96 protein-coding genes and 1 pseudogene (1 of these 97 running past the window's edge) are annotated in these 115343 nt (G+C 55.9%); 38 read left to right on the plus strand and 59 right to left on the minus strand.

Features of this window, described 5'->3' with window-relative positions; genetic code table 11:
- Positions 1-11 precede the first annotated feature (11 nt).
- The 6 genes from PH7735_RS00005 to PH7735_RS00030 form a co-directional block, all read right to left on the minus strand.
- Positions 12-1676, minus strand: a complete 1665-nt coding sequence (locus PH7735_RS00005) for a recombinase family protein (protein ID WP_058309297.1) — start codon at positions 1674-1676, stop codon at positions 12-14.
- Entirely contained in the window at positions 1673-2785 is a 1113-nt protein-coding gene (locus PH7735_RS00010; RefSeq protein WP_058309298.1) for a site-specific integrase, read from the minus strand. Before PH7735_RS00010 ends, PH7735_RS00005 begins: the two co-directional genes overlap by 4 nt.
- Positions 2782-4362, minus strand: a complete 1581-nt coding sequence (locus PH7735_RS00015) for a tyrosine-type recombinase/integrase (protein ID WP_158503142.1) — start codon at positions 4360-4362, stop codon at positions 2782-2784. The genes PH7735_RS00010 and PH7735_RS00015 overlap by 4 nt, the downstream gene beginning before the upstream one ends.
- Positions 4363-4571: 209 nt before the next feature.
- Complete coding sequence (locus tag PH7735_RS00020) at positions 4572-4784, minus strand: helix-turn-helix domain-containing protein (protein ID WP_058309300.1); 213 nt, start codon at positions 4782-4784, stop codon at positions 4572-4574.
- Positions 4785-5047: 263 nt separating this feature from the next.
- Positions 5048-5803 carry a hypothetical protein gene (locus PH7735_RS00025; protein ID WP_058309301.1) on the minus strand — a complete coding sequence of 252 codons (756 nt, stop codon included), beginning with the start codon at positions 5801-5803 and terminating at the stop codon, positions 5048-5050.
- Between the two features lie 417 nt (positions 5804-6220).
- Positions 6221-6913: an OmpA family protein gene (locus tag PH7735_RS00030; RefSeq protein ID WP_233488246.1), complete on the minus strand. Its 693-nt coding sequence runs from the start codon at positions 6911-6913 to the stop codon at positions 6221-6223.
- Positions 6914-7118: 205 nt separating this feature from the next.
- Here PH7735_RS00030 and PH7735_RS00035 point away from each other — a divergent pair, with 205 nt between their 5' ends.
- From PH7735_RS00035 to PH7735_RS00045, 3 genes are all read left to right on the plus strand, one after another.
- Positions 7119-8486, plus strand: a complete 1368-nt coding sequence (locus tag PH7735_RS00035) for a TolC family protein (RefSeq protein WP_233488247.1) — start codon at positions 7119-7121, stop codon at positions 8484-8486.
- Between the two features lie 87 nt (positions 8487-8573).
- Positions 8574-10736 carry a type I secretion system permease/ATPase gene (locus PH7735_RS00040; protein WP_058309303.1) on the plus strand — a complete coding sequence of 721 codons (2163 nt, stop codon included), beginning with the start codon at positions 8574-8576 and terminating at the stop codon, positions 10734-10736.
- Complete coding sequence (locus tag PH7735_RS00045; RefSeq protein WP_058309304.1) at positions 10733-12052, plus strand: HlyD family type I secretion periplasmic adaptor subunit; 1320 nt, start codon at positions 10733-10735, stop codon at positions 12050-12052. The genes PH7735_RS00040 and PH7735_RS00045 overlap by 4 nt, the downstream gene beginning before the upstream one ends.
- A gap of 17 nt (positions 12053-12069) precedes the next feature.
- Here the strand turns inward: PH7735_RS00045 and PH7735_RS00050 are convergent, their stop codons facing one another.
- The 3 genes from PH7735_RS00050 to PH7735_RS00060 form a co-directional block, all read right to left on the minus strand.
- Positions 12070-25419 (minus strand): hypothetical protein, encoded by a 13350-nt coding sequence (locus PH7735_RS00050; RefSeq protein WP_058309305.1) that lies wholly within the window; start codon positions 25417-25419, stop codon positions 12070-12072.
- 841 nt (positions 25420-26260) lie between these two features.
- Positions 26261-27889 carry a hypothetical protein gene (locus PH7735_RS00055; protein WP_058309306.1) on the minus strand — a complete coding sequence of 543 codons (1629 nt, stop codon included), beginning with the start codon at positions 27887-27889 and terminating at the stop codon, positions 26261-26263.
- Positions 27890-27921: 32 nt separating this feature from the next.
- The gene (locus tag PH7735_RS00060) at positions 27922-28257 is read right to left on the minus strand and encodes a hypothetical protein (protein ID WP_058309307.1); all 336 of its coding nucleotides are present in this window, start codon (positions 28255-28257) and stop codon (positions 27922-27924) included.
- A gap of 69 nt (positions 28258-28326) precedes the next feature.
- Here PH7735_RS00060 and PH7735_RS00065 point away from each other — a divergent pair, with 69 nt between their 5' ends.
- The gene (locus PH7735_RS00065; protein ID WP_058309308.1) at positions 28327-29277 is read left to right on the plus strand and encodes a YcaO-like family protein; all 951 of its coding nucleotides are present in this window, start codon (positions 28327-28329) and stop codon (positions 29275-29277) included.
- Positions 29278-29290: 13 nt separating this feature from the next.
- Here the strand turns inward: PH7735_RS00065 and PH7735_RS00070 are convergent, their stop codons facing one another.
- From PH7735_RS00070 to PH7735_RS00100, 7 genes are all read right to left on the minus strand, one after another.
- A complete protein-coding gene (locus PH7735_RS00070) occupies positions 29291-30538 on the minus strand; it encodes a DUF8225 domain-containing protein (protein ID WP_058309309.1) in 1248 nt (415 codons plus the stop codon).
- Between the two features lie 172 nt (positions 30539-30710).
- Positions 30711-32639, minus strand: coding sequence for a phosphatase PAP2 family protein (locus tag PH7735_RS00075; RefSeq protein ID WP_058309310.1), 1929 nt, complete (start codon positions 32637-32639; stop codon positions 30711-30713).
- A gap of 512 nt (positions 32640-33151) precedes the next feature.
- On the minus strand, positions 33152-33697 hold the full coding sequence (locus PH7735_RS00080) for a histidine phosphatase family protein (protein WP_058309311.1): 546 nt from the start codon (positions 33695-33697) through the stop codon (positions 33152-33154).
- Positions 33694-34710: an MBL fold metallo-hydrolase gene (locus tag PH7735_RS00085; protein WP_058309312.1), complete on the minus strand. Its 1017-nt coding sequence runs from the start codon at positions 34708-34710 to the stop codon at positions 33694-33696. The genes PH7735_RS00080 and PH7735_RS00085 overlap by 4 nt, the downstream gene beginning before the upstream one ends.
- Positions 34711-34761: 51 nt before the next feature.
- Positions 34762-35811, minus strand: a complete 1050-nt coding sequence (locus tag PH7735_RS00090; protein WP_058309313.1) for an ABC transporter ATP-binding protein — start codon at positions 35809-35811, stop codon at positions 34762-34764.
- Positions 35799-37502 carry an ABC transporter permease gene (locus PH7735_RS00095; RefSeq protein WP_058309314.1) on the minus strand — a complete coding sequence of 568 codons (1704 nt, stop codon included), beginning with the start codon at positions 37500-37502 and terminating at the stop codon, positions 35799-35801. The genes PH7735_RS00090 and PH7735_RS00095 overlap by 13 nt, the downstream gene beginning before the upstream one ends.
- Positions 37502-38470 carry an ABC transporter substrate-binding protein gene (locus PH7735_RS00100; protein WP_058309315.1) on the minus strand — a complete coding sequence of 323 codons (969 nt, stop codon included), beginning with the start codon at positions 38468-38470 and terminating at the stop codon, positions 37502-37504. Before PH7735_RS00100 ends, PH7735_RS00095 begins: the two co-directional genes overlap by 1 nt.
- Positions 38471-39653: 1183 nt before the next feature.
- Between PH7735_RS00100 and PH7735_RS00110 the strand changes: the two genes are divergently transcribed.
- Both PH7735_RS00110 and PH7735_RS20475 read left to right on the plus strand, forming a co-directional pair.
- Positions 39654-40184, plus strand: coding sequence for a DUF1415 domain-containing protein (locus tag PH7735_RS00110; RefSeq protein WP_233488248.1), 531 nt, complete (start codon positions 39654-39656; stop codon positions 40182-40184).
- 175 nt (positions 40185-40359) lie between these two features.
- The gene (locus PH7735_RS20475; protein WP_145865231.1) at positions 40360-40539 is read left to right on the plus strand and encodes a hypothetical protein; all 180 of its coding nucleotides are present in this window, start codon (positions 40360-40362) and stop codon (positions 40537-40539) included.
- Positions 40540-40658: 119 nt separating this feature from the next.
- Here PH7735_RS20475 and betC read toward each other — a convergent pair whose 3' ends face one another.
- From betC to proX, 4 genes are all read right to left on the minus strand, one after another.
- Positions 40659-42170 carry a choline-sulfatase gene (betC, locus tag PH7735_RS00115; RefSeq protein WP_058309318.1) on the minus strand — a complete coding sequence of 504 codons (1512 nt, stop codon included), beginning with the start codon at positions 42168-42170 and terminating at the stop codon, positions 40659-40661.
- Between the two features lie 6 nt (positions 42171-42176).
- Positions 42177-43094, minus strand: coding sequence for an ABC transporter permease (locus PH7735_RS00120; RefSeq protein WP_058309319.1), 918 nt, complete (start codon positions 43092-43094; stop codon positions 42177-42179).
- Positions 43095-43105: 11 nt separating this feature from the next.
- The gene (locus PH7735_RS00125; RefSeq protein ID WP_058309320.1) at positions 43106-44125 is read right to left on the minus strand and encodes a quaternary amine ABC transporter ATP-binding protein; all 1020 of its coding nucleotides are present in this window, start codon (positions 44123-44125) and stop codon (positions 43106-43108) included.
- A gap of 65 nt (positions 44126-44190) precedes the next feature.
- On the minus strand, positions 44191-45147 hold the full coding sequence (gene proX / locus PH7735_RS00130; RefSeq protein WP_058309321.1) for a glycine betaine/L-proline ABC transporter substrate-binding protein ProX: 957 nt from the start codon (positions 45145-45147) through the stop codon (positions 44191-44193).
- Between the two features lie 146 nt (positions 45148-45293).
- Between proX and PH7735_RS00135 the strand changes: the two genes are divergently transcribed.
- Complete coding sequence (locus tag PH7735_RS00135; RefSeq protein ID WP_199534960.1) at positions 45294-46190, plus strand: LysR substrate-binding domain-containing protein; 897 nt, start codon at positions 45294-45296, stop codon at positions 46188-46190.
- Positions 46191-46316: 126 nt separating this feature from the next.
- Here PH7735_RS00135 and kce read toward each other — a convergent pair whose 3' ends face one another.
- The 10 genes from kce to PH7735_RS00185 all read right to left on the minus strand — a co-directional run bounded on the left by kce (position 46317) and on the right by PH7735_RS00185 (position 54933).
- Positions 46317-47255 (minus strand): 3,5-dioxohexanoate:acetyl-CoA acetone transferase, encoded by a 939-nt coding sequence (gene kce / locus PH7735_RS00140; protein WP_058309323.1) that lies wholly within the window; start codon positions 47253-47255, stop codon positions 46317-46319.
- A gap of 12 nt (positions 47256-47267) precedes the next feature.
- The gene (locus PH7735_RS00145; RefSeq protein WP_058309324.1) at positions 47268-48296 is read right to left on the minus strand and encodes a branched-chain amino acid ABC transporter permease; all 1029 of its coding nucleotides are present in this window, start codon (positions 48294-48296) and stop codon (positions 47268-47270) included.
- Positions 48296-49156 carry a branched-chain amino acid ABC transporter permease gene (locus PH7735_RS00150; protein ID WP_058309325.1) on the minus strand — a complete coding sequence of 287 codons (861 nt, stop codon included), beginning with the start codon at positions 49154-49156 and terminating at the stop codon, positions 48296-48298. The genes PH7735_RS00145 and PH7735_RS00150 overlap by 1 nt, the downstream gene beginning before the upstream one ends.
- A gap of 1 nt (position 49157) precedes the next feature.
- Positions 49158-49865: an ABC transporter ATP-binding protein gene (locus tag PH7735_RS00155; RefSeq protein ID WP_058309326.1), complete on the minus strand. Its 708-nt coding sequence runs from the start codon at positions 49863-49865 to the stop codon at positions 49158-49160.
- The gene (locus PH7735_RS00160) at positions 49858-50586 is read right to left on the minus strand and encodes an ABC transporter ATP-binding protein (protein WP_058311068.1); all 729 of its coding nucleotides are present in this window, start codon (positions 50584-50586) and stop codon (positions 49858-49860) included. Before PH7735_RS00160 ends, PH7735_RS00155 begins: the two co-directional genes overlap by 8 nt.
- Positions 50587-50637: 51 nt before the next feature.
- Positions 50638-51912: an ABC transporter substrate-binding protein gene (locus PH7735_RS00165; RefSeq protein ID WP_058309327.1), complete on the minus strand. Its 1275-nt coding sequence runs from the start codon at positions 51910-51912 to the stop codon at positions 50638-50640.
- 44 nt (positions 51913-51956) lie between these two features.
- Positions 51957-52886 carry a 3-hydroxyacyl-CoA dehydrogenase family protein gene (locus PH7735_RS00170; protein ID WP_058309328.1) on the minus strand — a complete coding sequence of 310 codons (930 nt, stop codon included), beginning with the start codon at positions 52884-52886 and terminating at the stop codon, positions 51957-51959.
- A 3-nt stretch (positions 52887-52889) separates the two neighbouring features.
- Entirely contained in the window at positions 52890-53684 is a 795-nt protein-coding gene (locus PH7735_RS00175; protein ID WP_058309329.1) for an SDR family NAD(P)-dependent oxidoreductase, read from the minus strand.
- Position 53685: 1 nt separating this feature from the next.
- Entirely contained in the window at positions 53686-54030 is a 345-nt protein-coding gene (locus tag PH7735_RS00180) for a cupin domain-containing protein (RefSeq protein WP_058309330.1), read from the minus strand.
- Positions 54031-54096: 66 nt separating this feature from the next.
- On the minus strand, positions 54097-54933 hold the full coding sequence (locus tag PH7735_RS00185) for a cyclase family protein (protein WP_099272362.1): 837 nt from the start codon (positions 54931-54933) through the stop codon (positions 54097-54099).
- 216 nt (positions 54934-55149) lie between these two features.
- Between PH7735_RS00185 and PH7735_RS00190 the strand changes: the two genes are divergently transcribed.
- Positions 55150-55905: an IclR family transcriptional regulator gene (locus PH7735_RS00190; protein ID WP_058309332.1), complete on the plus strand. Its 756-nt coding sequence runs from the start codon at positions 55150-55152 to the stop codon at positions 55903-55905.
- A gap of 79 nt (positions 55906-55984) precedes the next feature.
- On the opposite strand, the gene PH7735_RS00195 is transcribed toward PH7735_RS00190, so the two are convergent.
- Positions 55985-56578, minus strand: a complete 594-nt coding sequence (locus PH7735_RS00195) for a TetR/AcrR family transcriptional regulator (protein WP_058309333.1) — start codon at positions 56576-56578, stop codon at positions 55985-55987.
- A gap of 76 nt (positions 56579-56654) precedes the next feature.
- Here PH7735_RS00195 and PH7735_RS00200 point away from each other — a divergent pair, with 76 nt between their 5' ends.
- From PH7735_RS00200 to PH7735_RS00210, 3 genes and pseudogenes are all read left to right on the plus strand, one after another.
- Positions 56655-57836, plus strand: a complete 1182-nt coding sequence (locus PH7735_RS00200) for an efflux RND transporter periplasmic adaptor subunit (protein ID WP_058309334.1) — start codon at positions 56655-56657, stop codon at positions 57834-57836.
- Positions 57837-57839: 3 nt separating this feature from the next.
- Positions 57840-60946 (plus strand): annotated as a pseudogene (locus PH7735_RS00205) (efflux RND transporter permease subunit).
- Positions 60943-62301, plus strand: a complete 1359-nt coding sequence (locus PH7735_RS00210) for an efflux transporter outer membrane subunit (protein ID WP_145865232.1) — start codon at positions 60943-60945, stop codon at positions 62299-62301. The pseudogene PH7735_RS00205 and the gene PH7735_RS00210 overlap by 4 nt, the downstream one beginning before the upstream one ends.
- A gap of 103 nt (positions 62302-62404) precedes the next feature.
- Here the strand turns inward: PH7735_RS00210 and PH7735_RS00215 are convergent, their stop codons facing one another.
- Entirely contained in the window at positions 62405-63130 is a 726-nt protein-coding gene (locus tag PH7735_RS00215; protein ID WP_058309335.1) for a DUF1499 domain-containing protein, read from the minus strand.
- Between the two features lie 284 nt (positions 63131-63414).
- Between PH7735_RS00215 and PH7735_RS00220 the strand changes: the two genes are divergently transcribed.
- Positions 63415-63852: a MarR family winged helix-turn-helix transcriptional regulator gene (locus tag PH7735_RS00220; RefSeq protein ID WP_058309336.1), complete on the plus strand. Its 438-nt coding sequence runs from the start codon at positions 63415-63417 to the stop codon at positions 63850-63852.
- Between the two features lie 106 nt (positions 63853-63958).
- On the opposite strand, the gene PH7735_RS00225 is transcribed toward PH7735_RS00220, so the two are convergent.
- The 3 genes from PH7735_RS00225 to PH7735_RS00235 form a co-directional block, all read right to left on the minus strand.
- Entirely contained in the window at positions 63959-65548 is a 1590-nt protein-coding gene (locus PH7735_RS00225; RefSeq protein WP_058309337.1) for a DUF427 domain-containing protein, read from the minus strand.
- A 103-nt stretch (positions 65549-65651) separates the two neighbouring features.
- Complete coding sequence (locus PH7735_RS00230) at positions 65652-66356, minus strand: winged helix-turn-helix domain-containing protein (protein ID WP_058309338.1); 705 nt, start codon at positions 66354-66356, stop codon at positions 65652-65654.
- The gene (locus PH7735_RS00235; RefSeq protein ID WP_058309339.1) at positions 66328-66618 is read right to left on the minus strand and encodes a hypothetical protein; all 291 of its coding nucleotides are present in this window, start codon (positions 66616-66618) and stop codon (positions 66328-66330) included. Before PH7735_RS00235 ends, PH7735_RS00230 begins: the two co-directional genes overlap by 29 nt.
- Before the next feature lie 171 nt (positions 66619-66789).
- Between PH7735_RS00235 and PH7735_RS00240 the strand changes: the two genes are divergently transcribed.
- The 4 genes from PH7735_RS00240 to PH7735_RS00255 all read left to right on the plus strand — a co-directional run bounded on the left by PH7735_RS00240 (position 66790) and on the right by PH7735_RS00255 (position 70877).
- Positions 66790-67326, plus strand: coding sequence for a hypothetical protein (locus PH7735_RS00240; RefSeq protein WP_058309340.1), 537 nt, complete (start codon positions 66790-66792; stop codon positions 67324-67326).
- 102 nt (positions 67327-67428) lie between these two features.
- Entirely contained in the window at positions 67429-68046 is a 618-nt protein-coding gene (rnhB, locus tag PH7735_RS00245) for a ribonuclease HII (protein ID WP_058309341.1), read from the plus strand.
- 107 nt (positions 68047-68153) lie between these two features.
- A complete protein-coding gene (locus PH7735_RS00250) occupies positions 68154-69269 on the plus strand; it encodes a site-specific DNA-methyltransferase (RefSeq protein ID WP_058309342.1) in 1116 nt (371 codons plus the stop codon).
- A 216-nt stretch (positions 69270-69485) separates the two neighbouring features.
- Positions 69486-70877 (plus strand): adenylate/guanylate cyclase domain-containing protein, encoded by a 1392-nt coding sequence (locus tag PH7735_RS00255; RefSeq protein WP_058309343.1) that lies wholly within the window; start codon positions 69486-69488, stop codon positions 70875-70877.
- Between the two features lie 52 nt (positions 70878-70929).
- Here PH7735_RS00255 and PH7735_RS00260 read toward each other — a convergent pair whose 3' ends face one another.
- Entirely contained in the window at positions 70930-72063 is a 1134-nt protein-coding gene (locus tag PH7735_RS00260; protein ID WP_058309344.1) for an alkane 1-monooxygenase, read from the minus strand.
- A gap of 86 nt (positions 72064-72149) precedes the next feature.
- Entirely contained in the window at positions 72150-73202 is a 1053-nt protein-coding gene (mutY, locus tag PH7735_RS00265; protein ID WP_058309345.1) for an A/G-specific adenine glycosylase, read from the minus strand.
- Between the two features lie 87 nt (positions 73203-73289).
- On the opposite strand from mutY, the gene PH7735_RS00270 reads away from it, so the two are divergent.
- Positions 73290-73790 carry a DUF721 domain-containing protein gene (locus PH7735_RS00270; RefSeq protein WP_058309346.1) on the plus strand — a complete coding sequence of 167 codons (501 nt, stop codon included), beginning with the start codon at positions 73290-73292 and terminating at the stop codon, positions 73788-73790.
- A gap of 13 nt (positions 73791-73803) precedes the next feature.
- Positions 73804-74484, plus strand: a complete 681-nt coding sequence (locus tag PH7735_RS00275) for a DsbA family protein (protein WP_058309347.1) — start codon at positions 73804-73806, stop codon at positions 74482-74484.
- A gap of 26 nt (positions 74485-74510) precedes the next feature.
- On the opposite strand, the gene lpxK is transcribed toward PH7735_RS00275, so the two are convergent.
- The 3 genes from lpxK to PH7735_RS00290 are packed head-to-tail and all read right to left on the minus strand — an operon-like array spanning position 74511 to position 76984.
- A complete protein-coding gene (gene lpxK, locus PH7735_RS00280; protein ID WP_058309348.1) occupies positions 74511-75518 on the minus strand; it encodes a tetraacyldisaccharide 4'-kinase in 1008 nt (335 codons plus the stop codon).
- A complete protein-coding gene (locus PH7735_RS00285; RefSeq protein ID WP_058309349.1) occupies positions 75518-76732 on the minus strand; it encodes a 3-deoxy-D-manno-octulosonic acid transferase in 1215 nt (404 codons plus the stop codon). Before PH7735_RS00285 ends, lpxK begins: the two co-directional genes overlap by 1 nt.
- Before the next feature lie 9 nt (positions 76733-76741).
- Positions 76742-76984, minus strand: coding sequence for a DUF4170 domain-containing protein (locus PH7735_RS00290; RefSeq protein ID WP_058309350.1), 243 nt, complete (start codon positions 76982-76984; stop codon positions 76742-76744).
- A gap of 156 nt (positions 76985-77140) precedes the next feature.
- Here PH7735_RS00290 and PH7735_RS00295 point away from each other — a divergent pair, with 156 nt between their 5' ends.
- The gene (locus tag PH7735_RS00295) at positions 77141-77884 is read left to right on the plus strand and encodes a glutamine amidotransferase (protein ID WP_058311070.1); all 744 of its coding nucleotides are present in this window, start codon (positions 77141-77143) and stop codon (positions 77882-77884) included.
- A gap of 83 nt (positions 77885-77967) precedes the next feature.
- Here the strand turns inward: PH7735_RS00295 and PH7735_RS00300 are convergent, their stop codons facing one another.
- From PH7735_RS00300 to PH7735_RS00310, 3 genes are all read right to left on the minus strand, one after another.
- Positions 77968-78747 carry a 3'(2'),5'-bisphosphate nucleotidase CysQ gene (locus PH7735_RS00300; protein ID WP_058309351.1) on the minus strand — a complete coding sequence of 260 codons (780 nt, stop codon included), beginning with the start codon at positions 78745-78747 and terminating at the stop codon, positions 77968-77970.
- Complete coding sequence (locus PH7735_RS00305) at positions 78734-80080, minus strand: TldD/PmbA family protein (RefSeq protein WP_058309352.1); 1347 nt, start codon at positions 80078-80080, stop codon at positions 78734-78736. Before PH7735_RS00305 ends, PH7735_RS00300 begins: the two co-directional genes overlap by 14 nt.
- A gap of 150 nt (positions 80081-80230) precedes the next feature.
- Complete coding sequence (locus PH7735_RS00310) at positions 80231-81727, minus strand: DUF2125 domain-containing protein (protein ID WP_158503145.1); 1497 nt, start codon at positions 81725-81727, stop codon at positions 80231-80233.
- 131 nt (positions 81728-81858) lie between these two features.
- Here PH7735_RS00310 and PH7735_RS00315 point away from each other — a divergent pair, with 131 nt between their 5' ends.
- Positions 81859-82611, plus strand: coding sequence for an SDR family oxidoreductase (locus PH7735_RS00315; protein WP_058311071.1), 753 nt, complete (start codon positions 81859-81861; stop codon positions 82609-82611).
- Positions 82608-83219: an enoyl-CoA hydratase/isomerase family protein gene (locus PH7735_RS00320; RefSeq protein ID WP_058309354.1), complete on the plus strand. Its 612-nt coding sequence runs from the start codon at positions 82608-82610 to the stop codon at positions 83217-83219. Before PH7735_RS00315 ends, PH7735_RS00320 begins: the two co-directional genes overlap by 4 nt.
- A gap of 43 nt (positions 83220-83262) precedes the next feature.
- Here PH7735_RS00320 and PH7735_RS20935 read toward each other — a convergent pair whose 3' ends face one another.
- Positions 83263-83556, minus strand: coding sequence for an HNH endonuclease (locus PH7735_RS20935; RefSeq protein WP_082645173.1), 294 nt, complete (start codon positions 83554-83556; stop codon positions 83263-83265).
- Positions 83557-83632: 76 nt separating this feature from the next.
- On the opposite strand from PH7735_RS20935, the gene PH7735_RS00325 reads away from it, so the two are divergent.
- Positions 83633-84952 (plus strand): mechanosensitive ion channel family protein, encoded by a 1320-nt coding sequence (locus PH7735_RS00325; protein WP_058309355.1) that lies wholly within the window; start codon positions 83633-83635, stop codon positions 84950-84952.
- The gene (locus PH7735_RS00330) at positions 84949-86115 is read left to right on the plus strand and encodes a TIGR03862 family flavoprotein (protein WP_058309356.1); all 1167 of its coding nucleotides are present in this window, start codon (positions 84949-84951) and stop codon (positions 86113-86115) included. Before PH7735_RS00325 ends, PH7735_RS00330 begins: the two co-directional genes overlap by 4 nt.
- Positions 86116-86177: 62 nt before the next feature.
- On the opposite strand, the gene PH7735_RS00335 is transcribed toward PH7735_RS00330, so the two are convergent.
- From PH7735_RS00335 to leuS, 4 genes are all read right to left on the minus strand, one after another.
- On the minus strand, positions 86178-86762 hold the full coding sequence (locus PH7735_RS00335; RefSeq protein ID WP_058309357.1) for a glutathione S-transferase family protein: 585 nt from the start codon (positions 86760-86762) through the stop codon (positions 86178-86180).
- A 96-nt stretch (positions 86763-86858) separates the two neighbouring features.
- Entirely contained in the window at positions 86859-87884 is a 1026-nt protein-coding gene (gene holA, locus PH7735_RS00340) for a DNA polymerase III subunit delta (protein WP_058309358.1), read from the minus strand.
- Positions 87881-88378 (minus strand): LPS assembly lipoprotein LptE, encoded by a 498-nt coding sequence (gene lptE, locus PH7735_RS00345; protein WP_082645083.1) that lies wholly within the window; start codon positions 88376-88378, stop codon positions 87881-87883. Before lptE ends, holA begins: the two co-directional genes overlap by 4 nt.
- Positions 88365-90938: a leucine--tRNA ligase gene (gene leuS, locus PH7735_RS00350; RefSeq protein WP_058309360.1), complete on the minus strand. Its 2574-nt coding sequence runs from the start codon at positions 90936-90938 to the stop codon at positions 88365-88367. The genes lptE and leuS overlap by 14 nt, the downstream gene beginning before the upstream one ends.
- A 168-nt stretch (positions 90939-91106) precedes the next feature.
- Here leuS and PH7735_RS00355 point away from each other — a divergent pair, with 168 nt between their 5' ends.
- A complete protein-coding gene (locus tag PH7735_RS00355) occupies positions 91107-92366 on the plus strand; it encodes a glycosyltransferase family 4 protein (RefSeq protein WP_058309361.1) in 1260 nt (419 codons plus the stop codon).
- A gap of 62 nt (positions 92367-92428) precedes the next feature.
- Here PH7735_RS00355 and PH7735_RS00360 read toward each other — a convergent pair whose 3' ends face one another.
- The gene (locus tag PH7735_RS00360) at positions 92429-92944 is read right to left on the minus strand and encodes a DUF3576 domain-containing protein (RefSeq protein ID WP_058309362.1); all 516 of its coding nucleotides are present in this window, start codon (positions 92942-92944) and stop codon (positions 92429-92431) included.
- Positions 92945-93300: 356 nt separating this feature from the next.
- Here PH7735_RS00360 and PH7735_RS00365 point away from each other — a divergent pair, with 356 nt between their 5' ends.
- The 3 genes from PH7735_RS00365 to PH7735_RS00375 all read left to right on the plus strand — a co-directional run bounded on the left by PH7735_RS00365 (position 93301) and on the right by PH7735_RS00375 (position 96219).
- Entirely contained in the window at positions 93301-94215 is a 915-nt protein-coding gene (locus tag PH7735_RS00365) for a porin (protein WP_058309363.1), read from the plus strand.
- A 325-nt stretch (positions 94216-94540) separates the two neighbouring features.
- Positions 94541-95452, plus strand: coding sequence for a porin (locus tag PH7735_RS00370; protein WP_058309364.1), 912 nt, complete (start codon positions 94541-94543; stop codon positions 95450-95452).
- 113 nt (positions 95453-95565) lie between these two features.
- Positions 95566-96219, plus strand: coding sequence for a YggS family pyridoxal phosphate-dependent enzyme (locus tag PH7735_RS00375; protein ID WP_058309365.1), 654 nt, complete (start codon positions 95566-95568; stop codon positions 96217-96219).
- Positions 96220-96266: 47 nt separating this feature from the next.
- Here the strand turns inward: PH7735_RS00375 and PH7735_RS00380 are convergent, their stop codons facing one another.
- Positions 96267-96761 (minus strand): L,D-transpeptidase family protein, encoded by a 495-nt coding sequence (locus PH7735_RS00380; RefSeq protein ID WP_058309366.1) that lies wholly within the window; start codon positions 96759-96761, stop codon positions 96267-96269.
- On the minus strand, positions 96758-97849 hold the full coding sequence (gene ribA, locus PH7735_RS00385; RefSeq protein WP_058309367.1) for a GTP cyclohydrolase II: 1092 nt from the start codon (positions 97847-97849) through the stop codon (positions 96758-96760). Before ribA ends, PH7735_RS00380 begins: the two co-directional genes overlap by 4 nt.
- A 165-nt stretch (positions 97850-98014) precedes the next feature.
- On the opposite strand from ribA, the gene PH7735_RS00390 reads away from it, so the two are divergent.
- Entirely contained in the window at positions 98015-98701 is a 687-nt protein-coding gene (locus PH7735_RS00390) for a response regulator transcription factor (RefSeq protein WP_058309368.1), read from the plus strand.
- A gap of 186 nt (positions 98702-98887) precedes the next feature.
- Here PH7735_RS00390 and PH7735_RS00395 read toward each other — a convergent pair whose 3' ends face one another.
- Positions 98888-99517 carry a glutathione S-transferase family protein gene (locus tag PH7735_RS00395; RefSeq protein ID WP_058309369.1) on the minus strand — a complete coding sequence of 210 codons (630 nt, stop codon included), beginning with the start codon at positions 99515-99517 and terminating at the stop codon, positions 98888-98890.
- A gap of 202 nt (positions 99518-99719) precedes the next feature.
- Between PH7735_RS00395 and PH7735_RS00400 the strand changes: the two genes are divergently transcribed.
- The 4 genes from PH7735_RS00400 to PH7735_RS00415 all read left to right on the plus strand — a co-directional run bounded on the left by PH7735_RS00400 (position 99720) and on the right by PH7735_RS00415 (position 102422).
- Positions 99720-100508 carry an exodeoxyribonuclease III gene (locus PH7735_RS00400; protein ID WP_058309370.1) on the plus strand — a complete coding sequence of 263 codons (789 nt, stop codon included), beginning with the start codon at positions 99720-99722 and terminating at the stop codon, positions 100506-100508.
- Positions 100509-100654: 146 nt separating this feature from the next.
- Positions 100655-101569: a thioredoxin family protein gene (locus PH7735_RS00405; RefSeq protein WP_058309371.1), complete on the plus strand. Its 915-nt coding sequence runs from the start codon at positions 100655-100657 to the stop codon at positions 101567-101569.
- Between the two features lie 26 nt (positions 101570-101595).
- Complete coding sequence (locus tag PH7735_RS00410; RefSeq protein WP_058309372.1) at positions 101596-102240, plus strand: LON peptidase substrate-binding domain-containing protein; 645 nt, start codon at positions 101596-101598, stop codon at positions 102238-102240.
- Entirely contained in the window at positions 102237-102422 is a 186-nt protein-coding gene (locus PH7735_RS00415) for a Trm112 family protein (protein ID WP_058309373.1), read from the plus strand. Before PH7735_RS00410 ends, PH7735_RS00415 begins: the two co-directional genes overlap by 4 nt.
- Positions 102423-102482: 60 nt before the next feature.
- Here PH7735_RS00415 and PH7735_RS00420 read toward each other — a convergent pair whose 3' ends face one another.
- On the minus strand, positions 102483-103697 hold the full coding sequence (locus tag PH7735_RS00420; RefSeq protein ID WP_058309374.1) for a UbiH/UbiF/VisC/COQ6 family ubiquinone biosynthesis hydroxylase: 1215 nt from the start codon (positions 103695-103697) through the stop codon (positions 102483-102485).
- Between the two features lie 86 nt (positions 103698-103783).
- Here PH7735_RS00420 and PH7735_RS00425 point away from each other — a divergent pair, with 86 nt between their 5' ends.
- The 4 genes from PH7735_RS00425 to PH7735_RS00440 all read left to right on the plus strand — a co-directional run bounded on the left by PH7735_RS00425 (position 103784) and on the right by PH7735_RS00440 (position 110117).
- On the plus strand, positions 103784-105115 hold the full coding sequence (locus PH7735_RS00425) for an amidase (protein WP_058309375.1): 1332 nt from the start codon (positions 103784-103786) through the stop codon (positions 105113-105115).
- A gap of 184 nt (positions 105116-105299) precedes the next feature.
- Positions 105300-106475: an aminotransferase class I/II-fold pyridoxal phosphate-dependent enzyme gene (locus tag PH7735_RS00430; protein WP_058309376.1), complete on the plus strand. Its 1176-nt coding sequence runs from the start codon at positions 105300-105302 to the stop codon at positions 106473-106475.
- A gap of 15 nt (positions 106476-106490) precedes the next feature.
- Positions 106491-109454, plus strand: coding sequence for a DNA translocase FtsK (locus PH7735_RS00435; RefSeq protein WP_058309377.1), 2964 nt, complete (start codon positions 106491-106493; stop codon positions 109452-109454).
- Positions 109455-109520: 66 nt separating this feature from the next.
- On the plus strand, positions 109521-110117 hold the full coding sequence (locus tag PH7735_RS00440; protein ID WP_082645084.1) for a LolA family protein: 597 nt from the start codon (positions 109521-109523) through the stop codon (positions 110115-110117).
- Between the two features lie 53 nt (positions 110118-110170).
- On the opposite strand, the gene PH7735_RS00445 is transcribed toward PH7735_RS00440, so the two are convergent.
- On the minus strand, positions 110171-110758 hold the full coding sequence (locus tag PH7735_RS00445; RefSeq protein ID WP_058309378.1) for a transglycosylase SLT domain-containing protein: 588 nt from the start codon (positions 110756-110758) through the stop codon (positions 110171-110173).
- Between the two features lie 77 nt (positions 110759-110835).
- Positions 110836-111717, minus strand: coding sequence for an AEC family transporter (locus tag PH7735_RS00450; RefSeq protein ID WP_058309379.1), 882 nt, complete (start codon positions 111715-111717; stop codon positions 110836-110838).
- Between the two features lie 83 nt (positions 111718-111800).
- Here PH7735_RS00450 and hspQ point away from each other — a divergent pair, with 83 nt between their 5' ends.
- Positions 111801-112127 (plus strand): heat shock protein HspQ, encoded by a 327-nt coding sequence (hspQ, locus tag PH7735_RS00455; RefSeq protein WP_058309380.1) that lies wholly within the window; start codon positions 111801-111803, stop codon positions 112125-112127.
- 34 nt (positions 112128-112161) lie between these two features.
- Here the strand turns inward: hspQ and PH7735_RS00460 are convergent, their stop codons facing one another.
- Genes PH7735_RS00460 through PH7735_RS00475 form a run of 4 tightly spaced genes read right to left on the minus strand, consistent with a single transcriptional unit; the run spans position 112162 to position 115018 of the window.
- Entirely contained in the window at positions 112162-112548 is a 387-nt protein-coding gene (locus PH7735_RS00460; protein WP_058309381.1) for a rhodanese-like domain-containing protein, read from the minus strand.
- A gap of 3 nt (positions 112549-112551) precedes the next feature.
- Positions 112552-114129, minus strand: coding sequence for a gamma-glutamyltransferase family protein (locus PH7735_RS00465; protein WP_058309382.1), 1578 nt, complete (start codon positions 114127-114129; stop codon positions 112552-112554).
- A gap of 54 nt (positions 114130-114183) precedes the next feature.
- Complete coding sequence (locus PH7735_RS00470) at positions 114184-114630, minus strand: ATP-binding protein (RefSeq protein WP_058309383.1); 447 nt, start codon at positions 114628-114630, stop codon at positions 114184-114186.
- A gap of 58 nt (positions 114631-114688) precedes the next feature.
- The gene (locus PH7735_RS00475; RefSeq protein ID WP_058309384.1) at positions 114689-115018 is read right to left on the minus strand and encodes an STAS domain-containing protein; all 330 of its coding nucleotides are present in this window, start codon (positions 115016-115018) and stop codon (positions 114689-114691) included.
- A 184-nt stretch (positions 115019-115202) separates the two neighbouring features.
- Between PH7735_RS00475 and PH7735_RS00480 the strand changes: the two genes are divergently transcribed.
- Positions 115203-115343: the start of a thiolase family protein gene (locus tag PH7735_RS00480; RefSeq protein ID WP_058309385.1), read on the plus strand. It continues 1035 nt past the right edge of the window; 141 of the gene's 1176 nt are visible here — the first part of the coding sequence; it begins with the start codon at positions 115203-115205; the stop codon falls past the right edge of the window.

Below are 115343 nucleotides of genomic sequence, written 5' to 3' on the forward strand. Positions count from 1 at the left end.
GCTCGTCAGGCTCATAACCTGAAGGTCGTAGGTTCAAATCCTACCCCCGCAACCAACGATAATTGCAAAACCGCCTCGGCAACACCAGCCTCGGCGGTTTTTGCTTTTGGTTCAGTCGCTAAGCCCAGAATCCCGGCAAGATCCCCTTGTAGGTCTATGTCATATCCTTCTTCAGTTGGTGTCAGGACAACCTTGTCAATCAAGGCCCGCAACGCCTCAGCAGCCTCGTTGCGCAGGTCGGATGCATTAAGGGCGTCGGCAAGGTTGCTGACTTTGGCGTGGTAGAGGCTCGACATATTGGGGTGCAAAACAGGCTGAGGGGAGGGCGCTGACTTCAGGTCACTCTCTAGCTTGGCTTTCCGCTCCTCCAATTCTGCCATTTTGCCCTTAACGGCAGAGGCCGGCGCCCCATCAATCAGAGCTTGGACCAGACGGTCCAGAGCGTGAATGGTTTTGGCGAGGTCAGCTTCCTTTGTCTCGCGAGACGTGTTTGAGGTTGATCGCAACCGATTGGTCTCCGCGGTGAACTCCTCGCAAAAGGTTTTGAACAGATCTGGTTCCATCAGTTTGCGAGACAGCGCACTGAGAACCCGGTCTTCAACCTTCGCCCGCGCAATCGATTTGCGATTGTTGCAAATACCTTTGTTGCGCGCCGCAGAGCACCCAATGTGGGTTTGAGAAATCACTGACATGCCGCCACCACAGGCCCCGCAGGTCAGAAGACCTGAGAGCAGGTATTTTGCGCGTCGCACCTTGCCCATGGCGCTGCCGAGATTGCTCCGCCGGGGGAGTGCGGTTCGTTGCTGACGAGATTTGGCCGCATCCCAAAGCTCTTGTGGGAGGATACGAAGGTCAGGCGTCTCAACGACAATCCAGTCCGATTCCGGGTTGAGGCGCGAAACCCGTCGACCTGTATCAGGATCTTTGATGTAGCGCTGCCGGTTCCAAACCAGACGCCCAATGTAGAGTTCATTGTTCAGGATGCCTGTGCCACGGGTGACATTGCCATGAATGGTTGAGGCGCCCCAAGCTGTTCCTCTTGGGCCTGTCACGCCCTCTTTGTTGAGAGATTGGGCAATCTTGCGTGGCGACGCTCCGTTTACATAATCTTCGACAATGCGGGTGATGGTGGCTGCTTGGGGTGAATTGATGGTGCGTTCCCCAGTTGCTTGGCTACCGTCGGCCTCTAATCGACGAACGAGATCGTAGCCAAAGCTGTTGCCCCCCCCTGACCGTCCGGCTTCTACGCGGCCGCGCAAACCACGCCGTGTCTTGTCGGCGAGGTCTTTGAGAAACAGGGCGCTCATTGTGCCCTTCAGCCCAATATGCAGTTCATTGATCTCTCCCTCGGACAGCGTGACAATCCGGATGCCCGCGAAACTGAGACGTTTGTAGACGCCGGCGATATCTTCCTGGTCCCGGGAAATGCGATCCAGTGATTCCGCAAGAACGATGTCAAACAGCCCACTTTGTGCATCTGCCAAAAGGGATTGGATACCTGGCCGGATCAAGCTGGCACCGGAAATGGATCTGTCACTGTAGCTATCCACAATGTCCCAACCTTCTGTTCCTGCACGTTCACGGCACAGACGCAGTTGGTCTTCGATCGACGCGTCCCTCTGGTTATCGGAGCTGTAACGGGCGTAAAGAGCTACGCGGTTTTGGGGGGTGTTCATCTTCGGGCCCTTCCTTTTTTGCGGGTCAAATTTGCACTGATGGCGCTTATGGCTTCATCTAGCTTTCCGACGGCATCGGATTGGTTCGCTTGGTTGTAGTACTGTTCTGCGGTACGCATCGTGCTGTGACCGAGAACCGATTTTATTATGCCGACGTCTTTCCCGCTGTAAATTGCCACATAGGTTGCCGCGCAGTCGCGGAACATGTGAGGCCCAATGCGAACGCCAAAGTGCCTTTGGGTATGCCTGGCGATGGCTGCGCCAAGTTCTTTATGTGGCAGTGCTTGGCCGCTGCGACCAACCCAAAGCTCTGTTCGCGCCTTTGCTCTCCTTTTAACCCAAGGTTTACTCCTCTGATCGGTCAGCAACTTTGGGCGTGCGACCTCCAAGTAGTACTCGAGGTCAGCTCGCAGGACATTGGGGAAAGGACCTTCCCAATGTTGCTTTGTTTTGGAAAGTTCCGGCGGGATCAGAATATGCCATTGGCCTCCAATTTGTTCGAGGTGGTGGCCAATTTGCAGTGAGCCAAAGGCCCGAATGCGTAGCGGCCGAAGAGCAAGCAGACTGATTGCAAAACCGTCGCGTACCAAGATTGCCCCACGCACTGGATGGGTATCGATCAGCGTGCGTCCGATGTCCTGAAAGTCGCGCCCCAAATCTACGAGGGCGTTAAGATCGACGATCTTGGCGCGTTTGTTGCGCGACGGCGTGGCGCGCCACTGCAAGTTACGCGCTAAAGTGTTCAAGACGGACCTATCCGCTTCGGGCCTGGCTACTTGGCAATACCTGCGCAGGTCATTGATATACATGTGCGCCGAGACCGGGCTAACCCGAGGTTGCAGAAAAGCTAGGTAAGACTGCAGGGTTGGTTGGTCTAGGTTGGAGGGAACCCTGGGATGCGCTATCCCCCTTCCTACGAGAAGCCATTTGAGAAACCGTCCCACGGTTAACTCTATCTTGTCCTGAGTGTGGGGGCTCCATGCCGCTGCAGGGCCTTGACCGTCAAAAACGTTGCCTTTGGCTTTTGCCGACAGCCAAGCGTTCTGTTCATCATGCGGCCATTCAGAAAAGGGCAGGGCGATGTAGCTGTTATCGGCAAGCGCATTCATAAGCGACGTCCATTGCCGCGTGAGCCACGGCCCGTTTGGTGGATCACCTCGTCGAAGCGCTCGACTGCTGCTTCCATTTCCATACCAGCGTAGAACTGTATGGTTGTTTGGATGGATTTGTGCCCTAGCAGAACACGTACGGTCTCATAGTCTCCTGGCCGGTGCTGCAGATATAGAAACCCACAGATGTGGCGAAACTGATGGGCTGTAAGCCGTATACCCAGTTCCCGCTCGCATATAGTCGATATTGCCTCGCCTAGCCCCGCTTTGGCTCTTCGCTCCCCTCTCTTTCCGGGAAATAGTTCGTCGCAATTGGGCGACGCGATTTGAGGCCAAATCCGATCCAAGTAGCGATCAACCATCTTCGCCACCCGGCCCGGCAACGGATACTCCAGCGCCTTGTTGTTTTTGACCTCATGAGCCTCAAAGGTGAGGACATACTTCGTTCCTCGACGAACAAGGTTCTGCGACAGAGATATGTTGCACAGGTTCTCTATGCGGATCGGTACCGACTGCAGGATGGCAATAGCCAAGGCCGCACTTGCACGAAACACTTGGATCTGCGACGGATCGTTGACCCGTAAGTTGTGATCGAAAACCTTTTTGGGCATGTTGATGAAGCGCATCACCAACTCTGGGTTCTTGAATTGCGCTAGAGTCTCGCGGTTGAGACTCGTCATCTCCGTTTGTTCGAAATGGACACGGCGGCAAAGATCGGCAAAAGCTCTCATCTCCTCCTCACCAAGATTTACCCAGTGACGAGCCACACAGCGCAAGTCGGTTGCGTATATTTGCGTTTGCCGATTGGGCTTTCTGTCAGTCCGCTCCAGATACCACGTCAAAATGGTTTTGGCGTGGTCGAATTCTACGAGTACAGCCAAGGAAGTGATGCGTTCAATTGGAACCCCCTTGTGGACGAGAATTGACGCCGCGCGCTTGAGGTTCTCAACCCGCTTTTGTGCTGAGACCGGACGTTGTGGTGGAAGGCTGCGTTCTTGAAAGACATCGTCCGCGATCAGGAACTTGTAGAAGTCCTGAAGCTCCTTCTGAAAGCTTGCGGGAAAATCCGCGTGCGGAATCTGGAAACCTTTCTTCCGATCAAGGCCCGCGAGTTGCACATTGGGCCAACCCCCAACCGTATTGGCGTACGTGTTCCACCGATTGATCAGCATCTGGAATTTGTCATCTGCCTTGGTGGCGATGCTGTGGGTGATCACGCGATCATAGTACTGCCCCACAACTTCCTGTGTTACTGATTTTGGCGGCACGCGGTGACAGCTGCACCACCTCATGAAGCGCATCAAAACGCGGCGATCAGTTAGCTTCGTGATCATTGCGTCTAGGTTCGCCCACTCTGCTGTCAGAGGTGCGGTCAAGTGCAATGGATCAAGGTCGACGCCGCTTTCGATGAGCGCTTGAGCAAACGCTGAACGTATATTGCTGAAGCGCTTGGGCGTTATGCCAAAACGTCCTGGCTGACCGCGTTCCAGGGCCACCCTAAATGCGGCTATATCGATGGCTACCCCACTTGGAGGACGATTCAGCATCTTGGCGACTGCTTTGACCGCAGATGCCATTGCGGACCTCTGATTGTTGGTTAGGTGCCCAGCGGATTTAAGGTGCTCAAGCACGCAATTTAGCGTGACGGGTTTGGACTGTTGATGTCCCATGGTGTCTCCTACTGACAGGTGTTGAAATTTGGGAAAACACGTAGAGAGGAATATGACGTATTCTTCTGGCAGAGTTTCCCTGGCGTACGGTCGGTCCGCTGAAAACAAGGGGAAAATCAGTGCGCTCGGAGATTGGTCGCGCGGCGCCCAGTTCGGTACATGTGCAGAAAGCGTTCGAGGTCCGCCTCCGAGATCCGCAAGACGCGGCCCGTGCGAAACGCCTTTAGGTGCCCAGATTTTATCCAACGAAAAACGGTACGCTCCGAGACATACATGCGGTCTGCCACATCGCTAACCGTCAGCATGGGCTCGCGTTCGACGTCGTTCATTTTTGGTCCTCCGACTTGGAGTGGGGAGGATCTACGTCTCTAGCCCCACCTTGCTTCTGTTCCATGTCGGACACGACCTGCCGTGCCGAAGCACGCGCAAGGACGCGCACCAAAGCCTTCAGAGAGGCGCTATGCCGATCGTCAGTTGCTGTTGCTTTTTGGCGCGAAGTGTCCGTCATGGACCCTTCTTAGGCGAGGTTGGCGATAAACCAGTGGTCACAACCTCATCTCTTTCGGAGTGAGGTTATGACCATTGGCCTTAGTCAAGAAGACTTGGCGCGTTGCTTCAGCAAGAAACGCTTGATCGCTTCATCTAGGCCATCCGTGGACTCGCCAAAACTTTCAAAGAGATAATGGCACATTGTGCAGAACTTGCCTGTGGGCGTGGAAGTGGCTCGACTACCAAAAACCTTATCGTGCAGAGCAAGCAATGTCTTCAGTGTGTATTCCCGAATTCGATCGGATCGACGGCCACCTTTGTTATGCCAATCACCTTCTAGACTCTGTTCCAGTGGCTTATGCAACGCACGCAGTAGTGAGATTAGAGCGAGATCGGGATCTTCGGCGTATTTGATCGAGATGTCTTTAGAGATGGATCCGTCAATCGCCCCCAAACCCTCAAAGTTCGAAAGCTGTGGAAGATACTCAACGTTAGACGGGTTCGGAATAATGAAACTTAGGTCCGGAAACAGTGCGTTTGCATCAGGTTGATTGAGGAGCAGTGCAAGAGTTCGGCTAAGCTCGGGCGATGCCAAGAAATGCAACGTCAATCTGTGTTGGCAGAACTCCTCAATGACTTCTCCCAGCCTTTGAGCCGTTTTTTGGAGCGCATTTGCAGGCCGATGCAAACGTATCACGTCATACGAAATGTCTTGGTCACGAAGCCAACTTGGCACTTCGGAGTACTCCAGAACTTCTTGAAGAAAGAGATTACGTTTGTTTTGAGGGACCTCAAGAAGTGTGGCGATTTCCTCAAAATGCAATTGAACTGATTCCCAGTCGCGGCTTGGATTTTGCATGTGAAATCTCCTTGGTTGCATCAGTTGCCTCGTGCTGCCTTCCGACAGGACCACCCAGCAGGATCCGGGTTGGTGGCGACCTCGCAGTCGCGCTCTTCACGTTGTCTTGCTTCTATACTTGTGGGCATTTTAGCGAAATTCAAGTGGCGAAAAGGGCATAACATTGGAAGGTGGACTGCGCGTTCCGGCATTTTCCTGGCGGTCGGGTATGATCGAAGCGGCTCAGGGCCCGATCGGCCTCAGCTATACGCCGGACCTCATAGCAACCTACGTTTCGATTGCGATGTCATGGAAAAACTCCCGCCACCCGCACCAACGACGGGCTGGGTCAAACCCCAGATGGGTTCCATCTCGCAAATCTATCAGATCGAAGATAAGGGGATGTTAGCTCCATCAGGGCCTAACATATAAGCAGGTTCAGTTCGCCGGGATCAAGCCCAACGCCACTTGCATCCGTGCAGAGCTGCAGAAACACTTTTGGGCGTATTCGACTTTGCGGATTGAATCGCGTTTGAAGCCAACGGCCTGTTCGCAATCTTCACGTGCGGCCCCTGCCATCTGAAAGGCGGCGCCGTTCCCGCCATTGATGCTAAGCTGGCCATAGTATTCCGACGCTTCTTTCACACGCTGAACGAGATCGTTTTGCAGTGCCTCACCCACGTCCGAGACGGACAGAGGCACTTCGCGATAGGTCCTGCAGGCGGCAAGGATATCTTCCAGCCCAACCGTGACGCGGCGATTAAGACGCTCAGGTGTCGAGACCGAAATCAAAAGATCATGTTTGCCGCGCGTTTCGGTTTTTCCAACCTTTTCAACAGGAACGCCCGCTGCTCGCAGCGCTTCTGCGACGGCTTGTGCGCGTCGCAAACCAAGGTTGTCATTGTAAGACGATCCGCCAACCGCGTCTGTGTATCCGACGATGACGGTCGGTTTGTAGGTATCCACCGATTTCAGGGAGTCAGCGATTTCAAGAATCTGTTGTTGGGCCTGTGCATCAAGCTGGTCAGAGTCAAAATCGAAATTCACCGTTCCAAACACCTGAGCGACCAAAACAGAAGGCAACAACAGGGCCATACACACCGAAATAACAGAGAAAAACTGCAAGCGCATTTGATGTCCTTAAGTCGCTGAGTGTGAACTGTGAGTTGCAACACTGTGAACAATATGTCGGAATTATTCAAGTAACGTGCTAAATGTGTATGGCACGCATATTTTTTGAGTGTAGGCTGGTCATCAGCGTGATTGAAGAACGAAACCAATAGGGTTGCTAATGCTCAAAAAGATACCTGCTGTCATCTTTTTTATGGCGACTGCCATGGGGCCGAATATTTCTTCGGCATTGTCACTCGAAGACTCAATTCTTTACGTGCTTGAGACGAACCCGGAAATCAAGGCTGCGGAATCCAACAAGCAGGCAATTGAGTTCGAACTCGAGCAAGCGCGCAATTTTTATTCACCAAAATTCGAGCTGGAGGCTTGGGCTGGCACCAGTGAAAACAGAGGAAACGCGTCTCCGGATCTTGGGGCTGCGTCTGGTTCGGTTGAAGGATATGAACTGACCGCGCGTGTTTCCCAGATGTTGTTTGACGGGTATCGCACACGTTCCGAAATCGAACGACAAGCCTATAGAATAGACGCAGCGGCCTATCGTGTGCTTGAACGTTCCGAGGTTTTGTCGCTGGAAGCGGTCCGTCTGTATTCTGATGTCCTGCGCACGCGGTCTTTGCTGTCCTTGGCCCAGCGGAACTATACCTATCACAAAGATGTCTATGCCCGTCTTAAGACAGGGTATGACCGTGGCGTCATTGGAATTGGTGATCTGCAACAAGGCGAAGAGCGCGTTTACCTTGCCGAAGATATCATTCTCGAGTTCGAATTGAACGCGGAAGATGCCGAAACGCTGTTTCTCGAGACCGTTGGCGTTGAACCGAAATCCCTTCAAACCTTACCCTCTGTCAGCCGCGCGGTGCCATCTTCGCTTGATCTCGCCTTGGGGCGCACGCGCACCGACAATCCCACAATCAAGTTCATGCAATCAGATGTCGGATCTGCCGAGGCGTTGTCTCGCAGGGCTAACTCTAATCGATATCCGTCTTTCCACCTCGAAGCAGAAGGCCGCACAGGCGAAGACGTCGGCGGCTTCCTCGGAGATCGAGAGGATTTCCGCGTCGGTCTTGTGTTGCGGTACGAGTTTCAGGGCACACGCAAACGCGCAGTGCGTCAGGAACAGGCCCGCCGCGTGAACGAAAGCAAATCGCATCTGTTGTCCCGCACACGCCGTGTTGAAAGCGAGGTTCGCCAATCATGGTCAACGCTGCGTTCGGCCAAAAGACGCCTTTCGACCATTCAGGGCCAAGCCCGGTTGTCCCGCCAATTGCGCGAGGCCTATGAAAACGAATTTGTGGTTGGAAACCGGTCTCTCCTGGATGTGTTGAACACTCAAGGTGCCTTGTTTCAGGCCGAAGCCAATCTGATCAACGCGCGCAGTTTGACGACTTATGCCGAATATCGCCTGCTTGCCTCGGTTGGTATTCTGCTGCCAACCTTAGGCATCAAAGCACCAGAAGACGCCAAGCCATACGCCGGTGAAAAAGTGGGTGCGCCGGGTCTGAGCGAAGCCAGCAGCGAGCAACAGTTTGACGCCAAAACCTTTCGCCAGTGGCGACAGTCGGTTGAAAAATAACGCGCCTCGCGGTGTTGCAGGAGATGCGCAATTACTGACTCTCGCAAAAAGACGGACACAAATCCCAGGATTCAAATCAAACCTGTTGTGACCAAGGGCACTGGCGGTAAAGCCGCCTCTGCACAAGAGTGGGATTTTGCCCGTATTTCCGCGGACCCTTTGGTGCAGGCCATGGCAGTGTGCGCACGTTTGAATGGTCATGACATTGGCACCGAGGGCCTGTTGGCCGGGGTTGCTTTGCCGTCTGACGGACTGATGACACCGGCTTTGGCGGTCTCGACCCTCGAACAGCACGGGTTTCGCGCCCATCTGACGAAACGAAAGCTGAGTGCTGTTCCGGATGGTCTTTTGCCGGCTGTTCTATTTATGCGAAACCGAGAAGCCTGTGTTCTGGTTGAGCGTCTGAATGACAGCTTCGTGGTTATCTGGCCGACGCGATCCGACGAACAAGTTGAAATATCGCGAGAAGACTTTCAGAAACTATATGCAGGCCATTTGCTGATCATGCGGCGGGATATGCCGCGTACCACGCAAGAGGCCGAAGCCCCCAAAACGCCGCGTCACTGGTACTGGAGCGTCGCAGGGCAATACTGGCCCGAGTATTTTCAGGTCATTCTGGCATCGGTTCTGGTGAATGTGCTTGGGCTCGCCGTTCCGATATTCACAATGAATGTCTATGACCGGGTTTTCCCCACGGCCGCGATAACCACGCTCTGGTCTTTGGTGGCGGCTGTCGGGGTCGCGCTTGTGTTTGATGCCATATTGAAATGGATCCGGTCATCCGTGGTCGACAACGTGGGCCGAAATGTTGATCAGGCCGTGTCGGCGTCGATCTTCCGGCATTTGTCGGATCTTGAGTTGCAACAAGCGATGCAACCGGCCGGCGCGCTGATCAATACGCTGAAAGACTATGAGCAGGTCCGCGATTTCTTCTCGTCACAAACGCTGGCCACGCTCACGGATCTTTGTTTCAGCTTTCTGTTCATTGCCGTTATTGCCTATCTTGGCGGGCCCTTGGCATACCCGCCGGCCATCGCACTGGTTGTGATCATCACGCTGGGAGTCCTCACCATGGTGCCCTTGCGCGGGGCCACAAATGCCTCTCGACAGTCTACGGGCATCAAAAACGCGGTTGCGGTCGAGGCACTGACCGAGCTGGAAACGCTCAAATCCATCGCCGGACAGGGCCGGATGCAGGCGCGTTGGGAACAATACGTCGCTGAAAGCGCACGCGTGAACGAGCGCAGCAAGAAGATCGCCACGTTCTCGACAACAGTGACCAGCTTTGTGCAGCAGGCCTCCAGCATCGGGATCGTCATCATTGGCGTTTATCTCGCATTCGAGGGAAGCCTGACGATGGGGGCCGTGATCGCCGCGATGATCCTTTCGGGGCGGGCCTTGGCACCCACGGCGTCTTTGGCATCCCTGTTCACACGGGCGAGTTTCGCCTTTTCGACCCTGCGCAGCCTGAACGCCCTGATGGAAAGCCCGTCTCAGAAACCTTCGAGCGGTGTCATTCTGAACGCTGGCATTGATCAGGGCGCGTATGATTTCAAAGATGTGTCGCTCGAATATCCGGGAACCTCGGTGCCGGCCCTGAAAGAGGTGTCCTTTTCGGCATCCGGATTGGAACGCATCGGCATCATCGGCCCTGTTGGCGCTGGTAAAACCAGTCTGGTGCGGTTGATGAGCGGGCTTTACCACCCGACGTCGGGGCTTGCCACGCTTGATAGTTTGAACATTGCGCAACTGGGAACGGCAACCTTGCGGCGCGATGTGCAACTGGTGACCCAGAATGCAGTTCTGTTTTCCGGAACACTTGCCGAAAACATCGCATTTGGAATGCCACAGGCCACCGTCGAAGATGTGTTGCGCGTGGCCCGCATGACAGGCGTTGATCAGTTGGCGGCTAAAAATCCGATGGGTTTTGCGATGCAGATCGCGGAACGCGGCGCAAACCTGTCCGGGGGGCAAAGGCAAATGATCGCCTTGGCGCGTGCTCTTTTGCCAAAACCGCGGGTGCTCATTCTGGATGAGCCGACATCGTCGATGGACACAGCCACCGAACAGTTTTTTGTTGAAAGGCTGAAACGCATCTTGTCGCAACGCCCAATGACGCTGGTTGTATCAACCCACCGGACAAGCCTTCTGGCGCTTGTTGACCGCATCATGGTGCTCGAGGACGGCCAACTCAAAATGGATGGCGCGCGGGATACGGTTCTGGCTTCATTGAAGGTCAAACAAAAATGAGCAGGCAGGATTGGCAAATTCGCGAATTCGCCCAAGGCCAAGACGCGGCCCGTCTTGGACGGTCGGCACGTTCTTTGACACTGCTTTTGATTGCGCTGGTGACCCTTCTGGTGGCCGCGCTGGTTTGGGCCTCACAGGCCCGTATCGAAGAAGTGGCCCGCGCACAGGGCAGGGTGGTGCCATCCGGCAAAGCCCGCGTTCTGGAAAGTCTTGAAGGCGGTATTATCCGGGACATTCTGGTGCGCGAAGGGGATGTCGTCCAAGCCGGTGATATCCTTGTGCGGATAGATGACACCGGGTCTTCTGCCTCTTTGGGCGAGTTGAAGGCACAGATGTATGCTCTGTCGATCAGGGGCATGCGCCTCGCGTCAGAACTGCGCGGAGATGAGGTGCTGACGTTCGAGAACACGACTGTTGATCCCGAAAGCGCAGAAGCTCTTCGAGAGATCGCCATTTTTGACAGCAGGCTGGCAAGCTATTTCGGTCAGCGGGCCGTTCTCGAGGCGCAGCTGAACCAACGCCAGAGAGAAATCGAAGAGACAGAAGGTAATCTGACCCGCGTGGCAGAAGGCATCGCGCTACTTCAGGAAGAAATTGACCTGAAAAACGCCAGCGGCGTTGTCCCGCGTGCGCAGATCATCCCGATCGAACGTGAACTGTCCGCGCGTCGTCAGGAAGAAGACGCGCTTGCCAGCCGTAGGGAACAGGCACGTGCGGCCCTGCGCGAAGCAGAGGCCCGTCTGGAAGAACTCAGGTTGCAGCGGCGCGCCGAAATCAGTCTGGAACGCTCTGACACGCTGAACCAGATCAGCGTGATCGAAGAAAGCATCAAAAGCGCGAGTGACGTTGTTTCGCGCGCCGATTTGCGCGCGCCCGTGACAGGCATTGTGTCGGTCCTGAATGTGCACACAATCGGTTCTGTTATCGCGCCGGGCGAAGAACTTTTGCAGATCGTTCCACAGGAAGACCGCTTGCAGGTCGAAGGCCGCATCAGGCCCGAAGATGTGGCGTTTGTGTATGCCGGTCTTCCCGCAAGCGTAAAGCTGACATCCTTTGATTTCACGATCTACGGGGCGTTGGCGGGGCGTGTCATGCGCGTCGGGGCCGATGCGCAACAGGACGAGGCCACCGGCGAAATCTATTTCCCGATCATTGTCGAAACAGACAGTAACGTTTTGACACGCGGCGACGAAAATCACGAAATCCGTCCGGGCATGGTGGCATCTCTGGACATCCAGACCGGTGAGCGGACCGTTCTGGATTACCTGCTCAAGCCGTTCCGAAAAGCCCGGCTGGAAGCTTTGCGGGAACGGTAAAGCAGGTTTGGAAACCCCTAGATAATAGCGGTTTCCTGTGCGCCACTGGCATTCGCGAAAATGACCTCGACCTCGTCTGCAAATCCGCCTGATCCGGTTTCTACCGTTGCCGCAAGAGACCCGTCCACAGTCAATTCGCCTGTGGCGTTATCATAGCCGACATGGTCATCCAGGTTTTCACCCAGGTTCAGTGCAACAACTGCCGTGAGATCAATCTGGTCGACACCGGTCGGGAACAGCAGTCCAACGGGTTCTTCGAAATCAACAATGAGGTCTGCGGAGCCTAGATCGGTGATGGTAAACACATCTGTTCCGGCTCCACCTTCCAGCGTATCGGAACCGGCGCCGCCAATCAGAATGTCGTTTCCGCTGCTGCCAATCGCCCAATCATCGTCGTCGCCAAGATCAATGGTGAAATCGCGGCTTGAGGCGCTGAGATCGACAAAGTCGGACCCGCCTTGCATCTCGAAACCATCAATCTCGGTATAGGGCGTTGCAAGGCTGAGAACGACAGCATCATCGCCGCTGGTGCCGCGCGCAATATCATTGCCCCCTGTGGCACCCGTCACATCATCCATAAGATCACGGGTTACCCCGTCCGGGCCGGTATGTGTGCCGTCGGCCACCATTTGAAGCGTGTCGATATCCAGATTGGCCGTCGCGGTGGATCGTGCTGGACCCGGACCACTGTCGACAACATCGTAGGTCAGGGTAGGGGTGCCGATATAGGCGGCTGGCACGTTGACGAAAACCGTGGTGCCGATCACCGTCAGACCCACCAGAGGATCATCCGAAGTCACGTTTTCAACGGTCAAAGGAAGATCAGGATCCGTCGCGTTCGCCAGTAGATCCGCAAAGGAAATCGCGAACAACGCATCTGTCGAGGTGATGTCCACGGGGCCGCTGATATCCGGTTGATCGTTGATCGCCACAAGGAAGGTATCGGATGCGCCAGTGCCATGGTTGGTGGACACCGTGATTGTGCCTTCAAGAACACCCGCAAAGTCACCCGGAACTGTGATCGACAATGCGGCGACAAGAGCCGCGAAATCGGTCGGTGACGTGGCCCCGCGTGTTAGTGTCAAACGGTCTCCGGCAAGGGTGCCTGCAGACGCGGTTGTGCCCGCAGGAAGCGGATCGTCAAACTGGACAATCACTTCTTCAAGGGTTTCTGACGGGGTGGTCTGCACATCCGTGACCATGGCGTCGATCCCAAAGTCGACCACAATGGGTGTTCCGGTTTGCGGTGCGGTATCCGGTTGAACATCGACAGTCACGGTCAAGTCCAGCTCGCCATCAACGGCGATTGTGAACACACCGCTTTCATCGCCGCCTTCGTTTGTGGTGACGTTGATGGTGCCGTTAAGCGGCGTACCGTTTGTGGCATAGTCCTGCGGGAACAACAGGGTAAGCTGTTGGAAGTCGGCCAAGCTTCCCGAGAACACAAGATCTCCGGTCACTGGTACAATGGGGCCAGCAGCCACCTGATAGGCCATTCCCTCTGAAACACCCACAAGAGTGTAGGTCACGTTGTCTACAATTTCGGACCCGTCGGTATCCGTCACCTGTATGTCAAAATCGCCTGCCGGATCATGCGTGACTGTGGCGTCTGTTTCATCAAGTTCGACATCCGGATCAAGAACGCTGAACACAAGGTCAGGGGCAACGGCGATATCAAGATCAAGGGTCTCGGTTGGGGAACGTTCCGTATCGGTGAAAAGGCCATCCGCATCTGTTGTGATGGCAGTTACGTCAAGCGAGGTCATGCCCCCGAAGTCAGGCGGCGCAAGGAACGTCACCACCCCGTTTGGAGCAAATCCGAGATTGACCGACGGCGTGATGGTCGGCGCAGGCGACGAATCCAGTGTCACGATGCCGTTGACGACGGGTTGCTCGACCCCGTCCAGGAAGATTTTGCCACCGTCCGGAACCACAATTTCAAAGCTTATCGTTTCATGCGGGTCAGGTGTTTCACCGCTCAGGGTGAGCGTAAACACATCGCCAGAGTCTTCGGTACCCTTTACGGGATCGATGCTTGCCGTCAGAACCGGTTCATCCGCATCGGGCCGTATTCTCAGAATGAAATCCTGCGTGCCCGTTGCTTCGTCCGAGTTGGCCAGTTCAAGCGTGTTCACCGCCAACGTCAGGGGGATTTCACTTGGGATGGTCGGATCAAGTGAGTCCGGCGTACGGCCATGAATCGCGGTCAGCTGAATTGACACCAGAGGATAGGCCGATTCCGAAATCGTGTAGCTGCCATCACCGTTATCGATAAATCCGTTGTTCGACGGGCCGGTGACGTTCAAATAGTCAGGAACACCTGACAGCACGATCGCGATTGTTTCAGACCCGTCTTGGTCGGGTGATCCGGCGTCAAGAAGCTGGCTAAGGTTTAGCGGAATGTCTTCGATTGCCGTAATGACAGGTGTTGCACCGGATGTATCCACAAACGGCTGGCCTGTATCGGGATCGATAATGGTCTCGTCGAAGTTGAAGAATGGAACATCGGCGACGGGAATGACGTTCAAGGTCTGTGTTATGGTTGTTGCCGCAGTCGTGTTGTCGATGTCTTCAGAGCTTGCGGTAACGCGCACGGTCAAAGGGCCGCTATAGTGTTCGGCGGCACTGAGGGAAAGACCATCGACGTCGGCATAGTTCACTTCGTACCGAACAAACCCGCCTCCTATGTCCGTACCTGTCAGCGGATCACCATTCGAGTCCAGCAGTTGGCCGCCGTTGGTGGACTCCACGTCGATCTGTACCGTTCCGGAAGGCCGCTCACCCCCATCCGGGCTGCTGATTTGAAGACCAAGGTCAAGCGTGGTGTCTTCGTCAAATGATCGTCCACCCAGCACGATGGTGGGTTGATCCACAATCGGGTTGATCGTGAGATTGAACGTGCTGGCTGCCGAGGTCGAGGTTCCACAGGTCAGGTTGTTCAGGATCATTGAATATTCGAGGGAATCCAGCCCGTCATAGGGATCTTCATCGCCAAAGGTCTCTGACGGTGCGAAGGGGTTCGTCGGGCTTGATTCATGTTCTGGTGGGGTAAACAGAAGCTTCCCTTCGGTCTGTGTCGGATCGTTAGGGTCCACTCCCAAAACAGAAAGGTCGACCACCCAAAGCCCCGTGACCGGATCAAACAAAACACCACCGGGTGGATCTGTCGCAAGAGATGCGCCCGGAGGCAGTTCAATGCCCAGTCCGAAATCGCCGGTAACGCCGTTTGGCAGGTTCACCAGGTCGTCAATCGAGTCATAGAACGGAGGCTGCGGTGTGATCGACACCGTCAGTTCAATCACCGTGTCTTCATCGCCGCTGCCAATGAGTTCAAGAATGGGAAGCGGCAAATCCTGTTCGGGTTCGCAAGGCAGACCGCCATTGCCGTCAGCAGGAACAACAACAACAGTGAAGTCCATCGGAACCACTGCACCACCCGGCAATGCGTTGATAAGGTCCAAGACCTCTTCGGGGGTGCCGATGAGCCCATCCAGCGGCTGATCGTCTTCCACGACAATGGCGTGAAGCGTCATGTCGTAATAGGTCACTTCGGTCACATTGGTGGGCACGAATTCCAGGGTGGCAAGCTGCTGTGCCGTGACGACAAAGGATTCACCGGACGAGTCGACCGGAGTAGCCCCCAGGAATGAAACGCTCGGATCGACCCCTGTGATCAGATAATAGAGTGTTTCCGAGCCATCGAATTGACCGGTTCCGAATGTGATTTCGGTCATGGCGCCAGAGATGGGGTCGGCGGCTCTGAAAAGGTTGTTCGGCGCGATAAGCCCCGATCTCAGAATGACGTCCCGCAGCTGTGAATCCAGGAAGAACGGACCGGTATCAAAGCCTGCGTATCCATAAACGCGATCCGCGTTGGCAACGCCGTCCACAATTTCCGTAGGCCGGAACGTGTCGTCAATCTCGTCGTCTGTGATCGTCGACAGGGGATCATCGGTCGGGTCAGGATTTTGCAGCGTCAAAATTGGATCATCGGCAATGCCGACGACATCAATCGTGACTGTACCGGTCGCAAGCTGGACCTGCGTGATGTCAATTGTCTCGTAGTAGAGGACCGTTACATCAAATTCGATGGTTTCATTGCTGTCAGTGCCAGGAAGCACCCAAAGTTCTGCCGCTTGCACGGGTGTCAGACGGATTTCGCCATTGCTATCGACGGGGACTGCGTTGATGTAATCGCCGGGAGAGCTTGAGTTCGCGATGGGTTGCCCCAAGAAGAACGTCGGAACGCGCCCGAAAGAGTCCGGAACGACATTTGAAATCACCAGTTCGCCCAGAATGTCCTCTGGCGACCCCGGTGAATTGTTGAGGTTGTCGATGATATTGCCGTCGATTGGCGTGGCGATTGCGGTGTCTTCGGTGCCTCCAAAGCTTTCGGATGGATCGCCACCATCGATGACGGGATCAATATGAAGAATTTCATTCAACGTGGTGACACGTGTGCCACCGCCATCGCTTTCGGTTGTGACCACATCGATCTGCAGAGGGTAATCCCCCGCATAGTGGGTTGGGATGCCGCGTAGTTCTGCCGTCAGCCATGCACCGTTTTCCAAGCTCCATGAGTTGAATCCCGGTGGTTGATTGACGTCCGTCAGCAGTGCGGGCACTTTTTCGCCCCCGGGATCATTCGGGTCCGTGACATAGACCGTGACGCCTGCGGGTACCTGGCGCATGACCACGGCCGTGACCGTCTCTGATCCGTCTGTATCAAGAATGGTTGGCTCAAACGGGATTTGCCAGACGCCTCCGGCCGCATCAATCGTCCCTTCATTGCCAACGGGGCCGTTCAGAATGACAGCGATGTTGTTGACGGGATCGACATCGACATCGAATGTCGCGTCGGCGTCATCGGTGCGCACCTCGTCGGTGTTGTCATCAGAGACCGTGACCTCGATTATCAGGTCCGCGCCGAAGAAATCGCCGAGGGCGGTAAAGGAATCTCCGTTTTGTCTGTCGACATCATAGTCTTCGTACAAGGAGGGTCTGAGTTGCAAAGAGGCCTCGAACGATGTGACATCAGGAACAAACGTGATGGTCAGCGTTCCCGAGTTTTCATCATAGGAGGCACTGTCAACCAGATCATATTCGGACTGCTCGAGCGGCAATCCTCCGTCCGGATCAAAGAAGGCGGATTGCAAAACGTCAGTGCCGCTCAGATGATCCGCGATCCAGTCCGTCGGGACATTCGAAATCACAATTGTTTCGATCTGTTCCGAGCCGTCCGTGTCGGGCGTGCAGGCATCGAGGCCGACATAAAGATCGACCTGTCCCGGACCGCTGCCATCTGACGTGCTTTCGAGCAATGTCAGGATTTCATCACCGCTGACAGATCCGTTTTCGACGGTCGCGTGAACGATCATCGGGCTATCATCTGCCACGTCACCGGCGTCACGTACAAAGACAGAAGCGGTCAACTCGGCTTCGACACGGGGGCGGACCGTTTGCACGATCTGGAAGGTCGAGGTGCCTGGATTGTCGCCGGGGTCAAGCTCGACGTCACCTGTTGTGGTTTCGCTCCATGCCAGCGTGCCATCCAACGTCAGCACTCCACTGAAGTGTTGGGGCACTTCGATGCGCAGGTCTTCGATTGCAGCTGTGAAATCCGCGCCGCTTGTTCCGGGCAAAGGTGTGATGGTGTAATCGACACTATCGGGTGTTGATCCCGTTTGCGTGATCTGAACCAGCTTGGACAATCCGTTGTTGCGCACCTCGAGAAGCAAATCAGAGGCGTGCGACGGATCGAAATTGTCACTTTCCGTTTCGACAGAAATGCTCAGAGTCAGGCTTTGCAAGACTTCCGAACCGTCGGTGTCCTGAAGTGCAACATCGGTTAGGGCGATGTTCATGCGGCGCGCACCATCTGTGTTCTCTTGAACGCGTGTATCTGCCACGTTGAAGTCCAAATCATCGACGATGGCGTCAACGTCGATGTCGAGATCATCTTGCGCGGTCTGGGTGTCAGAGGGCAGGCCCGCGGCGCTGTCGACCGAGGTTACAGTTGTCACAAGGTCGTTGCCAACAATGGTTTCCACATCGCGATCGTCATCCGCCAGAGGCGTTATCCGAAGCGCGCCAATAAACTCCTGAACGTTGCCATTCAGTGTAATTGTAAGTGTCGTTCCATTGATGGTCGCAGACGAGATAGATGCAGCACCCTGTTCGAACAGGGCAAGATCAACTGCGCCATTGGTGTTTGGAATCCACCCGTCTGGCACGTGCTCCACGACAATTGTCGTCAGCTGCTCTGATCCATCCCGATCAGGTGTCTGCGCGTCGAACGTCATCAGGAACGATGTATCTTCGTCCACGATAAAGTTGTCCGCGGTGATCATGTCGACATTTGCCGGTGTCGCATCAACCGACACAACCAATGTCGGCTCGGAAACCGGCGTGACGTTCAGGGCAAAGCTCTCTGACGTGCCTGCGGCTGTGCCCTCGTCGGTTTGCACGGTGACATTGATATCGATAATGCCCGAGAAGTGCTCGGGGAAAGAGACAACCCCAAGCGCCTGAAGCTCGGTCAATGTGCCGGTCCACGTTGCCGTCGGGCCGTTCACAATGACCCCACCGGTCAATTCGGTGTCTCCAGTGGGCAGGTCTACAAAATCAACGGTGATGGCGGTGATGATTTCGGATCCGTCAATATCCGTGACAGCCGTGTCGAGGTTGAAGGGAATGAAGGTTCCCAAATCTTCGATCACGGTGATGTCCTGGGCCGTTATGACAACATCCTGCTCCGACGCCACGGTGATAACAAAGGCTTGGGTCTCGATCCCGTCTGTGCCATCAACATCTGTTTCGCCTGCAAGCAGCGCTTCGTCCGTGGTGAATGTCGCGCTGCCGGTAATGTCTGTGGTTGTTGAGAAGTCTGCTGGAAGACGCAGGATCAGGTCGGCGTATTGTGCGTAGCTGAGGCTTGTGAGACCAAAAGTAGGGCCATCAGGGACAGCCGTGAACGACGCGCCGCCATCGGTCGAATACAAAGACCCGGTTGGCAGGCCGGACACGGATATATCGACACTTGCGACAGTTTCAGACCCGTCTGCATCCGATCCGGCTGCCGCTACGGCATCTACCAGATGCACATCCAGCGGTGTGTCCGTGGTGGTGTCTTCGTCAGAATCTCCGGGGGCATCGTTTTCAGTCAGGTCCAGTCGTCCCGGACCGCTGAGTGCAACGTCGCCCTCGGCATCAACCGTGACCGTCAGCTCTCCGCGTCCGGCACCGCCCTCGTTTGTGATTGCAAACACGTTACCAATCAGCGATGTGGCCGGATTTTCGGTCGAGAAATCTGCTGGCAACTCGATAACCAGACCATTGTACTCGGCCAGTGTGCCCACAAACTGAAGCGTTGAACTGGTATCTGTAAAGTTTGTGCCGCCATCTGTTGCATAACGTGTTCCGGTCGGCAGGGCGTTGAAAATCACGGCAACCTGCGAAATCGACTCGGACCCGTCAATGTCTGTCGCGACCGGCATGATTTGATCTGCCGGACGGAATTGGATGGCTGCGTCGGTTTCTTCCAGCGCAAAACTACCGTCATTGATCGTCATGTCACCTTCTTCGGTGACGGTTATGGGGATGTTCTCGGACACAGTGCCTTCATTTGTCGTAACCGTAATGGTCGCAAACAGGTCTTGTTGCGGAGACGTTGTTGAATAGTCCCGCGGGAAAAGGATGGTGGCGTCCGTCGCGATCGCTCCGGTGCCGTTGAAGATGTACAGGAAGTCGGAGGTGCCGTCTCCGTTATCGGTAAATATGCCGATGGGGTTCCCGCCGCCATCAATCACTTGTGTGCCGGCGGGAATGCCATCCAGATCGAAGGTGAGGTTTTGGATCGTTTCGCCGGGTCCGACGATTACATCAATGAAGTCGGACAGCAGAACCGAAACCGTGTCATCGGTTTCATCGGTGATGACTTCTCCGTCGATAATGATGTCCGGAGTTGGGGAAACAATCACGGCTTGCACCGTGTTCTGAACGCCTTCCGGCGTGGTGACCGTAATCAGGTTCAGAATTTCGCCGTGGTAATTCGGCGGCAAAGACAGAACAAGCGCGTTTGCCTCTGCAACGCTTCCTGTCCAATTTGATCCGCTCAGCACGCCGCCATTCACACCTGTCCCTGCGGGTATGCCAAAGAATTCTATGGCGACCTGCGCTGCAAACCGGGGATCACTTGTATCAGCCGTTTCCGACCCGTCCTGATCTGTAATGCTCACGTCAATGCCAAGATCGACATCGACACCCAAGTCCGGATCGCCAGTGTTCCCGTCATCTTCCTGTGCATTCACGCGAAGTGGGGCTGTGAGGGAAATATCGGCCTCAAAGCCTATTTCGACAATTCGGGTTGCAGTGGCGGTGCCGTCGTTTGCCGTATCGGTGCCCCGATCCTGATCTTCGTCCGTTTGGACATCAAGTGAGAACGTCAAGGCCTGTGTGGTGGAACCATCTGTCAGATCCGCGCGGTTGGCGGTCGAGAAATCGGCAGGCAGCGTCAAGTTGAACGTCGCATAGGCCGCGGAAATGTCTGCCACAGTTGCGGACAGCATGGTCAGGGTCAGGGTGCTGGACCCCGTGGCCTGATCCGTTGCGAAATCAAGGATCGCCCCTGTTGGGACGGTGATGTTCAACGACCCTTCGTTTGAACCTGCGGGCAACCCTTCGATCGTCAGAACGAGCGTTTCAAGGTTTTCGGACCCATCAAGATCTGTTGTTGCGGGCCGCAGCAAATCCGACGGCGTAATCACCGTGCTGGCATCCGTCTCGTCAGGGATGGTATCCGGCAGGGTGTCGTCAATCTCGACGTCCCCTTCCGGTGTAATCCGCAGCACAACAGGGGAGCTGTCGCCAGAAGCGTCCTCTGACGAGGTGGCAGACAGAGTACCATTCAGGACAAGCCCGTCCGACGCGGGGCTCTCCGTCGAATAGTCCGTCGGGAAGCTGAATTGCAATGCTTGGTATTGCGCGTCCGTTCCTGTGAAAGAGAAACCGCCGCCCGTGGCCGGATTGTATGAATAGGTCGCAGCCGGCACGTTCAGTATCAAAATGTTCGCGGGAAGATCGACCAATGTCAGCGAAACTGTTTCCAGCGTTTCCACAGGTGTGTTGGGATCGGTGTCGTCGATACCCACTTGCCATGCAGATGACGGTGTCACCACTATTCTGGCATCGGTTTCCTGCGCTTCTAGCTCGTCAATGTCAAAGTCGATATCACCCGTTGGTGTGATCGTGATAGTCTGCGAGGTGTCGATTTGCCCTTCTGGGCTGATTGCCGTGATCTGGCTCTGGATCGTGCCCGAGTAATCTTCAGGCAACGTTAGGTTCAGACTGTTTGCGTCATCCATGTCACCGGTCCAGATCCCCGTTGATGGATCATATTGACCTGACGAGAAAACGACCCCATCCGGAAGGTCGGTAAAGCTGATTTCGACTGTGGTGCTGTCTTCCGACCCATCGATGTCGGTGGCGGCGACTGCGATCCCGAGATCAACCGTGACGCCCGCGCCATCGCTGTCTTCTGCCCCCGTAACGGTTGCTGGGGCTGTCAGCGTGACATCAAGTTCGTATCCGATGTCTACGATGCGTGTTGCGGTTGCGGTGCCGTCTGTGGGTGTGTCTGCGTTTGGATCCTGGTCTTCGTTGGTCTGGACGTTGAGTGTGAGTGTGAGGGGCAGGCTTGTGCTGCCGTCTGTGAGGTCTGCGCGGTTTGCGGTTGAGAAATCTGCGGGCAGGGTCAGGGAGAGGGCCTGATAGGCTGCCATGACATCGCCGACATCTGCGGCGTTGAGGGTGATGGTGAGGGTTGCGGCGCCGGTTGTGGCGTCGTCGTCGATGTTTGCGATGGCGCCTGCGGGCAGGGTGATGCCGAGGCCTGGCAGGTCTGATCCTGCGGGCAGGCCGGAGATGGTCAGCAGGAGTGTCTCGAGGGCCTCTGATCCGTCGGCATCGGTGACGGCGGGCAGCAACAGATCCGAGGGCACCACGGGGGTTGCGGCGTCGGTCTCGTCGGGCACGGTGTCGGGCTGGCTGGTGTCGATCTCGACATCGCCTTCGGGGGTGATGCGCAGGGTGACGGGTGTTGTTTGTCCTGCGGCATCCTCTGAGGAGGTTGCCGAGAGGGTGCCGTCCAGGACGAGGCCGTCCGCGGCGGGGCTTTCTGTGGAATAGTCTGCGGGGAAGCTGAGTTGCAGGGCCAGATACTGGGCTTCGGTGCCGGTGAAGGTGAGTGCGCCTCCGGCGGCGGCGTTATAGGTGATGGTGCTGGCGGGGACGCCGAGGGCGAGGACCGCGGGGGGCAGATCAGCGAGGGTGAGGGTGACGGTGTCGAGTGTCTCGCGGGGCAGGTTGGGATCGCTATCCGAGATGGCGATGGCCCAGGCATCCGAGGGGGTGAGCACGACACGGGCGTCGGTCTCTGCGGCGACGAGTTCTTGAATGTCGAAGTCGATATCGCCTGCGGGGGCGATGGTGATGGTCTGTGCGGTGCTGATCTGGCCTTCTGGGCTGATGGCGGTGATGGCGGCGGTGATCGTGCCGGAATAATCTGCGGGCAGATGCAGCGAGAGGGCGTTGGCCTGTGCCATGCTGCCGGTCCAGAGGCCTGTGCCGGCCTCGAGTGTGCCGGTGCTGGCGGTTGCGCCTGCGGGCAGGTCGCCAAAGGCGATCTCGACGGTGGTGCTGTCTTCTGAGCCGTCGATGTCTGTTGCGGCGACTGTGATCGCGAGGTCGACCGTGACGCCGGAACTGTCGGCGCCATCGCCGTCTTCCACGGCCAGAACCGTTGCAGGCGCTGTCAGGGTCACGTCCAGCTCGTAAGCCAGGGTCACGTCCAGACGGGCGATGCCAAAGCCGCCTTCGTCTGAGACGGCGGCGATCTCGGCAAACAGGGTGGTTGCCGGGTTCTGGGTGGAATAATCGGTGGGCAGCGACAGCACCAGGTTCTGGTATTCCGCGAGTGTGCCGATGAAGTTCAGGGTTGGCAGGGCGAGGGGGGCAAAGCTTGTCCCGCCATCTGTAGAGACCTGCGTGCCGGGGGGCAGCGCGTTGAAGGCGACGGCGACCATCTGGATGCTTTCCGAGCCATCCGCGTCGGTCACCCGGGGGGTGATACTGTCGCTGGGGCGGAAGATCACGGGGGCATCGGTCTCGGTGAGGGCGAGGGTTGCATCGGCGAGTGTGACATCGCCTTCGACATTGATCACGACGGGGATGTCGCCGGAGGCGGTGCCGTCTGATGTTGTGACGGTGAGGGCGGCCTCGAGCGTTGTGGCGGGGTTCTCGGTCGCATAATCGGTGGGGAAGACCAGCCGGACGTCTGCCGGGTCCAGGGTGTCGCCTGCGGCGATGGTCAGATCGAAGGTAAAGGTGCCGTTGCCTGCGTCGGTGAAGGTGCCGACATCATTGCCTGCGCCGTCCAGGGCCTGCATTTGCGGGGGCAGGCCGGGCAGGGCGAAGCTGAGGCTTTGGATGGTCTCGTTTGGATCGCTGACCAGGACCGAGATAAAGTCTGACAGCAGGACCTCGACGGGGGCGTCGGTCTCTGTGGTCACAATGGTGCCGTCGATCACGATGTCGGGTGTCGGGGTGACGACGATGGCCTGTGGCGCGCTTGCGACGCCTTCCGGGGTGATCACGGTGATGGTCGACAGGATGGTGCCGTTGTAGTTGCCGGGCAGGGACAGGATGAGGGCTTCGGCTTCGGCGACGGTGCCGGTCCACAGACCTGCGGCCACATCGAGTGCGCCGCCATTGGCGGTGCTGCCTGCGGGCAGGCCGCCAAAGGCGATCTCGACGCGCGCGGCAAAGCGCGGGTCGGCGGGGTCTTCGGTCTCCGAGCCGTCGATATCCGTGATGGCAATCCCGATCCCGAGATCGACATCGACGCCCTGGTCGCTGACGGGCACGCCATCGTCCTCGGCGGCGATCCGCAGGCGGGGGGCTGTGAGGTCGATGTCTTGTTCGTATCCGATGTCTACGATGCGTGTTGCGGTTGCGGTGCCGTCTGTGGGTGTGTCTGCGTTTGGATCCTGGTCTTCGTTGGTCTGGACGTTGAGTGTGAGTGTGAGGGGCAGGCTTGTGCTGCCGTCTGTGAGGTCTGCGCGGTTTGCGGTTGAGAAATCTGCGGGCAGGGTCAGGGAGAGGGCCTGATAGGCTGCCATGACATCGCCGACATCTGCGGCGTTGAGGGTGATGGTGAGGGTTGCGGCGCCGGTTGTGGCGTCGTCGTCGATGTTTGCGATGGCGCCTGCGGGCAGGGTGATGCCGAGGCCTGGCAGGTCTGATCCTGCGGGCAGGCCGGAGATGGTCAGCAGGAGTGTCTCGAGGGCCTCTGATCCGTCGGCATCGGTGACGGCGGGCAGCAACAGATCCGAGGGCACCACGGGGGTTGCGGCGTCGGTCTCGTCGGGCACGGTGTCGGGCTGGCTGGTGTCGATCTCGACATCGCCTTCGGGGGTGACCCTGACAGGAAAGCGAAGCGTTGCCGTCTCGCCCGCGTTTGAAACGGCCTCAACCGAACCAAGCAGCGGACCAGATGCAATATCCGAGCGGGACGCCGAGGAAAAATCCGTGGGCAAGGTGATGTCGAGCGTATCAAACTCGGCAAGAGTGCCGACAAACTCTAGAATGAATGTGCCGTCCGGTTGAGCCACAAGCTGTCCGGCGCTGACTTGGGTTCCAGAGGGCAGGCTGTCGATTTGAAGCCGAACTTCTGTGACCGTGTTTGTTGTGTCCTGTGACGTAAACGTGAAGCCGATGTAGTCGGTTGGGCGAAACTGGATCGCGGCGTCTGTTTCGGAAAACCGAAACGGTCCGGTCAACGTTATTTCCAGATCGGCGGTTGTGGACCCATCGTCATCCCCGCTGTATTCGCGGTCTTCCCGTGTACCAAAAGCGTAGCCTGTCGGCGGCAGCAATGGGTTGATATCAAGACCAATAAGCGGGTCTTCGACAATCAGTTCGCGTTCGTCCGCAGACCCCCAAACGGGCGTGCCGGGGTTCACGATGAAATGCAGCGGAATCTCTGCGACGTCTTCTAAAACGCCCCAATCCTCTTCAGCAGTCGCGACGCTAATGAGCCTTGTGATCGGCACCAGAACCGAGCCAGTATCAATGAGAAGGGAGGACTCTGCAGCATTGGGAAAAACAATCAGAGTTCCGTCGGGTTGCAGCAGAATGAACTGATTGTCGAGGATAAAGGGGAACTCGATATTGGCGCCATCGGGCAGCTTTACGGATGTGAGAAACTCGGTGTCGAGGACAATAACCTGTTCGGAAGCAGTTTCGAGAACCTTGCGGACATCGTCCTTGGAGGAGTTTTTCGCTAAGGTTTCATCCTGTTTCGACGTCATATTTGTTTTCCCAAAAAGCAACGCAGCTACGTCACGGTAGCATTACACATACTGGTCGTCGATTTGTAAATTTGGCCTGTGTTTGTAGTTTGTAGAGGGGTAAACGCCCCCGAGAGGCTTTGACCTGTCATTGTGGGTTTGCAAATACCTACTAATTGAGGCGTCGATCGTAGAGGTTACGGCCTATGGATTAGATTTTCCGAAACGCGTTTACTATGTCCACAATTCGAGCACCAATGGGGAGGAGCTGGCGCGCAGGAAGCTAAGCAGCAGCTCTGGTGTTTTGAATGCGTGAACATCTGACCCGGTAGGGACTTTATGGAATCTGAAAAGCGGGGACTGGCAGGTGGTCGAAGAAAATCATCTGTCAGCGCATCGGACATTGGCCAATTCCGGCATCCTCCGCGCACCGTTCTATCGTCCCTCTCTGCAGATTTGCTCCGCAAAGCGTCTGCCGGGCAATGGGATATGCCCAATACTTCCAAAGCGATGAAGCCGGGCTTGCAGATCAATTTCCCAAGCCCAAAAATGCTTGGAACTGCGTTGGGTTTTCCGAGGTAGGGTGAATGGTTTTGATACTTAGCTGGAGTGCTGTGGGCCATCTATATCGTAGGAGCGCTTGCAGGTAAGGACAATTCGAAGCGAGCTTCTGGGATGGTGAAAAAAGTCAAATGCGAGCTTAGATTTTCGCCCGAACAACGTTGAGCAAAAATCGTTGGTATCGAGCCCCCGCAACCAAATCAAATACACTCGTCTCCTAGCCGCCCAAGGGCGGCTTGCCGCGCTTCCAAGGGGGGAAGTGTTGAAGCGCGGTAAGCGCAATGAAAAATGATCAAACGCGTCACAACCCTGCTACGCGAAGCAGGTTGGCAACCCAGGAATAGTGATCAGGATTTTTGAAACAGTTCGGCCAGGCCCAATTGAGCGAAGTAAAGCCGGGCTGAAGATCAAGGATGCGGTGTGCGTGGCGGCGGGCGAGGGACAGGTTGTTGGCCTCGGCTGACAAGACACACAAAACGACGCGCGCGCGTACGCTTCCCGGGCTGACGCGCAGCACATTATGCGCATGTCTCCACGCACTCTGGTCACCGGACAGGGCCAGCGCCATGGCCAGATTGGCTTCGATCCAGATCGGTGGGTGAGGAGTGAGCGCAAGCGCCTGTCGGCAAAGGGCAATCTCGCCCGCAAGCTGATCATCGTATCCCAAAAGCCCCGCGTGATACCCGAGCAATTCCGGGCTGTTCTGGAACCGCTCAAGCACTTTCTGCATCAGGCGACAGGCCTCTTCGGTTTCACCAGCAACATTAAGAGTAAACGCCTCAAGCGCGGCGCAATAGGGGTCGCTGGGGTGGCTGGCGCGCAATGTCTGGCAGGTAGAGATCACCTGTTTCAGCGTCTGTTCTGGCGTGGTGTCCATACCGAGACGGATCATGTCCAACTGGCAAAACCCGATCGCCACATGAGCGGGCAAATATCCGTCATCCAGCGCCAGACAGGTTTCATATTGCTGGATCGCCCGAACCAACCCGTCTTGTGTTGTATGGCTTTCTTGTATGCGGCCTTGCTGAAAGGCAGTCCAGATTTCGGTTGAGGTGGCGCGCGATGACCAGATATCGGACCAGTGCCCGTCACGCAGGTTCAACTGCAGTGCCTGCACCACCTGCATCGAGATTTCTTCGACTGCGTTAAAGGTATCCTGAGCGCGGAACCGGAACCGACCGGCCCAGAGACAGGTTTTGTCCAGTGACGACGTTAGTTGAGCCGACACCCGCAGGCCCGACGCGCCGATAATCACACGCCCGCTCAGGATATATCCTTCAACCGGGCCTTCCTGACGGCTGGCATCGCGAAGCTCGATCACATCGGACAGGGTTCCGAGAAGAAACATAAGCTCGTCATGGATGGAACTTGCCGCGATATCCAGTTCTGCATCGCTGCCAACCTGTTCCATTTGTTCGACCATCACAGTCGGACGCTGACGGCCCCATTGGGATGGCACACGGGGCTGAAACGGCAATCCGCCGGGAATGTCTTCTCCGGTGTCAATGTCCCAATAGGCCTGTCGTTCAACCGTCAGCCAATCTTCGAATTCGGGATCAGCGACATCCAGACCTTCGAGCAACTCTGCGCGGTCTGGCAACAATTGTTCGTCGAACAGATCAACCTCAAGCGCATCAAGATTGATCGAAACGGTTTCGCGATCGATGTCCAGAAAATCGAGGCCGAACTTTCCAAAGTGTTTGGTCAGAACACTGAGTTCCTTGCGCAGTGATGAGGCCCCCTGCGCAGGGGCGCTGCTGCTCCACAGCCGGTCCTGAATCCAGACCCGGCTGCGGACTGTGTTTTTCGACAACAGGACCAGCGCGAGCAACGCCTTGGCCTTGGTGCCGCGTGGGGTTGCGTCCCGTCCATCGTCGCAGATGATCTGAAACGGGCCCGAAAGGAATATCTTGGTTCGAGCTTGGCTCATGGTCATCCGTCAGAAAGGCCGCAACGCTTTAGTTATTTACCACACCCGCGCACCGAGATTTCACCCATGGCTTCTGCGGCGATGTCACGAAGATCGTAGTCGTCCAGCGCCGAAGCTGCGGGTTTGCCCCGTTTCGAGGACAGATCAGGGACCACCAAATGGACCTGTTCCGCGGTGTCATAGACAAAGGAAATGTCAGGATTCGCGGGGTCACCGCCTTCGTTGGTGCCGTTGAACATGTCCCGGATCGTCTTTTCACCTGCTTCGCGGTTCGCGCCTTGCGACTGATCTGACTCAGCCGCCAGTTCGAGAATTGCGAGTCCAAGCTCTTTGAGCGAAACGCCGTCATTCAGTTTCAATCTTGCCATTCCAAAAGTCCTTTCACTGGCTCAATAATAGTCGTTAATAACTCTTTAAGCTATTTGCAGGAAATGAAAATGTCCGTCACATTTATTCAAAATGCCGAAACGTCAAAACTCATTTCCAAACCGTCTTTCGCCGACTTTCCCGACAATGCCCCGATTCATGCCGCGTTCCGACTGATCGAGCTGCGCAAGGGGACGGTTTCACCGCCCGGTGCGATGGCGCGTCGGGTAGCTTTCGGGGTGGCTGATACGCCCGAAATGGCGGCGCAGTTGTCGGGGTTCGAAGCGATCGAGCGCTATGCATTGCAATACAGTGCGGATGTTGAACAGGCGTGCCAGAGCCTGTTTTCGTCGGATGGTATCGTCCAAGAACTCCCGCTAGGGGCATTGGCGCTTGGCGCGCCAGAAACCAATGGTACCATCAGTTCCAAAGGGGCAGCAGCTGGACCAACGCTTGCCGATGCGGCCCTGCGCGCCGTTTATGAGTGTCTGGAGCATGCACTGGATGGGGCGGGAGACTATTCGCATGTCGCATCACCGGAGTGTTTGCCAGATACGCTGGTTTCCTGGCTGGCCAAGCATCTGCGGACACTCGAGATTCATGTGCAGCCCTTTCCCGAGATCGGGCTGCTTGTCCGCGTGATGTGCAGTGACTTTGACGGGGGGCGGCCCTGCTATGGCACGGCATTTGCCGCCGAACTGGGGCAGGGCGCTCTGAGTGCGGCGGGCGAAGCGATTGTCTCGTGGCGCAATATGGTTACGCTTGAGCATAAGGGCGTGACGCCCCAAGGAATGGACGCGGATGAATCGCGGTATTTCGAACTGTATCGGGGCGCTCGCGGGGACCGGCCAATATCGCCGCACACCGTTTTTGACGTTGAAACGTGGAGCTCTCCTGCGCCCGACCTTGCCCATACTCTGGATTTTGCGGCCAAGGTTCTGGGCGCGCCGGTTGCCGTATTTGACATGACGGCGGCAGACATTCCGCTGCCTGTGGTAAAAGCGGTGCCGATTACGGGCTAAGGCCACAAGCCAGTTAGTCTCCGCGCAATCCCCGCGTGCCCGGGACCACACCCAACGGGTTTTCGTAGAGATCGGCAAAGGCGGCGATTTCCTTGCAGCGCTCATAGCTTGGCAACCCGCGGGTGATGGCAGAGCCTAACCTTGAAGGAATGTCGCGAAACTCGTCCTTGGCGATCTGGCGTGGGGTGTTTCCGATCACCACAAGCGGCCCTACCTCGATCAGACGTGCCAGAAGATAGCCCGAGACGGGCATCGTCCGTGCGCCCTTGGTCCAGATGAGATCATCCAGAAAACGCGGATCGTCATCGCCCGGGCCGAACTCGAGCCGCATGGCCATACCCTCACGCCCGCGGGAAAAACGAATCCAGTCCTTGGGAACCGGCTGCCCATCAATGCTTAGGTCTTTGGTTTTGAACGCGCGCAGATAGACACCCAGCGGATTGGCAAAGGCCATGACACGCCCCTGTGGCGGGTTTGAACCGCGCAAAAAGACCTGATCATAGGCCGCTTGGGCCGCGCTGGAATCGGCGTTGCGGCAATAAAGATCTTCGCGATCGACCGACAGAAAAATCTCTTCCAACTTGGCGCGCCTGCGTTTGCCATCCTGATTGACGGCATAGGGGAATGACCCGAAATGCACGACAAAAATCAGATCATTCAGCCCGTTGATATTTTCGGCCATGAACAACACATGATTGACATTTAGCGGGTGTTCGGGTGGTTGTGACCGCCCCCAACCCACCAGCCTCCGGCGAAAAATCTCGGTACGGGTTTTGACATTCAGGCTATTCCATTGCGACGCCGGCATGCCGAACAGCTCTTCTGCGTCATAAGCACGGCCCGTGATGCTGGTCACACGTTGCAGGAAATAAGGAAGGTCATAGACCGCCATGGCCTGCCACCATTCCATCATTTCGGTTGTCGCGACAAATCGTTTTGGGCGCAGGTTGCCCTTTGCATCGGGAGACATGATCAATGTGTATTCAAGGTACTCATTGTGTAGCTCCGCCCGTCCGGGCCATCCCCAGTCGGACAATTGCACCGCCAACTCTTCTCCAAGGCAATCCAGCGGTTCTCGTGGATTGGCGAGCCATTTGATGGAATGGGCGATCTTGCTGTCGGTGATGTCCGCTGGATTCGACACCAGAAACGGGCTGGCGTGATGCGAATTGATCAGGTTGACAATTGTGTCGTTCCATACGGACAGAACCGCATCGTTTACACCCGGATCGGCAAGGCCCGGAGAACGAAAAATGTGCATTGACTCTCCTCTCAAACAGTGCGGATTTGAATTTGGGCGGCCGCAGGACGGGCTCCTGCGGCCGCGTCGGCCCGGAGAGCACAGCTGGGGACAAGGCTCTTCCGGCAGACAGGGGGGAAACGACCAGCGTGTTTATTCAAACGATGGTCGATATGTTCTTTGTTTCATGGCGTTACGCCTTGGTCTGTGACGGCAGGTGACGTGTCCACCAGTCGTGCAAACTGCAACCGTGCAGGTGAATGTCCGCGTCACCGCGCCCATTTCCGGAAATGGTCAGCGTGTCGCCGTCAAAGGTTTCAAGTGTCATGGTCACGTCTTGGGAGAAGGCGACCATCTGCTCTGACAGAATACCGACCGCGATCCGCTCTCCCATGCGCAGGCTTTCAAAGCAGTCACTGTAATAATGCACGCCCGCCATACAGCCCGCGAGCGACAGGTTCTCCGCCAGTTTGTTCAACTCTCCGTTCAGGGTTAGGGTCTCGGGCGTGTCGCCGTCTTGTGCCGGCGCCAAAGCCAGACCGCCTGCTTCAGGAACACACACCTCGGGGGCACCTGCATCCCGCAGAGACATTGGCGTACGGTCTGCGTCATGGGTGCGGAAAAACGCCTTGATCATGGTCACGCAGGCACCCGCCACTGCGGCATGTCCCGCCCCGTAAGACGGATGCATCGGCGAACCTTCGGGGCACGTCATCGGCAACAACAGGTTGCGCGTAATCTCGGGTAGGCGACGCCAGGACGGGGAGGCATGCTTGAACCGGCGTTCGGACGGGGCCGCAACAATCGCTTCGACCAGATCAAAACCCTCAGCATAGGCCGTGTCGAGCTTGTCCAGATGCCGAGAGGCCATAGCCTCGGCCGCACCAAGTTCCGCGCCGTATCCGTTTTCAACCAAACAGGCCACACTGCCCAGTTTTTCAGGACGGGCGCGGTTGTGCACCTGAAACTTCTGTCGCCACGACGCCCGATGCGCCCGTGTCGCGGTTTCCGTCACCAAGGACAGAAGATATGATTTTTCCAAGCTGGCAAAGCGATCTTCGGCATGATCGTCGGGCAGTCCGGGATCGCATGCGGTGCCCCAGTTCATCAGCAGAAGGATCGCGTTAAGATAGGTATCACAAGACGCATCCGCGCAGGCCAGTGTCGCCAGATCGCGCGGGGTTTCAATGAACTTTCTCTCGCCCTCAAAAGTGGCGCGCTCTTGTTTTGTGTTGGCACCATTCTGAACATCCAGCCACTCGGCCCAGTCACGCAGGTAATCCACTCCCGGCTGAGGCGCAGTGATCCGCTGATCCAAGGGTTCGGCGCCGTTTGGGATAAACCCATCCCGTGCCGTCAGGTTTGCATCATCTTCTGAGGTCGCTCCCTGCAAAAGAAATTGCGACACATAGGGACCATCAGCACAGCCCGCGCTTGCTCCGCGGAACAGGGATTGCGACGTCAAACCTTCGCCATCCCGAACGCGCCGGCAGCTGGACACTGAGTCTAGGGCGTTGCCATTGGCATCTGTTGGCGTCTGTTTGGGATCGAACCATGCCATATTGGACAGCGCCAAAGCGACGTGTTCGGCGGCTTTGCTGCTACGCAAATCTTCAAAAGAATGATCCCGCAGATGCGCCATTGCGTAAAGCTCGGCCATTTCCGCAGCGAGCTCGTCCGACCCGAGGCCGGGCGCCGGCGGCAACGCAACTGTTTTCACTTCTGTGACAAGCTGTTGATCGGGGAAAGGCATATCCCAGTCACGCCAACCAAAATCGCCCCCATCAGTATGCGGCTGGGTTTGGAAGGTGCCGCAATAGGCCGGCAGATCAAACAACGCGATCCGGTTTCCGGCGTTGTCGGTATAGCTTGGGTCGGTAATCTCTGCAAAAAAGCTGGTGTAGGAATAGGGCGTCACAATACCAAAAGTGTTGTGTTCCAGCCCTTTAGAAAAGCTGGTTGGCCATGTGTCGTGAAAAGCCTCGGCCTCGCCGTTGCAATGGGTTTCAACCTCCAGAGCAGCCAAAGGGATCATCGCAGCACGACGCTTGAGCGCCTCGACCACTTGGTCAGACTCCGTGCTAACCGGAGCCGGAAATGTGAAACTTACCTCTTTGGACATGGTGCCCTCCTTGTCGTGCAAGGGCATGGGGCACAGGCAGCATTACCGGATCGTTACCGATTTGGCCGAAATCGTTACTTCGAGACAAAAACTGGAAAAAATTAACGAAATATTGCAACTTTTTTCGATTACCGGAATCTCGGAGCCGTTTTCGTAAGCGACTTGCCGATGGAGTCCAGGCCACGCATGCACCAACATTCAAACTGGACCAAATAGATGGGGCTGATCACAATAGCTGACTTTTCAGGAGATAGGACCAAACCCGACTTTGGGAAAAATCAGGACTTTCAGGACCATAAACGCACGGTTGTCTGCGCTCAAATGAAAATCTGGCAGTTTTCCATTAACTCCAAAGGCCGGTCAGATTGCGATGTCTGCTGGTGTAACACTTTGAAAATGTCTTGTTTGTGAATGTTTCCACAAACAGAAAGAGCGGCCATCTGACCGCTAAGACTCTGCTTTGGTAAGGGCGCCATCTATTCAAAATCACACAGGGGATCGTGCTGCTTGGGTCATAAAGTCTTCTCCAGCATTTGTTGCCCTGCTTTTTCAAACAAAACCGGTATTGCGTTTGGGGGACGTTGGCCGACATCACCTGTTGTCCAAAGCACGCGCGCGGCGCGGATTATGCCTGAGTGACAGACCATGACCGGCAGCGCCGCCTCTGATGCCGCGCAGATATCGATGATCGTCGTTTGTACGCGCATCAGCATATCAGGCCAGCTTTCGCCGCGATCCGGCGTGTCTTCACGGACGGGCTGGTTGCTCAAGGGGTGCCCTTCGAAGACGCCCCAGTCTCGCTCGCGCAATCCGTTATGCAGTTCGAACGCTTGGCCCGGAAAGGCAAGCCTTGCGGTGCACTGGGCGCGTGACATTGGGCTGGCAAAAAGTGCAATCGGTTCTGGCCAGAGCCTGTGCGAAAGCGCACGCGCCTGATCACAACCCCTCTGGGTGAGCGGCACATCCGTTACTCCGGCGATGATTTCATCCGCGTTGGCTGTCGTCTCGCCGTGGCGGATCAGGCAAAAACTGCGAGAGGGTAGGTGTGTCGCAATCATAGGCGCACCCGATCGTGAAAAAACACCTCGGCGTCCAGCTCCTCAATCAGGTAATCTTCCGGTTTCGTGCAAAAGGCAGGGGCAAAACGTTTTGCGCCGAGGCGCGCTAACATCTTTACCTGATCGCGCAGCGGCGGATGCACATTCCAACGCCGGAAATACCCGCCCGTAACGCTGCGAATGCCACGCGCATGGGCGGTCATATGGCCGGTGAACACAACATGCGCGTCGCGCCCCAGACGCCCGCTTTCATGCCATGCCCGCACATAACCCCAAGCAGAGCCTCCGTCGGCGTTGGGCGTGTCACAAATCAGAAACCGTGCCTGTTCCATCGGGCCACGGTCCAAAAGCGGGGCGATTTCCTGTGCATCTGTGCTGACGGCACCGCTGCTCAATGCGGCGCGCAGCGTGGATTGGCATTCAGGGTCAAGCATCACGCTTTCACATCCATAACGCCTTATCAAATGCAGGGCCATTTCGCCCGCGCGACCAGAGGGCGGGGCGGGCAAAAGCACTTGTCCCTCGACCCCGTCCAAAAACGAATTCAGCGCCTTGAGCCGATCCGACTGCGGCACATCGTCAAGATGATAAGAGCAATCCAAGATCGCTGTCGCGGCAGGGGGCGGCATATCAAAAGTGAACCAGTCGGATTCCTCGGACCAATCACCGGAATAGAACAGACCTTCGCCGAGATCGAAATGGAACCAGACCCCACCCATCGCATGGCCATTGCGACCGGTGGTCAGGGTGACGCCGTTGATTGTCGTCTGGCCCTGTTCGGGCAACAGATGCACATTGGCTGCGGGGGGCAACGCTTTGGCTGTTTGTGTCGTGGCATAAATAGGCAACCCTGCTTCAACCGCATGGGACGCGCCTCCGATGTGATCAATGTGGTCGTGGGTGATGAACACCGCCTCGGCCCCTTCAAGCCATGCAGGATTGAAATGCGCGTTGGCCTCGGGGCCAAAGCCGCAATCAAGAAGCCAGATCCGGTTGTCCACGGTCAATTGCATGCATGCAGGGCCTTTGTCCCCGATGCCGGAAAGTAATCGTATGCTTTGCATTTATTCCTCTGAAAAGGCCCAGGGTGTTGTGATGGTCACGCCCAATTGCGCGCCGACTTCGAAACGGGCGCGCGTTTCTGCAAACAAGGACGCGCCGCAGTCGGTCACCGTTTCCAACAGATATTTCCCGCCCATATAGGTGACGCGTGCGACCTTGCTGCGCAGATCGCCACTCTCGGAGATGGTCAGGTTTTCGGGGCGCAGGCAGACATGACTGACCCGCGCCGCTTGCTGTGCCGATTGCACGTCAACCTCTGCTCCGAGTATCCGCGCCCGCTGTGCGCTTCCGTCCTGTTTGATTTCTTGCACGGGCACGACGGTCCCGCGTCCGACAAATTCGGCAACAAAGCGGTTCTTGGGGCGCTCATACAGGGTTTGTGGCGTGTCGAATTGCTGAATGCGGCCCTGATCCATCACCGCAATCCGGTCAGCCATTGCCATGGCTTCGGCCTGATCATGGGTGACATAGACCATCGTGGCACCGGTGCGTTTGTGAAAGTCGGTAAAGACGCCCTGCATCGTGGCCCGCAGTGCGACATCGAGATTGGCAAGGGGCTCATCCAGTAGGACGGCACAGGGATCAGACACAAGGCAGCGCGCTAAAGCGACCCTCTGCCGTTGCCCGCCGGACAGGTCAGAAGGCATGCGGTCGGCATATGCTTCAAGCCCAGTCGAGGCGAGCGCCGCATCGGTATGTCTGGTGACCTCTGCCTTTGAGAACCTGCGGATTTCCAGGGGGTAGGATACGTTGCGGCGTACCGACATATGCGGCCAGAGGGCGTATGATTGAAAAACAAACCCTATGTTGCGTTCCTCCGGGGGCAGGTTTGCCCCCGTTTCGGCATTGGCCATTTCGCGTGTGCCGATACGGATCTGACCGCTGCTGGGCGCTTCGAAACCTGCCAGGAGGCGCAAGAGGGTGGTCTTGCCACAGCCGGACGGCCCCAAAAGCGCGATGAACTCGCCATCCTCAAAACGGGTTGTGATGTCTTGCAGCGCAGGCGTGCCAGCGAATGTTTTGCCAACGCAGGACAGGTCTATGTCTGCCATGGGACAACTCCTTTGGGAAAGCGGCGGGAAAACAGTTGGATCAGCGCCATAAGGGCCACGACCACAAAAACGATGGTCATCGCCAAGGCGCTGGCCATGCCGGTTTCGCCGCTGTCATCGAGATTGAAAATCACCACGCCCAATGTCTCGGTGCCCGAAGACCACAAGAGCGCAGAAACCGTGAGTTCGTTAAACGCGGTGAGAAAAACAAGGATTGCCCCTGCCGCCGCCGCTGGTGCCGAAAGGGGAAAGATCACATCACGCAGCCGTCGGTAGAGAGAAGCCCCGACCGATTGCGCGGCCTCGTCCATGGCAGGATCAAATTGCTTCAAGCTTGCCTGAACCGGGCGAAACATCACCGCAAAGAAACGCGCGAGATAGGCCAGAAAGATGATCCAGATGGTGCCGTAGAGCGTGGCCTCGGTAAAGGGCAGCTTGATCAGCAGCAAGATCATCGCAATTGACAGGACAACACCTGGCAACGCGTAGGGCAAATCAAGCAGGCTGTCGAAGAGGCGGGCAAGTCGCGTTTTGCGCCGTTCCATCAGCCACGCCAAGGGCAGGCAGAGAATGACCAAAACGACAGACGCCCCTACAGCCAGCCCAAAAGAGTTGGCAAAGGCTCGTGACGTGACAGGCTGGCGGAATAGAACCTCATACCAGGAGGCAAGCGTCACTGTATCAAGCCGCAGCGACACCCCGTATGCAGGCACCAATGATGTTGCCAAAAGCCCGAACATCGGCAGGACAAGGATGGCAAAGACCACCGTCCAGAGGAAAATCTCGACCGGCAGACGGGCGGCACCCAACGGTAAGGCCAAAGGGCGGGAAGTGCTGCCCACAAGATGTAGTTTTTGACGCGATTGACACAGGCGTTGCAACAGAATGCCCGCCACGGCGACGGCCCCGATCAGCATCGCCAGAACCGAAACTTCGGCCAGGACGGTTGTCCCCATACCGGCCAGCTTTTGATAAACGAGTGTCGGGAGGGTCGCATAGCCCGCCGGAATGCCCAGCATCGCCGGAATGCCAAAATTGCCAAGCGCAGTCACAAAGGTAATCGCCGTGCCGGCCGCCAGACTGGGCAAGGTCAGCGGCATCACAACTTGCCACCATGTGCGCAGACCTTTGGCACCGCTGATGCGGGCGGCCTCAACCACGTCTTGTGGGATTGAACGCAGACCAGCGCGCAGGGTCAGAAAAATAATCGACATATGCTGGATGCCCAGCAGGAAGATGATCCCTTGTGGTGAATAAAGCGGCTGTGGCGCGCCAAGCGGGGGGGCAATGCCCAATGTCTTTAGCAAAACCGAAGAAGGGCCCATGATCTGGGTCCAAGACAGCGCAGTGATCTGCGGCGGGATCATCATCGGGATCATCAGGCAAAACACCAAAGCCGCCTTGGCGCGCAAATCCGTCAACGCCACCAGAAATGCAAAGGCCGCGCCCAACACCAGCGATACCAATGTGCCAAAACCGGCCGTGACCAGCGAATGCTTAAGAGCGTTCAGCGTCGAAGGCTGGGCCAGCACCTCGCGCATGAGGGTCAGGCTGGGGCTGCCCTGATCGGTGACGCCTTCCACAAACAGACGCAGAACCGGTGCGAGCGTCAGACAAATCGCGATAACAAGAATAGCAGAGAGCAGCCGGGCCTCGGACCGGCTGCCTCCAGATTGTTGGATGGCGTTCATCAGTTGGCGCCGAAAAGCTCTGAGAATTTGACTTTGTTGGCTTCGGCGTTTGCAAGGGCCTCGGCCGGGTCAAAGGCCATCAGCTTGATATCGTCACGGGCGGGAAACCCTTCGGGGACGCCCATACCGTTACGGGCAGGGATATAACCCATCTCCAAAACAAGCTCTTGGCCTTCGGAGCTCAGCAGAAAGTCGACGAATTTCTCTGCGCCTTCGACGTTCTTGGCAGAGGACATGATCGCGACAGGTTCGGTGACGTAAGAAACGCCTTCTTTGGGGAAGACAAAGTCAACAGGCGAGCCATCAGCCTTGTTGCGGATCGCGAGGAAGTCGACAACCATGCCATAAGGTTTTTCACCCGAGGCGACGGCTTTGAAAGTGCCGCCGTTACCGCCCTGTGCGCGGGCCTCATTCGCAGCGAGGTTTTCGTAGTAACCCCAGCCCAATGTCTTATCGCCGGTCAGCGTTGCAAGGTGGATCAGCGCGGCACCGGAATACAGCGGCGAAGGCATCGCGATTTGCCCTTTGATGGCGGCCTCCGAGAGGTCTTTCCATGACGTTGGCGCCGCTTCAACACCTGTGTTGTAAACGATCCCGGTCGTGATCAGTTTGGTCGAGTGATAGTAGCCTTCGGCAGAATACAGCGCCGCGTCATAGGCACCGGCCTCTTGCGATTGATAAGCGGTCAAAAGACCCTCTTGCGCCATGCCTTCCAGTGTCACGGTATCTGCGATCAACAGGACATCGGGCTGCGGGTTTCCGGCCTCAATCTCGGCACGCAGACGCGCCATCAGTTTTGTTGTGCCGTCGCGAACCCAGTCAACTTCGGTGCCGGGATTGGCGGCCATAAATGCGTCAACCGTGCGCTGCGCATCGGCATTGGGTTGTGAGGTGTAAAGAGTAATCGTGTCGGCCATGGCTGTGCTGGCCAAAAGCGCGAAAGCGGTGGATGTGGCGAAGGACTTCATGGGGCTCTCCAGAGGTTATCGCTTTCGAATGAAAGCAATTCAGGATGCGCCTTATCCCTGAGAAGCTAGACAGTTTTGTATCAGTTGTTTGAAATTTTTATTTATGTATGGGGAAGCTGAAGTTCACCTAAGTTGTTGAGAAATAACATAATAAACCCAATAAGGCACCGTGCGATTGGGAGCCCTTCAGAGAAGAGATCAAACCATTGCGTCATAGCCCGAGAACGACGCGCTATCTGCGGTCGTGCGCCGAACCCAATCGCATTGGTTTTTGGCAGGGCATAGCGAGAACGGTAGGTAAATCTGGTGTTTTCATAGCTGATCCACCACTCCCTGCCACAACGACAACATGACGCTAGCCTTGCAATTTTGCACAGAATTTTTGCTTCATCTTTCAGGTTCGAAAAGAGCTCCACTGTAAAAAGTCAGCAAACAGGACCAATTGGAAGCAAGGGGGCAGCGGTTATTCTGTGTGTTTTACTTGAATGCCCGGGTTGCAGGTCAAAACAGACGTTCACTGAAACCGGACGAGCGACTTTTTCTTAGTAATCCCCCATTGTGGGTTGCTTGCTGTCGCGTGTTAGGGGGAGATGTGATGCAACCACAGAGGCAGTGAACAGATGGACAATAAGATAACCACTTCAACCAATGGAAACAGCTGGGAGATTGCTCCGACAAACACGGTCGCAGGAGTCATCCTTGTCGTTTTGGTTGTCTACCTGTTTTTTCGCCACTTCATGTTCATACTTATGTTCATGGACTTAGTCTTGGGTTGGCTACGTAAATTCAAATGGTTCCCCAAAGAGGGCAGGCGTTGGAAGACGTTCATCCATTGGCTCATAGCGTTGGCACTGTTTATTGGTTTTCAATATGTTGCTAATTCGGCAGGTTGGCTAGAGTTTGTTCCTCAATAGTAGCCAATGGCGCAAAGCGCAGCATCGGTCATTCTGGGTTCAAATCAGACGTTGCCTGAATGGCCATCAATGACCGCAATGGGGCGTTCGCAAAAAGGTGAGGGGTAGAGCCAAACTAATGACGGTTGTATCCTCGGTGTTTCGATGGTTTTGGCTGCGGAAAGCAAATTGGAAAAATAGGCAGAACATGCTTTAAGCCGGTCAAACAAGAAAGGACCTGTCGCATCAATACGTTTGACCCCAAGACGCTATCGCAGGCTCATCAAGACGTGGTTGAAAACACCCGCCGATGGCTTGACCAGATGGTCGTAGGACTAAATCTATGCCCGTTTTCCTCGAGCGTCATAGCCCGAAACCAAGTCTTTTATGCCGTATGTGATGCCACCACCGATGCAGAACTACAGCAGTTCTATCTGACTGAATTACAGCGTTTGCTTGAGACGAACGAAAATGACGTGGCCACGAGCTTGCTCATGATTACCCAAGGTCTAGAAGAGTTCGGAGATTTCCTCGACGTACTCGATTGGTTCCAGCAGCTATTGGAGCAAGCAGACCTGACAGATCATGTGCAATTGGCGTCTTTTCATCCTCAGTATCAATTTGAGGGTGTGGCGGCAGACGACCTTAGTCACTTTACCAATCGCTCACCCTACCCAACCATACATCTTCTGCGCCAAGATCAGATGACCAAAGTCCTCGCGCACGTTTCGGACCCCGAGAAGATCTATTTGGATAACATAAAGGCATTGAATAAACTTGGTCGCCGAGAGATCGAAGCGCTTTGCCCCTGGGGAAAATGAAAACTGTTTGCATCGCCTTGGGGCCGCAGAGATGTCTGCAATGGACAGTTTCTCTGCCTCCGCTGCTTCAGGGCTTTGGCGTACTCCAAACTGTCTCCGGTTCTTTACAAACTCATCAGGTGTTAGGCCGAACCTTTCGCGAAGTGCCTACTCCAAGGTGCGTTCGTTCACACCTGTGACTTGCCTTAGGTTCGCAGGCGTTGCAATTGCGCTGATCAGCCAGACTCCGTTGGCGGTAAAGATCATCCATGATGCCGATGTTCTCAAAGCCCAGCGCGGTGTGGCCATGGCCGAGGTATTGGGGCGGGCGGGTTATAGCCCGCCACGAAATCTGGATGGATCAATGTCCCAATAAGCATGGCGGCTTCCTCCGAGGATAAACAGCGAAGCGTTGTTTACCCCCAGAGGAAAGAGCGAAAACCGAAATTCGCCCGAAAAGTGATCAAAGCATGTACATAGGCGTCCGGGGGCGCCTTACGTCATTCTCACTGGCAGGAATGAAAAGGCCCATTCGTTGTAGCCCCCTTCACCACGATACCAAATGACCTCATCGGTTGCTTCTTCAGCGTGGTTCCAGCGGGGCTTCATGCCGCCTTTATAGCCCTCAACGATAAGGCGACGGCGCTTTTGGCTTCCGATGATGTCAGCGGTCAAACTGTCGATGTCCCATTTCTCTGAGATCATCTTTTCGAATTCGGCCACGCGTTCAGCCTGATCGGGGTGATCTGCAATGTTGGAAAGTTCGTCTGGATCATTTTCAAGGTCAAACATTAGCAACGGATCATGCCGGGAGTAGATGAATTTGTAATTCCCTTTGCGGATCATAAGGATCGGCGTTGGTGTTGCTTCGGCAAGGTATTCTGCGAAAACTGGACGCTCGGGATCGTCTTCTGTTTCCAGACATTGTGTGAGATCATGCCCTTCCAGCGCTTCAATCTCGCTTTGCCAGACTTCACCTTTTGCGATGCCCATAAATGTCGGCAGGAGATCAACCAGTGAGGCCGGCGTCGAAACTCGCGCAGGCGTCTGATTGGGCAGTTTCATAAGCAAAGGCACTTGCAACGCGCGTTCATAGAAGTGCTTTTTGAACCACATCCCGCGTTCCCCCAGCATTTCGCCGTGGTCCGAGGTGAAAATGATGGCCGTATCTTCGCTTCTGCCGATTGCATCCAGAGTGCCCAGAACCTGGCCGACCATCGCATCAATATAGCTTATCGATCCATAGTATGCGCGACGGGCGCGTGCGATGTCTTCGTCCTTGAACCGCAGATCAAGCATATTGAAATCTGTCAGCAAACGGCGCGAATGCGCATCGTGTTCATCCGCCGCGAGGGCAGGCACGTTCGGCAAGGGAATATCAACACCTTCGTAAAGGTCCCAATACACTTTGCGGCACAAATAGGGTTCATGCGGATGGGTGTAGGACACTTGCAGAAAGAACGGCCGTGTGTCGTCAGAGCGCGCCAGATTGTAGAGATGTTGCACGGCCTGTGCTGTTACCATCTCGTCAAAGTCGATCTGGACTGACCGTTCACAAACCCCTGAAACAAGCACGGAACGCTGATCGTTCGTATCGCGTTTGCCTTCATCGCCCCAGTTGGGGACCCAGCTGAAATCAGCTGGATAGAGGTCAGGGGTCAACCGCTTTTCAAACCCGTGATATTGATCCGGTCCGATAAAGTGCATCTTGCCGGACAGGGCCGTTTGATAACCCGCCGCGCGGAGATAGTGCGCATAGGTCGGGATCGACGCCGGCATTTCAGCGGCATTGTCATAGGCGCCAATCGTCGAGCACAGTTGACCGGCGGCCATCGAAAAGCGGGACGGCGCGCAAAGCGGAAAATTGCAATATGCGTTCTCGAACACGGTGCCGGAATTGGCCAGCGCATCAAGATTGGGTGCATGACACACCGTATCGCCATAGGCGCGCAGCGCATTCGCGGTAAGCTGATCGACCTGAATGAATAGAATGTTAGGAGAGGTCATGGTGGTTTAGCCTTTGCCGACAAGTTTGCGAAGCGCACCAATAGGGCCCGTTTCGTACCATTTTTTATGCCCGCGATCGCGTGCCGATGTGCCAAAGCTCTGGCTCACCCGGTCGATGACAATGGCAAGGAACACGATGCCCAAACCGCCAACCGTGGCGATCCCCATGTCCAACCTTCCGATGCCGCGCAGCACCATCTGACCCAAACCTGTCACCGAGATCATGGAGGCCACAACCACCATCGACAGCGCCATCATGATGGTCTGGTTCACACCGGCCATGATGGTTGGCATCGCGAGAGGCAGCTCAACTTTGTACAGTGTTTGTCGCTTGCTTGCGCCAAAGGCACGCGCGGCTTCGACCATGTCTTCGCGCACTTGGCGAATGCCGAGATTGGTCAATCGCACAACCGGAGGCAAAGCGTAAATGAACGTCACGATTACGCCCGAGACATTGCCAATTGAAAACAACATGACGATTGGAACCAGATACACAAACGACGGGATCGTTTGCATCAGATCCAGAAGTGGGCGCAGCACTGTCCAGAATTTGTCATTCCGCGCCGCCATGATGCCCAATGGAATGCCGATCAGCGAGCAGAAAATGACGCAAGTCAGGACGATGGAAAGCGTTACCATGCTTTCCTCCCATGCGCCCATCAACCCGATGGACAGCATCGAAGCGCCCGTGACCAGAGCCAGCTTGCGGCCGCCCGCCTGCCACCCGATGAGGACAATCACAGCCAGCATCAAAAGGTCTGGAGCGCCGGTCAGCGCGTCTTCCAGCCCTGTCAGAACGATGTCAAAGGGCACCTTAATGGCTTGAAAAACGAACCGAAAGTTGTCGACAACCCATTGCAATGCGGTTTCGACCCAAGTGCCAACCGGCACCCATTCCTTGTCAAAAATATTCCAGATATCCATATGTGTGCCCCTTATCCGCGCAAGGCGCGCAATGCGTCGGTGATCGTAATGATCCCCACGGGATTGTTTTCTGCGTCACGCACCGTCACAGGTGATTGGTCGTCCATAAATGTGTCTATAATGTCGCCCAATTCACTCTCGACCGGCACGGATTTTTGCGTTGGGTTTTGCCCCTCTAGAGGCGTCATGATTGTTTTTGCCCGCACAAGGCTGACGCGGCTGATGCCTTTGACAAATTCTGCCACATAGGCGTCTTTGGGGTTGGTGACGATTTCTTCGGGAGTTCCGGTTTGAACGATAACCCCGTCATTCATGATGGCGATGTGGTCGCCCATGCGGATCGCCTCGTCCAGATCGTGAGTGATGAAAACCGTGGTCTTCTTCACCTTCTTGGACAGGTTCAGAAACTGGTCTTGCAATTGCCGGCGGATCAACGGGTCCAGCGCCGAGAACGGTTCGTCCATAAGCAGGATATCGGGGTCCGCCGCCAGCGCCCGGGCAAGGCCAACACGTTGCTGCATGCCGCCCGAAAGTTGATCTGGGTAATGGTCTTCCCACCCCTGAAGGTCCATGGCGGCCAGTGCTTGTTCGGCGGCTTTGCGGCGTTTGGCCAAAGGTACATCGCGCACCTCAAGCCCGAAGCCGACGTTTTGCGCCAGTGATCGATGAGGCCACAGGGCCATATGTTGAAACACCATACCAATGGATTCAGCACGCAATTGGCGCAGCGCGGCTTCGCCCATCGTGTCGACGCGATGACCGGCGACATGGATTTCGCCAGCGGTGGGTTCGATCAAACGGTTGATGTGTCGAACCAGAGTGGATTTGCCAGAACCAGACAGGCCCATGATGCAAAAAATCTCGCCCTTTTTGACGCTAAAACTCGCGTCACGCACCCCCAGAACACAGTTAAAGCGATCGCGCACTTCCTCTTTTGAAAGTCCTTCGTTTTGAACGGCCTGAAGGGCTTCTTTTTCGTTGGCGCCGTAAATCTTCCAAAGGTTGCGACATTCAATTTCTACGTCAGGCATCGTGACCTTCTCTCATTAAAGAAAAAGAAGCACCGGTTTCCCGGTGCTCCAAGGTTCAGGGAGGATTATTGTGCTGCCTTGGCCGCTTCTGCGACCCAAGCATCGAATTGTGACTGGTTTGCAGCAACCCAGTCTTCCGCATGGCGGCGGAAGTCTTCAACGGTGTCTTCACCATCGCGCAACTTGACCTGAGCGGCGTTGACCGCAGAAATCGGGATTTCAACAGTGTTCAGGAAGGCAGCCGCAGCAGGGTTGTCTTCCATGAACTCTTTGTTCGCGACGACATAAACGTCATTGATTGCGAAACCGACATCCATTGCTTCTTCGGTGGATTGCACGCCGATCTGCACTACATCCGTTCCGGGAACCAGAACGTCACTGATCCAGTTGGGGGTCCATGTGTAATAAAGGATTGAAGCCCCTTCATTATAGCGCGTGATTGTATCGGCCATAATCGCGAAATAGCTGCCCTGATCGTGATGCACGGTGTCACGTAGGTCCAGATTATCGATGTGGTCTTCAATTTTGAGTTCGCAGCCCCACCCGGGGTTGCAGCCGGACAGGTTTGCTTTGCCGTCGCCGTCGCTATCGAACAAACCCGCTACGGCCGGATCAGACAATTGTGCGATGCTGGTGATGCCATGAGCCTCGGCAGTTTTTTTGTCGATATAGAAACCCTGACCGGCGCCAGTGATGACCGCGTGTTCGCGAACCATGACAGCGTCGCCGCCGGATTTGTCAAAGAACTGATTGTGCAGCGGTTGCCAGTGGTTCACCGTGTAAGACGCGTCACCGGAAGCGACGGCAAGGTGCATGGCGGGGAAATCTGCTTCGCGGGTTTCTTCGACTTCATAGCCCAATGCCTCAAGGCCCAGCTGGACGACCATATGCTGGAACCACGCGTTTGCAGGGTTTCCTTTGATAGGCTCAACCGTGACGCCTTTTCCCGGCATATCTTGTGCAAATACGCTGCTGGCAAAAGCGATTGCTGCAACAGCTGTGGTTATTTTTAGTTTGTTCATCTTATCACTCCGCTGATGTGGTCGTCTTGATTCCAAACCAAGCTATCGGATTTGTTTTGCCCGTATAGTTGCTGATAAGGCATCACTGTGTTAACCATTGCTTTATGGTAAACCTTCGAAAAGATGTTCATTTATTAAGAAATGTGGTGGCATTTCAAGCAGCTTCGCGTTCCGAGAACTTTACAAAGGCCGCTGCAGCGCTTGGGGTGTCGCGCGTTGCTGTAAGTCGTCAGATTGCTGAACTGGAACACGCTATTGGCCAAAAACTGTTTTCGCGAAACCATCGAATGGTTGCTTTGACCCGTAACGGCGAAGTCTTTGCGAAAGAGGTCAATCCGGCCTTGGACGCGATTGCGCAGGCTTTGGCAAACCAGCGTGCGGATGCTTCTGACGCGCGGCTTTCGGTAACGGTGACTTCTGCTTTCGCGACCTATTGGCTGATGCCGCGCTTGATTGATTTTGGGGCCCGTTTCCCTGATATCGAGGTGAATTTGGTCGTTTCGGACAGGTACATTGATATTGATGCAGAAGGCATTGATGTGGCGGTACGGTATGGCCCCAAGGCGCCAACCGAAGCGGGGTGGTGTCCTTTGGTCCAAGAAGCGATTTTTCCCGTTTATAGCCCTCGCTATGCCGCGCGCACCCCTTTGAAAAACGAAGGTGACCTGCGTCAGGAGCGTCTTTTGTTCCTGTCGGGGAAATATCGTGCAGAGGCGCGTTGGCAGCATTGGTTCTCTGAACGCGGGCTAAATCCGCCAGAGGAACGACTGGGTGTTTCGGTGAATACCTATATCAACATGTTACAGGCCGCGATCGAAGGGCAGGGGATCGCTCTGGCGGGGCGTCCTCTTGTGGATACATTTCTTGAGGATGGCTCGCTCATTGCGATGGCGGATATTCCTGCCTTGGAGAGAGACAGCTATTATCTGTACTGCAGGCAAAACCACGAAAACGCGAAAATATTCAGCGACTGGATCGAAGCGCAATTTGATACAGATCGACATCCGGATGGTAAGGAGGTAAGCCCGGTTCCAAACAAGTGAACCGGGCCTTCATGCGCAATCTGCGGATCATGACCTGAAAGTCTGACGTGCGCCGGTCTGGCACTGTTCCTACAATGCAGGATCTGTTGCGCCCGACGACTCTTAAATGCGCTTTCTGGAGGTAGCTCAGAAGTTGACCCTGTCTCCGCCCTTCAAATCAAGAAGCTCTCGCGCCTCGTCTGGCGTGGCCACTTCACATCCGAGTTCTTCGACGATGCGGCGAATTTTGGCGACTTGCTGTGCATTGCTTTCGGCCAGCTTGCCGCGCTGGATAAACAGGCTGTCTTCCAGTCCAACACGGACGTTGCCCCCCATCTGCGTGGCGGTGGTGCCTAGCGACATTTGTGATCCGCCAGCACCCAGAACCGACCAGCGGTAATCGTCACCGAACAGACGGTCGGCGGTGCGCTTCATGAATACAAGGTTGTCGATCTCAGGCCCGATGCCCCCGAGAATGCCAAAAATGAACTGGATGAAGACCGGTGCCTTGAACAGGCCGATGTCCATGCAGAATTTCAGGTTATAGAGGTGTCCGACATCATAGCATTCATGCTCGAACTTGATGTCATGGGGCGCTAGGGTTTCGGCCGCTTCTTTGATGTCGCGGAAGGTGTTGCGAAAGATGTTGCCGTCGGAGTTGGCGACATAGTCTTTTTCCCAGTCAAACTTCCAGTCGTCATCCTTGTACCGGTTGGCCAGCGGGTGAAACGAGAAGTTCATAGAGCCCATGTTCATCGAACACATCTCTGGGCTGAATGTCTTGGCCGGATTGATCCGGTCTTGAATCGACAATGTCAGCGAGCCGCCTGTCGAGATGTTCACAACTGCGTCTGTCGCCTGTTTGATCCGCGGCAGGAACGGCGCGAAGTCTTTGACGTCGACCGAAGGTGCGCCGGTTTCGTTATCGCGCGCATGCAGGTGCAGGATCGAGGCACCAGCCTCGGCCGCATCCATCGCTTGCTGTGCGATATCGTCATAGGTGTAAGGCAACGCGTCCGACATGGTGGGCGTATGGATCGCCCCCGTGATGGCGCAGGTGATGACGGTTTTCTTTTGGCGTGCCATTGGGCGTGCTCCTCAGGATTTGTCTGTTTTGCCAGGTGTAATCACACGATAGCCCAGCGGAAAAAGTTGGAGGTCGAACCGGCTGCGGATCAGGCCCCAGATCCCTTTTGGCGCCTTCAGCATCATGACGATGGCCACCACGCCCAGAACGATCAGGTAAATGGTGCCCAGATCGGCCAGCGTTTCACGCAAGGCGAAGAAAACAAGCGTGCCGATAATCGGGCCTTCGATGGTGCCGATGCCGCCGATCACAACAATGAAGATCACAAAGGCGGTCCAGTCGTTGACGCTAAAGGCGGCGTCCGGCGAGATCCGAAGTTTTTGCAGAAAGATCAGCGCGCCGATCATGGCAGTCAGCGCCGAGGTCACCACATAGACGATGAACTTTGTGCGCCAGATGTCGATGCCAAGGCTGCCCGCGGCCAGTTCGTTGTCACGGATTGCCGTCAAAGCCAGCCCTTTGCGCGAACGCAGGAAAAGGTAGACGGCGCTGATGACAATCACGGCGGCCCCAAGGGCCAACCAATAGCTGATCGACTCGCGCATCGCCCGTTTCGATGCCAGCGATTTTACAATGGCCACAGGTAGAGAGGACCCCGAGCCACCGCCAAGAGACGAGATTTGTGCGAACCCGAGGCGGAACACTTCGGCGATCACCCATGTGCCAATCGCGAAATAGGCCCCGCGCAACCGGAAGATCAAAACCGCTACGGGAACTGAAATCAGGGCCCCCAAAACACCCGCGCCAGCAATCGCGGCAATCGGGTGCAATCCGGCAAACATCGTCAGTGCAAACAGCATATAGCCGCCAAATCCAACAAAGGCCTGTTGGCCGACGGACACCAGTCCGGCATAGCCCGCCATCAGGTTCCAAAGGCTTGCTAACGCGAGATAGAGAAACAATTCTCCCATCAGCCGCATGTCGGCGCGGCCTGCCCACCATGGGGCGGCCACAAGAGTGATAAGGATGAGCGCGCCCAGAATGGCCGCGACACGGGCCGCATTCGAAGAGCGGGTGACGTTATAATCCTGCAAGGTCATTATGAAATCCTCGGGAAAAGACCGTTGGGACGGATGGCAAGAATAAGAAGAAAGGCGAGGTGACCGGACAGGATCTGCCAACCCGGATCGATCTTGGCCCCCACTGTCTGAGCCACGCCAAGGATTACACCTCCGACCAATGTGCCCCAAAGGTTGCCAAGCCCGCCGATGATCACGGCCTCAAAGCCAAAGATCAGGCGCCCTCCGCCGATGGAGGGATCAAAGCTGGTGCGGATACCAAGCAGGATGCCCGCAATGGCCGTCACCCCCAGCGCCAGCGCCATGGCGACCCCAAAGATATGGCGACGGTTCAACCCCATCAGCTGGGCAATGTCCTGATTATCCGAAACCGCGCGGAAGGCGCGGCCCAGTGCCGTGTGATAAAAGGTCCATTGCAGGCCCCAGATCACCGCGACGGCCACCGCGAAAGTCAAAACCGGCAGTACGCCGAGGTTGAGACCGCCCACGGCAACGCTGGCGGTTTCCAGCGCACCGGCATCCATCTTTTGCGGGTCGGCGGAGTACACTTCCAAAAGACCGTTCTGGATGATCACACTGAGCCCGAAAGTCACCAGCAGCGGTGGCAGCAGATCATCGCCCAGCGTTTGGTTCAACAGGCCACGTTGCAGCACATATCCGATCACACCCATCGTCGGGACAACCAGAACCAGCGCGAGCAATGGATGCAGCCCGGTCGCGGTGGTGACCGTCAGCCCCAGATAGGCCGCCAGAATAATCATGTCTCCATGAGCGATATTGACCAGTCGCATAACCCCGAAGATCAGCGACAATCCTGCGGCAAACAGGGCGTATAGCCCGCCCAGCAAAGTGCCTTGTACGATTGCATTCAGCCAGTCCATGTTATTCGATCCCGAAATAGGCACGGGAAATATCCTCGCGCGATACAGTATCCGAGGCGCCTTCCAGCGAAACGCGCCCCTCTTGCAGGCAATAGACACGAGAGGACACGGACAGCGCTTTGCTGATGTCCTGCTCTACGATGATCGCGCTCATGCCTTCGCCGATGATGCCCGGCAGGGCTTCGTAAATGTCTTTGATGATAATTGGCGCCAATCCGAGGCTGATCTCGTCAAAGAGGATCAGATCCGGGTTCGCCATCAGCGCGCGACCAATCGCAACCATTTGTTGCTGCCCGCCTGAAAGCGAGGTCGATTGCTGATCCTTGCGCTCTTCAAGAATGGGAAACAGCTTGTAAACAGCGTCCAGATCCCATGGCCCTTTGCGGCCGACCTGTGCGCCGATCATCAAGTTTTCACGCACGGAAAGCGACGGAAACAGCTGTCGACCTTCGGGCACCATGGCCAGACCTTGCACGGCGATCTCGTCTGCCCGCTGAGCGCTGATGTCTACTCCGCGGTATTTGATTTGCGCTGGGCCGTTGGACAGCAATCCGGTGATGGAGCGCATAAGCGTGGTCTTGCCTGCCCCGTTGGAGCCGATGATCGCAAGCACTTCGCCTTCCATGACCTTCATGTCGACGCCATAGAGCGCCTGAAAATCACCGTAATGGGCATCAAGCCCGTGTAACTGAAGAATGGGCTCAGGCATCGGCTTCAATCCCCAGATAAATCTCTTTCACTTCGGCGCTGTTCATGATCGCGTGTGGTTCGCCTTCTGCGATCTGCTTTCCGAAATCGATGACGATCAACCGGTCCACAACTTCCAAAAGGGCGTGCACCACATGTTCGATCCAGATGATCGTCACACCGGAGGCATGAATGTCCTTGATCGTCTGTACCAGCGAGGTGCATTCGGCCTCGGTCAGGCCACCGGCGATTTCGTCCAGCAGCAAAAGCTTTGGTTTGGCACAAAGTGCGCGTGTCAGCTCGAGCCGCTTGCGTTCCAGCAAGGTCAGGCTTCCGGCAAGCACATTGGCCTTGGGCAACAATTCGGTTTGTTCCAGCACCCGCAGGCAAAACCGTTCGGCTTCATGCCCATGCAGGCCAGCGGATTGTGTTGCAGCGATCATCGCGTTTTCGAACACGGTCATGCCGGAAAACGGCTGCGGCACCTGAAAAGATCGCGCGATTCCTGCGTGGCTGCGACGGGCCGCATTCCATTTGGTCACGTCCTGACCCGCGAACAGCACCTTCCCCGAATTCGAAGGCAGGGTTCCCGTGATCAGGTTGAACATTGAGGTCTTGCCTGCCCCGTTCGGACCAATCACCCCCAAAGCGTCGCCTTCCTGCACCTCGTAACTGAGCGCATCCGCGACAGTCACTGCGCCAAAGGCTTTGCTCAGTTCGTCAAGTTTCAAAATAGCACCCATGGTATCCTCACCAGATGATTGGGCGGCGCTTTGGGCGCCGCCCATTGGGATTTAGCCAAGCAATTTCAGCTCGCCCGTCAGCGGGATGTTCGGGGCGGCCGAGTTGGCCACGATTTTCAAATCCATCGCGTCCCCGTCCTGTTGCCACTGGCCAGCGACCAGAGGTGTTTTGGTGACGTTGTTGATCGGCCCGTTTGCCCAGTTCACATTGCCCACGATGGTGTCGAGGTTTGTGCCGTTGATGGCCGCTACGATGGCTTCGGGATCTTCAAGGTCGTCTGCCCGTTTCACCACATCCGCGACGACTTCGAACAACGCGTGTTTAAAGCCGATTGGCTGTGTCCACGGGCGGCCGGACGCGGCTGCGTATCCCTCGGCAAGCTCTTTTGACGATGCACCCGACAGGGAGGAAGAGAAGGGATGGTTCGGTGACCACCAGACTTCGGACGAGAGGCCATCGCCACGCGCGCCGAGGGATTCGATGACAGATGGGAACAACAAGGCCTTGCCGATTGTCACGATCTTGGGGTTGAACCCCTGTTGTGCGGCCTGCGCCCAGAACGTGGCGAAATCCGGGGCGATCATATTACCGGTTACAATCTCGCAGCCAGCTTCCTTGAAGGCGGCAATATAGTTCGAGAAGTCATCTGAAAGAGGCTGATACCGGCCCGGATCGACCAGATCGTATCCCGCTGCGGCCAATGGTTTGGGCAGGCCCAGTTCAGGGTGGCCCCAAGCATTTCCATCAGCATCATTCGGGAACAGCCCACCAACGGATTTAGACACACCCGACTGGCCCCACATGTCGAGGAACGCGCCGATCACATCTTCAAGACCCCAGAAGAAATGGTAGGTCGATGCAAACCCTTCACCCGGCACTCCGTTGCGGCCAAAGAAATAGGGCTGCCAGGGGCAATCTGTTGTGATGCAGGGCACTTCGTTGACTTCGGCCTGATCTGCAACCGGGTTCACCGTGTCGGGGGTCGAGGCTGCAACGATGATGTCGACCTCATCGCCAAGGATCAGATCAGCAGCCACTTCGGCGGCACGGTTGGGGTTCGACTGGCTGTCTTTCGAGATGATCTCGACGTTCCAGGTCTTGCCGTTGTTGTTGATACCGCCCGCAAAGGCCTTTTCGATACCGGCCAGCACATAATCATCCGCCTCGGCAAATCCGGCGAGGGGGCCGGTGCGGGGGCTGACATGGCCGATGCGCAAGGTCGGCGTGGCGGCATAGGCGCGCGAACTTTTCAGGATGGCTGGGGTCGCAAGAGCTGCGCTGGCGCCAAGCAGGAATGACCTGCGGGATGTGGTCTTCAGTTTCATTTGATGTTCCTCCCTTTTGCCGACCTCCTCGTCGACAAATCTGTTTAGTTTTCCAGTATGGTTTCCAGCTTTCTCAGGTGGCTGGCGACCTTTGCTCGGACGGCGTCGGCCTCTTCGTCCGTCCATTTCCGAAAGCCCTGACCCGACTTCATGCCCAGCCGCCCCTCGGCGACGAGTTTTTCGAGATAAGGAGATGGCCCTTGGCGGCTTTCGAGGTCGTGCAGGACGTTTTCGTGGATATCGAGCGTCAGGTCGGTGCCCACGAGGTCGGCATTCTCCAGCGGGCCAAGCACGGCCAGCCGACGCCCGAAACAGGACTTCACCACGGTGTCGACATCCTCGGCTTCGCAGATGCCGTTATCGACAAGGCTCACTGCTTCGCGCCAAAGTGCGTGCTGCAACCGGTTGCCGATGAAACCCGGCACGTCCTTTTCAACCATCACCGGCGTTTTTCCGGCATCGGCCAGCAGGTCGAACATGTCCTGCGCGACCTTCGGGTCGGTCCATTCGGTTTTCACCACCTCGACCAGCGGGATCAGATGCGGCGGGTTCCACCAATGCGTTCCCACGGCTCGGTTTTTCAGTCGCAGCTTTGACATGATCTGCGTGATCGGCATCACGCTGGTGTTCGACGCAAGAATGCAGGTGTCGGGCGCATGTGCTTCGATCGCGGCGAATATCGTCTGCTTCAGGGCCAGTTTTTCTGGGGCCGCCTCGAACACGACATCTGCACCGCGCACCGCTTCAGCAGTGGTGTCCAGTATCTCGATCATTTTCAGAGCGTCGGCGATGGTGGCTTCATCATCGCCCATGGCAGACATGCTGTGGCGGATGCGATCAGATACCGTTGCGCGGGCTTCTTGAAAGGGGTCCGTGACCGTCACATACTGACCCGCCTTTGCCAGTGTAAGGGCAATGCCGTGCCCCATAAGGCCTGCACCAATGACGGCGATTTGTTGTTTTTTCGCTTCCATCGATCAGCCCGCCGTATAGCCACCGTCGGCATAGAGAATATGCCCGGTGTAAAAGTCGGATGCTTTCGACGCGAGGAAGAGAAGGGGCCCTGCCAGATCTTCGGGTTCACCCAGACGCCCGACCGGAACACGCGCAAGGAACCCGTCGCGGACCTTCTTCGCATCTTCGTTGTCTTCGAACATCCACCCCGTCAGGGGCGAGCGGAAAACCGTGGGTGCGATTGCGTTGACAGTGATGCCCGCCGCGCCCAGTTCGCATCCAAGCGCCTTGGTCAGCCCGTCGGTTGCGGCTTTGGACGCGCAATAGGCCGTATAGCCCGCCGGATGGCCCAAAAGCCCGCGCGCAGAGGAAACCAGAACGATCTTACCGCTGCCTTGTTTCTTCATCTGACCAGCTGCCGCACGCGACAAAAGCCAGGTCTGGTTCACATTGGCATCCATGACCGATGTAAACGTTTCGGGTGCCATGTCATTGATCAGGGCAACCTTGTTCATGCCCGATGCCACTACCAGAATGTCCAGCTTGCCATAGGCTTGGACCGCTTGGGCGACCAGCCCGTTACAGATGTCTTCATCCGTTGGTCGCGTGTTGATCGCTGTCACATCCGCGCCCATGTCGCGGCATTCTTTGGCGATCTCGTCCAGCGCGGTCTGATTGCCCGCAACCAGCACCAGCTTGCAGCCAGCACCGGCCAGAATACGGGCCGCCACCATGCCAAAGGCACCCGAGGCACCGGTGATGAGGGCGACGTTACCTTTCACGTCGAACATGGACAAAGGGTTTGCCATTACGTTCATTTCAACTCTCCGGAGGGTAGGGGATGACAACCAGCATTTTGCTGGTCTGGTTTGACCGGTTTTCCAGAAGGCGCACTTCGCCTGCCGGAATGGTGCAACTGTCGAGTGGGCCCAATGTGGTGGTGTTGCCGTCAATGGTCAGGGTCATCTCGCCTTCGAGGACCACATAGACCTTCTCGAAGGGGGTTGAATCCGGACCGGCCCCACCTCCGGGAAGAAACTGGCTGTAGCCCACCCATTGGTTTTCAGGGCCGCCCTGTTCGAAACCCTGCAAACGCAGGCCGTAGCACCCGAAATGGTTCGGGGCCTCATAGGGCTGGGCATCTTTGAAGCGCTTAATGTGCATGTTTCTCCTCCCGAAACGTCACAGAAAAGACGGCCGCCGGTTGCCCGGCGACCAGTCAGGGAGTGTTCAGAATTCTTCACCCGCTTCGATGCGGTAGTTCTGGCCTTTGTCGGCAATCGCAACCAAGCGGATGATGCAGCCGTCGCCGCGGTCCCAGTTCCAGGGGAAGAAGGCAAAGGTCACGCGTTTTCCGGTGACCGAATCCAGATCGCCGCCAACGTTTTCAATGCCCATAATGCCGTTCGAAAACAGGGTGTTGTGCACAGGTTCCCACTCTGGGAAGTCATCTTTCCAGTCGTTGCCGCCAGACCATTCTTTGTACTCTTCTTCCAGATGCGGAAGGATCGGGCCGTTGCGCTGTGGGCCAATGGCCGTGGCAAGCGGATGGTCGTTGGCCTGGGTGTCGTGGCCGACAACCTTTACGCCCTTTTCAACCATCCAGTCCGCGGCGGACTGAACAAGACCGGGGCAATAGGCAAAGTAATCGCCATCTTCGTACTGTTTGTGCCAGCCGGTGTTGATGATCAACACGTCACCTTTGCGGATGGCATGACCACAGGCTTTTTCCAGATCGTCGCCGGTGATGGATTCCCATTTTTTCTTGGGAATAGACACGACCAGACCAGAGCCAAAGAAATGCGGCAGCGGCACTTCATCAATGAAAGGCGTGCCCTGTACCACGTGCGCGGGCGCATCGATGTGCGTTGTGACGTGCATTGTTGTAGTGATCGTCTGGCTCAACACGCCAGATTTGGCCATGTAGTGTTTCCGGTCGATCTGAACGTCTTTGAAGTAAGGCCAGTTTGGACACTGGTAACCAAACCTGTGACTCAGGTTCACAAACTCCAACCCCATGTCGTTATCGTCATTGGCCTGGAACTCGATGCCGCGAATTTCAACCATTGGGCACATCTCCTCTGTTCGCCGGAATCCCGGCGTTTTTGGTTTCAAACTGTCAGGGTGGCTCCTCCACCTGTCTCGCATAGTGATGCATGCGCACCGCATTGCGGTCAAGATAAAAGTTCACTATGCGGTTGACATGTATCGCAATGCGGGACAGAAATGAACACAACACCCCCAGCGCACGAGGCGGCGCTCCATTAAAAGCAAAGCGGCTATATGTCTGAAAATAATTCGAAAAGCGACAGATCCGGAATTCAGGTTATCTCCCGTGCAGCATCAATTCTGCGGGTTCTGAAGGAGGCGCAATCTGGTATGAGCCTTGGGAAAATCGCAGAGCAGGTTGGTTTGCCCCGCTCTACGGTACAGAGAATCACCAGCGCATTGGCTGAAGAGAACTTTGTCATCAGCGATGCTCAGGGCGGTGGTCTAAGACTGGGTCCGGAACTCAGTTCATTGGCAGGAGCGGCGCAATACAACATTGTTGAACACTGCAGATTGCTTTTGAACGAAGTGACCCAGAAAACCGGAGAGACCACAGATCTGGCCGCAATTCGTGGTATTGGAATGGTATTTCTGGATCAGGTTCCGGGAACGCACCGGCTCACAACCGTCTCAAAGGTCGGAGAAGCCTTTCCATTGACGTCAACGGCCAATGGCAAAGCGTGTCTCGCCAAAATGGATCGGGATGAGGCGATCAAGCTGATCCGCAATGAATGGGATCGCAACGGCATTAAGCAAGATCTGCCCCAGTTTCTCGAGCAGCTTGAAGATATCCGCAAGTCTGGCCTCGCCTATGATCTGGACGAGCATTCCTCGGGCGTTTCGGCGATCGGGTTTGCCTTTTGGGACTGGGCCGGAGATTTGCACGCCATCTCGGTGCCGGTGCCGTCAACACGTTTTGCCGAGCAAAAAGCAATCATCGAAAAAACCCTCTACGACACGAGCGTGAACATCCAGCGCACCTTTGAATAGACAAGTCAGTCGGCTTGGGGCTGCCCTGCAGGCATTTCAGGATATTCCAAAAGGCAAAGACCGGCGCGGCCCTTTGCCTTCACCTTTGATCTGACGATCCCGCAAGAAGATGCGACGCGACGATCAAACCTTCCCAGATCGTGTCCAATGCCTCGCCAAGGGATCGATCCGGTTCATGCTCCCAAAGGTGTATGGCTCTGGCTGTAACGTTGGTGACGTTGCTTGCAACTGCGGCGGCAACCTGGCGGTTTTCGACACGCGCCATCAGACACTCTGTCAGGTCATCACGTTCAATGGTCAGAAATCCGTCAAGGATACCGCGCGCTTTTTCGTTGGATCGAAGGACTTTTCCCACCATGCGAAGAATGTTGTCTTTCTTTGCCAGTGTTTCCATGTGCTTGTCCAAAAATCGCTTCAGGTCTTCGGTCAAAGGTGCCGTTCCATCGCGCAGCGCTGCCTTGTCTTCCTCATGGAACCCCGGCGGGGTGCCGATCGCGGCAGCTTCCTTGTTTGTAAAATAGTTGAAGAACGTGCGCGTGCTGACACCTGCGGCGGCGGCGATTTCTTCGGTGGTTATGTTTTCAAGGCCGTTTTCGATAGCCAATTCCAGAGTCGCAGTCTGAATGGCGTGTGCAGTTTCCTGCCGGCGTTTTTGGCGTAACGAAAGTGTCAACGATCAATCCTTGCATAGTGTGCAAACTTTGCATAGTAGGCATTATTACTGCTGAAAAGTCAAGGATCGTGAGCAGATGAAGCGCAGCATTTGGAAGATAACGGGTGTGATTATCGCCCTGACAGGGTTCGCCATGACGGCAAGTGCACAACCCGGCCCTCCGGGAATGCCTGCGCCGTCAGGTCCGGTTGAGGTCGGTGTGATCGCGGCCACCTTGCAAGAGGTGCCCCGTGTTGTGACCTCGCCAGGACGGGCTGTTGCGTATCAGGATGTTGAGGTGCGTCCGCGTGTCGGGGGCGTTGTTGAAGAAATCCTCTATGCCCCGGGGCAATCGCTTGAGGTCGGAGCGCCGCTGTTCCGGATCGACGACTCCTCTTACCTTGCGGCTGTGGCCACGGCCCGCTCGAATCTTGCCACCGCCGAAGCCAACCTGCCCGTCTTGCAAGCGGCCTACACCCGGGCCGAGGCATTGTCTGGACGTGGATATACAGAGGCCGAGGTTGAAACTGCCCGTGCCAGCCTTGCCGAAGCCGAAGCGATCCTCGTCTCATCGCAAGCGGCTTTGGACTATGCGCTGACCGAACTGTCCTGGACCACGCTCAAAAGCCCGATTGAAGGGCGCGCGGATGTGGCAACGGTTTCGGTTGGGGATCTGGTGACCGCAGGACAGACCGACGCGCTCACAACTCTCGTCAGGTCCGACCCGATCTATGTGGACATGATCGAGGCGAGCACGCGTGTTCTGTCGGTGCGCAAGGACATTCACAATGGCATCTTGAAAGAGAACGATGCGTTGAAGGCGACATTGACGCTTGAAAACGGAGATGTCTTTCGTGGCACGGGGCAGTTGGTGACACCGGGAAACTATGTCTCGACAACAACTGGCACCGTGACGGTCCGCTTTAAATTCGACAATCCGCATCACGTGATTATTCCGGGCATGTTTGTGCGTGGCACGATCACTCTTGGCACCATGCAGGCCTATCTCGTGCCGCAGCGCGCAGCGACGCGCGACAATTCCGGCCTCTTGACCGCTTACATCGTGGCCGAAGACGGCACAGCGCAGCAAGTGACGCTTGAGGACGACGGCAGTTATGAAAACGCTTGGATCGTTCGCGATGGCCTGAGTGAGGGCGATCAACTGATTGTGGACGGGCTGTCCTCCATCAGACCGGGCCAAGAGGTTCAACCTGTCGCGGCGATGATCGATGAAGATGGTCTCGTGCGCGATGCACCCACTCCAGTCAAAGAGGATTGATCCGTGGCCTCTTTCTTTATTCACCGCCCCGTTTTCGCGTGGGTGCTTGCCATTGGGTGATGGTTCTGGGGGCGTTCAGCGTCGTCAGCCTGCCAATCTCGCAATATCCTGATATCGCGCCGACAACCGTGCGGATCAGTGCGTCTTATACAGGGGCCTCGGCCGAGACGGTCGAAAACTCGGTGACAACAGTCATTGAAAGCGGCCTGACAGGGCTCGAGGGGCTCACATATATGACGTCCAGCTCAAGCGAAGGCGCGTCGAGCATCTCTTTGACTTTTGACGACAGCGTTGATCCGGACATGGCGCAGGTTCAGGTGCAAAACAAATTGCAACTGGTGGAATCGCAACTGCCCGACACCGTGACAAATTCCGGCGTTTCCGTCACACGCTCGACCAGCTCTTTTCTTCTGGTCGGCGCGTTGGTCAGCGAAGACGACAGGTATACCTCGCTGGAACTGGGCGACATGCTCAGCAGCACCATTCAGGATGCGGTGCAGCGCACCGAAGGCGTTGGGTCGGTCAATATTTTCGGCACCGAATACGCGATGCGCATCTGGTTGAACCCTGCGCGCCTGTATCAATACCAACTGACGCCCAATGACGTGACCGCGGCAGTCTCCAAACAAAACACCAACGTCACAGTAGGCAGTCTGGGGGCGCAGCCCGTCAACAAAGGCCAGCAATTTACGGTCTCGCTGTCTGCGCAATCCCAGCTTGAGACCGTCGAAGACTTTGAAAAAATCCTGTTGAAGGCAAACACGGACGGCTCGGCCATTCTTCTGGCGGATGTGGCTACGGTTGAACTGGCCGAAGAAGACTATGGCAGCGTCAGCCGCTATGACGGTCATCCGGCGGCGGGGTTCGGCGTGAACCTGTCCACCGGCGCGAACGCAGTCGATACCGCCGAGGCCGTGCGCAACGTTGTGAATGGTCTGTCATTGGCTTTGCCGACGGGTGTGACCGTGGAATGCCCGTATGACACCTCGCCCTTTGTCGAACAGTCTATCGAGCAAGTCTATCACACGCTGCTCGAGGCGATTGTTCTGGTTTTTCTGGTGATCTTCCTGTTCCTCCAAAGCTGGCGTGCAACGCTGATCCCGACGATTGCGGTGCCTGTTGTTTTGCTGGGGACATTTGGGGTTTTGGCGGCTTTCGGTATGTCGATCAATACCCTGTCCATGTTTGCGCTGGTGCTGGCCATCGGGTTGCTTGTGGATGACGCCATTGTCGTGGTCGAGAATGTCGAACGCGTGATGGAAGAAGACGGGCTTGATGCGGTTGCGGCCACAGAAAAAAGTATGGGCGAAATCTCGACCGCGCTGGTTGGTATGGTGCTGGTTCTGTCAGCCGTTTTCCTACCGATGGCCTTTATGTCCGGATCGACAGGCGTGATCTATAAACAGTTCTCGGTCACGATCATTTCGGCCATGGTGCTGTCGTTGTTTGTGGCGCTGATCCTGACACCTGCAATGTGCGCTCAGCTTCTTAAGCCGTCGCAGAACAAACAGCCCGTCGCACCGCTGCGCTGGTTCAACGAAAGCCTCGAACGCCTGACAGGGCGGTATGGCGCGGTGGTCGAACGGTTTTCGCTGCGTCCTTACCGGATGATTCTGGTGTTGGGGCTGGTGGCTGGCGGGGCCTATGTGATCTTTGATCGCTTGCCTTCGTCGTTTCTGCCAACCGAAGATCAGGGCGTGCTGATGACGATTGTCGAACTGCCCCAAGGATCAACACTGCAGCAAACCGAGAACACAGTCGCTGAGATCGAGCTCTATCTGCTGACCGAGGAAACAGACGCCGTGGACAGCGTGTTCTCGAACCTCGGGTTCAGCTTTAGCGGGACGTCTCAAAACTATGCGATGATGTTTATCCGGCTCAAGGATTACGACGACCGTCCGGGCCAGGATGCCGCTGATCTGATGATTCGCACGAACAGCGCCTTCTTTCAATCGCGTCTGGGCAGCATTTTTGTGCTGCAACCACCAGCCATTCAAGGGCTGGGGACAACGTCGGGCTTTACGATGTACCTGGTTGATCAGGCTGGCGCAGGTCAGGAAGCATTGAGCGCTGCAGCGGATCAGCTTGTGATCAAAGGCCAGCAGGACGGGCGCGTGTCAAACCTGCGCGGCAATAACGAGGCGACCGAACCTGCCTTGAAATTGCAGATCGACCAGCAAAAGGCCGAGGCCTTGGGCGTTTCTCTGTCGGATGTGAACACGATGTTGTCGACAACGTTTTCGGGATCATACGTCAATGATTTCCCGCTTGGGAATGATCTGCGCGAGGTGATCGTGCAGGGCGATGCACAATGGCGCATGCAGCCCGAGGACATCGATCACTGGTATGTGCGCAACGACGGATCCGAAATGGTGCCCCTCTCGGCGTTTGTCAGCCAGGAATGGGAAACCATCACGCCCAAGCTGGCCCGATATGGCGGAACCCGCGCGCTCGAGATTTCCGGCGAAGCCGCACGCGGCCTCAGTTCGGGCGACGCAATGGAGGCAATGGAGCAGCTGACGGCCGATCTGGATGGCTCTTATGCCGCTGCGTGGACCGGTCTAAGCTATCAAGAAAGACTGTCAGGGGACCAAGAAGCGATCCTTTATACGCTGTCTGCCTTGGTGGTGTTTCTCTGTCTCGCCGCTCTTTACGAAAGCTGGACCGTGCCCTTTGCGGTGATGCTGTCGGTTCCGATCGGCATTCTGGGCGCGCTGGTTGCAACATGGGTTTTCGGGCAATCCAATGACGTCTATTTCAAGGTCGGGTTGCCGACCACGATCGGTCTCGCCGCCCGAAACGCCATTCTGATCGTCGAATTTGCTGAAACCTTGAGGTCAGAAGGCAAGACCTTGCTCGAGGCTACAAGTGCGGCGTCCCGCCTGCGTCTGCGACCCATCCTTATGACTGCGCTGACTTTCGGCATCGGCATTACGCCATTGGTTCTGGCCTCGGGGGCGGGTGCGAATGCGCAGAAATCAATCGGGACCGGAATGCTGGGCGGGATTATTTTTACGTCGGTCATCGGGATTGTGATGGTGCCCGTTTTCTATGTTGCAGTGATCAAAACCACGGGCCTGTTCCGTGCGCGAATGGAGGCAAATCAGTGAAACCTTATTACCTTTTGATGGGGCTGCTTGTGGCTGGTTGTGCCGTTGGTCCTGATTATCAACGCCCCGAGGTTTCCATGCAGACCCGCTTTGCGACGGGCAATGCCGAATCAATCGGCGCGGTTGCCATGGAACAATGGTGGCTGAGTTATCAGGATGCGACGCTGAACCAGTACGTGACGCGGGGGCTGGCGCAAAACCTTGATGTCATGTCCGCGACCGAGGCCATACGTCAGGCACAGGCCGAACTGCGTAAAACAGGCCTGAATTCTGCGTTGGACGGGTCCCTCACCGGATCGACCAAGCGGTTTGGAGGCGATGTTACCGGTGGGTCCAGCACAATCGACAGCGCCGAACTGGGGGCTTCCTTGGTGATCGATCTGTTCGGAGGTATCCAGCGTGAACGCGAAGCCGCCAAGGCATCGTTGACCAGTGCGCGCGCCGAAGCGGAAACTGTCAGGCTGGCTTGGTTGGCCGAGCTTCTCTCGGCCTATTCGAACGCGCGATACTATCAGGAAATGCTGGCCCTGACCCGCACAACAATCGATGCACGACAAGAGACGGTCGATATCACCGACAGCCAACTGGCTGCGGGCGCGACTACGGAATACGAGGTCGCCGAGGCGCGGGCTTTGCTTTCGACGGCACAGGCGGGATTGCCGCAATATGCAGCCCTGTTTGATGCCAATGTCTATGCCATGGCGACGCTTCTTAACGAGCCGGCCGGCCCGATAATGACCCAGATGCAAAAGGGGGCGCCGCAATTACGCACGCCCGGTGGTGCGCGCAGCGGTGTGCCAGCGGATTTGTTGCGCAATCGTCCCGATGTGCGCAGCGCCGAAGCAAACCTGGCTGCGTCGGTTGCCGAGGTTGGCGTGGCCGAGGCTGCTCTCTATCCCTCCCTGTCACTGACCGGCACGGTGGGGCGCACGCAAAGCGTCAATTCATGGAGCTTTGGTCCGGAATTGTCGCTGCCTGTGTTTAATCAGGGGCAGTTGCGTGCCTCGCGCGATGCACAGCTGTCCGTGGCCAAACAATCCGAAATCGCATGGCGCGCGTCCGTTTTGGCCGCCGTCGAAGATGTGCAGGTGGCCCAGTCGAATCTGACCCGCTATCGCCAGCGGGCAAAGTTGTTGAGAACAGCGGCAGATGAATACGGGCGGGCTTTGGAACTGGCCCAACAAAACTATCGAAGTGGGGCAACCACGTTGTTGGATCTGCTTGAAACGGACCGGAATACCGCCTCGGCCAGAATTGCAGCCGCTTCTGCCGTGAATGATGCTGCGCAGTCGTGGGCGACATTGAAGATTGCAACAGGCGCAGGGGCCGGTGCGACCGGAGCCAACAGCAACTGACCCTCTCCTGCACTTGGGGCAAAGCATGTAACAAAAAGCCCCTCTGATTGCATTTAGGTTTGCAATCAGAGGGGCGAAACAGCGCGAGCCAAAGAACAGCCGCTTAGTTTGTGAACTTTTGCTGGAATTCGCGAATGCGCGCGGCATTCACGCCTTGGTCGCTTCGTCCGATCCTCGATACACTCCGCATGTCAACGCGGCTGCCTTGTCCCGCTGGGGAAACCACCAGGACAACATCATCAGCAAAGTAGAACACCGAGGTGCGCGCGACAGCTTCAAGCCGGCGGCGGGCGGTGTCATAGGCCATCACATCCCACTTCATCTCTTTTGCAACGTCCAGAGCCCGCGCGAATGCGTTATCGGGCGACAGGTCTGTGTCCAAGGGCATGATGTCAGGGTATCCGGCGGCTTGCGCCGCGGCGAGTTCGGGCCCCCCATAAACGAGTGTGTTTTTTGCACCGGCACGTGTTTCATCAATCATTTCGAACAGGGGCGGGTTCAGGGTATCGGTTGAAATGTCGTGGATCGGCGGGGCACGCAGTGGCGGGTTCAGCGTTCCGATAATCAAAGGCGCAAGACAGGCCGCGCCAATGAGCGCCGCAATAGCGCCTGCAAGGACGCCCCTTGGTTCCTTGCGTTTCAAATGGACGAGGATTGCCACCAAGCCAAGGCCCGCAATGATGGCGCCCATTGGGTTAAAGTATGTGCGATACAATCCAAATCCGACGATTGGCTGCCAAAGCCCCAAACGGGTGCCAAGCAACACAACCGCCACAGCGGCAATGCCAGCCAATGCCGCAAAAATGGCAATCCTTCCAACATATTTCATCTGTCTTTTGTCCTTCTTTGCAGTCCGGCATATGACGCGGGTGACGGTCATCGCATCGGGTGGGCGCATATCACACTACGAACACCCTGTGGGTGGGGTTGTCTTTGGGCCGTTTGGTGGGTGGTTTTAATGTGGTGGCGTGGCCTGTTTTCGTCTTATGAGGCTGCTTGCAACCGGAACGGGCGGCGTTACCGCGTTGAAACTGTGGTCGATTGTAGTACTCAAGTGTATGGATACTACAATTTAGTTTGGATGCAAACTAAATTGGGTGCAAAGGATACACGATGACTCAGCATGCACATTTTCATGCCTTGCTTCACAGCGCGGATTTGCTTGAAAAACGTTTGACCGAAAGGCTCGCGCCGTTAGGCGTGCGACCACGACAAGCGCGTATTCTTGTTGCGATTGATGTCATTGGCCCAACGTCACAGACCATTTTGGCAAGCGAATTTGACATCACCAAAGGCAGCATGAGCACCATGATCGACAGGCTATTGAGCCTTGATCTTGTTGCGCGTGAAAAAAGCAAGACCGACATGCGGGGTGACATCGTATCTCTGACCACTAAAGGGACGGCCTTGATCGCAGACATCCACGACGCCTGGAGCGACATGGATGTTATTATGGAAGAGGCACTTGGCGTGGATAAAAAGCAAAAATTGTGCACGCTTGCCCGTGAATTGGTTATGGCGCTTGGCGGAAAAATTCCCGGCAAAAGATGAAACCATAGAGCCGGGATGACGTCCGTCAGTTCCGCTTTCATATGGCGCGGCACTTGTGTGGGTTTGGGTGCTTTCAGAAGAAACTAGTTTTGATCACAGGATACAATCAGGCCAGAGGAGTGTTCTCGGCCAAGTCATCGACGGGCGAAGATATGTCTGATTTCACGGCGATGCAGGCAACAGGGTCACGTACATTATGAAGCTCGACAGAGCCCAAATGCGTGGTCTTGCACGCGGGCACATCAAAGTCGGCTGTGGCCACGATCCGATGCCCTACTTTTTTGCCGTGATCCCCAAGTCGCGCAGCAACATTGGCCGCATGCCCGATAACGGTAAAATCGAGGCGTTCGCGCGACCCGACATTGCCATAGGTGACACGACCATAGGCAAGGCCGATGGAGCAGTCGCATCCGCGTTGCGTATGGGACAACTCACCCAGTCTGGCAACGATTTCGCGCGCCGATTCCATCGCGTCGGCGCGGGCTTTGTCAGCCGAGCCATCGTCCGGAAACACCGCCAGAACAGCATCTCCAATGAATTTGAGAACTTCTCCGCCGTGTTCCTGAACCGTATCAGTGACTGTTTCAAAGAACAGGTTCAGGCGATCGATGTAGCTGGATTGGCCAAGGTCGGTAACAAGGCGGCTTGATTCACGCAGATCGCAAAACATGATCGCGGCATCAATTTCGTCTCCATCCCCCCGCCGGATATCACCGCCAAGAACGCGGGCACCGGTGCGTTTGCCAACATACGTCTCGAGCAACCCTTGCGCATTTTCACGCTGATTGAAAACTTCGAACAGGCGGCTGATGATGGCGCTGCATTCAAACACCAATCCAAGGTTCGGCGTGGTAAAGCCATCGGGGTGATCACAGGTCAGGGTCAAAACATTGGTTTGGCCATCAGAGAACTGTAAGGGCATCGCAACATAATCGGTTGCGCCTTCTTTCTTCAGGTCCCGAATAATGGGGTAGCGATCTTCGTCATTTTCGACGCCAATTTTTTGGCGCACCCCGCCCAGCCCTTTAGAGACATGGTCCAGCGGGCTACCGACAAAGGCAGGGTGGTCGTAAATCTCATAAGATGGCGCATAGGTTGTTATCTCTTCCGCGCCTTTGTTCCAAATGTAATGGCGACCGGCGATCTGTGGGTGCAATGACCAAATCATTACGGACAGGCGTGAAATTGCGATTCCGTTTTCGAGCAGCTTGTCAGACAACGCCACGGTGAGGTCTTCTGGCGTTTTGCTGCGCCATGCCTCTCGCAACAGCCAATCAACCAAGGGGCCGCTGATATGGCTGCTGGTTTCGTCCTGAAGCGTGTTCTCTCCCAAATCGATGCGTGTATGGTCATCCCGTGAAAACCCGACATATCCACCGATTCCGACACTTTCCGGCAAGGGGCTGTCATAGCTCCATGTGCCATTTGGAACTGTTTGACCGTCAACGGCCATATCACGATAGGTGGCAGTGCCTTTAAAGGGACAAAAGGTTTGCAGGTCGGACGGGGCCGAAAGATCGGCGCGCACATCCTTGAGCGGAAAATAGATTGTGGGCGGCAGGCGCGTTTCATACATGACTTTGGCCTGCGTGCTTTCGGCCAGAAGGGTTCCATCCCGCCACGCCCGCACAACGCCGTCAATCGGATCAATTCGGATTTGGTAGTCCTGTGAAAACTCACGGATAGGCGCGCCCATAAACCAGTCCCTCAATGTTCCTAGAGGGTATTAAGATGAGGGTCGCGACACAATTTGCCAAGGGGGCGGGCATCACCTTTGTGTGCCCACCCTGTACTCGGGCTTACAAAACGCGGATCACGTCCTTGTCGATAGACAGCATATAACCTTTGCGTGCGATGTTTTTGACCAACAGTTCACTGACCAACTGGTTCCCCAAAGAATCACGCAATCGCTTGATGCGGGTCGCGCCCGCAGCTTCTTCGCAGTCGGTTTCCGGTTTGCCAGAAATCATGGCCTCGATCTGAACGCCGGAAAGCATGTCGTCATCCATGCGCGCCTCTGCCAAAACCGAGAGCGTTTCCATGGCGGCTTCTGTCAGTTTGAAACCCATATTGTTCAGATATACGGCTTTTTCCTCGCGACTGATCAGCAGGGAATTCACTTGGATCCCCGAATGCTCGATCGCGGCCATCCGGCGATTCATAACGATGAGCATCACAAGAAAGACCATCGCAGCAACTAGCATGCCCGTGGCGAAAACCAGCAGGGCAAAGATGACCATGCGATAGCTGCTAAGCGTCTCGGAAAAAGCCGTGCCGGACTGGGCCAGAATTTCCAAAAGCTTGATCTCGGCCTGACCGGTCAGATCGTCGTTTTCCAAAAACAACTGTTCGACGCGCGCATTAAAGGCATTGGCGTCGGGCAATGACAAAAACAACAAAACGGCGGCCAGAACCAGAAGGGCGATAATCCCTGCCAGCCCAAGACCAACAACCCGTGTGCCGTGCCGGCGGGCCTCAATAGCGGAGATAGAACTGTCCGGCATTGGCATCCTTTCCGGCAAGCTTGGAGGCATCAAAGACCGACAAGACGTTTAAAAGGGTCCAGCCATCTCGGGCGATGCGGCCTGCAACTTCGGATTTCGCTGAGGCTTTGCTGCACCCGTTGTACAGCTGAACGACGCCATAGTGCAGTTTGAGCGGGTTGTCTTTTTTGGCTTTGTAGTCGGCAAAACAATCGGCCGCCGCCGCGGGCGAGGCCAGCGCAGCACCAGCCACCAAAGCCATTATCATGAGTTTCTGTTTCATGGGGCCAAGTTGCGCGCAAATCGGATGATATTCAATAACAACTGGGGATTTTGCGTGGTGATATTCGATAACAGGCGCCTGATATTGCCTGTCTTTCGGTGTCCCGCCGATGTTGAGGACAGCCGCCCGGCAGTGATGCGGGGCACGTCTTTAAATCGAAAGGAAATGCACATGTCCTCCCTGTCAATCTCGCGCAAGTTTATCCTGTCCATTGTTTCTGCTGCGGTTGCGGTCACCGCCCTCAGTGCCCGCCCTGCCTCGGCTCTGTCAGATGAAGATGCGGCCAAACTTGTTTTCGGGGCTGCGGCGTTGTTCATGATCGGTAAAGCGATTGATGACCATGACAAACCTGCACGCGTGACCCGCCAGCAGCACTATCACCCCCAACCCCAGCGCGTGCGCCCGCAGCCACGCCACACACACGCAGCACCCCATGTTGCAAGACCAACCCCGCGTCCGCTGCCCCAGCGTGCCCGCGAGAGCTATAAATCCTATGTGCCGCGTGGATGTGTTCGCAAATTTGAAACCAACCGCAAGGGACATGTGTCGATGCTCGGTGAGCGTTGCATCAAGGAACACTACCCACAGGCGCATCTGTTGCCCAAGACATGTAAAACCCGCATTCACACTCCGGCCTATGGGGTTGTGAAGGGATATGACCAGCGTTGCCTGAAAGACAAAGGTTTCAAACTGACACGTCGTAAATAAGTATCGAGCAGAAGGCGGCGTCAGATCGCCTCAAGCCCGGTGTGCCATTGGCCGCCGGGCTTTTTACTTGCAAGGGGTCCTTGGGTCCTGTTTGTCAGGGCTATGACTGGACCTGATTATTCTTATGAGCAAGCAGCACTGGCACGCGGCGCGACGCGCGTTGCCGGCGTAGACGAAGTGGGGCGTGGCCCTTTGGCGGGGCCTGTGACGGCGGCGGCCGTTGTACTCGATCCCGACAACATTCCACCGGGGATGAACGACTCGAAAGTTTTGAGCGCGAAAAAGCGCGAAGCTTTGTACGACGTGATCCTGGCCGTGGCGGACGTGTCCATCGCCCATGCCAGCGTCGAGGAAATCGACGACCTCAATATTTTGCGGGCCAGCCATCTTGCGATGGAGCGGGCGGTCGCAGGATTGAAAACGGCACCGGACCATTTGCTGATTGATGGCAACATGATCCCTCGCGGCCTGACCGGTTCGACAGAAGCGGTGATCAAAGGAGATGCAAAATCTCTTTCGATTTCAGCGGCTTCAATTGTGGCGAAAATATGTCGGGACCGGATCATGTGGGATTTGGCGCAACAGTTCCCTGGTTACGGATGGGAAACAAACGCCGGTTATCCATCTAAAAGTCACAGGGAAGCGCTGCAAAATCTTGGGGTAACCCCACACCATAGACGTTCGTTCAAGCCGGTGCACAATATCTTGTATCAAGAGTAAATCGCAACCTACTGATTCAAAAAAGAAATTGACGAAGAATCAGGTTTGACTCATCTTTGTCTTAACCAAAGAGCGCAAAAAATTGTGCCGGTTTATTGAGGCAGAGAATGAAGACTATGACCAAAAGCAAGGGCGCAGCTGCGCTCCCTCTAAACACGATTCTTGATGGCGACTGTATCGAAATGATGAACAGTCTGCCGGAAAACTCGATCGATCTGATCTTTGCAGACCCCCCCTATAACCTTCAGTTGAAGGGGGATTTGCACCGTCCTGACAATTCCAAAGTGGATGCTGTTGATGACGAGTGGGACCAGTTCTCGAGCTTTGCTGCGTATGACAAATTTACCCGTGAATGGCTCAAGGCGGCACGCCGTCTTCTCAAACCGAATGGTGCCATTTGGGTTATCGGATCATACCACAACATCTTCCGCATGGGGGCCGAACTTCAGAATCAGGGTTTCTGGATTTTGAACGATGTGGTTTGGCGCAAGTCGAACCCGATGCCAAACTTCCGCGGCAAGCGGTTCACCAATGCGCATGAGACCATGATCTGGGCCTCCAAAGAGGAAGGTGGCAAGTACACGTTCAACTATGAAGCTCTGAAATCGTTGAACGAAGGTATCCAGATGCGCTCTGACTGGGTGCTGCCGATCTGTACCGGTCATGAACGTCTGAAAGACGAGAACGGCGACAAGGCCCATCCGACGCAAAAACCCGAGAGCCTGCTGCACCGTGTGTTGGTGGGATCCACAAATCCGGGTGACGTTGTCCTCGACCCATTTTTCGGGACAGGCACAACTGGCGCAGTGGCAAAAATGCTCGGCCGTGACTTTATTGGGATTGAGCGCGAAGAGGCGTACCGCAAGGTCGCGACCAAACGCCTTGCCAATGTCCGGAAGTTTGATCGAGAAGCGTTGCAGGTTTCGACCAGCAAACGTGCCGAACCCCGCGTTCCATTTGGGCAACTGGTCGAACGCGGCATGCTGCGTCCGGGTGAAAGCCTTTATTCGAACAATGGTCGCCACAAGGCCAAGGTGCGCGCAGACGGCACCCTTATCGGGGATGACGTCAAAGGATCGATCCATCAGGTGGGTGCGCACCTTGAAGGCGCACCGAGCTGTAATGGCTGGACTTACTGGTCTTATCAGCGCGACGGCAAGAAAACCCCGATTGATCTGCTGCGTCAGCAGATTCGGGCCGAAATGGCCGATCGTCCAAACTAGTCTTTCTAAAAAACGACTTAAGAATACCGCCGGTGCCTGTGGACTGACTTACACAGGCGCCATGACTTGCCCCGCCGGCTCACGGCGGGGTTTTTTGGTGAGTGGTGTTCTGGAAAGCCGATAAGTCCATTTTGCCGCGTTAGAATGGTCGATTTTGACTTTAAAGACGCCACAGTGCCATTATCTTAGGCACAGGATCATTTAAGGCTTAAACGCATGGCGCGCCGATCGATTTCTTCCTTTTTCGAAGATCAGACCTACGAGTTGCCCGAACAGGGCACACCAGAATACGAATACACCGAGCAGGTTCTTGAGCGCCACAAACGCGAAGGTCTTTTTCTGGCTGTGCGCGCGCGTTGGGTTGCGATGGGCGTTGTTGCGATCCTTATGCTGTTCGTTGTTCCGTGGCCCGAGGTCATTTTCTATGAGTTCATCCTGCTGATCATCGCCTTCAACGGCTGGTTGATGCTGCGTGTCGGTAAAGTGGGACTGTCCCGTGCCGAGCTGGTCCTGATATTTCTGGATCTCACGGTCATGACGTTGGGCATGGTCGTGCCTAACCCGTTCAGTGATCACGCATGGCCGCAGGCGATGCAGTATCAGTTCGGTAACTTCAAATACTTCTTCATTTTGTTGGCGGCCGGAACTCTGGCCTATTCCTGGCGTACTGTGGTTGTGATCGGCACATGGACCGCAGGTTTGTGGACCTTTGCGCTGGTTGTGGGGTGGTGGTTTGCCGACCCCATGCCCGAGATCAGCCAAGCCGCCCAAGATGCTTATCCGAACTCTCCGCTTGGGTTTTTGATGGATCCGACGCAGTTCCACTTCAAGATGCGTGTTCAGGAAGTTGTTGTTTTCTTGCTGGTTGCGATCACCTTGGCGGTGTCTGTCAGACGGTTTAATCGTTTGCTGCGCTCTAACGCGGCTCTAGAACGCGAGCGGACCAACCTGTCGCGGTACTTTTCGCCAAATGTGGTGGAAGAACTCTCCAAAAATGATGAACCCTTGAAGCAAATTCGAAACCACGAAATTGCGGTTTTGTTTGTGGATATCGTGCATTTCACCGAATTTGCTTCTACGCGCGCACCCGAAGAAGTGATCGAGACATTGCGTGAATTCCACGGCCTGATGGAGGGCGCGGTTTTTGCGCACAACGGGACCTTGGATAAATATCTGGGGGACGGGTTGATGGCCACGTTTGGCACCCCAGAGCCAACCAAGCAGGACGCCATCAATGCCCTGAATTGTGTGCATGCGATGATGGAAGCCTTGGATGCGTGGAATGATGATCGCACCCGTCGCAACCTTCAGCCCCTGCGCGTGGGTTTTGGTGCCCACTACGGGCCTGCGGTTCTGGCCGATATCGGGGCCAACCGTCTGGAGTTTGCGGTGGTGGGTAATACAGTCAACGTTGCATCACGGCTCGAGGCGCTGACACGTGGTCTGAATGCACGGCTCGTCATTAGTGACGGCATGCGCCAAGAAGTCGTGGATGAAGGCGGGCACGCCTGTCTGGCTGGTCTGCGCCGCTTTGAAGAGCAGGATATCCGTGGCGTCGAACAAAAGCTGACGGTTTGGGCCTTTGAACGGCCTGCAGACCAGATGTAAAGGCCGCTTGATCCAAAACATCAACTAGACGGGTATGCGCGTCCTCGGCCCGTTATCGGGGCATGGGGTTCTTGGCCTTGTTGTAGCTGTGCCAATTCGTGATTTCGGGGTAGTACATCTGCCGCCACTTTCGCACACGCGGGTTCATGTAATGCTTCCAAACAGGCGGCATCATCGCCGCCATCGTCATGATGGGATAGCCATAAGGCAGTTGCGGGGCGTCGGCCTCTGTATAGTTCTGCAGCAAGGGGAACCGGCGGTCCGGCTTGTAGTGGTGATCCGAATGTCGCTGCAAATTGATCAATAACCAGTTTGATGCCTTGTGCGCGGCATTCCACGAATGGTGTGGTTTGACGTGTTCATATTTGCCTTCGCCCTGATGTTTGCGGGTAAGGCCATAATGCTCCACGTAATTCACCAGCTCGAGTTGCCAGATTGCGATGTAGGCTTGCCAGATGAACAGCAAAAGACCTTCCCATCCGCCGATCAGCAGCGCCAAAACCAACATCCCCGCTTGCAACGCCCAATAGCGGAAAAACGGGTTTGAGCTGTCCGTCCAGGGCAAATCCTTGCGGGCCAGCATGTCCTTTTCCGCTTTGAACGCCGAACGCAAAGATCCGATTAGAACACGCGGGAAAAAGCGGTGGAAGCCCTCGTTATAGCGGGCCGTCACGGGGTCACGAGGCGTGCCGACATAGCGGTGATGCACCAAAAGGTGTTCGCTTCGGAAATGGGAATACAGAACCATCGCCAACAGGATATCGCCCAACCAGCGTTCCCGTTTGTCTTTCTGATGCATCAGCTCGTGAGAATAATTGATGCCCACGGTTCCGGTCACCACCCCAACACCAAAGAACAGGCCGATTTTTCCGGCCATCGTCAGGTGTTCGGTGTGCGTAGCATACCAAAGCACCCCGAATAGTGTTGCGAATTGCAGGAAGGGCCAGATCAGCGTGACCAAACGGTACCAGAACAGATCGTCTTCCGTTGTGTCCAGATCTGCATTGGCAAGGTTCAACCCCAGCGCTGCGTCCAGCGCGGAGAAAAGATACCAGGTCGCAATGGGCACCAGAAGAACCCACCAGCCGCCCAGCCCCGCAACAATCCAGATGAGGGGAACGAGAAACAGAGACAGCCAAAAAGGCAGGGCGCTTTGCAGTTTGGCAACTTGCGAAGACGGGATCATGGTCACTCTCCAGAACAGGGCGCGCGCAGGTGCATAATGGGTCGATGGCCCACTGACTTCAATCACGATTTCGCAAGCCGAATCCCCTAGTCGGAGTGAAAGAGATTAAAGGCCTTGCGCATGACCGTCGGGATGTCCGTTGGGCTAAAGTCTTCAAGTGGAAGGAAGTGTCCCACAGCAGGTTCTCTTTCCATCGGAACCAGCGCTGTCTTTACGGTCAGGCGCAGATGGAAATGGGTGAATGTGTGCCTTGCTTCGCCGTTCAGGGTTTTCCATTCCGCGCGAATGGGGGCTTGGTGCTTTGGGGCCTCCTTTTCGACCCACTCGGACCCCGGCCAGCCCAACATGCCCCCCAACAGCCCCTTGTCGGGGCGCCGCTCGAGCAGTAGGGCGCCGTCAACGCGGCGCGTAATATACACAACACCAAACCGGATCGGCTTGGGCTTCTTTGGTGTCTTCTTTGGCAGGTCAACCGCGGTTCCTGCCAACCTTGCCTGACATGCAGGACGCCACGGGCAAATGCCGCAGGCCGGATTGCGGGGCGTGCAGATGGTTGCGCCAAGATCCATAACGGCTTGGGCATAGTCGCCAGCCCGTTCCAAAGGGGTGAGGGACTCAGCCAGAGCTGTCAGCTCGGGTTTGGCTGCAGGCAGGGGCGTGTGCACATCATAGAGCCGCGCCATCACGCGTTCGACGTTCCCGTCAACCACGACCGAGCTTTTATCAAAGGCAATCGCCGACACGGCCCCTGCCGTATAAGGACCGACGCCGGGCAGTTCGAGAAGGGCGTCGACGGTATCGGGAAAGACGCCGCCCTTTTCATTGGCAACAACACGCGCGCATTTGAGCAAATTGCGAGCGCGCGCATAATACCCAAGCCCCGCCCACTCGGCCATGACGTCTTCGTCTTGTGCATCCGCAAGGTCGCGCACGGTGGGCCAGCGTTTGGTGAAACGTTCGAAATAGTCTTTCACGGCCGCGACTGTGGTTTGCTGAAGCATGATTTCTGACAGCCAAATCCGGTAGGGATCGGGAATCACGCCGTTCGCCCTGTCCTTTGGGCCGACACGCCACGGCATTTTGCGGGCGTGGTGGTCGTACCACTCAAGCAAAACCTCAGAAGAAGGCTGATCACGCAAGTTTTATACCCCGCTTTGTCCGGTTTCGCTGGCACCCTGCCGCGCGCCCACTAAAATAGCGCTGAACCGGAGGATGCAAGACACCACATGCGCCGAACCACCACCAAAGGCTTTGCCCGCACGTCATCGTTGCTGAGGGAACGCATTCGCGAGACGGGTGAAACCCGTGGTTTCGCGGTGACGCGTGTTTTGACGCATTGGACCGAGATCGTGGGCGAAGATATGGCATCGATCTGCCGGCCTGTTGATGTGAAATATGGCCGCCAGGGTTTGGGGGCAACTTTAACCGTGCTGACAACCGGTGCGCAGGCTCCGATGTTGGAAATGCAGAAAGACAAGCTGCGCGCCCGCGTAAACCAGGTCTATGGCTATAATGCGATTGAACGGCTGCGCATTACCCAAACCGCCTCGACAGGCTTTGCCGAAGGGCAGGCCGTTTTCGCGCACAAGCCAAAGGCCAAACCAAAGAACGTAACACCGGAAATCCGAACCGAAGCGGCCCGTATGGCGCAAACGGCACAGGACTCCGATCTGCGAGATGCGCTTGAACGGCTGTCTCGCAATTTCCTGACAAAGACAAACCGCTAAGAAAGGTTCTTCGATGAATCGTATCATCCCCATCGCGATCGTTGCTGTGATCGCTGCTGCCGGCGCCGGATTCTGGTTTAGCCAGTCAAATGGCGAAGCCCACGCCGAACAGACACAGATTCAGTCGAGCGGATCGTCAAGCGACGATGCAGCAATGGCTGATACCTCTGGCGTTATCGAAATGGTCATGGGCTCGGATGATGCCCCTGTCACGATCATTGAATACGCGTCGTTCACCTGTCCACACTGTGCCACCTTCCATGAAGGTGTGCTCAAGCCGCTCAAGGCGGACTATGTCGAAACGGGAAAAGTGAAGTTCATTTTCCGCGATGTCTATTTTGACCGCTTCGGACTGTGGGCCTCGATGGTGGCGCGCTGTGCCGGGCCTGAAAAATTCTTCGGGATGGCTGACCTTCTGATGAAGGGTCAAAGCGAATGGACCCGTGCAGGTGACCCTGTCGCAATCGCAGGAGAATTGCGCAAGGTCGGACGACTTGCCGGTATTGAAGACGAGAAGCTGCAGGCTTGCATGCAAGACGAAGACAAAGCCAAGTCCCTGGTCGCATGGTACGAAAAGAACGTTGCCAAGGACGACATCTCGGGCACGCCTTCATTGATCATTGACGGCGAAAAGCACTCGAACATGAGCTATGCGGATCTCAAAAAGCTGATCGACGACAAGCTGGCCCAGTAACCCTGAATTCTTCGGGCGAGGCGCAATCAGCCTTGCCCGGATAAAACCTTGTCGAGAAGGTGGTCTATGTCTGACCAGTCCTCGATCTCCAAACGCACAGGCAAGGTCAGAACCTTGGACCGGAATCCGGAAGGAAGCCGGACAGCGTCTTTTTCCGTCGTGACAAGCTGTGCACCGAATCGGCGGGCATCCGTTTCCAACCGGTTCATCAGAGCTGGTGTTAAAGGCTGGTGATCTTCCAACGCTTCGGCATGGATCAGATGCGCGCCCTGAGCCTGCAACGTGGCAAAGAACTTTTCGGGGTGACCAATTCCGGCGAAGGCCAGAAAAGGTGTTCCGGTCCAGTCCATACCCATTTCCAGAACGGCAAGATGTCCCTTTGCATGAGGCAGAGGGATGTGGCGGCTCCATTGCGCCGCAAAACGGTTCTGGGCCTGCGCGTCGCCAATCGACAAAACGATGTCGGCCCGTTTCAGGCCAACATCAACAGGTTCGCGCAGTGGCCCCGCCGGAATGCAGCGCCCGTTTCCAAACCCTTTGTTCGCATCGACCACGATGACCGAGGCGTCTTTGTGCAACGACGGGTTTTGAAACCCGTCATCCATGAGGATGATATCTGCACCAGCAGATTCCGCCGCTTTGGCGCCCTGTTCACGGTCCTTTGCAATCCATGCAGGTCCAAACGCCGACAGCAATAAAGGCTCGTCGCCGACCTGATCCGCAGTATGCTGGCGCTCGTCCACTTGCAGCGGGCCTTTCAAAGATCCGCCATAACCGCGAGAGACAACATGCGGGGTCAACCCGCGCGCCTGAAGTCGCTGTAGCAGGGCAATGGTTGTCGGCGTCTTGCCGGTCCCTCCGGCGTTGAGGTTTCCAACGCAGATAACGGGGACATTGCAACGATGGGCCGTACCGTTCCCTTTGGCGAGGCGTTGTGCCGTTGCGCGCGCATAAATCGTCCCGAGAGGTGCCAAAAGACGTGCCCGCCAGTCAGGGGCGTCAGGTGCGGTATCCCAAAAACGCGGTGCGCGCATTACGAAGTCTCCTTGGCGTCTAACGCATCCTGTACCAGATTAATGATCTGATCTGAAACTTCTGCGCCTTCCGAAACTACCCGCCAGCCCGCGTGGGCCATCTGGGCGGCTCTGTCCGGAGCAGTGAGAAGTGCCAGCGCCGTGCCAAGGCTGTCTGCGTCACGCACGATGCGCGCGGCTCCTTCTTCAACAAGACGGGAATAGCTTTCAAGGTGCCTGCGCACACTTGGGCCATAAAGAATGGCAGATCCCAGCGCCGCAGGTTCAAACGGATTGCGCCCGCCCAGGCCGGACACCAACGAGCTTCCCATAAAGGTCACGGGCGAAATCCGATACCACAGGCCCAATTCGCGCGGGTCTGATCCCAAGAGAACTTGGGTGTTTCCATCGGGAAATTCGCCCTCGTCCCATTCCGCAATGCGCCACCCATCTTCAAGGCAGCGTTCCTTAAACAACGGGGCGTCTTCGGGCGCTTCCGGTGCCAACACCAGCAAAAGTCGGTGAGACAAACGTAGATTGCTGCGGTGTGCATCCAAAACAGCCCGCAATTCGCTGGGATGCAGGTGCGCACCAAACCAGACAGGACGGCCTTTAAGGGCCTCGCGCAGCTCTTCAAGGTCATCGGAGTTACACGGCAAGACCGAATGCTCTTCCAACAGCGGACCGGACTTTTGCACTGGGTGGCTATCCGAGAGCGTACGGCGAATACGCATGGCGGCGGTTTCAGAGTGGGCGAAGATTTTGTTAAAAAGTGCTAGGGTGCCTTTGACCGGCTCGAGCAACAGGCGCCAACGCGTGTGTTCCAGCCCGGGCTCGTCAGCGTCCAGCAGGAACAAAGGAATCTGGAGTTTGTGCGCCGCATCAATCAGTGAAGGCCGCAACCATGGACCAAGCCACAAACAGGCATCCGGTTTCCAGTGGTCCAGAAATGCGCGCGCATCGTTTGGATGTTCGCCCGGTGCCTCTTGCCAGATAACACCTTCGGGCAGTGACGGCGCAGGTCGACCCGGAGATGTTGTAATCAAAAGAGAGTGGCCCATGCGCTGGGCGCACAAGCGAAGCCCGAGTTGTATCAGGGCATTGGCGCGGTCCACATCTGCACAATGCAACCAGATCAGACATCCGTCAGGACGCGACGTGGATGTGTCAGGAGCGTGCGACACCTCCCGTCGGGCAAAGGCAAGATAGGCAGAAAGCCCTAGTGTCCGCGCCATAGGCTGGTGTTATCCGAGCTCTTCAGTCGAAGAGGCCGCGGCTTCTTCGTCGCGCAGACGGTGCAGGTGCGCAATGAAGTAACGCATGTGGGCATTGTCGACTGTGCGTTGGGCTTCTGCTTTCCAGGCGTCATGTGCGGCTTGGTAGTTCGGGAAAATGCCAACGATATGGATGTCGTCTACATCTTTGAAAACATTCTTGCTTGGGTCGACCAATTCGCCGCCAAATACGAGGTGCAAGCGCTGTGTCATGTAGGATCCTCCGAGGTTCGTGCGCAAACTATGAGGTTGCCGTAAAGGAGGCAAGGCCAAGCCTGCGGCAATTTCGGGCAGTTTGCAAAGGCCTCTACTGTTGACCTGTCGCTTATGATGCGGCACCTCGGAAGCCAAGACAGCGAGGCACTCCTGATGAAACCTTTCCTGATCCTGCAACTGCGTCCCGAAACAGAAGCGTCCGATGATGAATATCAGGCCATCCTGACCAAAAGTGGACTGTCCGCAGAGGATACCGTGCGCATCCGGTTGGATGTCGAAGACCTGCCTCGGGATTTGGAACTTGATGCGTTTTCCGGCGTGATTGTGGGCGGCGGGCCGGGATGCGTCAGCGATGCCCCCGACAAAAAGTCAGACATCGAAGCGCGTATCGAGGACGCGGTTTTGGGCCTAATGCCCGAGATTACAGGGAAAGACTTTCCGTTTCTGGGATGTTGTTATGGGATTGGCATTCTGGGGCATCACCTCGGGCGTACAGTGTCCAAAGAAAATTATTCCGAAGATGTCGGGGTCTCGGATTGTTCGATTACACCGGACGGCAGCAATGACCCGTTGTTGAAAGACATTCCTGACCGTTTTTTTGCGTTTGTCGGCCACAAAGAAGCGGTTCAACGATTGCCGGAAGGCTGCACGCACTTGGTGAGTTCACCAACGTGCCCGTATCAGATGATCCGGTTTGGTCACAATGTATACGCAACCCAGTTCCACCCCGAAGCCGACAGTGACGGATTTGAGGTGCGTATCGGGATTTACAAACACCGTGGCTATTTCCGCCCCGAGGATGCCGATGACCTTGTGCAGATGTGCCGGTCGGCCGATGTGCATGCACCGGAAAAAGTCTTGCGCAATTTTGTAGACGTTTATGCGCAGGACGCCTGACTCTGGGTTGTAAATCTCTATTCCGAAGTCGGAGAGGCGCTTTTGCCCAAAGGGCAGCAACCTCGGGTTACCGTGAAGAGCGTCTAGGAGGCAGAAAGCGCCTGTGTCAGCTGCGCATGTACGTCTTGCCCTCCGGCGACCATACCGGACAGGCGGGGATCGGGGTTGTTGAACAGCAGGGCTTTGCCAAATCGATCCGATGTGATCGCGCCAGCCTCGCGCAAAAGCAGATCACCGGCGGCAACGTCCCATTCCCACGTAGGTCGCAAGGTCAGCATCGCGTCATAGCGCCCTTCGGCCACAAGAGCGAGACGATAGGCAAGGGAAGGGCGGTGGCTGCGCGAAACATCGGGAACCGGCCCGTGCCAGTGCTGGGGTTGCATCACTGGCCGAGCGGCCAGAAGGGACGCACCGGTCAAGGCCGAGCGCATGCTCGGTGAAATCGGCGCGTTGTTCATAAACGCACCCTTGCCTGTTTCGGCGTGATACAACTTGTCCCGCATCGGCAGGAACACCACCGCCGCAGTCACGACGCCTTGTTCCGCGATGGCCAAAGAATGCGCCCAAGTGTTTGAGCCTTCGATAAAGCTGCGCGTGCCATCAATCGGATCAATGATGAACACACGTTTCGCGGCTTGCCGGTCCGTGTTGTCCAACGATTCTTCGCTTAGCCAGCCATAATCCGGGCGGGCGTTCCGAAGCTTGTCTTCAAGCATTTCGTTGACGGCAAGGTCGGCCTCGGTGACAGGGCCGGCTCCGTCCGGTTTGTCCCACACGCGGGCCTGTGGTCCGGTAAAGCCACGCGCGATCCGGCCTGCCTCGTGGGCGGCGTCAATCAAAAGGGAAAGATCAGTTTCCAGCAAGCGTGAGACCTTCAACGAGCAGTGAAGGGACAACCCGAGACAGATGAGTGCGCGCGTCATTGGCAGGGATGAGATTGCGCAGCATGTCCCTCAGGTTCCCGGCAATCGTGCATTCGTTGACCGCATGTGTGATCTCGCCGTTCTCGATCCAGAGACCCGCAGCGCCGCGCGAATATTCGCCCGTTGTCGCGTTGATGGTCGAACCGATCATCGAGGTGACCAAGAGACCGGTGCCCATGTCACGGATAAGATCTTCGCGTGACGTGGTGCCTTGGGTCAGGGCAACGTTCCACGTGGTTGGCGATGGCGGAGATGCGACACCTCTTGCGGCGTTTGCCGTGGATGTCATGCCAAGCTTGCGGGCGTTCGCGAGGTCCAGTGTCCATCCGGTCAAAACGCCATCATCGACAATCGCGCGTTTACGCGTTTGCAACCCTTCGGCATCAAACGGGCGGCTTGAATCTATGCGGGGGCGGTAGGGGTCTTCAATCAGGCTTAGCCCTTTGGGCAGCACATCCTGACCCAAACAGTCGCGCAACCAAGAGGCACCACGGGCAATGCTTGCGCCATTTGCTGCGGCCAGCAAATGGCCGATCAAAGACGTTGAAATACGCTCGTCAAACAGAACCGGATAGGCGCCGGTTGGCGGCTGGATTGCATCCAGACGTGAGATGGAACGTTCCCCGGCCGACGTGCCTATTGCGGTTGGACTGCGCAGGTCAGACTGGAAAATGCGGCTATCCCCGTCATAGTCCCGCTCCATTCGGTCACCTTCGCCGGCAATGGCAACACAAGATGTGGCGCGGCTGGTTCGGGCATATCCACCGGAAAATCCGTTTGTGGCAGCAAGGTGGACTTGCGTCGCACTGTATCCGGCGACTGCGGTCTGAACCTGTGTGACACCCCTGACGGCAAACGCAGCAGCTTCTGCCTCGGCGGCATCCGCCAAAAGCTCTTGGGGGTCTGGTTCTTGCGCCGGGTCGGACAACTCTAGCGCCGCAATATCCCAGTTGGTTGCAATCTGTTCCGGATCGGCCAGACCGATATAGGGATCTTCAGGCGCTTCTTTGGCCATGGCAACCGCGCGTTCGGCCATTGTCGCGAGGGTCTGGGGAGAGGCGTCGGACACAGACACATTGGCCTGACGCTGTCCGATCAGCACACGAAGGCCAAGGTCGATGCCTTCCGAGCGTTCCGCCTGTTCGAGTGCATTGCCACGCACATCGATAGAAACCGAGGTCCCCTGTATCGCCATCGCGTCGGCTGCGTCTGCGCCTGCATTCAAAGCGGCATCAAGCATGGCCTGCGCGAGGTTTTCCAGTTTCATACTCATTCCCGTTCTTTGCGACCTAGCGGCCTTGGGCCGAAAGTTATTCTGATGTTTGTTCTGAGGTAGACCGCACAGCGGGTCCGCGCAAGTGTTTGGCAGAAAATGGGCCGCCCTGCTTTGGCAGAACGGCCCGAAATGCAGCGTTGAAAGGCGTTACTGGATACGTTGTCCGTTGGCCAGAACATGCCCTTCGGCATTGATCTCGATCACCGACTCCAGATCATCTTCTCCGACAGGAACCGAGAACATGCCCATCATCATGCGACCGGCCATGGCCTGATCATCTGGCAACAGACCCATGGTCACAAGGTTGTCGATCAGGGCGTTGGCCCCTTTCAGTTTCAGGTTCAGGGCGCCTTCGGGACGTGGAATGCCATCAAAGCTGGACATGTCTGTGTTGTCGAACGTGAATGCCCCGTCCCCCGAAAGACGCGCGCCTGCGATTTCGAGCAGCATGCTCTTGAGGTTCAGGCTGTTCAATTCGCCCGGCGCGTCCATCTCTGCTGTGGCCTCGTCTACCAGATCGGCAAACAGGGTAACTTTGCCAGCGAGGTCAAAAGACAACGTGGCCGGATCACGTGGCAGCACACCGGATGGATCGATCATGCCCCAGAGCATTTCGGAAACGGTCAATCCTCCAAGCGTCAGTTCCATTGCGACGTCTTGTTGTCCTTCTCCTTTGAGAAGGGGCATCTTGATGCGATAGGACACTTCGGACATTTCGGCATTGATCGGCAGGGGAACACCACCACCCAAAACCATTGCAGTCACATCGCGCGCTTGTCCGGAATAGTCAAAACCGTTGATGCCGAATTCTACACCAAGATTGCTGGTCGCTGAGGCAAGATCGGCGCTAAAGGGTCCTTCGTTGTCGGCCCCTTCAATACGCATTGTGGCGGGACCTTGTGTAAAGGTGCCTTCAAAAGCAAATCCATCGTTCAAAAGAGCCGCCGGGTCGTCGGTGCTCTCCATGGCGGGAACGGTTCCGCTGCCTTCGAAATTGATCCCCTGAACGTCGGCTTCCATTTTGAAACTGCCCGATTCAGGCTCTTGTGCGCTTAATTCGTAAGTCAGCGCACTGGCGGTCATCTTCTGGACCATCTTGGTCATTTCGCCCTCTTCGATCTCGGATGTCCCTTTCAGTTCATCCAGAGACATCGTGAGGTCGACATCTTCCGAGGGCGCGCCATCAATCAGCAGACGGGTCAGCTCGGCGGTGACATTTGCGAAACTATAGACATAGTTCAGCGCCTCCGGAGACCCCGACGCCACAACGGACGGTCCCGTATAGGACAGGGTCACCTGCATGTCCGTCTTTTCGCCTTCGACCTCTGTCATAATGTCGATTGGCATCGTGGCGGGCAAGTCGATTGAAACTGTGCCATCCCCTTGATCTTTCAAGAGAAGACTTCCCAGCGCAGCCCGTATCGTGCTGTCCTCTTCTGGCATTTCGACAGTCATAACAATGTCACGGATCGCAAGCGTGTCGCCTTCGTCCGTTTCAGTAGCACTGACTTCATAGCCAAAGTCGGTCATTCTATTGAGCCAGTTATCCCAAACTTCGCGTGGGCTAACGTCAGCTACGGCCGCTGTGGAAGACAGCAAAGCGGCCAGCGTTCCTGCGCCAGCAATACTTTTCCATTTAATCATTTGGAGCCACTCCATTAAATAAGCTGCTCTTAACTTCGGACTCTGCGAAGGAAGGGTCAAGGGGGGCTGGCACTGGACGGCGGCATTTGTCCGGTCTAGGTCTGTGTGGCAAGCAGGTCATGGAGGACAAAATGACAGACGTTCAGGGAAAAACCGTACTGATCACAGGCGCGAGCCGTGGCATTGGCGAAAGCGCAGCGCGCGTCTTTGCCGAAGCGGGCGCAAATGTCGTTTTGGTGGCGCGCAGCGCCAATGACATAACCCGCATTGCAGATGAAATTGGCGAAAAGGCCTTGGCAGTGACATGCGATGTGTCGAACTTTTCCGAGGTTGAAGCCGCGGTTGCAAAGGCCGTGGAAACCTTTGGTGGCGTTGATATCCTTATCAACAACGCTGGCGTGATCGAGCCGATTTCGCACCTGTCTACATCCGACCCCGAAGGTTGGGCCAAAGTCATCGATATCAACGTCAAAGGCGTTTACTATGGAATACGCGCGGTCCAGCCGATGATGGAAGCAAACGGAGGCGGATCCATCCTGACGATCTCGTCCGGCGCGGCGCATGGCCCTGTTGAGGCATGGAGCCATTATTGCACGTCAAAAGCGGCTGTTAATATGTTGAACCGGTGCGTCGACAAAGAAGCCCGCGACAAGGGAATCCGCGCGATTGGCCTGTCCCCCGGGACTGTTGCAACCGAGATGCAACGCGAAATCAAATCAAGTGGCGTAAACCCTGTGAGCAAGCTGGACTGGTCCGATCACATCCCGCCGGAATGGCCGGCAAAGTGCCTGTTGTGGATGTGCGGTCCGGGTGGCGATGACTGGCTTGGCGATGAAATATCGTTGCGTGACGAGAGCATCCGCAAGGCGGTGGGCCTGATATGATCGATCTGGTCAAAGAAGACAGCGGTCTTTGGATCGCAACAATCAACCGCCCTGACAAAGCCAACTCACTCACCCATGAGATGTTGAGCGAACTGGCCGATATTGCAGAAGCCGCCCAAGAGGCGCGGGTCTTGGTGTTGACGGGCGCTGGCAAAGTGTTTTCGGCTGGCGCCGATCTGGACGAAGCGCGCGCAGGTCTGGCGACCTCGGATGTGTGGGAACGTCTGTCTGGCAATATCGCGCGTTTGCCAGGGCTGACGATTGCAGCTTTAAACGGCACCCTTGCGGGCGGGGCCATGGGAATGGCTTTGGCCTGTGATCTGCGTTTGGCGGTGCCAACGGCCAAGTTTTTCTATCCGGTCATGAAACTGGGTTTCCTGCCTCAGCCCTCTGATCCGGCACGTATGGCGGCGCTGATCGGACCAAGCCGCGCAAAGCTGATCTTGATGGGCGGGCAGAAAATTCTGGCGCAAGAGGCGCTGCAGTTCGGTTTGGTTGATCAACTGGTTGAGCCTGATGCGTTGCTTGAAACAGCACGTAGCATTGCTTCGGATACGTTGGCGGCAAAACCTGACATCGCGCGTGGCATCAAAAACCTTTGTGCGTAACGCCTTGGTCTAAAGGCGCGCGGGAAACACCCAAATCACGTCGCTAACGCTTGCGGCGTTTCTTGGGTGTTTTCGAGTGATAGGCCGGAGGGCGTTTGGCGACCCATGCGATGAACTTTGCAAGGCGGGGATGTTCCTTCAAAGCCGGGACAGTGGAAAAGTTGCGGGCGAGATCTGCTTCGCTGAGCGTGGCATGGATTTCGTTGTGGCATATCTGATGCAACAGAACGGTTGGCCCACCCTTGCCGCCCTTTAACTTCGGGACGAGATGATGCTCGCTTTGCTTCGCGTTTGGCGGAATGGGTCTGTCACATAAGGGGCAAATCGGGTCTGACAATGGGTTTCTCTTGAGTCCGAATGGGGTGTCAGGCAAGAAGATGGCGTAAGGTTGTGTTTTCTCAAGAGGTTCGGGTGTGGATACAGATGTAATCATCGGTCAGGGTGTTGTTTACTTTGAACAGGCATGGGGCTTTGCCAAAGGCTGGCTTCTGAGCCCTGCGGCGTGGACGCAGTTTGGATTGCTTGTTGTGGCTTATGTCGCGGCACTGTTTGTGACGCGCAAAATCCTACCTACTGTTCAAAAGTTTCTGACGCCAGCCGAAGACCAGGACACCTATCTGGCCAAGGCGCGCAGGTTTGTCCTGATGTTTGCACCGCTGGTTTTGCCACTATTAGCCTATGCGCTGACGGGGATCGGCGAAAGCGTGACGCGATCTGTGTTTGGATCGGGCGAGGTGATCGCCTTTGGCAAACGCGTGTTCATGTTCCTTGCAGCACGTATCCTTGTCCGCGAAATCATTACCGATCCATTGATGAAGGTTTTGGGGCGCTACCTTCTGGTGCCCATTGCAGGTCTTTATGCCCTCGGCTTCCTTGACGAGGTTATGCTGAAACTGGACGAGACTGTGGTGCCTCTGGGCAACCTGTCTTTCTCGCTTTTGTTCCTGATCCGGTTCGTTCTTGTCGGCGGTGCCATTTTCTGGCTGGGCCGCTGGTCGAACGAACAGTCATCAAGCTTTATCAAAAACCAGTCCGAGATGCGTCCGGCGATGCGAGAGCTGACGGCCAAAACGGCAGAGATTGCCATTTTTGGCGTCGCGTTTTTGCTGCTCATGAACATTATGGGAATCTCGCTGACCTCCTTGGCAGTGCTGACCGGTGCGATTGGTGTTGGTCTTGGGTTTGGCCTGCAAAAAATTGCCTCCAACTTTATCTCGGGCATCATCCTGTTGCTCGAAGGGCAGGCGACCGTGGGGGACTATGTCGAGTTGGACGGAGGTGAAGCCGGAACCATCGTCAAAATGACCGCACGCGCCGCGATCCTTGAAACCTATGACGGTAAATGGATTGTTGTGCCGAACGAAGATTTCATCACGACACGTGTGGTGAATTACTCTGACAGCGGTTCGGCCAACCGGTACGAGGCGCCGTTCTCGGTCAGCTATGGCACCGATATCAACCTTGTTCCGGATATCGTAGAGGCAGCCGTGGCCGAGAATCCGGATGTCTTGAAAGACCCGTTCCCGCCGGACTGTGAATTGCGCGGGTTTGGCGACAGCGGTGTCGATTTTGCGGTCGAATTCTGGGTCAACGGGATCGATGACGGGCGGCACAAATACACCTCGGATGTCTTGTTCCGTATCTGGAATGCGCTCAAGGACAATGGCATCGAAATTCCATATCCACACCGTGTGGTTGAATTGCGCGACACACGAAAGAATCCCGATACATGAAAACGGCTTTGGTCATCGGGGCCGGACCTGCGGGTTTAATGGCGGCAGATGTCATGTCTGCGGCTGGCATGCGGGTGATTGTCGCTGATGCCAAACCTTCGGTGGCCCGCAAGTTTTTGATGGCTGGGAAATCGGGGCTGAACCTGACAAAGGATGAACCCTTTGATCAGTTTTTGTCAGCCTACGAAGAAGCAGTGCCAGCGCTTGAACCGATGTTGCGGGCCTTTGGCCCAAAGGACATCGTTGCGTGGGCAGAAACGCTGGGACAAGAAATGTTTACCGGCACGTCGGGGCGTGTTTTTCCAAGGGTAATGAAGGCGTCTCCTTTATTGCGCGCATGGTTAACGCGGTTGGCAGAGCAAGGGGTGGAAATTCGCACCCGTTGGCGTTGGACTGGCTGCCAAGATGGCTTTGTGTTTGAAACGCCTGAAGGGCGTCAGGTTCTTGATCCCGATGTAACCGTTCTGGCGTGCGGTGGGGCCAGCTGGTCACGTCTTGGATCGGATGGAGTTTGGGCCGACTTGCTTAAAGACGCCACCACGCCTTTTCTGCCCGCAAACATGGGCTTCGAGGTCGACTGGTCCACACATATGGTCAAACACTTTGGCGCGCCGGTTAAAGGCGTGTCGCTGTCCGCCGGAGAACAATGTGTTCGGGGAGAGTTTGTCGTGTCTGAACGCGGCGTTGAGGGGGGAGGCATTTATGCCGTTTCTCGGCGTTTGCGAGAAGGGGCTGACCTGACGGTCGATTTGTTACCTGATCTCGGCGAACAGGTCATTCGGCAACGGCTGTCAAAGCCACGTGGCAAAGCCAGTTTGGCAAACCACCTTCGCAAGGTTTTGAAACTGGACCCCGTAAAGCAGGCCTTGCTAATGGAGTTCGCGAAACCCTTGCCGGACGATCTTGCCCCAATTCTCAAGGCATTGCCGGTTCGTTTGTCTGGGCCACGCCCAATAGATGAGGCGATTTCAACGGCGGGTGGTGTGCGGTTCGATGCCTTGACCGACGGGCTCATGCTGGCAGAGACGCTCGGCGTCTTTGCAGCCGGAGAAATGTTGGATTGGGAAGCCCCGACAGGGGGATATCTTTTGACTGCCTGTATCGCAACCGGGCGCTGGGCTGGACAGCATGCGGTGCGCTATGTCGCGGATGAGGCCAAATAAAAGAGGCCAGACAAACCTGTCCGGCCTCGTAGTTTTCTCACGTCAGCTCACCGCCAAAGGCGTTATCCGGATGTGAGTTTCTGATACGCATCCCGTGCGCGGCATCGTTTGAGGTACGCCTTGAGGTCCTCGTTGTCAGACGGGAACTTTGCCGATTTGGCCCATGTTCCGCAGTGGCACAAAATGATGTCGGGAATCGTAAACGTGTCCCCCATCAAAAACGGTCCTTTGCAGCGTTTCATCAACCGGTCAACGTTGCGGCCAAATTCCCATTTTGCGGGGTGGCGGATCTCGGGGACGCGCTGCTCTTCCGGAAGGGTAAAGTTGTGTCGCGTCGCAATCCAGAGAACCGAGTCGATCTCGTCAAGGATACAGTTTGTGAGGGCATCCTGATGTGCGCGCTCGATTGTACCGGCAGGAAAGGTCAATGCGCCGTGTTTGTCAGCGAGATAGGTCATGATGGCGGTCGAATCCGTCACAATCTCGTCGCCGTCCTTGAGCACCGGAATTTTACCTGACGGGTTCAAGGCCAGAACGTCTTCGGATTGCGGGGCTGCCTTGTTGACTTTGTATGGTTGACCCAGCTCTTCCAAAAGCCAGATCACGCGAAAAGCGCGGCTGGTGGGGCTTCCCAGGACTTCGTACATTTTTTTCCTCCCAATGACTTACGTGAAGGGTACAGCGTGCAAGGTGGCACGCAACCCGCGAGTATGGCGACGTTGGGTAAAAGAGGTGACGGTCCCCTAGCGGCGTGACAGCATGGCCAAGCGTAAAAACATACGTTCGACCAAAGCCATGGCAGGCGCGGTTTGCCCTGCCGAGCGCAGCATAAGATCGGTGTCCGTCAGAATCGTGAGCGCTTGTTCCAGCTTTGCCGCACCCCAACCTTGTGCCTGTCGCAGCATCCGGTCTCGTCGCGGTCCGAAAATGGGGGGGCGCATGCGGGCAATACCAGCAGACGCGCCACCTGGATCGGAGGCCGCAGTATAGAGCGCGCGAAAATGCCGTGTGGCGCCGATGCATAGTGTTACGGGTGTGATGCCTTGTGATTGCAGCTTGCGCAGGACGGGGCCCAGTTCCGCAGCGCGGCCCTCGGCCACAATGTTCAACACATCATCCAGCGCGGCCTCGGTCGAGGTCGGCGCACAGTTCACAATGTCTTCGCTGGTGACGGGCGCGGCATCGTTCAATTTGTACAAAGCCAGCTTTTCGAGTGTCTGGCGAAAATCTCCGGGGTCCAGTTCACGTGCAAGATTGGACAGATCGGTCATCGCATCACGCTCGACCTCTCTGAGGCCAGACCGTGCCAGCTCGGCTTCTATCTCTTCGCGCGTCGGCGGGTCGTTGTAGATCCCGACGGCATAGGCGTTGCTGTGCCCTTCAAAGGCTTTTCGAACCTTGGAGGTTGCCTTGAGTTGGCCCGCGGTCACGACGATCTGTGCATCGCCCGGTGCCCAGTCTTCCAATGCGGCCAGAATGGCCGGGGCCGCAGTATCTGTTGCATCTTCGACAAAGGCTACACGCGGGCCGGGGAAAAAGCTGATTTCCTTGGTGGCGTCCAGCAAGAGGGAAGGTTCTTTTCGAAGATTGCCTGCCGGAATGCGCGACAGTCGCATTTCCTCTTCGCCTTCAGGCCCGATCAACGCGGTGATGACTTCCTGACGTTTCAGGGAAACGCGCATGGTGTCAGGGCCATAGATTAGCAGGCCGGTCCGGGATGGGTCCGGTTTAGCGAAATATTTGTTGGCGTCGCGCGCGCTCAGCTTCATTGCGGGTTTGCAGCGGCATAGGCCAGAAGCTGTGCCATAATCTGATCGGTCAGGATGACGCTCAAACGCTCATATGCGTCCGTTTCCGCAGCCAGCGTGTCGACGGTTGTGCCGGTTGTTGAGTAGCCGGTGAAGTTTTCGACTTTACCACTCGTCAGGACCTCTTTGGTTTCAAGATCCCTCAGTGCATATGTTGCCGTTGCCAGAAGATCATAGCGGGAGGTGATGCCGCTGATTGATTTGGCGATGCTGCGCTGTTCTGTCTGCAATGACACGGACAGACCATAGATGCCTTGGGGCGTGCGCCCCAAACGATCTTCCAGTTCACGCACCACAAGATACGACACGTTGTCCGTAGGTTCATCGACAACTGTTTGCCCCAGAAACGCAGAAGCGGTGCCGTTGGTGCCATAAGACGGCGTAAAGCCACACCCGGCCAGCGCAAGGCTGGCCGCGCCAAACATCACAAAAGACCTGCGATTAGATAACGACATTCACAATCCGACCGGGGACAACGATCAATTTTTTGGGCTGGGCCCCATCCAGCGCCTTGGCGACAGCTTCGTGGGCGAGGGCGATTTTTTCAACCTCTTCCTTCGGCATATCTTTGGGTACGCTGATTTCCGCGCGACGCTTGCCGTTGATCTGGATCGGAAGGGTCACATTGGCTTCGACCAGCATGGAATCGTCGGCTTTTGGCCACGCGGCGTCAATCACAAGACCTTCGCCACCCAGCATGCCCCATATTTCCTCAGACAGGTGAGGGGTCATCGGTGACATCAGTTGTGCAAGTGTCCGAGTCGCTTCGCGTTTTGCGTCTTTGCCGGCCTTGGACTTTGCAAGGGTGTTGGTGAAGGCGTAGAGCTTGGCGATTGAGGCGTTAAAGCCGAAGCTTTCGACGCCCAAGGTCACATCGCGGATGGCTTTGTGCATTTCGCGCAACAGGTCTTCGTCGCCTTGGCCCGTGCCTTCGGGCATGTCCGCAACATCTGTTGCGATGCGGTGAACCCGTGCAAGGTGCTTGGCCGAAGCTTCCGCGCCAGAGGCCGTCCATTCCACGTCACGTTCGGGAGGCGAATCCGACAGAACGAACCAGCGTGCGGTATCGGCACCATAAGACGAGATGATCGCAAGCGGATCGACCACGTTGTTTTTCGACTTCGACATTTTTGCGGAAGGAATCACGGTGATTTTTTCACCGGTTTCTTTCACAACCGTTTCGCCGTCGCGTTCTTCGACTTCGTTTGGATAGTGATAAATCGCGCGGCCGTTTTCGTCGGTCCGTTCGGCATTCTTATAGATCGCGTGGGTCACCATGCCTTGGGTGAACAAGGCGTCGAACGGTTCTTTCGATTTTTCTGGCAAATGCCCCGTGATGTTCATCGCACGCGCAAAGAAGCGCGAATAGAGCAGGTGCAAAATCGCGTGTTCGATCCCGCCGATGTATTGATCGACGTTCATCCAGTATTCGGCTTCGACCAGATCGGTTGGTGTGGTGGCACGTGGTGCAGTGAAACGGGCAAAATACCAAGACGAATCCACGAAGGTGTCCATGGTATCGGTTTCACGCTGGGCCGGTGCGCCACAGGTCGGGCAAGAGCAATCGCGCCACGTCGGGTGGCGGTCCAGCGGGTTGCCGGGAACGGAAAAGTCGATTGGCTTGCCACCTTCGTCATAGGGCAGTTCAATCGGCAGATTTTCTTTCTTTTCGGGCACCACGCCACATTTTTCGCAGTGCACAACAGGGATCGGACACCCCCAATATCGCTGTCGGGACAGGCCCCAATCACGCAGTCGATATTTGGTAACGCCTTCGCCCCATCCGGCCTTTTCGGCGAAATCAACGGTCGCGTTGATGGCGTCTTCTCCGGTGGCTTCGTCAAGGCCGGCAAAATGGTTCACCCATTTCACTTTTTCCGACTTTGGCGGCACAAATGCTTCGGCTTCGACCGGTGTCGGATTGTCGAGTGCAAAGAAGGTGTCGATGACGGGCAGGTCGTATTTGCGACAGAAATCAAGGTCACGCTGGTCATGCGCTGGGCAGGCAAAGATTGCGCCTGTGCCATAATCCATCAGGATGAAGTTGGCGATCCAGACCGGCAGTTCCCAATCCGGGTTCAGCGGATGTTTGACCCGGATACCAGTGTCGTAGCCCAGCTTGGGCGCCGTTTCGATCGCCTCTTCCGTGGTGCCACCCTTGCGGCATTCCGCGAGGAACTCGGCCAGTTCCGGATTGCCCTCTTCCAGCTCTTTGGAAATCGGGTGGTCAGGCGAAATACCAACAAAAGACGCCCCCATCAGGGTATCTGGTCGCGTGGTATAAACGGTGATGGGCTCTTCGCCGTCCACACGTTCAAAGCCAAACTGCAGACCGCGCGATTTGCCGATCCAGTTTTCCTGCATCAGGCGCACCTTGGCAGGCCAGTTTTCCAGATCGTCCAATGAAGACAGCAATTCTTCGGACATGTCCGAGATTTTAAAGAACCATTGGGTCAGTTCGCGACGTTCCACAAGTGCGCCAGAGCGCCAGCCACGGCCGCCTTCAACTTGCTCGTTGGCCAGAACCGTCATGTCGACCGGGTCCCAGTTCACAACGGCGTTTTTGCGATAAACCAGTTCCTTGTCGAGCATATCAAGGAACAAGGCCTGTTGTTGGCCGTAGTATTCGGTGTCACAGGTCGCAAACATACGTGACCAGTCGAGCGACAGGCCAAGCGGCTTCATCTGTTCAACCATCGTGTCGATGTTGGCATAGGTCCAGTCTTTGGGGTGCCCGCCCGACGCCATCGCGGCGTTCTCGGCTGGCATGCCAAAGGCGTCAAAGCCCATTGGATGCAGTACGTTATGACCCGTGGACATCTTATAACGCGCGATCACATCGCCCATTGTATAGTTACGGACGTGGCCCATATGAAGCTTGCCCGACGGGTAGGGAAACATCTCCAGCACATAGTATTTGGGCTTGGATTCGTCACGAACAGCTTTGAACGTTTCGGACGTGACCCAGGCTTCTTGCCATTTGGCTTCGATTTCAGCAGCAGAATAGCGCGACATATTGGGTCACCTTTCCTTAGTATGCAGGCAATACGGCGTTTTCAGGGGTGATATGCGTCTGAACGCTTGCGGTCTAGGGGGCGAGCGCGTCAAAATGAAAAAAGACGCGCTATAATCATGGCTGAACTCCGCTATAGTGACCGAAGGCCTGTTTCTGAAAGCTTACAGATGAACATTCTTTTTATTCACCAAAATTTTCCCGGGCAGTTCAAACATCTGGCACCGGCCCTTGCCGCACGTGGACACAAAGCTGTTGCCCTAACATTGCGTGTCAAAGAACCAACAACGTGGAATGGCGTACAGATTCTGCCCTATGGGCTGAAAAGAAAGCCATCACAGGGGCTTCATCCCTGGCTTGTGGATTTCGAATCGAAGTTACTGCGCGGTGAATCCTGTTATGTCGCCGCAAAACAGCTCAAGAGCGGCGGGTTCAATCCGGATGTGATTGTCGCGCATCCCGGATGGGGCGAGTCGATGTTTCTCAAGGATCTGTGGCCCGAGGCGCGGATCGGTCTGTTTTACGAGCTCTATTATAGTGGTTCCAAAGGCGATACGGGCTTTGACCCTGAATTCCCTGTGAAATCTTCGGAAACCGAGTCGATGCGGCTGCGTTTGAAGAATATGAACAATTTCATGCATCTGGAAGTTGGCGATCTGGGCATCAGCCCAACCGAGTTTCAGGCAGATACCTTCCCGCCAGAGTTCCGCAAGCGGATCAGCGTGATCCATGACGGCATCGATACCAAAGTGGTCGTTCCCAATCCGGATGTCACCTTTACGCTGGGTGATGGCCAGATTCTAACGCGTCAGGATGAGGTGATCACCTTTGTGAATCGCAACCTCGAACCTTATCGCGGTTATCATGTGTTTATGCGTGCCTTGCCAGAGTTGCTTAAATCGCGTCCGAATGCTCAGGTTCTTTTGGTTGGCGGGGACGAGGTCAGCTATGGCTCGCGTCCTCCGGCCGGTCAGACGTGGAAGCAGATATTCATTGATGAGGTGCGCGGGCGTATTCCGACCTCGAGCTGGAATCGTGTGCATTTTCTGGGGCGTATCCCATATGACCAGTTCCTTTCATTGCTTCAGATCAGCAAGGCGCATGTCTATCTGACTTATCCCTTTGTGCTGAGTTGGTCGTTGATAGAAGCGATGAGCGCTGGTGCGCCAATTGTGGCCAGCGATACCGCGCCTTTGCACGAAGCGATTACGCACGAAAAAACAGGCCTTCTGTTCCCCTTCTTTGACGGAGAGGCGCTTGTTGCCAATGTGAATCGTGTGCTGGATGATCCCGAGCTTGCCGCCGAGATGGGAAAAGCTGCGCGCGCGCTGGCTGTTGAAAAGTATGATCTCGAGACCGTGTGCCTTCCGCAGCAGCTCGAATGGATCGAGCGTTTGGCGAACATGAAGGCGGGCGAATTCACTTACTAGACGCCGTGTTCACAAAAAAGGGCGCCACTTGGCGCCCTGATGATGTGCTGGATGAGAAGCGCTTAGAGCTTCCCGTCTGAGATCCGCAGTTGCCGTGCACGGGTCAGGATCGCATCTTCGACCGCTTTGACGGTGCCTGCTGCAACCGGTGCGCCGCCGCTGGTCTGCATCGCAACGTGCAGCGCGCGCGCATCAAGCGAGGGGTCTCTGATATATACGGTGGCGCGATACGAACGACCGCCACCCGGTGGGCGACCGTAACCAGTTACAATCACGCCGGAAAACGGATCAACAGATTGGATAGGAAGAAAGTCGAGAACTTCCAGGGACGCGGCCCAAAGGTATTTGTTTACGCGCAGGGTGATGTCAGAATCATCAGATCCGAACAAATCCCAGATCGACGCACCTTTTTCACCGGTGACCTGATCGCTTTCGATGGGATTACCCACATCTTCTCTGTTCAGGTACGCATCTGCACCTGAACTCGCACCCGTCGCGTTGCGATTGTTGCCACATGACGCAAGCGCAATCAAAGCCACGCTAACTGCCAATGCCCCAAAGAAACGGTTCTTCTTCATCGTTCTTGCCCAGATCTTTGCTTTGATACCGTCCTATCCAACAGAGCGGGCATCGGCAAGGGATTTAAAGAATTTCACCCTTTGAAGGGTCGGAAACCGTCTGTGTGCGGGGTCTGCGAGATTTTTTGCCCCTTGTGCGACGGAAACCGTTTGGCCGTGCGTTGGTAAGGTATCTCCAGATGCCTTCCAGAGGTCGAGTGTTGCAGCCAGGCATCATTTTTAGGGCAATGTTTGAAATTTAGATTTAAACGATGCTTTAAACATTGCTTTAAAAGAGCCGTTGTTCCAGTAAGTCTCTTGTCCCCTGGCGGTTCTTCGCTTTGGGCTTTTGAATTCGAACAAGCGAGTACACAGCTATGAAAAAAGTTCTCTTCGCTACGACTGCTCTTGTTGCAACCGCAGGCGTTGCCGCAGCAGACGTAACCTTTGGCGGCTACGGCCGTTTTGGCGTTTACTATGATGAAGGCGCTGCCAACGAAACCACCATTGAAAGCCGTTTCCGTCTGGTCGTAACTGCGACTGCTGAATCGGATAACGGTCTGTCGTTTGGTGCGCAAATCCGCTACCAGGCTAACGAGCACGCTGACGGTTACAGCACTCGTACAGCTGGCTTCAACACACCCCGCTTCTGGGTTTCGACTGGTCCGTTCACCGTATCGGTTGGTCAAACTCTGGGTGCTCTGGAATTCATGCCAGGTGCATATGCCGGTTCGATCGGTCTGACTGGTCTGGGTTACCACAACGTTCTGTACACCTATGGCGGCGCTGATGCGTACTCTTCAGGTTCGAGCGGCCGTCAGGGTGTTGACGTTCTGTACGCTTCGGGCAACTGGGGTGTTCACCTGTCCTACTCGCCTGACCAAACCACTCAAAACACTGGTTTGACCGACACAAACGAGCGTATTGCCGGTTATGTGTCTTACACAATGGCGAACTACACCTTCGCAATTGGTGGACAATCGTCTGACGCGGCTGGCGACACTGACGCAGTTGTAACTGCAGCAGGTACATGGGGTAACCTCGAAGCCACTCTGATGTATGCTGACAACGGTGCAAACGACGATGCTTATGGTGTCGGCGCAACTTACCAAGTTGGTTCGGCGACCTACATCAGCGGTTATGTCACCCAAAACAACGATCCTGCTGTCGATGACACATATGCAGGTATCGGTTTCCAGCACCGTCTTGGCGGCGGCACCTTCCTTGAAGGCGGCGTAGTTGATGCAGCTGGCACAACCAAAGCTGACCTTGGTCTGCGTTTCTCGTTCTAATCCAGAACGGAATCACTTGTCACGGAGCGCTGCAACAGGCGTTCCGTGGCAAATTCGACAAAATTGGATGAGTTGAAAGCTAAGACACGATTGGCGGAAAGCCGCCGAGAAAAACCTCGATTTCCCTTGTTTCCCTAAGTCTTGCTCGGGCGGGATGGTTTGCGGATGGCCAAACTGTGGCATCCCTGCACCATATCCTGCCACTTTGTGCATCGCTATGATGCCCAAGCTTGCAATGAGACCCCGAAAAGAGCGACAGACTACGGCATACCCTTTCCGGATGGACCGGTTTGGGCGCATGAATTGGAAAACCGAGGGAAAAACTATGAAAAAAGTTCTCTTCGCTACGACTGCTCTGGTCGCAACCGCCGGTGTTGCAGCCGCAGACGTCACCTTCGGCGGCTTGGGCCGTTTTGGTATCTACTATCAAGAAGGCGCAGCTAACGAAACAACCATCGAAAGCCGCTTCCGCTTGATCGTTACTGCAACTGCAGAATCGGACAACGGTCTGACTTTTGGTGCACAAGTTCGTTACCAAGCTAACGAGCACGCTGACGGCTACAGCGCACGCACAGGCGCTTTCAACACCCCACGTTTCTGGGTGTCGACAGGCCCATTCACTGTTTCGGTTGGTAACACTCTGGGTGCCATCGAGAACATGCCTAACATGTACACAGGTTCGATCGGTCTGACCGGTCTGGGCTATGCAAACGTTGTTTATAACTTCGGTGCAGATGCGTACACTTCGGGTTCGACTGGTCGCCAAGGTATCGACGTAATCTATTCGTCGGGCAACTGGGGCGTTCACCTGACTTACTCGCCTGACCAAACTACCCAAAACACTGGTCTGACCGACACTAACGAGCGTATCGCTGGTGCCGTTTCTTACACCATGGGTAACTACACATTCGCAGTTGGTGCACAATCTTCGGACGTCGTTGGCGACACCGATTTTGCTGTAACCATCGGCGGTTCGTGGGGCAACCTTGACGCTGCTCTGCAGTATGCAGACAACGGCGCAAACGACGACAAGTACGGCGTAGCATTCAACTACCAAGTTGGTTCGGCTACATTCATCCGTGGCTACGTAAACCAAGACAACAACCCAGCTGTTGACGACACCAATGCAGGTATCGGCTTCCAACACCGTCTCGGCGGCGGCACCTTCATCGAAGGTGGTGTAGCTGATCTGGCCGGCACAACTCGCGCCGACCTGGGTCTGCGTTTCTCGTTCTAATTTAGAACAAGAAGCAACCTAATGAGAGGGCAGGTCTTCGGACCTGCCCTTTTCTTTTGTGCAACGATAGTGTTCTGTGCGCCTGACTGGACGAGACCAAGGAGAGCCTGAAAATGTCGCTTGCTGAAATTACGGATCGCATTCAAAAAGCAGAGATTGCGGCAGGCCGCGAGCAAGGATCAACCAAGTTGATCGCAGTTTCCAAGGTACAACCCAACGCACGGGTTGAATCGGTGTTATCCGAAGGTCACCGGCTTTTTGGCGAGAATAAAGTTCAGGAAGCCGCCGGAAAGTGGCCGGATTTCCGAGAGAAATTCGATGGTGTTTCTGTCCATCTGCTTGGTCCGCTTCAGACAAACAAAGCCCGTCAAGCGATGGAGCTTTTTGAAGCAGTCCATTCTGTAGACCGTCCAAAATTGGCCAATACTCTGGCCCGTCTTGCGCAAGAACTTGGACACTGTCCTGACCTGTTTGTTCAGGTCAACACAGGTGAAGAGCCGCAGAAAGCCGGAATTCTCCCCTCTGACGCGGATGCTTTCATCCAAACGTGTCGCGATCTTGATCTCCCTGTGGTTGGGTTGATGTGCATTCCCCCTGTCGAAGAAGAGCCGTCTTTGCACTTTGCCTTGTTGGCGAAAATCGCCGCGCGCAATGGTGTAGAGGGTCTTTCGATGGGTATGAGCGGAGATTTCGAACGCGCGGTTGCCTTGGGGGCAACTCACGTGCGTGTCGGTTCTGCCATTTTCGGGGCACGCGACTATGGGTGATACATGAGGTGCGTGCGCCATATTCTTGCGAATAAAGTGATTAAATATCAGCCTATTAAGACTTTTGTGCCGGGGCTTGCGCGTTCGGCTATCCAGCGCATGTGATCCCGACGAAAGGCAATACACCCTTCTGTAGGAAAACCTTTGCGCCGATATTGGTGCAGAAAAATCGCCGACCCTTTTCCGGCGTGGGCATTGGGCCAGTTCCAGTTCGTCAGCAGAACGAGGTCATACAACGGATCAGCGCGTCGAAGGTTTTCATGGCTGTGCGGATAAGGCGCGCGCACCCATTGGTTGTAGGCGTCATCGCCGCTAGCGTCTGACCAAAGATCGTCTTTGGTGATCGGTTGTGCCCACGGGGTTGGGCGCGCCATCCGGTCAGGCCGATACAAAAGCCCGACGATACGATGTTGGCCAACCGGTGTTGCCCCGTCGCCTTCGCGCTTGTGGGCGCTCAGACCGCCGCGGCCAATTGTACAAGGGAGCCTGCGACCCCAAAACCGCACACCTGTCGGCGTCAGAACAAGGTCAAAGGGACTCACAGCAGATGTCCGGATTTGTTGGCCTTGGTTGCGAGGTACGCCGCGTTGTGGGCATTTTCCCCGACCTTCAAAGGCACCCGTTCGGCCACATCAATGCCGGTGCTTTCCATCATGGCAATCTTGCGCGGATTGTTCGTCAACAATCGCACGGCGGAAAACCCCATTTCCTTGAGAATGTTAGAGCCGATCCTGAAATCACGCTCGTCATCTTCAAAGCCAAGCCTATGGTTGGCCTCAACAGTATCAAACCCTTGATCCTGCAGGGAATAGGCCCGCATCTTGTTTGCAAGACCAATGCCGCGACCTTCCTGATTGAGATACAAAAGGATGCCAGCGCCTTCGGAGCCCATCTGTGCAAGTGCCCCATGCAGTTGCGGCCCGCAATCACACTTAAGGCTGCCAAGTACATCGCCCGTGAAGCAGGCTGAATGAAGGCGCGCCAAAACAGGTTTGTCGCGCGGGGGGCGCCCGACCTCGATCGCATAATGCTCTTCGCCGCCATCTTCAGGGCGGAAAATGTGCAGGCGTCCGGCCTCGGCCAAAGACATAGGAAGGCGTGCATGCACAACCGAATTTAGCGGGCTTGTCGCAGCCAGGTGGGGAGATGCGAGGTCGACGGGAATGACGGTCAACCCATTATCAAGTGAAAATTGCGCGGCATCTTCCAGGGGGGCGACGATTGCAGCCGGCAAAAGCTGTGCGGATTTTGCGATTTTGATCGCGGCACGGTGCAAGTCTGCTGTGCCATCGCGCTCGGACAAGAGGGGGCCTTTCATTGGAGATTTGAGATCGTCGGCGGGGTCTGCAATCCCTTGAATCCACGCCAGAGACACATCCGCAGGTAAAACGACACGCGAAACATCACCGTCATATGCGCGCGCCTTGAGCGTTTCTGCGCGCCTCGCCGTGATGGTCAGGACAGGTTTCCCATCAAGAGACTGTATATCCGCAAGCCGATCAACGTTCAGAGTTTCCGCAGAAAACACCAAAGCGGCCTTGCCACTGCCAGTCAGAACAATCGGAACGCCCATGCGCAAATCAGCACGCGCACGCGCAAGGCGTTCAATAATATCAGGTGCGAAGCTCATGATGTCCTCTGCTTTGCCGAAGCCACAGATGTAGCGGCCTTTGTAGCAATATGAAACAATTGACGGTGGATTTACACGAGGCCGTGAGAGAATTGCAGCATATCTTGTCGAGAGCGTGAAGTGCCTCCACATCTGCTACATAACAAGACGAAACAGGAGGCCCCAATGGCTCAGCTCAAAAAAATCTTGCTGGTAGATGATGACGAAGATCTGCGAGAGGCGTTGTCAGAGCAGTTGCTGATGACCGAAGACTTCGATGTGTTCGAGGCCGGCAACGGGGCCGAAGCCATGGTGAAGGCCAAAGAGGGCCTTTATGATCTTATGATCCTTGATGTGGGCCTTCCGGATACCGATGGGCGCGAGTTGTGTCGTCTGCTGCGCAAACAGGGCGTCAAATGTCCCGTTCTTATGCTGACCGGTCACGACACGGATGCAGACACCATTCTGGGTCTGGATGCCGGTGCGAACGATTATGTGACCAAGCCCTTTAAATTCCCCGTTCTTTTGGCTCGCCTGCGGGCGCAATTGCGCCAACATGAACAATCCGAAGATGCCGTTTTCCAGCTTGGACCATATACGTTCAAACCTTCGATGAAGATGTTGATCACGGATGAAGATCGCAAAATTCGCCTGACCGAGAAAGAAACCAACATTCTCAAGTTTCTGTATCGTTCGACGGATGGTGTAGTGGCGCGCGACGTGTTGCTTCACGAGGTGTGGGGATACAATGCAGGCGTGACAACGCATACTTTGGAAACGCACATCTATCGCCTGCGGCAGAAAATTGAGCCCGATCCATCCAATGCACGCTTGCTGATCACGGAATCCGGCGGCTACCGTCTGGTAGCGTAGGGTTCGTTCAGGTCTCGAAAGTGCTTTGAGCTTGAGTCGAGATCTGTTGATATGGATCAAAGAAGCATGTGATCTGCATCTTTATGGTCGATCCATCAGATCCCGCGCATATCCGGGTTACGATATGCACCTCCCTGTTGGACTGGACCCGGACTTGTTCCGGGTCTTTTTTTGTCCAACGGTGGATTACAGCTGTGCGCTGGGGCGCGCTTTGATCGTTTCATACCAGCGTTTGAGATGCGGATGCGTATCCTCGACTCGCACTTTCAGAACACGGGCGAAATCTACAAAAACAAAACTTGTGATATCCGCGAGCGAGAACGTGTCGCTGGCAACGAATTCGCGCCCTTCAAGCTGGGTGTTCAGCTTGTCAAAATACAAATGCACACGTTGCATGCCGCGTTTTGCCAGTTCTGGAATTTGTTCGAAATCATTCGGTCCGGGCAGAGCGCGCCCTTTCATATGGGGGTTGCCGTTCCGCAGGGCTTCGGCAATGGAATGACCGCCCTGAAATTCAGAAATGGCGTTCCAGTTCAGGATTGCGCCTTTTTCATCCGGCGTGGTGCCCATCAAAGGCGGCTCGGGACACATCGCTTCGAGGTACGCGGCAATACCGATGTTTTCATTCAACATCTGGCCACTGTCCGTGACCAGAACAGGAATGGTTGCGCCGGGATTAACGGCCAGAAACTCTGGCGACAATTGTTCACCTTTGACCATCGAAATTTCACGGGTCTCAATCTCAAGACCTTTTTCGGCAATGAACATACGGGCGCGTCTTGGGCTTGGGGCGGTGCTGCAGTCGTAGAAAATCATGAATTCGGGCTCCCTCTGGTTGAGAGAAGTGTCACCGGCGATGCCCCGTTTGTCGAGAGTGCCGTTACGACGTTTGAAGAGGCGGTGTCCGAAGAAGCTAAATTGCGGTTTTGTCGCGAAGCAAAGACAACGCCATTGCCGATAGCATCTGCGCAAGAGAGCGGATAAGGTCGCGTCGAAACGTCGTCTATGGAGCGCGCACATGTCTTTTACGATCGCCACCTGGAACATCAATTCGGTACGTTTACGCGAGCCTATCGTGTTGAAACTGCTTGAAGAAGAAGCGCCGGACGTTCTGTGTCTGCAAGAATGCAAAAGCCCCGTCGACAAGATTCCGACAGAAGGCTTTCAGGCGCTGGGATACACGCACATGGTGGCGCGTGGGCAGAAGGGCTACAACGGTGTGGCGATCCTTTCGAAGATTCCGATGGTTGAGGCAGGCAGTGAAGATTTTGCCAGCCTCGGTCACGCGCGCCACATCGCCGGACAGCTCGAGAATGGTGTGACCATTCACAACTTTTATGTTCCCGCAGGTGGCGACAAACCCGATCGTGAAATCAACGAAAAATTCGGGCAAAAACTCGATTACCTGACCGAGATGCGGGATTGGTTCCATGCGAACAAACCCGAAAAGTCCATTTTGGTCGGCGATCTGAATATCGCGCCACGGGAAGATGATGTGTGGGACCACAAAAAGCTTTTGAAGATTGTGAGTCACACACCGATCGAGGTGGAACATCTTGCCGAAACGCAGGACTCGGGCAACTGGGTCGATATCACCCGTCAGGATATCCCCGAAGGACTGCTCTATAGCTGGTGGAGTTACCGCGCGCGCGACTGGGATGCCGCTGACAAAGGTCGTCGTCTGGACCATGTTTGGGCCACTTCGGATATTTCAAGTGCCGGCCACAAAAGCCGTGTTTTGCGCGATGCGCGGGGCTGGGAAAAGCCCAGCGACCACGCACCGGTTTTTGCGGCATTCGATATCTGAAACAAATGGGCGCCTGATCCGGCACGCCGCAGAACCGGCATCGGTTCAGTGTCGGGCGCGCATCAGAGGGTCTTGCCCCTTGCACAGGGGCGACCCATACGCCATCTAGGCGAAGACACCGAATTTCTTCTTAGGGAACCACACCCATGCTCGAACTTGGACAAGGCAGCGCAGCGCCAGCAGGCGATCTGATCAAGGACGTTACAGAAGCGACGTTTATGCAAGAGGTCGTTGAAGCCTCTCAGACCGTACCGGTTATTGTAGATTTTTGGGCGCCTTGGTGTGGCCCCTGCAAAACCCTTGGGCCTGCTCTCGAGGCTGCGGTTACTGCGGCGGGTGGTGCTGTGAAAATGGCCAAGGTCAATGTCGACGAAAACCAGATGATCGCTGGCCAGTTGCGGGTCCAATCGATCCCGACTGTTTATGCCTTCTGGCAGGGACAGCCGATTGACGGGTTTCAGGGCGCAGTTCCACCGAGCGAAATCGAAGAATTCGTAAAGCGTGTTGTCGAAACATCTGGCGGTGAAATGGACGGCGGGCTGGATGATGCCATTGCCGCGGCCGAAGAAATGCTGGAAGCGGGTGATGCTCAAGGTGCCGGAGAAACCTTCGCGGCAATTCTGGAGCAGGATCAGACATTGGCGGCGGCCTTTGGGGGGCTGGTGCGGGCAAACATCGCAATGGAAGCACTGGATCAGGCCGAAGCGATCCTGCAACAAACGCCCGAAGACATGATGGACGCGCCAGAAGTCGAAGCCGCGCGTGCGCAGCTGGAACTGGCCCGTCAGGCCGAAACAGCCGGACCTGTGGCCGAGCTGCGCGCCGCCGTCGAGGCAAACCCTGATGACTATCAGGCGCGTTTGGATCTGGCGCAGGCGCTGCATGCCTCAGGCGATGCAGAAGGGGCCGTGACAGAATTGTTGAACTTGTTCCGACTGGATCGGGAATGGAACGACGGTGCCGCCAAAACGCAATTGTTTACAATCTTCGACGCTTTGCCTGCAAATGATCCGGTGGTTTTGAACGGGCGTCGCAAATTGAGCTCGTTAATATTTGCCTGATCCCTGTTCCGCGCTAGAATTTGGGTATGTTTAATCCCGCCGATCTTCCGGACACGCTCGCCGTTTTCCCGTTACCTGGAGCGTTGCTATTGCCACGCTCTAGATTGCCTTTGCACATTTTTGAGCCGCGTTACCTTGCGATGCTGGATGATGCGTTAAAAACACCAGGTCGCCTGATCGGTATGGTGCAACCCAACAAGGTGCCTGGACGTGATGGCACGGGGTTGCAAATGATCGGATGCGCTGGCCGTGTGACGCAGTTTTCGGAAACAGAAGACCATCGATACCTGATCACGCTGACAGGCACATCGCGCTTTCGCATTGTCAAAGAAATGGACGGGTTTCAGTCTTATCGGCGATGCGAGGTCAACTGGGACGGGTTCGCACGCGACCTTGGGCCGGAAGAGCAGGATCGTGAATTTAACCGCGAGGCCTTTATGGATTTGCTGTCGCGCTATTTTTCGTCACGCGACCTGTCGACCGATTGGCAAACTTTGCAAGACGCAGACGACGAACTGTTGATCAATTCACTGTCGATGCTTTTGGAATTCCCGTATGAGGACAAGCAAGCCTTGCTCGAGGCGCCATCGTTGGCGACCCGAAGAGAGACGCTGATCACATTGATTGAATTTGCGCTGCGTGGCGGCGCCGGAGAGGACCTGTTGCAATGACCGAGACATCCCAGCCATTTGACCGTCGTATGCTTGAATCGTTGATCTGTCCGCAATCGCACACGACATTGAAATACGATGCCGAAAAACAAGAGTTGGTATCGACGGCTGCCAATTTGGCATTCCCGATCCGCAACGGTATTCCGGTCATGTTGATCGACGAAGCGCGCGCGCTGGACTAGAGCTCAAGCGACGCACTTTATGCGTGCGAACACGCCTGATCGACAACGAAACGGGTGCGATCAGCGCATAAGCTTTGGAAGCTCTCCGTTCAGACCGGCGGCTTCTCTCATAAAGGTCCGACGCAGCGCAGGAGAGGCATTTACAAGCCCCATACCGATGTCACGGCCAAGCCGAAGAAGCGGATTGTCGTTTGAAAACAGCTTGTTGGTCAGATCTGTCGCCGCGATAAGTGCATGCGTGTCAAAGCGCCGCCATTCCTGATACCGTTCAAGAGCGTTGATTGTTGATAAGTCTTCTCCGCGCTGTTTGGCGTCTTGCAGGATCTCGACAAGTGCTGCGACATCGCGCAGGCCCGCATTGAGGCCCTGACCGGCAATCGGATGCATCCCGTGGGCTGCGTCCCCGACCAGGGCGACGTGATCGGCAACAAACTCATTCGCGACGGTCAGGTTCAATGGATATGTGAACCGCGCGCCGGCCAGTTCGATTTTCCCAAGAAAGTCGCCGAAACGCGGCTGCAGTACCGCCATATAGTCTTCATCCGACAGGGCCTGAATTTCGGCGGCGTTTTCGTCTGTTTCGCTCCACACGATTGAGCACATGTTGCCGGGCAGGGGTAAGATGGCCAGTGGGCCGGGGGGCATAAAGAACTGATGCGCGATGCCGTGGTGCGGTTTTTCATGTGCAATGGCGCAGACCAGTGCCGTTTGACCATATCCCCAACCGGTGCGTTTGATTCCCGCACGCTGGGCGACGCCGCTTTGACGTCCGTCACAGCCAACCAACAAACGCGCCCGAAGCGTGCGACCCGAGGCAAGGCTCACTGTAACGCCCGTCGCATCGGGGGCCTGATCGATAACGCTGTCTTGTGAAATCTGCGTGATACGCTTTTCTTTTCCAAGCGCATCCATAAAGGCGCGATACAGAAACCTGTCTTCAAGCATAAACCCAACCGGGCCTTCTTCGATTTCGGTGTGGTCGAAATGCAAAAAGAACGGCGATGGACCTTCACCTGCGCGCCCGTCGGTCACCTTGATGTCATTCATTGGTTGCGCATTGCCAGCAATGTCATCCCAAACGCCGATTGCCGTCAAAAGACGCTTTGATGCAACCGCCAGAGCATAACCGCGTCCGTCAAAGTTGTCGTCTGCGCGTGCCAGGGTTGGTCGATTGTCAACGATTGTGACATCAAACCCGGCCTGCGCCAGTCCAAGAGCCAAAGCAGGACCGTTAAGCCCGCCGCCTGCGATCAGAATATCTGTGTCAAAGTCCATGCCCTCAATATGCGCGGCGAAACAGGATTGTCCATGAGTCGCAAGGCCGCTACCGTCGAAGTGAAAAAGTTTTTGAGGGGAACCGCATGTTTGACTGGCTTGTGATGAGTGCCGCACAATTGGGGCGTGGCATTCAGGATGGCGCGATTGATCCGGTTGCGTTGACGAAAGCGTTCCTTGGGGCGATCGACAGCCATGATGCGCGTGATCGCATCTATTCCGTTGTGACGCATGACCGCGCATTGGCCGAGGCCGAAGCCGCCGCAGAACGCGCGCGGGCAGGGCACCGTCTGTCTTTGCTGGATGGCGTGCCAATCAGTTGGAAAGACCTGTTTGATACGGCGGGCATTGTGACTGAAGCGGGCTCAAAATTGCTTGAAGGGCGGGTGCCCACACATGATGCCGAAGTGGTGCGCAACGCGACGGCTCTGGGGTTGGTTTGTTTGGGCAAAACCCATATGTCCGAATTGGCGTTTTCAGGTTTGGGTTTGAACCCGATGACCGAAACGCCGCCATGTATCAATGATCCGAAAGCTGTGCCCGGTGGGTCGTCTTCGGGGGCCGCGGCGTCCGTAGCCTTTGGCTTGGCGGCTGCCGGTATGGGCTCGGACACGGGGGGATCAGTGCGTATTCCGTCCGCCTGGAACGATCTTGTTGGCCTGAAAACCACGTCTGGCCGCGTATCTGCCAAAGGTGTCGTGGCGCTGTGTGAGAAATTCGACACGGTGGGGCCGCTGTGCAGAACCGTAGAAGATGCCGCGCTGTTTCTGGCTGTGCTTGAGGGTGACCGCCCCATTGACCTGCGTGGCGCAGGCTTACAGGGAAAACGGTTTGCCGTTTTGGAAACGGCCGCCTTTGACGATATCCGTGAGGCGCCGCTGGCAGGTTTCAACAGTGCGGTCGATCGTCTCCGACATCTGGGTGCCGAGGTCGACACGATCGCCGCACCCGAAGTTGAAGACGCACTTGCGCTGTCTGGCCCCCTGTTCACCGCCGAGGCTTATGGAACATGGCGCGACGTGATCGAGGCGCATCCCGAGAAAATGTTCGACCAGATTCTGGAAAGGTTCCGCATAGGCGCATCCTTTGACGGCCCGTCTTATGTTGCGGCATGGCACGCCCTGAACCGCTTGCGCGAAATCTGGGATGCCCGTGTGGCCGGATATGATGCCGTTCTTTTACCGACGTCTCCGATTCTTCCGCCGGATGCAGAACGTCTGATGACAGATCAGGATTATTATGTAGTCGAGAATCTTTTGGCGCTGCGCAACACACGTATCGGCAATTTAATGGGCGTGTGTGCGATGTCACTTCCAACGGATGTACCAAGCTGCGGATTGATGATGTTGGGTGCGCCGATGCAGGAAGAGCGTCTTTTGCGGACAGCTTTTGCTGTTGAGACTGCCTTGAAAGCATAGTTCTGGCGGTGGGGCAGGGGGCGTTGCCCCCCAAACTCCATTGATTTTGCCTCGACAAATCCGAGGGTTGGCCCAAAAGCCACAACCGGCGGAAAGGGCGGCATTTTTCTGGACGAAACAGGCCTGCTTCGGTACTTTGGGGGAAACGGGGCGTTAATGATCCCGAACCTTGAGGCAGTTGAATATGTTTCCCGAGCGGTTTTCGAACCTTCCGGCATATGCGTTTCCGCGTTTACGGGCGCTGTTGGACCACCATCAGCCCGGCGGTGATGTTGTGCACATGACCATTGGCGAGCCGAAACATGCGTTTCCGGCTTGGGTGACGGATGTTATTTCCGAACACTCCTATGGGTTTAACAAATATCCGCCCAATGACGGTGCGCCTGAACTGCTTGAGGCGATTTCGGGTTGGCTTGGGCGCAGGTATGGTGTCGATATCCAGCCAGATCGCTTGATGGCTTTGAATGGCACGCGGGAAGGGCTGTACAATGCCGCGATGGCGCTTTGCCCCGAAACCAAAAACGGAGAAAAGCCGGTCGTTTTAACGCCGAACCCGTTTTATCAGGTCTACGCGGTTGCCGCGATTGCCGTCGGCGCAGAACCGGTTTTTGTCAATGCAGTGAAGGAAAACGGGTTCCTTCCTGACTACTCCGCACTTGATGAAGATGTGCTGAAACGCACGGCGATTGCCTATATTTGCTCGCCGGCCAATCCACAGGGGGCCGTCGCCAGCCGCGCCTATTGGAAGACCCTTCTCGGGCTTGCTGAAAAGTATGATTTCCGCGTCTTTGCGGATGAATGTTACTCTGAGATTTACCGATCCACACCGCCAGTGGGTGCGCTCGAGGTTGCGGCCGAAATGGGCATCGACCCCGAGCGCGTACTGGTGTTCCATTCGCTGTCCAAGCGCAGCAACCTTCCTGGATTGCGGTCCGGCTTTGTTGCGGGTGGCCCTGAATCTATGCGCCGAATTCGTCAGTTGCGGGCCTACTCTGGTGCGCCGTTGCCGCTGCCTCTTCAAATGGCGGCTGCAAAAGTCTGGGCAGATGAGACACATGTCGAAGAAAACCGCCGTCTCTATGCCGAGAAATTTGCAATTGCTGACGAGGTTTTGGGCGATGTGCCGGGCTATAGCAGTCCGGAAGGTGGATTTTTCCTGTGGTTGCCAGTCGAAGACGGCGAAGCCGCAGCTTTGAAACTTTGGCAAGATGCAGGGGTGCGGGTGTTGCCCGGAGCCTATCTCAGCCGAGACACAGAAACCGGAAACCCCGGCAAAAACTATATTCGGGTCGCTTTGGTGGCCCCAAAAACCGAGGTGCGGTCGGCGCTATTGACGCTGCGTGACTGCCTTTACGGATAAAAGAGGGTACGAGGAATGGCATATCAGGCGCGCGGACGTGATCCGCTTTTGGATAGCAATATGCAGGCCGCGATCGAAAAACGGGGTAAAGAACTGATTGGTATCGCGCTGATCGTTCTTGGCTGTATGACTGCCGCGATGATCGCATCTTATACCCCGAGTGATCCAAGCTGGATTTCCGCTACAGATGCCCCGATTGAAAACTGGATGGGCCGTTTCGGAGCGTCAATCGCTGCGCCTTTGTTCATGATCGTCGGCTGGGGCAGCTGGGGCATTCCGCTTATTCTTTTGGCTTGGGGCCTGCGGTTTACCTTGCACGTCGGTGAAGACCGCGCCCTTTCACGATTGAGCTTTGCTCCGATTATGCTTGCTTTGGCCGCAATCTATGCGGCGACTTTGGTGCCTTCTTCCAGCTGGACACACAGCTTTGGGCTGGGTGGATTGTTTGGTGACACCATTTTGGGGGCGTTGCTGAATATCCTGCCTGTCGGAACGACCTTTGGCGTCAAGGCGATGTCCTTCCTCGCGGGTGTTGCGCTTGTTCTCTTGTCTTTGTTCGTGTTGGGCGCGACGAAACCTGAATTGCGACTGGTTGGGCGTTTTCTGGTTGTCGGCATCATCCTGAGCTATGCGTCTTTGATGAACTTGCTGGGGCGCGGTGTTAACGGAGCCGCCGCTGCTGCACATAATGCTAAAGAGCGTCGTATTGAGCGCAAAGCGCAGGCAGAGGCCCAAGTCGAAGCAGCCGCCGCCGCGGGTTATGCCTATGCCGCTGATGAAACCGATATTCTGATTGACGAGGTTGAAACCTATGCCTCGCCCGAACCTGCAACGGAAGTTGCCAAAACCGGCTTGCTTGCCCGTGTGCCGGGGTTGATCAAGCGTGCGCCTGCTCCTGTCGAACCGGAATTGCCAGAGCCCGAACTTGTCGAGATGCAGCCTTTGGCAGATTTTGACGAAATGCCGGGTGACGATCGCATTCGGGCCAAAATTGCAGACGTCATCCGTGCGCGTTCTGCACAAGAACCCGAATTTGAAGATCCCGCATTGGCAGAGCCGCTGATTGAAGAAATTGCACCACTGACCAAAGGCCGAGGTCGACGCCCCGATCCATTGCTTCTGGATCCGATCCCACATGGCGAATTGCCGCCCGAGCCACCGCTGACCGCAACGCGCGAATATCACTATGCCGCGCCGTCCGTCGAATCGGCCCCGATGGTGGAAGACATCTCTGCGTTCGACGAGGCGCCAATGGTCGAGGATGCACCAAGCCTTCAAGAAATGGACAACGTTGAACCGCTTCAGTTGAGACAGGTTGCGACTCCGACACCCGTTGAAGCCGCCCCAACGATTCCCGTGGCAGAGCCGCGCAAAGTTGTTCAGCCACGCACGATCAAGCCGGTACAACCCTCGACTCGTGCAAAAGCCGAGGCTCAGCCTTCGCTGGCGTTTGAAGAGAATGCGGTCGCTTATGAGCTGCCTCCTCTGAGCCTGTTGGCCAATCCGATGGAAATTCAGCGACATCATCTGAGTGATGAAGCGCTGGAAGAAAACGCCCGCATGCTGGAAACCGTGCTGGATGACTATGGCGTGAAGGGTGAAATCGTTTCGGTGCGTCCGGGTCCGGTTGTCACCATGTACGAACTCGAGCCTGCGCCAGGCCTCAAGGCCAGCCGCGTTATCGGTCTTGCTGACGATATTGCGCGCTCTATGTCTGCGCTTTCCGCCCGTGTGTCCACGGTGCCCGGTCGCAGCGTGATCGGCATCGAACTGCCAAATGAAAACCGTGAAAAGGTGGTGCTGAGCGAAATTCTTTCGGCCCGGGATTTTGGCGACACGAACATGAAGCTCCCGCTTGCGCTAGGGAAAGACATCGGCGGCGATGCGATTGTCGCGAACCTTGCCAAGATGCCTCACTTGCTGATCGCGGGTACAACGGGTTCCGGTAAATCCGTGGCGATCAACACAATGATCCTGTCTTTGCTGTATCGCCTGACGCCAGAAGAATGCCGCATGATCATGATTGACCCCAAGATGCTTGAACTGAGCGTCTATGACGGCATTCCGCATCTGTTGTCGCCTGTTGTGACTGACCCGAAAAAAGCGGTTGTCGCGCTCAAGTGGGTCGTGGGCGAAATGGAAGAACGCTATCGCAAGATGTCGAAAATGGGCGTGCGAAACATCGACGGCTATAACAGCCGCGTGAATGATGCCCTGTCGCGTGGCGAGTTGTTCAGCCGCACGGTGCAAACCGGTTTTGACGATGATACCGGCGAACCCGTGTTCGAAACCGAAGAATTCGCACCGGAAAAAATGCCCTATATCGTTGTGATCGTCGACGAGATGGCAGACCTTATGATGGTGGCTGGCAAAGAGATTGAAGCCTGTATTCAGCGTCTTGCTCAGATGGCGCGGGCCTCGGGCATTCACCTGATCATGGCAACGCAGCGTCCATCGGTTGACGTCATCACAGGGACGATCAAGGCCAACTTCCCAACGCGGATTTCGTTCCAGGTGACCTCGAAAATCGACAGTCGTACGATCCTTGGTGAAATGGGTGCAGAACAGCTTCTGGGCATGGGTGACATGCTCTATATGGCTGGCGGGGCAAAGATCACCCGGTGCCACGGCCCGTTTGTGAGCGATGAAGAAGTCGAAGAAATCGTCAACCATCTGAAAAGCTTTGGCCCACCGGAATACATTGGTGGTGTTGTCGAAGGCCCCGAAGACGACAGAGCCGACAATATCGATGCGGTTCTGGGTCTTGGTGGAAACACCGACGGAGAAAACGCGCTGTATGACACGGCTGTGGCCATTGTGATCAAGGACCGCAAATGTTCGACCTCTTACATCCAGCGGAAACTGGCAATCGGGTATAACAAGGCAGCACGGCTTGTTGAGCAAATGGAAGACGAAGGGCTGGTCAGTCCGGCAAACCACGTCGGCAAGCGCGAAATCCTTGTGCCCGAGCAACAATAAGCCGATCCACAATTTCGTGAAGCCGCCGGGGTGCAAATCCGGCGGCTTCATTCTTAGGTTATGTGCATGACTATTTTACGATTCCTCGCGGTTCCCGCTCTGATCCTCGCTACGGCTGTACCGGCTTATGCTGAAAAGCTGTCTTTGAACGATTTGTCCAAATACCTGAACCGGATGAAAACGGCAGAGGCGCGGTTTACCCAGATCAATGATGACGGGTCGATTTCGACGGGTACTTTGTTTTTAAAGCGTCCCGGCAAAGCCCGTTTTGAATATAATCCACCAGAGAAAGCGTTGGTTCTGGTCAGTGCAAACAATGTTGCGATTTTTGATGGCCGTTCTAACCAGCCTCCGGAACAATACCCTTTGCACCGGACACCCCTCAGCGTGATTTTGGCGCGAAACGTTGATCTCTCAAGGGCGAACATGGTGGTTGGTCACGACTATGACGGGACGGCTACTATTGTGACGGCACAAGATCCGGAACACCCCGAATACGGCAACATTCAACTGCGCTTTACGGACTCTCCGGTCGAACTGCGTCAGTGGATTATCAACGACGGAAACGGGGGGCGGACCACGGTCGTCCTTGGTGACACTCAAGTTGGTATTCCGATCAAAAACAAAATCTTCAACATCGAGATGTATTTGCGCGGACATTAAAAAAAGGCGCCCGAAATATTCGGGCGCCCTTTTTGTTCTTTGATGAGTGTCCCTTAACGGATTCGGGCGCACTTCTCGATCTGGAAACGATACATCTCTGCCCGATCTTCCACCTCGCCAGACACACGCATGAGCCACGGTTTTTTCTTGTAGGAACCGCGTGCGTATCCGGTGTGACCTTCGTGATAGGCAAGGTACTGTCGGCGCGCATCATCAAGGGCGATGCCGTTCTTTGAACGGGTAATATTCATGTACCACCCCATAAAGTCGGTCGCATCCCGGATGTCATCACGCTTGGCACCGCGGCGTCCGGTTTCCTGTTTGTATTGTTCCCATGTTGCATCCAGCGCCTGGGCATATCCATATGCGCTGCTTTGGCGCCCCATCGGCAAAACGCCCAGCACATAGCGGTAAGGCGTGCGTGCATCAGCATCGAATTTGCTTTCCTGATACAGGATCGCCATCTGCACATTAACGGGAATGTCCCATTTGCGCTTGGTCGCTTTGAACGCCTTAATGAACTGTGGGCGTTGTTTGAGAATCGCACAGGCGTCATCCAGATTGTGCGGCGGAGTATTGTACCCTCCACCACATGAACCAACCAGAACCACAATTACCAGCGCGCGAAAGAATCTGCTCATCTGCCTCTCGCTATCTTTTGTATGTTTTGCGACAGTCTAGCTGATCCTCAGGCATAGGAAAATGACAATTGCGTGGGTCAAAGCAGAAGCGCCAGCAACAGTGGCAGGCCTGCAATCGAGATCAGTGTGGATACCACGACGAAACCTGCAACGCTCTCGCTGTCGGCACCGTATTTTTCCGCCAAAAGATACGCTGTGACAGCCACTGGCGTCGAAATCTGGAGAACAAGCACCCCGAATGATGTGTCGTCCAAGGCAAAGGCCGAGGCGATTCCCCAAGCGATCAACGCGCAGACCACAAGTTTAACCACCGAAAGGCCAATCGCCGTCACCACGCGGCCGGGTGTCAGGCGGGCCACCGCCACCCCCAGTGTGATCAACATCATCGGAATCGCCATTTGCCCGGCAAGTTCGAGGGTGTTTGTCAGAAAGGTTGGGGTCTCCCACCCTTGCCAAAGGAACAACGCCCCAAGCAAGGTCGCGCCAATCATCGGTTCCTTGAGGATTTTTCCAAATGCGCCGCGCCCCGCGACAAGCCATATGCCAATCGTAAAAGACAAAACGGCACTCACGGCGAGAAGAACAACCGCGCGTTCAAGACCGGCCTGCCCAAAAGCAAACAGTGCGAGCGGGATGCCGAGGTTACCCGTGTTGCCGAAAATGAAGGGTGCCAAATACGTCCGCAGGTTCAAACCGAAAGCCGCCAAAAGCGCCCAGCCGACCATGCCAACTGCGGCATAACTTACCGTAGCGGCAACCGCGAGCCGCCCAAGCGCAACGATATCCGCTTCGGTTTTCATAAGGGCGGTGAAGATCAAACAAGGCACCGCAAGGGTCATCGCAAGCTGGGTAACGAATTGAATTCTATACTCGAATCCAACTTTCACCCAGGTGAACCCAACCGCAGCCAAAAGGAACACAGGGGCCGTAATTTCCAGAACTGTTAAGGCAAGGTTCACAGACTGTTTCCTTGAAAAATGTGGCAATTATTGGACAAAGGCCCCTTGAACGGGATACCTTTGAGGGGTAGGGGCTGCAAGATATGTTGAAAACACGCGCAAAATATTACCTTGGTCAGGTCGTACGTCACCGAAAACACCCGTTTCGCGGAGTTGTGTTCGATGTGGATCCCGAATTCTCGAACACTGACGAATGGTATGACGCGATCCCCGAAGACAGCCGCCCTGCAAAAGAGCAGCCTTTCTATCACCTGCTCGCGGAAAACGATCACACCTATTATGTTGCGTATGTGTCCGAGCAAAATCTGATAGCGGACTATTCTGGTGAACCCGTGGACCACCCTGATATCCCGGACATGTTCGGCCCGTTTACCGACGGGTCTTATCCGCTGCATTTTCAGATGAATTGATGCAGGGCCGGATTGACCGGCCCTTTTTCGTGAATCAGTCGGTTTCGACTGCAGCACCACGCGACTTCCACGCACTAAATCCATCAGCCATTTCCGCGATGTTCTCCACGCCGATATCTTGCAGGTTTTTCACGGCAAGAGCCGAGCGCCACGCGCTCGCGCAAAACAGAACCAGCTTCTTGTCTGTAGCAAAGTCAGGTTTGTGATAGGGGCTTTCGGGGTCGATCCAAAATTCGAGCATACCGCGTGGAGCATGTATCGCGCCCGGAATACGCCCGTCCCGCTTTAATTCACGAATATCGCGGATGTCGATTAAAACGATTTCACCGCTTGCCAAAAGCGTTTCAACCTCGGTTTGGGGCAAGGTTTCAATTTGCTCTTTAGCTTCTGCGACCAGAGTTTTTACAGGTGTAATGGGCATGTCTCAGTATCCTATTGCACAGCCATCCTTGCGAGGATCAGATCCGCCCTCAAGAACGCCGTTTTTATGTATGCGAATGGCTTGCGCCCCACCAATGGGGCCGTCGGGTGTGGAAATTTCATGCCCAAGATCACTCAGCTCTTGGCGCACGCTATCGCCATATCCCAGTTCCAGTTTCAGATCGACCGAGTCCGCAAAAGAACGCGGCGCATCAATTGCGGATTGCGGGTCCATGCCAAAGTCCGTCAAGTTGGACAAGAAACGAGCGTGGCCGTTTGGTTGATACGCCCCGCCCATCACACCAAACGGCATGGTCACTTTTCCGTTTTCCTTCAGCATTCCGGGAATGATGGTGTGCATTGGGCGTTTGCCGGGCGCGAGTTCATTCGGGTGCCCTTGTTCCAGTGAGAAGCCAGCCCCCCGATTTTGGAACAAAATGCCGAATTTGTCCGATGCAATCCCCGATCCGAACCCATGGAAAATCGAATAGATCAATGAAACCGCCATGCGATCCTTGTCGACAACTGTGATATAGATCGTGTCTTTGTGAACCGCTTCTGAAAGTGCGCTTGTGGCGTGGTGTGCTGTGGCCGGATCGATCAGATCCGCGAGACGTCGCGCCGTGTCCTTGGACAACATATGTGCGAGACGCGCCGTTTCATCCGGATCGGCCAGAAAACGATTGCGGGCATCATACGCCAACTTGGCGGCCTCTGCCTCTATATGAACGCGTTGGGCGCCAAGCGGGTCCATCCCAGCAATATCAAAGTGAGACAGGATGTTTGTCATCAAGATGGCAGTGGCCCCCTGACCATTCGGGGGATGCTCTACCAGTTCGACATCATTGTAGAAATCGCTGATAGGAGTCGTAGACATACCGCGCACAGCAGCAAAATCTTCGAGAGTGTGCTGCCCGCCCAATGCTTGCAACGAGGCAACCATGTCTTCGGCAATTTCACCCTCGTAGAAAGCAGACCTGCCTTGGGCCGCGACTCGCCGCAAAACCTCTGCTTGGCCGGGTGCCCGGAACATCTCACCGACTGCTGGTGCGCGGCCATCCACAAGATAGTGTTCGCGTGCACTGCCTTGCAGAGTGGCCTCTGAACTGGCCCAATCAAAGGCGACACGTGGGGCAACCGGCACACCTGCGTCGGCATAGTGAATTGCCGGTGCAAGGATGGCATCAATGCCAAGTGTGCCCCAGTTTTCGGAAAGTTGGCAGAAGGCATCAATCGCGCCGGGCAAGGTCACGGCATCAGGGGTGTTCAGAGGCATGACGCTGTGTCCGGCCTCACGCATCTTTGACGCACTAGCAACGGCTGGGGCCTTGCCTGATCCATTGAAGGCGTGAACGTCATCGCTGCCTGCTGGTGAAAACAGAACAAAGCAATCGCCGCCAATGCCCGTCATTTGCGGCTCGCAGATACCCAGTAAAACCGCGCCCGCGATGGCGGCGTCCATCGCGTTGCCACCACGTTTAAGTACGTCGATCGCGACTTGCGCTGCCAACGGATGTGATGTGGCGCAAACACCGTTCTCGGCATAGACCGGCGACCGGCCCGGAAAATGAAAATTTCTCATGTGCTCTCCCTTGATCCCGCATTGGACCTTAGGTGGCGATTCCAACTTTGCCAATCACTCTGCGTCCCAAGCGAGCGGAAGAAGGAACTCCAGTCGATTTCCCCCTTCATGGCGGACATAGCGCACCTGATTTGCCAGCATTTTGACCAGAGCCCATCCGAACCCACCTTCCGGTAGGTTGTAGAAATCCGTTTCAAGCGATGGCAGGTCGCCGTTCGGAACCGCTGTATTGGGCATGCAGTTGCCGGTGTCATCGACACGAATGTGCCAGTTATGCCGTCCTTTCCTAAGATGAATCGTAATTTCACCGTTGGTGCCGGGCTTGAACGCATGTTCGACAATATTGTTTAGCACTTCAGCCAGAACCGTTTCCAGGCGACCCAGAAAATTCTCGGTCTCGCCCAAGGCCGCCAACTCGGCCCTGATGTGGGCCAGCCCCTCGCGCACGGCCGAAGGTTTGCCTTCCAATGTGACCTCAAAAAAATGCGTTGGTGATGTCATGTAACCGTTTCCTGAGGCACCTGGCAAAGCCGAGAGATCAAGCTGCATCTATGCCAGGTTAATGCGCAAGGGCATCGGCCAAGGTGTCGTGGATGTTGAAAACCGTATCCATTCTGGTCAGGCGGAACACTTTGTCGACGTTTGTGCTGAGGCAGGACAGTTCAAGCCGTCTGTCTTGGCCAAGCTGTTTCATCGCAGCCACGATGGCGCCCAATCCGCTTGAATCGATGAAATCCACCTGAGACAAATTCAAAACCACGCGGCCGTCTTGCCCTTCGGTTTCGACCCGCATTCTGTCTTTGAATTGAATAGCCACTGATGCATCAATCCGTTTTTCGTTTACAGTCACGATTAGGGTGCCGCTGTCAGCGTTGCTTGATAAATCCATGATGGCGTCCTCTTTCGTTTCGAAGACATGCTAGGACCCAAGTCTTACCAATCCATGAGCGCCTCCCGCATTTCTGCGGGATGGACCTTGGCCAGATTCCGGTCGAAACTGCGCATTGAAATATCGTTGCAACGATTTGCCGCCATGGCTGGGAAAACTGCACGGTCGCTAGAGGAGAGCGAAGATGAAAAATGTTGTGATTGCAGGGGCCGCAAGAACCCCGATGGGTGGCTTTCAAGGTGTGTTCGACGGGGTTGAGGCAGCGCAACTGGGCGGCGCTGCGATCAAGGCCGCGCTTGAGGATGCCAAGACGGAAACCGTCGAC

Origin of the sequence: Shimia thalassica, assembly GCF_001458215.1 — a bacterium.
GTDB lineage: Bacteria > Pseudomonadota > Alphaproteobacteria > Rhodobacterales > Rhodobacteraceae > Shimia > Shimia thalassica.

What these genes read in the sequence shown, in the direction of transcription:
- PH7735_RS00220 (WP_058309336.1), top strand. Translation starts at nt 63,415, where the DNA reads ATGACTCAGCATGCACATTTTCATGCCTTGCTTCACAGCGCGGATTTG.
- PH7735_RS00080 (WP_058309311.1), bottom strand. Translation starts at nt 33,697, where the DNA reads ATGATTGCGACACACCTACCCTCTCGCAGTTTTTGCCTGATCCGCCAC.
- PH7735_RS00155 (WP_058309326.1), bottom strand. Translation starts at nt 49,865, where the DNA reads ATGCCTGAGCCCATTCTTCAGTTACACGGGCTTGATGCCCATTACGGT.
- PH7735_RS00100 (WP_058309315.1), bottom strand. Translation starts at nt 38,470, where the DNA reads ATGAAGTCCTTCGCCACATCCACCGCTTTCGCGCTTTTGGCCAGCACA.
- PH7735_RS00315 (WP_058311071.1), top strand. Translation starts at nt 81,859, where the DNA reads ATGACAGACGTTCAGGGAAAAACCGTACTGATCACAGGCGCGAGCCGT.
- PH7735_RS00200 (WP_058309334.1), top strand. Translation starts at nt 56,655, where the DNA reads ATGAAGCGCAGCATTTGGAAGATAACGGGTGTGATTATCGCCCTGACA.
- PH7735_RS00360 (WP_058309362.1), bottom strand. Translation starts at nt 92,944, where the DNA reads ATGAAGAAGAACCGTTTCTTTGGGGCATTGGCAGTTAGCGTGGCTTTG.
- PH7735_RS00150 (WP_058309325.1), bottom strand. Translation starts at nt 49,156, where the DNA reads ATGGACTGGCTGAATGCAATCGTACAAGGCACTTTGCTGGGCGGGCTA.
- proX (WP_058309321.1), bottom strand. Translation starts at nt 45,147, where the DNA reads ATGAACAAACTAAAAATAACCACAGCTGTTGCAGCAATCGCTTTTGCC.
- PH7735_RS00095 (WP_058309314.1), bottom strand. Translation starts at nt 37,502, where the DNA reads ATGAACGCCATCCAACAATCTGGAGGCAGCCGGTCCGAGGCCCGGCTG.
- PH7735_RS00030 (WP_233488246.1), bottom strand. Translation starts at nt 6,913, where the DNA reads ATGCGCTTGCAGTTTTTCTCTGTTATTTCGGTGTGTATGGCCCTGTTG.
- PH7735_RS00285 (WP_058309349.1), bottom strand. Translation starts at nt 76,732, where the DNA reads ATGGCGCGGACACTAGGGCTTTCTGCCTATCTTGCCTTTGCCCGACGG.
- PH7735_RS00290 (WP_058309350.1), bottom strand. Translation starts at nt 76,984, where the DNA reads ATGACACAGCGCTTGCACCTCGTATTTGGCGGCGAATTGGTCGACCCA.
- PH7735_RS00415 (WP_058309373.1), top strand. Translation starts at nt 102,237, where the DNA reads ATGACCGAGACATCCCAGCCATTTGACCGTCGTATGCTTGAATCGTTG.
- PH7735_RS00165 (WP_058309327.1), bottom strand. Translation starts at nt 51,912, where the DNA reads ATGAAACTGAAGACCACATCCCGCAGGTCATTCCTGCTTGGCGCCAGC.
- PH7735_RS00270 (WP_058309346.1), top strand. Translation starts at nt 73,290, where the DNA reads ATGCGCCGAACCACCACCAAAGGCTTTGCCCGCACGTCATCGTTGCTG.
- PH7735_RS00160 (WP_058311068.1), bottom strand. Translation starts at nt 50,586, where the DNA reads ATGGGTGCTATTTTGAAACTTGACGAACTGAGCAAAGCCTTTGGCGCA.
- PH7735_RS00075 (WP_058309310.1), bottom strand. Translation starts at nt 32,639, where the DNA reads ATGTCCAAAGAGGTAAGTTTCACATTTCCGGCTCCGGTTAGCACGGAG.
- PH7735_RS00310 (WP_158503145.1), bottom strand. Translation starts at nt 81,727, where the DNA reads ATGATTAAATGGAAAAGTATTGCTGGCGCAGGAACGCTGGCCGCTTTG.
- lptE (WP_082645083.1), bottom strand. Translation starts at nt 88,378, where the DNA reads ATGTCGTTATCTAATCGCAGGTCTTTTGTGATGTTTGGCGCGGCCAGC.
- PH7735_RS00240 (WP_058309340.1), top strand. Translation starts at nt 66,790, where the DNA reads ATGTCCTCCCTGTCAATCTCGCGCAAGTTTATCCTGTCCATTGTTTCT.
- PH7735_RS00225 (WP_058309337.1), bottom strand. Translation starts at nt 65,548, where the DNA reads ATGGGCGCGCCTATCCGTGAGTTTTCACAGGACTACCAAATCCGAATT.
- PH7735_RS00045 (WP_058309304.1), top strand. Translation starts at nt 10,733, where the DNA reads ATGAGCAGGCAGGATTGGCAAATTCGCGAATTCGCCCAAGGCCAAGAC.
- PH7735_RS00440 (WP_082645084.1), top strand. Translation starts at nt 109,521, where the DNA reads ATGACTATTTTACGATTCCTCGCGGTTCCCGCTCTGATCCTCGCTACG.
- ribA (WP_058309367.1), bottom strand. Translation starts at nt 97,849, where the DNA reads ATGAGCTTCGCACCTGATATTATTGAACGCCTTGCGCGTGCGCGTGCT.
- PH7735_RS00375 (WP_058309365.1), top strand. Translation starts at nt 95,566, where the DNA reads ATGTCGCTTGCTGAAATTACGGATCGCATTCAAAAAGCAGAGATTGCG.
- PH7735_RS00060 (WP_058309307.1), bottom strand. Translation starts at nt 28,257, where the DNA reads ATGGCAAGATTGAAACTGAATGACGGCGTTTCGCTCAAAGAGCTTGGA.
- PH7735_RS00235 (WP_058309339.1), bottom strand. Translation starts at nt 66,618, where the DNA reads ATGAAACAGAAACTCATGATAATGGCTTTGGTGGCTGGTGCTGCGCTG.
- PH7735_RS00425 (WP_058309375.1), top strand. Translation starts at nt 103,784, where the DNA reads ATGTTTGACTGGCTTGTGATGAGTGCCGCACAATTGGGGCGTGGCATT.
- PH7735_RS00065 (WP_058309308.1), top strand. Translation starts at nt 28,327, where the DNA reads ATGTCCGTCACATTTATTCAAAATGCCGAAACGTCAAAACTCATTTCC.
- PH7735_RS00460 (WP_058309381.1), bottom strand. Translation starts at nt 112,548, where the DNA reads ATGCCCATTACACCTGTAAAAACTCTGGTCGCAGAAGCTAAAGAGCAA.
- PH7735_RS00250 (WP_058309342.1), top strand. Translation starts at nt 68,154, where the DNA reads ATGAAGACTATGACCAAAAGCAAGGGCGCAGCTGCGCTCCCTCTAAAC.
- PH7735_RS00185 (WP_099272362.1), bottom strand. Translation starts at nt 54,933, where the DNA reads ATGGTTGAAATTCGCGGCATCGAGTTCCAGGCCAATGACGATAACGAC.
- holA (WP_058309358.1), bottom strand. Translation starts at nt 87,884, where the DNA reads ATGAAGCTGAGCGCGCGCGACGCCAACAAATATTTCGCTAAACCGGAC.
- PH7735_RS00180 (WP_058309330.1), bottom strand. Translation starts at nt 54,030, where the DNA reads ATGCACATTAAGCGCTTCAAAGATGCCCAGCCCTATGAGGCCCCGAAC.
- PH7735_RS00410 (WP_058309372.1), top strand. Translation starts at nt 101,596, where the DNA reads ATGTTTAATCCCGCCGATCTTCCGGACACGCTCGCCGTTTTCCCGTTA.
- PH7735_RS00090 (WP_058309313.1), bottom strand. Translation starts at nt 35,811, where the DNA reads ATGGCAGACATAGACCTGTCCTGCGTTGGCAAAACATTCGCTGGCACG.
- PH7735_RS00275 (WP_058309347.1), top strand. Translation starts at nt 73,804, where the DNA reads ATGAATCGTATCATCCCCATCGCGATCGTTGCTGTGATCGCTGCTGCC.
- PH7735_RS00445 (WP_058309378.1), bottom strand. Translation starts at nt 110,758, where the DNA reads ATGAGCAGATTCTTTCGCGCGCTGGTAATTGTGGTTCTGGTTGGTTCA.
- PH7735_RS00330 (WP_058309356.1), top strand. Translation starts at nt 84,949, where the DNA reads ATGAAAACGGCTTTGGTCATCGGGGCCGGACCTGCGGGTTTAATGGCG.
- PH7735_RS00055 (WP_058309306.1), bottom strand. Translation starts at nt 27,889, where the DNA reads ATGAGCCAAGCTCGAACCAAGATATTCCTTTCGGGCCCGTTTCAGATC.
- rnhB (WP_058309341.1), top strand. Translation starts at nt 67,429, where the DNA reads ATGACTGGACCTGATTATTCTTATGAGCAAGCAGCACTGGCACGCGGC.
- PH7735_RS00190 (WP_058309332.1), top strand. Translation starts at nt 55,150, where the DNA reads ATGTCTGAAAATAATTCGAAAAGCGACAGATCCGGAATTCAGGTTATC.
- PH7735_RS00120 (WP_058309319.1), bottom strand. Translation starts at nt 43,094, where the DNA reads ATGGATATCTGGAATATTTTTGACAAGGAATGGGTGCCGGTTGGCACT.
- PH7735_RS00335 (WP_058309357.1), bottom strand. Translation starts at nt 86,762, where the DNA reads ATGTACGAAGTCCTGGGAAGCCCCACCAGCCGCGCTTTTCGCGTGATC.
- PH7735_RS00035 (WP_233488247.1), top strand. Translation starts at nt 7,119, where the DNA reads ATGGGGCCGAATATTTCTTCGGCATTGTCACTCGAAGACTCAATTCTT.
- leuS (WP_058309360.1), bottom strand. Translation starts at nt 90,938, where the DNA reads ATGTCGCGCTATTCTGCTGCTGAAATCGAAGCCAAATGGCAAGAAGCC.
- PH7735_RS00215 (WP_058309335.1), bottom strand. Translation starts at nt 63,130, where the DNA reads ATGAAATATGTTGGAAGGATTGCCATTTTTGCGGCATTGGCTGGCATT.
- PH7735_RS00295 (WP_058311070.1), top strand. Translation starts at nt 77,141, where the DNA reads ATGAAACCTTTCCTGATCCTGCAACTGCGTCCCGAAACAGAAGCGTCC.
- PH7735_RS00370 (WP_058309364.1), top strand. Translation starts at nt 94,541, where the DNA reads ATGAAAAAAGTTCTCTTCGCTACGACTGCTCTGGTCGCAACCGCCGGT.
- PH7735_RS00465 (WP_058309382.1), bottom strand. Translation starts at nt 114,129, where the DNA reads ATGAGAAATTTTCATTTTCCGGGCCGGTCGCCGGTCTATGCCGAGAAC.
- PH7735_RS00390 (WP_058309368.1), top strand. Translation starts at nt 98,015, where the DNA reads ATGGCTCAGCTCAAAAAAATCTTGCTGGTAGATGATGACGAAGATCTG.
- PH7735_RS00015 (WP_158503142.1), bottom strand. Translation starts at nt 4,362, where the DNA reads ATGGCATCTGCGGTCAAAGCAGTCGCCAAGATGCTGAATCGTCCTCCA.
- kce (WP_058309323.1), bottom strand. Translation starts at nt 47,255, where the DNA reads ATGGCACGCCAAAAGAAAACCGTCATCACCTGCGCCATCACGGGGGCG.
- PH7735_RS00050 (WP_058309305.1), bottom strand. Translation starts at nt 25,419, where the DNA reads ATGACGTCGAAACAGGATGAAACCTTAGCGAAAAACTCCTCCAAGGAC.
- PH7735_RS00475 (WP_058309384.1), bottom strand. Translation starts at nt 115,018, where the DNA reads ATGGATTTATCAAGCAACGCTGACAGCGGCACCCTAATCGTGACTGTA.
- PH7735_RS00470 (WP_058309383.1), bottom strand. Translation starts at nt 114,630, where the DNA reads ATGACATCACCAACGCATTTTTTTGAGGTCACATTGGAAGGCAAACCT.
- PH7735_RS00305 (WP_058309352.1), bottom strand. Translation starts at nt 80,080, where the DNA reads ATGAGTATGAAACTGGAAAACCTCGCGCAGGCCATGCTTGATGCCGCT.
- betC (WP_058309318.1), bottom strand. Translation starts at nt 42,170, where the DNA reads ATGACCTCTCCTAACATTCTATTCATTCAGGTCGATCAGCTTACCGCG.
- PH7735_RS00175 (WP_058309329.1), bottom strand. Translation starts at nt 53,684, where the DNA reads ATGAACGTAATGGCAAACCCTTTGTCCATGTTCGACGTGAAAGGTAAC.
- PH7735_RS00170 (WP_058309328.1), bottom strand. Translation starts at nt 52,886, where the DNA reads ATGGAAGCGAAAAAACAACAAATCGCCGTCATTGGTGCAGGCCTTATG.
- PH7735_RS00005 (WP_058309297.1), bottom strand. Translation starts at nt 1,676, where the DNA reads ATGAACACCCCCCAAAACCGCGTAGCTCTTTACGCCCGTTACAGCTCC.
- PH7735_RS00320 (WP_058309354.1), top strand. Translation starts at nt 82,608, where the DNA reads ATGATCGATCTGGTCAAAGAAGACAGCGGTCTTTGGATCGCAACAATC.
- PH7735_RS00260 (WP_058309344.1), bottom strand. Translation starts at nt 72,063, where the DNA reads ATGATCCCGTCTTCGCAAGTTGCCAAACTGCAAAGCGCCCTGCCTTTT.
- PH7735_RS00230 (WP_058309338.1), bottom strand. Translation starts at nt 66,356, where the DNA reads ATGCCGGACAGTTCTATCTCCGCTATTGAGGCCCGCCGGCACGGCACA.
- PH7735_RS00125 (WP_058309320.1), bottom strand. Translation starts at nt 44,125, where the DNA reads ATGCCTGACGTAGAAATTGAATGTCGCAACCTTTGGAAGATTTACGGC.
- PH7735_RS00145 (WP_058309324.1), bottom strand. Translation starts at nt 48,296, where the DNA reads ATGACCTTGCAGGATTATAACGTCACCCGCTCTTCGAATGCGGCCCGT.
- PH7735_RS00400 (WP_058309370.1), top strand. Translation starts at nt 99,720, where the DNA reads ATGTCTTTTACGATCGCCACCTGGAACATCAATTCGGTACGTTTACGC.
- PH7735_RS00255 (WP_058309343.1), top strand. Translation starts at nt 69,486, where the DNA reads ATGGCGCGCCGATCGATTTCTTCCTTTTTCGAAGATCAGACCTACGAG.
- PH7735_RS00085 (WP_058309312.1), bottom strand. Translation starts at nt 34,710, where the DNA reads ATGCAATTGACCGTGGACAACCGGATCTGGCTTCTTGATTGCGGCTTT.
- PH7735_RS00355 (WP_058309361.1), top strand. Translation starts at nt 91,107, where the DNA reads ATGAACATTCTTTTTATTCACCAAAATTTTCCCGGGCAGTTCAAACAT.
- PH7735_RS00420 (WP_058309374.1), bottom strand. Translation starts at nt 103,697, where the DNA reads ATGGACTTTGACACAGATATTCTGATCGCAGGCGGCGGGCTTAACGGT.
- hspQ (WP_058309380.1), top strand. Translation starts at nt 111,801, where the DNA reads ATGTTGAAAACACGCGCAAAATATTACCTTGGTCAGGTCGTACGTCAC.
- PH7735_RS00020 (WP_058309300.1), bottom strand. Translation starts at nt 4,784, where the DNA reads ATGAACGACGTCGAACGCGAGCCCATGCTGACGGTTAGCGATGTGGCA.
- PH7735_RS00010 (WP_058309298.1), bottom strand. Translation starts at nt 2,785, where the DNA reads ATGAATGCGCTTGCCGATAACAGCTACATCGCCCTGCCCTTTTCTGAA.
- lpxK (WP_058309348.1), bottom strand. Translation starts at nt 75,518, where the DNA reads ATGCGCGCACCGCGTTTTTGGGATACCGCACCTGACGCCCCTGACTGG.
- PH7735_RS00365 (WP_058309363.1), top strand. Translation starts at nt 93,301, where the DNA reads ATGAAAAAAGTTCTCTTCGCTACGACTGCTCTTGTTGCAACCGCAGGC.
- PH7735_RS00070 (WP_058309309.1), bottom strand. Translation starts at nt 30,538, where the DNA reads ATGCACATTTTTCGTTCTCCGGGCCTTGCCGATCCGGGTGTAAACGAT.
- PH7735_RS00435 (WP_058309377.1), top strand. Translation starts at nt 106,491, where the DNA reads ATGGCATATCAGGCGCGCGGACGTGATCCGCTTTTGGATAGCAATATG.
- PH7735_RS00025 (WP_058309301.1), bottom strand. Translation starts at nt 5,803, where the DNA reads ATGCAAAATCCAAGCCGCGACTGGGAATCAGTTCAATTGCATTTTGAG.
- PH7735_RS00430 (WP_058309376.1), top strand. Translation starts at nt 105,300, where the DNA reads ATGTTTCCCGAGCGGTTTTCGAACCTTCCGGCATATGCGTTTCCGCGT.
- PH7735_RS00405 (WP_058309371.1), top strand. Translation starts at nt 100,655, where the DNA reads ATGCTCGAACTTGGACAAGGCAGCGCAGCGCCAGCAGGCGATCTGATC.
- PH7735_RS00395 (WP_058309369.1), bottom strand. Translation starts at nt 99,517, where the DNA reads ATGATTTTCTACGACTGCAGCACCGCCCCAAGCCCAAGACGCGCCCGT.